This window comes from Ruegeria sp. AB5 (assembly GCF_056542645.1).
Window position 1 is genome coordinate 1 of sequence record NZ_JBQGAE010000002.1, and the last position, 114,550, is coordinate 114,550.

A 114,550-nucleotide genomic window follows, 5' to 3' on the forward strand; every position below is an offset into this window, starting at 1 on the left:
CAGAGCTTCTCGTTTGAACTCCGCGCTGTACCGCTTGTATCGCTTCGGCTTCGTCATTCGACACCTCCCGGCGCGGGCTGCGCCTATTCTAGGTGTCCACCAAATCAGAGAAAAACCACCTGCTCGTTGGTCAACCAAAACAAGTTGCTCATCACGCCTCCTGAAGTTCAGGAGCTTGAATCAGCTCGGCGTGACGTCTGCAATCAAATCAATGGGTCCAGTGCTTAACTCATTTTGGAAATTTAAATTTGGGATTGGTGTGTTTTGAGTCCAATCTGCTAATATCCAGTATTTTCGGGAGCGCGTTACCAATGCCCACGCTACAATCATGGCTAGCCTCTCTAAACCTGGAAAAGTACTTAGACACTCTTGTGTCGAATTCCATCGATTTGGACATAATCAGTCAATTGACGGAGGACGATCTCGCAAGTATCGGAATCACGCTTGGCGATCGCAAACGTCTGCTCAATGGATCACGGCAACTGGCAACACGTGCTTCTGGTTCAGCGCAAGCGAACTTTCAGGAAAGCAGTGCTACCGCCGCAGAAGCGCCCATTCGTCCCGGGAGGCCAATCGGAGAGTTGCGCCAGATGACAATCATGTTTGTTGATCTGGTCAATTCAACGGGTCTGACGCAGGAATTAGGTATCGAAAAATACCGCGATATTCTAAAGACCTATCAAAAGCAATGCGTAGAAGCGATCCAAAACAATTTCGGCTATTTTGCGCAATTTGTAGGGGATGGAGTCGTTTCATATTTTGGCTTCCCTCTCGCTAATGAAGACGATGCCGAACGAGCGGCGCTTACAGCTCTTGAGATTGTCGACAAGGTCAGTGCGATTGCAGTGTCGCCGCAAGAAAACCTCTCCGTACGCATCGGCATTGCCACGGGAGATGTAGTAGTCGAAGACGTGATACAAAGCCAACGACAGATCGATAGCTTCGCCCTAGGAGATATCCCCAATCTTGCAGCGCGGCTCCAGTCGCTCGCTGAACCCGGTACAGTCGCCGTTTCCGAACGCACCCAAAGACTTCTTGGGCATAACTTTCAGTGCGCCTCAATTGGAGCACATAAATTGAAGGGCTTTTCTGAACCAGTCAACGTCTGGTTGGTTGAAGGGTCACAGAGCACAGAACTGCGTTTTGAAAAGCGAGTACATGGTGCTCTTACTCCGCTTATTGGAAGACAAGACGAATTCAACCTGCTACAGGGGCGTTGGAACGCAGCTTGCCGCGGCGAAGGTCAGGCGGTTTTCCTTTCCGGAGAAGCAGGTCTGGGCAAGTCACGTCTGGCCGAAGAAGTGCAACAAAAACTCGTCCTGCCGCTGGGCCAACGTTTGATCTTCCAATGTTCTCCCTACCATGTGAACAGCTCATTCTTTCCAATCAAGGCACATATCATCAATTCGATTGGTTTGAGGGAAAGTGATACAGCGAAAGAACGGGAAAGCAAACTGAGAGCGTTTTTGGAGGCCCGGGATGGCGCTTCGGATAAGATCGCCTCTGTACTTTCTAATTTGCTTTCGCTCGGACCGAAAGATCGAATGTTCTTGGCTTCACCGGAAGAAACCAAGGCAAGAACAGTTGAGTTTTTGATCCGCTATATCGAGAAGACTGCATTCGAAAAACCAATACTCATTCAGTTTGAAGACTTGCACTGGATAGATCCGTCTTCTGAAGAATTGCTCAATATACTTTTGCACCGGATCGATAATCTCAGAGTAATGGTGTTGGGCACCTATCGTCCTGAGTACAAACCGACTTGGGTAAACTTACCTAAGGTCACCACTTTATCCATTCCAAGTCTCGGTGCAGGTGAAACCAAACAGTTGCTTCAAGCTTTGAACACGGACGACATCGTGCTGAATGGACTAATGCAGGTCATCGTCAATCGCTCGGAAGGCATACCGCTATACGTCGAAGAAATGGTCAGTATGCTCGCGAGAAATCAAGAAGCCAATTGGACAACAAGCCAGGCAGAACATGAAGTACCGTTCCCCTCGAGCCTCAAAGACCTTTTGCGCGCGCGCCTTGACAACCTCAGTGTCACGCCTGACACGATCTCGATTTGCGCGGCGCTTGGGCGAAATTTTACAAGTGATCTTGTTGCAGCCGTGGCCGAGCGATCAGTGGAAACCATTCAAACGGAATTGGCCAGCCTTGTGCAGGCTCAGATTATGGTTGTTCAAACGCAAGACTTTGAAAGGGTATACAGTTTCCGCCATGCGCTGATTGGCGATGTTGCCTACGACGCGATACTTCCGCAACAAGCGAAGGAACTGCATCGCCGAATTGCTGAAACTATGGTTGAGCGGTTCGAAAACCTATGTGATCGGCAGCCTGAAATTCTTGCGTTGCATTACATGAAAGCCGAGCAATTTGATGGCGCAAGAGAAAAATGGCGAGAAGCCGCGCACCTGAGTCTGCGCAATTATGCCAGCCAGGAAGCGATTGCCCAACTGACTGCCTCACTTGATGCGCACGAAAACCTTGCCCGAGATGATACGTCTGATCTGGTAGAGACAAAGTTGCGCCAAACCCTCGCGGTCGCCCTCGAAATGCGCAGTTGGGGCTCTCCTGATATTACTAGCAATCTGGAAAAACTGATCGCTCTTAACGAAAAGATCGGCGACCACGAAGTGGCCTTCGCCAATCTGCATCAGCTCATTGGCGAACACCTAATCGCTGGGCGACCAGATGTCGCTTGGCAATATTGCGAGCGGATGGCAGCATTAATCGCTATCGACGAAAATTCAGCCCTGCACACCCTGAGCGAACACAATAGCGGTATGACTTCTTTGCTCCTGGGCGAGTTTGACCGCGCCATTGCGCATTTTGACCAGGCGCTGGACCAGCGTTCTCAGTCTGAACTTAGCGAAATTAACCGGGTTTATCCCGCAGACCCAGAAACGGTCGATACGGTCCTGCGATGCTGGGCCGGGGCACTTAAACATGGCGACCAGACTTCCATCCTTGGCGAACTTGAAACGTCGATTGCCAAGGTGCGGGCGCAAAACAGCGAGTTCTCCCGATGCTATGGTCTGAGCATCATAGCGACAATTTATTGTACGATTAACGACCCTGAACAATGCCGAAAATTTGCAAAAGAAGCACACAAGATCAGCGAAAAAATGCAGTTCAAGTATTGGGAGCCTTGGTGCAGCGTCGTGCTAGGTTGGGCTGAAGCCCGCTGCGGCCAAACTGGCGGCGTCAATACGCTGCGTGAAGGGCTTGAGCGCTATGCCGCAACGGGGTCGGGACAGATTATCGCATTCTCACATACTTTACTTGCGGACGCGTATCTTTGCCAATGCGAGTTTGATGAAGCCGCTGGCCAGATCGCAATAGCGCGCGATGTGTTAAAGCATTCTTCGATCGGGTTTCATTCACAATGGACGGAGTTGTTGGCGCAAAAAATCGAAAAACTGGCCAATGCACATCACAGCGATTGAATTCGAAAGCGCGGACAACGAAACCCGACTGCTCGCCTAGCATGCAGATTTGTGTCACGATTCGCGACCATTCGTGCTACCCTCCCAGAATTGTTAGTTATTTGGGGGAAATTATGCGTATTCGACCTAGGAGATTGTTCGTAGCCTTGTCTCTGACTGTTGTTATATCGGCTTGCGCAGAAGGTCCGGTGGACCCTCAAACTGGAGAGGTTTTTAACGTTCGTGATATACCTGAACAGGAATTTGTAGCGGGCGATTATAATGACAGTCTCAATGCGCGTCCAAAACCGGTTAACGAGTTAGACGACGGGGAGTTCAAAAATGTTCTCCGAAAGCTCGACGGGAACTTATGCAAGCGCAGCGATACCCTCGAGAAATGCATCGAAAGGTTCAACCTGCCCAGTTCCGACGCGAATTTCAAAGGGTTGTCGGGAATTACCGGGCGGGCATTTCTCGAAACCGCTGAGGGCGGTAAGAATCCCAGCGGTAAGAGAGAGGTATTTGTTAGAGGGAAGATTTTAGATAAATGCCTGCATGATACCAGTCTGGCTGGCTACCACTACGACCGGAACACCTTCGAGCTGCGACTTTGCGTCATAATGATTACTGAAATCGCCAGACCAAGGGCGCCAAACAACAAATTCCAGTACCAGTATTTTCACGTTGAGGCCAGTTCTGCTTATGTAGATCAGAAAAACCCGGGCGATCCCGAAAATGTCTTTAAGAAAGCGGCCAAGGCAACTGGCTTGAAAGTGACTGCGGCTACTGCCAACGGCTTCGAGTTCAAGTTGTATGCAGCGGGGAAGAATATTGAGGTCATTAACTACTGGGAAGCAAAGGCGTCTAAAAAGCAGGGAAACCCGAAATGGAAAAAATACGTTAAGGGCCAAACCGGAATCCCAAGACGTATCCGGGAATACTTCAAGATTGACCACGATGCCTGTGTCGACATGATGTTTCCAATGGGCTTAGGCGTGCCTGAAACGCTGCCGTCGGGATCCGCGGCAGGCGTACATTATTGCCTCGGCCGCTGCAAAAATCCGCCGATCGTGAACACACGCTAGAAAGAATCTTGGTGTCTTGGGAGGCGAAGTATTCCCGATTGCCATTTGCGGATAAGCGCGGGTTGGTTTCTGAACAGCGCTTTTCGGGCGGCACATGGCTCGAGACAGGCTTTGTCGGAGTGGACAAAAGTGGCTCAGAGTAGCAGAAACTAACGATCTGAAAGAAATTGGCGCAGCACCCATGCGCTCAAGAAGTACGGGTTACGCTTCGGTCCGTTTCGTATTGTTCGTTTTCAGATCCGGGGCCATTCAGTCTCGGCGTGTGCGACTTGGAAGACGTTACCAAAACTTGCATCGCCGACGTAAGAGCAAGCTTATGCACCGCGTAACAGCGAGTATCGGCCTTGTCCGCACAAAACTTTTAAGTCGTCCATCCCCAGATTTCGCACACGCAGCGAATGCCCAGAACGCGGGCTGCGGCCACAGTATTTTAACTTTCGGTTCAACGGCAGCATCTGGCCGCCACTGAATTTTGCAAAGTCCGGCTTCTGCGCATTGCCGTCCTTAGCGCGGACTGCGGCACCCGGTAACTTTGGGGTCTAAGCAGATACTCACCTGCAAATCGCGTTCTAAGCAGAAAGATTCCTGCCGGGGGCACCTATTGCTTCTCAATCCCCCAGTTTGGCGTGAACTTCGTCCAGATCGATCTCACCCACAGGCATCTTGTTGGCCGGGTTTTCGAAATCGTATTTGAACAGCTCGAAGTCCTGTTTGTAGATTTCATAGACCAGATGCATTGACAGATCGTCGAAATAGTCCTCGACCGGATGGGCGCGTTCGGGGCCATGGCCTTCGGATTCGTTGAATCGCGGGATCTCGGACAATGTCACCGGATGGGCGGTTTCGACGTGGTCTAGAACTCCCTGCATCCCGTCATTGAACGCCTCGGTCCAGAAAATCCGATCATATTGCCCGCCATTCACAATGAAGGTCGACACATGCCCTGACATGGCAGACCAGTGAATGTCCGGGTCCATCGGGCGGCGCCAGCGGATCGTGTCGCGGGCAAACAGAAGAAACCGGCGGAAACTGGCAATCTGGTCAAACTCTCCCTTGCCATCATCACCGCCCACTTCGATCCCGTAATTATAGATCAGCGTCGGCACCAGATTGCCCCGGTAGCGTTTGCCGTTGCGCTGAATGCCGCAAATCTTGTCGAAGAATGAGCTGAGGATGCGCGTGTAAGGATTGCGCACGCAGGTAAAGGAATAAGACCCGTGATTGCGCACATTTGTGGCGATCATGCCCTGGCTTTGATCAAAAGCCCATTTGTGCATCCCGTCCTTGGCGTCATGGATATCGCCATCAAAGAACTCCCCATGATCCGAATAATACATGATCTGACCAATGGTCGAGCACGCACATTTGGGCACCACACGGTAAACCATGCTTTCGCTCTCGGTCATCCAAGTGCCGGGGAACCCCATCTGCTGTGCCTCCTCAACGGACTGGAACTCGCTACACAAACGTATTTTGCAGTCAAAGAACCAAAAATATTCTGTTTATTCAATCGTTCATCCTCAGTATCACGGATGCAAACGGGCAGAAACGGAAATTGCGTAAACCAGATGGCAAAGATTGCCTACATTTTGCTGTGTCACAAGAACCCTGACGCGATCATCGCGCAGGCCGAGCAACTGACCGCTGTGGGCGACTGTATGGCGATCCACTTCGACGCCCGGGCCAAGGCGTCTGACTATGAGCACATCCGCACGGCGCTGAATGACAATCCCAATGTCACCTTTGCTGCCAAGCGGGTCAAATGCGGCTGGGGCGAATGGTCTCTGGTTCAGGCCACGCTGTTTGCGTTGGAGGCTGCGGTCGATGCCTTTCCCCGCGTTACACATTTCTACATGCTGTCTGGCGATTGCATGGCAATCAAGACGGCGGAATACACGCATAATTTCCTGGATGAACACGACAAGGATTTTATCGAAAGCCACGATTTCTTCGCCAGCAACTGGATCAAGACCGGAATGAAGGAAGACCGGCTGATCTATCGCCATGTCTTCAATGAACGCACTCAGGCCAAGCGGTTCTACGCAGCCTACGAGTTGCAGAAACGCTTCAACCTGACACGCGCAATCCCCGAGGATATTCAGGTCATGATCGGCAGCCAGTGGTGGTGTTTGCGCCGCCACACGGTCGAGATGATCCTTGAACTGCTGCGTCAGCGGCGGGATGTGGTCCGGTTCTTCTCGACCACCTGGATCCCGGATGAGACTTTCTTTCAAACCCTGGTCCGCCATCTGATCCCGAAAAGCGAGATTGAAAACCGCACGCTGACCTTTCTGATGTTCTCGGACTACGGAATGCCGGTGACGTTCTACAACGATCACTTCGATATGCTGCTGGGACAGAACTATCTGTTTGCGCGCAAGATCAGCCCCGAAGCGCATGAACTAAAGGACCGGCTGGGCGCGCTTTATGCCAGCACAGGCGTTGACTTCCCCATCTCGAATGAGGGGCGCAACCTCTTTGCCTTCCTCACCGGACGCGGCCGTGTGGGCCGCCGGTTCGGGCAGCGGTTCTGGGAAGCCGGCAACACGCTTGGCCCCGAGCGCGAGCTGTTCCTGATCGTGTGCAAGAAATGGCATGTGGCGAAGCGGCTGGTCACTCAGATCGCCGCGGAAACAGACATCCCTTGCGTGGAATACCTGTTCAACGAAAAGGACACCGAACTGCCCGATCTGGGAGGTATCGAAACCACGCTCAACAAACGTTCGCGTCATCGCCGCGCCGTGGTCCGAATGCTGTTCGAGCATTTCGGATCAAACCAACTGGTGCTGTGTCTGGACCCTTCGAACCTGGATGTCATCCAGGATTTCTGCGGCGATGCGGCCAAAACCCATGTGCTTGAGATCGCGTGCGACTATTCAGATGACTACCTGATCGGCCATGCCCGGCGGGTTGGGTTGGCAGGAGAGAACAGCCCGAACGAGACCGTCGCGCACCTGCTGCCCACAATCCGAAACGATCTGGCCTATGAATCCGAGCTGATCCGTGGCGCAGGACTTGATGGCTATCTGCGTTTGCGTGAAAGGGCCGAGCGCACCGAGAAAGAGGCCGTGATCGCCGAATTTCTGTGTGTCGAGGCCGACAAGGCCCATTCAATCATGCAACTGGACTATCTGTTTTCTGACTAAGGCTGGGCGACGCGGCCAGCACCGCCGGGCCGACACTCAGATGTCGAACTTGACGCCTTGCGCCAGCGGCAGTTCAGCCGAGTAGTTCACCGTGTTGGTCTGACGGCGCATATAGGATTTCCAGGCGTCTGATCCGCTTTCGCGCCCACCGCCGGTTTCCTTTTCACCCCCAAACGCGCCGCCGATCTCGGCCCCGGACGGTCCAATATTGACATTGGCGATGCCGCAATCCGAACCGGCCGCTGTCAGGAATTGCTCAGCCTCACGCATGTTTAATGTGAAGACGCAGGAGGACAGGCCTTGCGGTACGTCATTCTGTAGCTCGATGGCGTCGTCGAAATCGTCATACCCCATGACATAGAGGATCGGAGCGAAGGTTTCCGTTTTCACCGTTGCTGTCTGTCCCGGCATCTCAACGATGGCGGGTTCCATATAGACGCCACCCGGCACACCTTCGATCACGCGCTGGCCGCCAAAGACGGTGCCGCCTTCGGCTTCAGCAGCTTTCAACGCTGCGGTCATTGCGGCACCCGAGGCTTCGTCCACCAGCGGTCCGATCAGGGTACCCTCGGCCAGAGGATCACCGATGGGCAAACCGGCATAGGCTTTCTTGAGACGCGCGACCAACTGGTCTTTGATTGTGTTGTGTACGATCAGCCTGCGCAGCGTCGTACAGCGTTGACCCGCTGTTCCGACCGCCGAGAACACAATCGCCCGCACTGCCATTTCCAGATCAGCCGAGGGACCCACGATCATGGCGTTGTTGCCGCCCAGTTCCAGAATGCACTTGCCGAACCGCGCCGCAACGACAGGCGCAACCGCGCGGCCCATGCGGGTCGACCCGGTGGCCGAGATCACCGGGACATCTTCGCTTGCCACCAGGGCCTCACCCAAAGCAGCGCCGCCGATCAGGGTTTGCAGCAGATTGTCGGGTGCATCGCCAAATCGGGCCAAGGCCCGCTCGAAGATCTTCTGGCAGGCCATCGCTGTCAGCGGCGTCTTTTCGGAGGGTTTCCAGATCACCGGATTGCCGCAGACAATCGCCAGCGCGGCGTTCCAGGACCAGACCGCAACCGGAAAGTTGAAGGCCGAGATCACCCCGACCGGACCCGCCGGATGCCATGTCTCCATCATGCGATGCCCGGGACGTTCGGATGCGATGGTCAAACCATAAAGCTGGCGGGACAGACCAACGGCGAAGTCGCAGATATCGATCATCTCTTGCACTTCTCCAAGTCCTTCCGAGGTGATCTTGCCCGCTTCCCAACTGACCAGCGCGCCCAGATCATCCTTGGCTGCGCGCAGCTCTTCTCCCAGCAGGCGTATCAGTTCGCCCCGACGCGGGGCAGGCACGCCACGCCACGCCTTGAACGCGGTTTTTGCATTGGCGAAGATCGCGTCCATTTCGGATGCCGGGGTTTCATGGACCTCGGCCAATACGCGACCGTCAATTGGGGACCGCACTGTCAATGCGCCACCCGTCAGTTCCGAAGCGGTCAGGTCGAAGTTTGCCAGAGTGGTTTCAGCAGTCATCACAACATCTTTCATTTCTCAAGCCGCCTTGTTCTGTGGGGTTACATCACCGGCCCGGTAGAGCCTGCCAAATTCGGTGTTCAGGAAATCGGACAGCTTCACCTGCTCTTGCCGGATGAAACCGGTCGAAGGTAAAACGCTCGTGCGCATCAAATCAACGACACCCAACACACCAGCGGCGGTTGTGACCTGAATGGCGCTCCAGACCTGTCCGTTGATCTCACGTGCGAAGCTTTTGTTGATCAGCGATTTTTCCCGCAACGTCCCGCCAATCATGCCTTTGGCGGTGCAATAGACCAGCACCACATCCTGATCGGTGCGTGGCAGGGCGGCTTCGAATATCTCTTTCAAAAGATCACGGCGGCGTTCCAGCCCCAGATCGTGCAGCAACAGTTTCAGGATGTCACAATGGCCCGGATAGCGGATCGAGCGGTACGAGACAGCCCGAGCCTTGCCCTGCATCGTTTCCGGCAAGGTGCCCAGACCGCCCGAGGTGTTGAAGCACTCGTATTCGACGCCGTCGTGTCCCAACGTCTCGTAGTCCTCAAGCGGCGCCGTCTTGACCCTTTCCCCATTCACGATGGCATCGCAGGGGTTGCAGTATTCGTTGATCAGGCCGTCCGTCGACCAGGTCAGATTGTATTTCAACGCGTTGGTGGGATAGAGCGGCAAAGCCCCCACCCGCATGTGCAGGCTGTCTATGTCGTCAAATTCAGCGGCCAAAGACGCGCCAGCGATCCCGACAAAGCCGGGTGCCAGCCCGCATTGCGGCGCAAAGGCGGTTTGGCTTCCTTCGGCAAGGGCGCGGACAGCCTTGGTGGCCGCGACATCTTCGGTCAGGTCAAAGTAATGCGCACCGGCCCGTTTGGCCGCCGCAGCGATGGTCGGGGTCAAAAAGAAAGGGGCGGCCGAGATGATGGCGTCGAACCCGTCCAGTCCGGTGGCCACGTTGTCTGCGTCTTTGGCGTCGATCTGTTTTGTCGCCACACCCAGTCTGGCAACCTCGCCCAGAGCTTTCAGATCGTGATCCGCGACTGTGACGCTGTAATTCGGTGATCCCTTCAACAAAGTGGCGATCATCTGCCCGATTTTACCAGCCCCCACAACACATACATCCCAGGACATCGCGCGCCTCCTCTTTTTTGGTTTTCATCAAGAGTGGCGCAGAAAACGGTCATTTCGTAGGGATTATCTTGACGAAATAGTAAGTATATCCGTCATTATGACGTAGAATTCGTTAAATTGCTGAGTCTTGCGCGGGCTCTGGCGGTCTGTAGGGCGATTTCGACCGCTACACATCTGCCGACGAATAGCGTGGCCCTGATGTGCGGAGGCCTGAGTTCTTGTGGTCGAAAAGAAGCTGAATGCCTGTCCTGGCTTCAGGTGCATCTAAGGTTCTTAGTCCGCAAGAAAACAAGCCTATGCGGGGATTTTCGCCGGTAAACGTCAATGAAATTGCCAGATTCTGAAAGAGTTGTTAGTCTGTTCTCAATGGGAAAAATCCCGGGGGCAAAACAATAGAGCAGAAGTCTGGAACCCCCCCGCATGTCGTGTGGGCTACGGTGCCTGAGGACCTTAATGGGACTCGGGGCGGTGTGTTTTTCTTGTGGGCCGAGGTCGAGCGGGCGCGCGTGCAGGCGCAGGAACCAGACCAGCACCCGCCTGCTGCTCCAACACCGTCTGCTCCGACACCCCCCACTCCGCGGGTTGTTCAAAGCAGACCCGTGTCCAGCAAGCCGCTTGGCGGGGTTGATGAGTTTATCTTCTATGAACGCAACACTGCGGAACAGCGGCGCTGAGACCCGATCAGAGTTTTTCGAAGAACAGGATCACCTCGCCCAGACGGACGCCATACCGTGAGACATAGGCGCGGTTCAGCAGGCGGTCATCTTCCAGAAGCCACATCCAGTCGTCAAAGTTCACGCGCATCGTGCCGTCCTTGATGGGAAGGTCGATCTTGTATTTCCAGTTGAACGTATCACCGCGCTCGGTCCCCGTCGCTGTCCCCAGAACTCCCGGCGCGGTCCCGGTCCACGTGTCCTCGCCCGTTTTGGTCAGGGTCCAGATGCGCTGTTCTGTTGCGCCGTCATCATAGACAAAATCCTCGACCAGCGTCAGTGTCTGCCCGTCCCATGTGCCATCGATATCGACCGTAAAGCGGCGCGGAACGTTGCCCAGAACGTCCTGAAACTGGCCATACGCAACTGTTTTGCCCTCAAAGAACTCTTCAAGGTTCAATTGCCGGTCCGACAGGAAGGTTTTCGGCACCCGAGGCTTGGCGGAACAGGCGGCCAATACCAGCAGACCGGCAATCGCCATCAGGGATATCAGAAAACGGAACCGCATCATTGCAGCGGCCTGTGTTCGGCATCCGAGTCATACCCGTTTGCGCCGTGTAGATGCATGGTTTGCACCTTGGGCGCCGGACGCATCGTCGCCACCAGTTCAGCCACCTTGAGGCCGAACTTGCGCATTTCCGATCGGTTCATGATCGCGCCGTTCTCGGTCAGGTACATCCAGTCCGTGACGTCCAGCGTGTGACCCCCCGCATCTTGGGGCAGGATGATCCTGTAGGTCAGTTTGACGGTCGATCCCGAGATCACGCCCTTGCCCTCGCCGACAATATCGTCAGCTGTGGCCGTGAACGTGTTGCCGGTGCCAAGCGTCAGATACCATTTTCGGGTCATCTGTTTTCCGTTCGAGTATGTGAAATACTCGGCCAGGGTGCCGGTGTTCCCATCCCACTCACCGACCATGCGGGCCACGAAGCTGTTCGACATCTTGCCGTTTGGACCATAGATCAGTCCTTCTGACAGAATGTCGCCATTCAGATGTTCGGCGAGCGAAAACTCGGGGCCTGTTCCGGTGTAGTCGGTCGGGGATTGTGACCGAAAGCTCAGAAAGCGTCTTTGGACAGCGACGATAGCGAGGATGGCGAGCAGAAACACAACGAGCGCAGTCATTTGGCTGTAACCTCCGTGGGCAGGGTCAAGACCATTGCGAACGCCCCAAGCTTGAGAATGCAGGGCAGCAGAGCATAGGCGAATGTGAGTGTGTTCAACGCCTGTTCAGAGTTGGCTTGACCGGGTGAAAAGCCACTGCGTTCCAACAGGGGCAGGGCAAAAAAGGCAGCGAGCGCAAGGCCCAGCTTGCCAGCGAAAGACCAGATGCCGAATGCGGTCGAGGCATTCAGCCCCGCGCGGTTCAGCACGACCGAGAACATGGCGGGCAGGATCACGATATCCGCTCCGGCCGCTGCGCCAGACGCCAGGCAGATCAGCGCAAAGCCGGTCAGGTTGCCAGCAGAAAGGGTGGCTGCGCCAATGAAGGATGCAATTGCAAGCGGCATCGCGATCATGAGTGTCTGCTTCGGTCCAATTCTGTTGCTCAGTCTGGCCCACAGCGGCACGCTGGCCCCGGCGCTGAGGAAGAACAGAATGAGCAGCGGGCCCGCCTTGCCGGGCAATTGTAGTTTGTCCTCGACAAAGAACAGGAAGAGAGTTGCTGTCAGAGCGACCGGCAGGCTGTTGATCAGTGCCAGAACCAGCAGACGCAGGGCGCCGGATTGCCCAAGCGCCGTAAATGAGATGCCGTCGCCCGTGATCGGTGTACGGTTCCACATCGGAACGGTCAGGATCAGGGTCATCACCGCCAAAGCGCCCAGAAACAGGCCGAACGCGGGGTAGCCCTGTGCCTGCGCGCCAAACGCAACGAACAGGGCCGGGGCGCTGGCGGCAAGCACCACGCCCGTCAACTGCCCGCCTTCCCGGAAAGCGGCCAAACGCATCAGCTCTTTCGGATCTGCACGTTTGGCCAGCGTCGCGCTGCGGCCATAGAGCAGGATGGTGCCAAGGCTGTAGGCTGAAAAAAGCAACACGAGGATGGTGATCAATGCGCTGACGCTGGCCCCGTTTGGCAGGCCGAACAGCAAGGGGAATCCAATTGCCAGCCCAAGCGCGGCCAGTGCGGCGAACAGAAGCTGCCCTCCGGGCCAGCGGTCGATGGCCCAGCCAATAAGCGGGTCTTGCACCAGGTCGACCAGTCGGATCACCAGTAATACAGTCCCGATCACCCCAAGGCCAATGCCCAGATTCACCGCAGCAAAACGCGGCAGGTGAATATAAAGCGGTATGCCCGCCGCAGCGAGCATCAGCGCATAAAGGCTGACCCGGGGATACAGCATCACTGACCTTTCAATTGCCGGGTGAAGCTGGCCGACCGGGTGTCGTCGCCCACGAAAATTGACATGAAGGATTTCTTGATGCCGGTGTTTGTCAGCGTGCAGGTCTGTGTCCCATTGCGCCAGAACCCAACCTTGTTGGGCCCTTCGGAGATCGCCAAATAGCTGTCGCCTTTGCTGACCGCCTGAAAACATGTCTCAAGCTGGGCCGGTGTCGGAGCAGGATTGCCCTGCCGCGCCATTTCATCCAGCGTCGACTCGACCAGTGCTTTCTGAGCCAGGTTCTTTCGGTAGGTCAGTTGCAGACCAAAATCCTCGGACCAGTTGAAGGCCGCTCCACCGGGTGTGTAGAGCTTGGCGTCATACACGGGCAGGCCCAGGAAGCGAAAGGTAGAGCTGCCCAGAAGTTTGGGATCGCTCAGTTCGCTGGACAGAGGTGAAGCCGTCACCCCGCCCGGCACAAGCAGGGCGAGCGATAGAAGCGCAGCGTACAGTTTATTCGGCGGCCACATAGATGGCCGCGTCTTTTTCAAGAATGCCATTGTCAGCTCCGGTTGTTTGCGGGGCGCCGCGCAGTTGGTCAACGACATGCATCGCGCTGGCGATCCCGTCTTCATGAAACCCGTGCCGGTTATAGGCTCCGGCGAACCAGGTCCGGTTCTGTCCCTGCATTTCGCGAATTTGTCCCTGTGCTTTCAGGGCCGCTTTGTCGAAGACCGGATGGGCAAACTCGACCTGGTCATAGATTTTGTCCTCGGCGATTTGAGAGGACGCGTTCAGAGATACGAACAGCGGATCGCTGTCCGGAATGTTCTGCAACCGGTTCATCCAATAGGTCACGCCGACATCTCCGGCTTGCGAGCGGTAGGTCCAGCTGGACCAGCAGGCGCGCCGCTTTGGCATCTGACTTTCATCGCAGTGCAGGATCGCGTGGTTGGGCTGGTAGCGGATTGCGCCGAGGGCTGCGGCCTCTGCCGGCGTCGCGTTGTCGCCGAGAATAGCCAGCGATTGATCCGAATGGCTGGCCAGTATGATCTCGTCAAACCGGTCCGCATGGCCTTGACTGGTGACCGTCACTCCGGCCTCATCACGCTGCACATGATCCACTGGCGCAGCCAGCCGGATGTCGCTGCCGCGCGACCTCAATGCAGCGTCGATGCGGCGCACGTATTCGATGCTGCCACCCTTGACCGTATACCATTGGTGCTGGCTGGCGCGGCCACTGGCCAGCAAGGCGTGGTTGCGAAAGAACTGAACCAGCGAGCGAGCAGGGAACTGATCGACAAATTCGACCGGTGTGGACCAGATCGCCCCGCACATCGGCATCAGGTAGTTGTGGCGGAACCAGTGACCCAGACGCATCTGATCCACCAGCTCTCCGATGGTTGTGTCGTCATCCTGCGCCGCTTCGGGGGCTTCCTTGCTGAAGCGCAAAATGTCCGAGATCATCTTGTAGTAAGACGGGCGCATCAAGTTGCGTTTTTGGGCCGTCAGAGTGCGCAGGTTGTTGAGCCCGTATTCGATGCGACCGTTGTCTATGGTCGCACCAAAGCTCATCTCGCTTTTCTCGACGGGAACGTTCAACGCGTCGAACAGCTTGGTCAGGTAGGGGTAGGTTGCATAGTTGAACACGATAAAGCCGGTATCGACCGGCTGATCCCCGTTCTTGCCGGCCATCACGGTTCGCGCATGGCCGCCGAGACGCGGTTCGGCCTCGTAGATGGTGATATCGTGGTGTTCTGAAAGGTAGTAAGCTGCGGATAATCCTGAAATGCCTGCACCTATTACTGCGATTTTCTTGCGCTCGCCTCGCGTTTCGTCGAACATGTGATCCCCTTAGTGCGACATTTATCTAGAGATACGTAGAAGGGTCGAACGCGGATCAATCAGGTTAGATTAATTTTTCCAATGCTCTATGCTGTGACTTCCCGGTCAAATTCCCATGGGCGAGGATGATCCAGCTGAGTTTCTTGGCCGTAAAAGCATAAAGTGACTTCAACCAGATCAATACCGTGTATGAGACACTGCCTCATGCACCCAAAATGGACCAAGCATGAGCAGTTTCGAGGGAAAGACCTATTGGATCGTCGGCGCCAGCGAGGGGTTGGGCCGCGCTTTGGCCGAGGGTCTCAGTCAGCAGGGCGCGCATCTTGTCCTGTCAGCCCGCAATGCGGATCGGCTGGCCGAAATCTGCGAAACCTTACCGAATGCACGGGCGGTTCCCTTCGATGTGACTGATCTGGAAGCTGTGCGCCGCGCTGTGAGCGAGGCCGGACAGGTCGACGGGCTGGTCTACAACGCCGGAGCCTACGAGCCCATGCGCACCGGTGATTGGGACACGGATGCGGTTCTGGCCATGACGGACGTGAACTATATCGGCGCATTGCGGGTCTTGGGTGAAACGGTGCCGGGGTTTGTTGAGGCTGGGCGCGGGGATATCACGCTGATCGGGTCGTTGTCCGGCTATCGCGGCTTGCCTGCGGCGGTGGGATATGCGGCCAGCAAGGCGGCGCTGGTCTCTCTGGCGGAAACCATGCGCTTTGATCTGGCGGGCACGGGGGTGACGGTGCGGATCGTCAACCCCGGCTTCATCAAGACACGGTTGACCGAAAAGAACAATTTCAAGATGCCCATGCTGATGACGGCTGAGGACGCTGCCGATCGGGTGCTCAGGGCGATGTCGCGCCGTCGGTTCCGCACCGATTTCCCGGCCCCGTTTTCCTGGGTGATCCGGTTGCTGGATTTTCTGCCGGATATTCTGATTTATCGCGGGAAATAGGCTCTAAGCAGGGCTATCAGCCAAACTGCCCCTGACAGAACCAGCCTGCGGTCAGGGTGCCGCCGTGTCCATAGAACAGCCAGAGCCGCTCACCCTGTTCGGTCACAACCACCCAATAATCCCGCACACCACTGCGCCAGTTGGGGTCATCCAGCCACCATTCCGGCGCGATCCGTTCCGGGCCGGTAGCCTGTGCCAGCTGCCAGTCGCGTCCGCGCCAGCGGAATGCGGTTGGGACATCCGGTATCTCTGGGGCCATGACTGGCTCGGGTTGCCACATCTGCAAGGGGCGCGGGCGCGGCGCGGCGGGCCAGTCGCTTGCGGGGTCTGACCACGCTGCCGCCAGAACCTGTGCGGTTTTCTCGGGGATGTGCGAGGCCGCAGGATGACGCCGGGTGATCATCTCGAGCCCCACCCGCGCGCCCAGCTTGCCGATCAGGTCTTCTACCGCGGTATTTCCATCAAGCCGGTTGCGCGCCACGCGACGCGCTTCGGCATGGCCGGCTATGGTCCGGGCGTGGATGGGTTCCGTCTGGATCGCCTCAAGCCGCAGCATGTCGATGCCATAGCCCGCGTCGATCTTATCAATTTTCATCTCTAACAAAGGGCGAATGCGGTATTTGTCATAGGTCGGGCGGGCCAGACCTATCTCGATGATCTCGGCGGCCTGATCGGCACGATGGGCTTCCAGACGTAGGGTGCGCACCCCGCGGCCTTTCTCTTCCAGTTTGGTGCAAAGCGTCGGCAGGACCCGGTCGACAGCAGCCATCATGTCTTCGACCAGCCCAATCGGGTTGGGCAGGGTCATCCGCACCGCGAAATGATGCGGCGGACGGGCGGGAGAGACAGGCTCGGGCGCGCTGCCCATGGCCTGATCCAGCCGCAGCACCAGCCCGCGCCCGAACCGTCGCGCCAAACTGGCACGCGGTTGTCCCAGCAGATCGCCGATCCGGCGCAGGCCCAGACGGTTCAGTTGCGCGACCATCTGATCCTCAAGCCGCAGCGCCGCGATGGGCAAGGGGCTGAGCGCGCCATAAGACTGCCCCGGCGCGGCGATCCGGGCCCCTCCGCCCAGCGCGACCACCTGCGGCGCGGCCCCGCCTTTGGTCCAGTGCCGCCGCTTGCCAGCCCGGGCACGGGTGGCGCGGGCCTCTTGGCTGATGGCGTCGCCGTTGCGGTCGGATGTGGCCTCCTGCCCCGCGTATCGCGCCAGCGCCCAGGCCGCGCCCAGCGTGTCGGCAATGCCCATCTGCACACTGAGACCCATATCGGTGCAGTCGGTCTCAAGCACGCTCAACAACGCGTCTTCCCCGCCAAACAGATGCGCGCACCCCGAAAGGTCAACGATCAGCCCGTCAGGCGCTTCTTCGGCCACCCATGGGCTGTATTTACCCGCCCAGCGGCGCAGCGCGGTCAGGAACGCGGCCTCGACCGGGGCATTGCGGGGCCGGGTGATCAGCGACGCGCACATGGCATGGGCGTCGCGCACCGGCTGGCCCACACGCAGCCCGGCGGCCTGCGCCTCGGCATTCAGCGACGTAATCACCTGCATGTTCGACTGTTCGGCCACCACGGCCAAAGGTCCGACATGCAGCCCCCGCGCGGCGCGGATCAGCCGTTCAGCCCCCAGACGGGGAAACCACAGTGAGAGTATTCGGCGTTTCGGCATCAGCAGACATCAAAATGTTCCCACTTTGTTCTTATCTGAGAATCACTTCCCGAGTCCACGCCTACCCGCAGGTCAGACGCTGAATGATGCCGCTTTCGGTTACATAGACGTTCAGGCGATCAATCCGGTAGTCCTGCGTCGCAAGGTCATCGGGGCCCAGCACCCGGATACGGTCCGGCAGATCGGCCTGAATGGCGGAAACCGGCTGACCAACCGAGTCGGCAAACGGATCGCCCTGACAAAAGGCCAGATCGACCGGTGCAGCCTCGGGCGCAAGACGCGCCTCTTCCGGCGCAGGGGGGGCGGCGCAGGCTGTCAGAAGGATCAGGATCGGGATAAATCGGTGCATTGGCGTTCCTCATTCCGGCAATGTCGTTTCTGCAATATCAATTGATTAGCCACTCTGTCATGAATGCACAGTTGAAAACACCCTGCAATTGACGCAGGGTCGGGCCAAACAAGACAGGGAGATTAGCACCATGCGTACCCGTGCCGCCGTCGCCGTTCAGGCGGGCAAACCTTTGGAAGTGATGGATGTGAACCTCGAAGGCCCCAAAGCGGGCGAGGTTCTGGTCGAGATCAAGGCGACCGGCATTTGCCACACCGACGAATTCACCCTGTCGGGCGCAGACCCCGAGGGTCTGTTTCCCGCCATTCTGGGCCATGAAGGTGCGGGCGTTGTGGTCGAGGTTGGCCCCGGCGTCACCAGTCTGAAGCCGGGCGATCACGTGATCCCGCTCTACACACCTGAATGTCGCGAATGCGAATACTGCCTGCATCCTAAAACCAACCTGTGTCAGGCGATCCGCTCGACACAAGGGCAAGGTCTGATGCCCGATGGCACCTCGCGGTTCTCGACGTTGGATGGCGATCCGATCCTGCATTACATGGGCTGTTCGACCTTTTCCAACCACACGGTCCTGCCGGAAATCGCGCTGGCCAAAGTGCGCCCGGACGCGCCCTTCGACAAGATTTGCTATATCGGCTGCGGCGTGACCACCGGCATCGGCGCGGTGATCAACACTGCCAAGGTCGAGATCGGCAGCCGTGCCATTGTCTTCGGTCTGGGAGGCATCGGGCTGAACGTCATTCAGGGCCTGCGACTGGCAGGGGCCGATCAGATCGTTGGCGTCGATCTGAACCCGTCCAAGGTGGAAATGGCCACCCGGTTCGGCATGACCGATTTCGTGAATCCCAAAGAGGTCGAGGGCGATCTGGTGCCTTATCTGGTCGATCTGACCAAGGGCGGCGCAGATTACACATTCGACGCCACCGGCAATGTCGGCGTGATGCGCGACGCGCTGGAATCGGCGCATAAAGGCTGGGGTGAATCGATCATCATCGGCGTGGCACCCGCGGGGGCCGAAATCTCGACCCGTCCGTTCCAGCTTGTCACCGGCCGGTCCTGGCGCGGCACTGCCTTTGGCGGCGCCCGTGGCCGCACAGATGTGCCCAAGATCGTGGATTGGTACATGGAAGGTAAGATCGAGATCGATCCGATGATCACCCACACCATGGGCCTGGATGACATCAACCACGGGTTCGACCTGATGCATAAAGGTGAAAGCATCCGCTCGGTCGTGGTCTACTGAGAAACCCGAAATAGTTTCCAAGGGCGGGCTTTTGCTCGCTCTTTTTGGGTCTTACAGTCCTCACCATGAATTAAATTTAAGGTTGAGGATTTCAGGTGACCACAGGAAGGACAGACCGTCTGGCGGTTCTGATCGATGCGGACAATGTCTCCGCAAAACATGCAGCAGAGATTTTCGAAGAAATTGCCACGCTGGGCGAGGCTGGTCTGAGGCGGATTTACGGGGATTTCTCGAACGGGTCACCGCAGGGTTGGGAGGCCAAATCCCTGGCCGAATACGCCATCGTTCCGCATCAGCAATTCGCCAACACATCCGGCAAAAACTCCAGCGACATTGCGTTGGTCATTGATGCCATGGACATTCTGCATTCCGGTCGATTTGGCGGCTTTGTGCTGGTCTCTTCGGACAGCGATTTTACGCGCCTTGCCAGCCGGATACGAGAGCAGGGACTGGATGTGTTTGGAATCGGAGAGCGCAAAACCCCCAAGGCCTTTGTGGCAGCGTGCAATCGGTTCATTTATATTGATAATATCGAGAAGCCAGCCGCAGATAATCCGCAGGCCAAAAAGTCCGAAAGCCCAAAACCAAAGCAAGAGCTGAACCATGCCTATCAGCTTATTCGCAATGTCGTACAGAATACGAATGAGCCGGACGGCTGGGCCAGTCTTGCATTCGTCGGAAGCCAATTGGGCAAGATGTATCCGGACTTTGATGCCCGCTCCTATGGCCACAAAAGGCTGAGCGATCTAGTGCGCGCCATAGACCGGTTTGAGAAAAGCGGCGAAAATGGTGGTCTCAAGATCAGATGCAAAGAGCCGTAAAGGCAGGATTCATTCCCCCGGTCGTGTCGCCCCTGTATCCGAACGCGGTGAGCGAACCCGCAGAACCGGGGTGTTGGCCGAGGTGGTGTTCGACCGGCTCTCGCGCCAGACGACGAAGACACCGGATGCGATGATGATGCTGGCGCCGACCGCGACCCAGCCGTCCGGGTGCTCGCCGAAAAAGATCATACCGAAGATCGTGGCCCAGATGATCTGGCTGTACTGGCTGGGGGCGACGACCCCGGCAGGTGCCGCGCGATAGGCCAGGATGATCAGGTGCTGGGCGATGACCGAGAAGACGCCAACCAATGCCATCATCGCCAGATGTAGCAGCGAAGGGGGCTGATAGACGGCGGGCTGCAACAGGCTCATGACCAAAATCGCCAGCAACATCGGGTAGAGGATCAGCACGGCCGAGCGTTCTTCATTTCCGATCTTGCGGACCAAAACAGACCCGAACGCGCTGCAAAACGCCGCCGTCAGGGCTGCGAGGTGGCCCAGAGTGATGTCTGTCGCGCCGGGGCGCAGGACGATCAGAACGCCGATCAGGCCAACTCCGACGGCGGCCCAGCGCTGGGCGCGCACGACTTCCCCAAGTATCGGGATCGACAGGACCGTAACGATGAGGGGGAAGGCAAACAGAAGCGAATAGACCTCGGCCAGGGGCAACACCGAGAACGCGTAGAAGGCGCAGACCATGGATGTGACCATGAGGGCCGACCGCAGCAGCACCAGCCAGGGGTGATGCGGCAGGAAGTTTCCCGTCGTGCGATCGGTCAGAATTGTGACGGCCATCGGCACAAAGGAAAACAGCGTGGCGAAAAAGATGATCTGCATCACCGAATAGGTCCCACCCAGCACCTTGATCAGCGCGTCATGGCTGGCAAAGACCGCGAATCCCAGAAACGCGAAACCAAGTCCCCGGAGGGTGGTGTTTTGAGTGCTCATCGCTGTGGCCTCAGGTAATATGTCGGTGTGGTGGCATAGTGCCGTCGCAGCCAAATGGGGCTGTCTTGCCCCTGAGTAAACCCATTTTGCCGGTCCGCATAGCCTTTATTTTACCGCTAACATGCAAAGCTGCCATGTCGTGGCATCAACGTAGGATCGGAGGCGCGCCCTTCTTTTGACGCGCCGATTGAACGCCGGCTTTCATGCCAACGCCGATACGGCGGGCGAGCGCGACCCAGGGGGTGGCTGTCTCGGAGGGTAGGGTTTCAGCGGCAACTTCTTCGAACAGGTCCAGCCAATGAGCGAACATTTCTGGCTGCACATCGGGCCGTTCGCTATGAACCCTCTGCGGATTGCCGTCATAGCTGCGCTCATACAGGATGGCGTTGCGCCAGAAAGCGGCGATCTTGTCTTCATGTGCGGGCCAGTCGGTGACGTGGTGTGCAAAGATCGGGCCCAGCACCGGGTGCTGCCGCACACGGGCGTAAAAGGCGTGGACTTGCGCGTTGATCTGTGCGGACGTCACGGGAAAGCGCGGGGAAAGGGTGGGTCTGGTCATGGTGGCCTGAGTTTCGACTCTGTTTTGGGCAGATAGGTCGTTCCGGCATCAGCTGACAGGGGTAGTTTTGTCGCGCCCATCCGGTGTCAGAAGGTGCCGCAGCAGGGCGACCGGATGCGCCCTGAGGCTGAGGCGGGTGGCCACGTAATCCTCGACCACCTGCTCGCCCAGCGTCATCTGCGGCAGATAGGCCTGAGGTTCGTCCAGCGCTTCGCCCTCCAGATCCTGTGAGAACAGCGGCAGCGGCTTGGCGGTGGCAATCGCCTTGGCCTGCCACAGAGCCTCGCGCCGGGTCAGACCACAGGCGGCAAAGGCATCGGCCTCGGCCAGCCGTTCGATCACCGACGGCCCCAGCCCGGCGCGGCGCCAGACGTCATCCACCTGAGTGTAGCCGTTGCCCCGTGCGGCGGTCAGCCAGCTGGCGTCTTCCTCGCTGAGGCCTTTGATCTGGCGGAACCCCAGCCGCAGGGCCAGCCCGCCATGGCCATCAGGCTCCATCACATTGTCCCAGAAACTGGCATTGATGCAGACCGGGCGCACCTCAACCCCATGCTCGCGCGCATCGCGCACGATCTGGGCAGGGGCATAGAAGCCCATCGGCTGCGAGTTCAGCAGCGCGCAGGCGAAGATGCCCGGATGGTGGCATTTGATCCAGGCCGAGGCATAGACCAGCAGCGCAAAACTGGCCGCGTGGCTTTCGGGGAAGCCATAGGACCCGAACCCTTCGATCTGGGAAAAACAGCGTTCCGCGAAATCCTGCTCGTACCCGTTGCGTTTCATCCCGCGTAAAAAGAGCGCGCGGAACTCGCTGACATTGCCATGTTTCTTGAAGGTCGCCAGAGACCGCCGCAGCCGGTCCGCCTGTTCCGGGGTGAAGCCCGCACCGACAATGGCGATCTGCATCGCCTGCTCCTGAAATAGCGGCACGCCCAGTGTTTTGCCCAGCACATCCCCCAATGCGTCCGAGGGGAAGCTGACCTCCTCCTCTCCGTTCCGGCGGCGGATGTAAGGGTGGACCATGTCGCCCTGAATCGGGCCGGGGCGGATGATGGCGACCTCAATTACCAGATCGTAGAAATTGCGCGGCCGCATCCGGGGGAGGAAGTTCATCTGCGCCCGGCTTTCCACCTGAAACACCCCAATAGAGTCTGCTTTGCACAGCATATCATAGACCTCGGGGTCCTCGGGCGGCAGGGTGGCGAGGGTATAGCCGGTCTGATGATGCTGTCCGATAAGGTCGAACGCCTTGCGGATACAGGTGAGCATCCCGAGGCTGAGGACATCGACCTTCAGGATGCCAAGGCTGTCGATATCGTCCTTGTCCCAGCAGATGACCGTGCGCCCCTCCATCGTGGCGTTTTCGATGGGGACAAGTTCGTCCAGCCGCCCCTCGGTGATGATGAAGCCGCCCACGTGCTGGGATAGGTGACGAGGGAAGCCATCGATCTCATAGACCAGCATTAGAGTCTGTTTTAGCCGTCGATCTTCAGGATCGAGGCCAATTTCCCGCATCCGATGCGCCTCAAGCCCCTTGGTCGAGAAAAAGCCCCAGAGCTGTGAGGACAGGGCCGAGATCGTGTCCTCGGTCAGACCCATGGCGCGGCCGACCTCACGAATGGCACGCTTGCCGCGATAGTGAACAACCGTGGCGCAGAGGCCCGCGCGTTCGCGGCCGTAGCGATCGTAGATATGTTGGATCACCTCCTCGCGGCGTTCGTGTTCGAAATCGACGTCGATATCGGGCGGCTCGTCGCGGGCCTCGGAAACGAAGCGCTCAAAAACCATCGTGCCCATCTCGGGGCTGACCTCGGTGATGCCGAGGCAGAAACAGACCACCGAATTGGCCGCCGAGCCACGTCCCTGACACAGGATATCGCGCGAGCGGGCGAAATGGACGATATCGCGGACGGTCAGAAAGTAGGGTTCGTATTTCAGCTTGCCGATCAGGGCGAGTTCATGCGCCAGCATCTTTTTCGCCTTCTCGGACGCGCCTGCCGGATAGCGCCATTGCAACCCCTCATGCGCCAGGCGGTGCAGGCGTTCGGTCGGGGTTTCCTGTTCGCTGCCTTCGCTGGGATATTCATAGCGCAATTCATCAAGCGAGAAGGTGAGCTGTTCGCTGAGGTCATAGGCACGGGTGACGGCCCCCTCGTGCCCCTTAAAGATACGCCGCATTTCAACCTCGGAGCGCAACCGCTGTTCGCCATTGGCCAGCGCGTCGCGGCCCAGCTCATCCACCTTGCGGCGCAGGCGGATGGCGGTCAGCACATCGGCCAGCTTGCGGCGTGCGCCATGGTGAATCATCGGCGCGGCACTGGCGAGGGTGGGGATATCGAGTTGCTTTGATTCAGTCTCTAATAAAGAGAAATATGTACTATCCGCGCCATCATACCGAGGGTGCATCAAAAGATGCACCTGCCCATCAAAGCGGCGCGTCAGCTGTTGCGCCTGTGTCCGCCACGCGCTCGCGCCGCCCTTTGACCGGTCTGCTTGTGGCCAGAGCAGCAGGTGGAGGCCGTCGGAAAACTCCAGCAGGTCGGACAGGTGCAGGATGCAATCGCCTTTTTCCGCACGCAGTCGGCCTTTGGACAAGATGCGGCACAGGTTTCCCCAGCCCTGCCGGTTCAGGGGCAGGGCGGTGACCATGGGCGCGTCGGTGAAGATCAGCCGCGCTGCCGGGATCAGGCGCGGCACCGCGTGGATCGGGTATGAAGGCGGTTTGGGGATGTGATCGGGGCAGGGTGGGCCTAGGCTCGTGTTCTGCGCCTCCCATTCCAACCGTTCGCGCACCTTGCGGGCGATCTCGCGCCCTCTGGTATGTGCACGAACGATCCCGGCGACCGAATTGTCATCGGCGATGGCAATGGCAGGCAGGCCCAGAGTGACCGCACGCTCCATGTATTCCTCGGGGTGGGAGGCCCCGGTGAGGAAGGTGAAGTTCGAGGTGATCGACAATTCGGCATACATGGCGATTCCCTATTATATTCACGTTTTGTTCTTTTTCGAGTCCTTTGCGCAGGAAACGGGTCGCCCGGGGGTGGCGCAAACGGCAAGGTCGGGAAAAAAGGAGACAAGATATGTACAAGATCACCGCTTTGCCCACGCCGCAGGTTCAGGCCTATCGTGAGGGCGCCCCAGACGGATATGGCAACCCGCCGGAACGCGCTATTTCGGACGGGCAAGGCAACCCCTGCCGCCATTGCCTGACTTATATTCCCGAGGGAAAAGAGATGCTGGTGCTGGCCCATCGGCCCTTTCCCGAGCCTCAGCCTTTTGCCGAAACCGGGCCGATTTACCTTTGTGTAGAGCCTTGTCAGCGCTATGAGGCCCCCGCGGATTTGCCCGAGGCGCTGACAGCCTCACCGCAATATCTGATCAAGGGATACGGGGCGGATGACCGGATCGTATACGGCACCGGAATCATCACGCCTCAGGATCGGCTGTACCAGTCTGCCGAGGATATCTTTGCGCGTCAGGGTGTCGCCTATATCCACATCCGGTCGGCGTTGAATAACTGCTATCACGCGCGGATCGACCGCGCCTAAAGCTTGACCCGGCGCAACCCCCGGCCTAGTTGATCCTGATCGTCGGCCGGGGCATCGCCCGCCCGGGATGAGGTCAGCGCCAGGAACACATCCTCAAGATCCGCCTCTTCGGTGCGGACGTCGCGGATACGGATGCCCACGGCCCTGACGGATTCCAAAACCTGTTCCGCGCTGGTCTGGGCGCTGCGATAGCGCAGCACCAGGCTGCCATCGTCGCGCAGCCTGGCCTCGACCCCGTCGGTTGCAGGCAGGTCCGAGACGGGACCATCCGGAATAATAACCATCGTCCGGCCATCCATACGGCCCAGCAGGTTCGCCGTGCTGTCTTGCGCGATCTTTTCGCCATGATTGATGATGGCGATCTGGTCACACATCTCTTGCGCTTCTTCCAGATAATGCGTGGTCAGGATGATCGTCATGCCCTGTTCGTTCAGCTTGCGCACATTGGCCCAGAGCATCTGGCGTAGCTCGATATCCACGCCCGCCGTGGGTTCGTCCAGAACCAGCACTTTGGGGTGGTGCACCAGCGCTTTGGCCAGCAGCAACCGACGCCGCATCCCGCCCGACAGGGTGCGGGCATAGGCCTCGGCCTTGTCGCTGAGGCCAACCAGTTCGAGGATCTCGTCACTGCGCCGCTGCGCCTTGGGCACGCCATAGAGGCCAGCCTGAACCTCCAAAGCGTCGCGCGGGGTAAAGAACGGGTCCAGGTTCAGCTCTTGCGGCATCACGCCGATGGCGGCGCGGGACTGACGTGGGTTCTTGTCCTGATCGTAGCCCCAGATCGACACATGGCCTGCGGATTTCACCACCAGCCCGGCCAGAATGTTGATCAGGGTCGATTTCCCGGCCCCGTTCTGCCCTAGCAATCCAAACACTGATCCGCGCGGGATTGTCAGGTCGATGCCCTTCAGCGCTTGCTTTTCGGGCTGGCCCTTGCTGCCGCGATAGGTCTTGCGCAGCCCTTCAATCCTGATTGCCGCATCGGTCATGTGGCTCTTGCCCCCGGTTTGCTCATCGCTCATAAACGCACCTACTGCATGCCCGCGAGGCCGACAACCAGTGAAGGATCGCCAGCCGTGACAATCGAAGCGCCGGAAACCAAGATCGTCGAAACCTCTCGTGTCGCCTGTGATGGCGGCGAAGGTGCATTGGGCCATCCGCGCGTCTGGCTGCAGATCCCCGAAGACACCGGCTGGGTCGAATGCCCCTATTGCGATTGCAAATACGTCTTGAAGGGGCATGAGGCCAGCGCCTGAATGCGCAAAGCTGCGGGCAGGGTTGGTCTCTGCCTGATTGCCGGGATTTTCCGACCACGATCGGTTTTTTGAGGCCAATGGGCCTTTCAACGTGCTGCGAACCTGCAATGTCAGGGTCGGAGAGATGCTGCGCGCCGCGGATATACGCTTTGGCATATGGGTACCACTGCCATACGCGATCATTTTGTCCCGCTTGAAATACCAATCCGGCCAGCATTAACCTGCCCAAATAATGTCGTTTTCAGACGATAGCTTTGCGCAGGCAAAACCGAAGGAGTGTTCAGATGAGCGCCAGTATTCAAAACTCCAACCAGCCGGTCTTTGGATGGGTTGGGTTCGGCGTCTCGGCCGTGGCCCTGTTGGCCGCCCTGTTTCTGTTCTGGGCCGGACCCTTCGCGCCGCAACAATCCACGGGTGTATCACTGGGAGAGCTTGCAGCCGAACTTGGAAAATCCACGCTGCGCTCGGCCGCGGGGCTTGACCAACCCGAACCGGTGGCACGGGTTCGTGATCTGGACGACTATCTTCAGATCGGCGTGGCTCTGCTGGGCGGATTTGCCATTGTTCTGTCGGCCATAGGTATTCTGCGCCACGAAAAACTGCGCCCGGCCATTGCGGGTATCGCAATCGGCATCGGCGCAATCCTGTTTCAGTTCTTTGCCTTTGCGTTTTTCGCTTTCCTCGGCGTGCTGGTCATCATGGCGCTGCTCAACAGCTTTTCGGACGTCTTTAGCGGCCTGTTCGGCGGATAGTTCACCGTCTGTACTGGTCACCCGTGCGCCCCTGTGGCAGAACCATTCCTGACCGACAGGGAGCGCGCGCATGAGCAATTTCGGAAAAGGGTGTCACCTTCATCTTATTGACGGCTCGGCCTTTATCTTCAGGGCCTATCACGCGCTGCCGCCGCTGACGCGGAAGTCTGACGGGTTGCCAATTGGGGCCGTGTCGGGGTTCTGCAACATGCTGCAGAAATATGTCGAAGGGAACACTGGGCCAGACGCGCCGACCCATGTGGCGGTGATCTTCGACAAAGGCTCTCATACGTTCCGCAATGACATGTATGACCTCTACAAGGCCAACCGCGAGGCGATGCCCGAGGATCTGCGCCCGCAAATGCCCCTGACCCGTGAGGCAACCAAAGCCTTCAACATCGCCTGCAAGGAGCTTGAGGGATATGAGGCTGACGACATCATCGCCACGCTTGCCGTTCAGGCGCGTGAGGCCGGTGGCCGCGTCACGATCGTCAGTTCCGACAAGGACCTGATGCAGCTGGTCGGCGATGGGGTCGAAATGCTGGATGCGATGAAGAACAAACGCATCGACCGCGATGGTGTGTTCGAGAAATTCGGCGTCGGACCCGAACGTGTGGTGGACGTGCAGGCGCTGGCCGGGGATAGCGTAGACAACGTGCCGGGGGCTCCGGGCATTGGGGTCAAAACGGCGGCCCTGTTGATCAATGAGTTCGGGGATCTGGAAACCCTGCTGGACCGCGCCGAAGAGATCAAACAGCCCAAACGCCGTCAGACCCTGATCGAAAAGCGCGACCAGATCGAGCTGTCGAAAAGGCTGGTGCAGTTGGACGAAAACACGCCTCTGGATTTCACTCTGGACGATCTTGAGGTGCAGGACCCGGAACCGGACACCCTGCTAGGCTTTCTGGCCGAGATGGAGTTCCGCACCCTCACCAAGCGCATCGCTGACAAGCTTGGGGCTGAGGCACCGGTGATCGCCGACGCGCCTGCGCCGGTTGAAGCGTCGCCAGCCGAAGACATCCCATTCGATGCGTCGAAATACGAATGTGTCCGCGATGCGGAGGCTTTGCAGAAATGGATCGATCAGGCCTATGAGCGGGGCTGGGTCGCGGTGGATACCGAAACCACCGGGTTGAACGAGATGATCGCCGATCTGGTCGGCATTTCGCTGTGTATCGAGGCGGGCGAGGCTTGTTATATCCCGCTGATCCATCGTCAAAGCGCAACTGACGATCTGTTCGGCTCGGACGCGTTGGCAGAGGGGCAAATGCCACTGGTTCAGGCTCTAACATTGCTGAAACCGATGTTCGAGGACCCGTCGATCCTGAAAATCGGGCAGAACATGAAATACGACGCCAAGATTTTCAAACGCTATGGCGTGGACGTGGCGCCGATTGATGACACGATGCTGATGTCCTATGCGATGCATGGCGGTGAGCATGGGCATGGCATGGACACGCTGTCCGAACGCTATCTGAACCACACGCCGATTCCGATCAAACCGCTGCTGGGGTCCGGCAAATCCGCTATCACTTTCGACAAGGTTCCGATTGACGAGGCCACGGCCTATGCCGCCGAGGACGCTGATATCACCCTGCGTCTGTGGCAATTGTTCAAGCCGCAACTGCATCAGGTGCAGGTGACGACGGTTTACGAAACGCTGGAACGCCCGCTGGTGCCGGTTCTGGCCGAGATGGAGATGCATGGCATCAAGGTTGACCGCGATGTTCTGTCCCGGATGTCCAACGCCTTTGCCCAGAAAATGGCCGGGTTAGAGGCTGAAATCCACGAATTGGCCGGTGAGAACTTTAATGTCGGCTCGCCCGCGCAGCTGGGCGAGATTCTGTTCGACAAGATGGGCCTTGAAGGCGGCAAGAAGGGCAAGACGGGCAAATACTCGACCGGGGCCGATATCCTTGAGGATCTGGCGACCGAGCATGAATTGCCGCGTCGGGTACTGGATTGGCGGCAGCTGTCGAAATTGAAATCGACCTATACCGACGCGCTGCAGACCCATATCAACCCCGATACGGGCCGGGTGCATACATCCTATTCGATCACCGGGGCCAACACGGGTCGTTTGGCCTCGACCGATCCGAACTTGCAGAACATCCCTGTACGCACCGAAGAAGGCCGCCGTATCCGTGAAGCTTTCATTGCCGAGCCGGGAAATGTGCTGGTCAGCCTGGACTACAGTCAGATCGAGCTGCGGATTCTGGCGCATATCGCTGATATTCCGGCCTTGAAACAGGCGTTTTCGGACGGGTTGGACATTCACGCCATGACTGCGTCGGAGATGTTCGACGTGCCGCTGGACGAGATGACGCCGGATATCCGCCGTCAGGCCAAGGCGATCAACTTTGGTGTGATCTATGGCATCTCGGGCTTTGGTCTGGCGCGCAACCTGCGCATTCCACGGGCCGAGGCCCAGGGCTTTATCGACCGCTATTTCGAGCGTTTCCCCGGTATTCGGACCTATATGGACGACACCGTCGCCTTTGCCAAAGAGAATGGCTATGTGCAGACCCTATTCGGGCGCAAAATCCATACGCCCGAGATCAATGCCAAGGGGCCGCATGCCGGATTCTCGCGCCGGGCGGCGATCAATGCGCCGATCCAAGGAACAGCTGCCGATGTGATCCGCCGCGCAATGGTGCGGATGCCGGAAGCAATCGATGGGTTGCCGGCAAAGATGCTGTTGCAGGTCCACGACGAATTGTTGTTCGAAGTGGCCGCAGATGCGGTGGATCAGGTGGTCAACGTGGCGCGCGATGTGATGGAGGGGGCCTCGGACCCGGCCGTCAAGCTGGATGTGAAACTGGACGTGGATGCCGGGCAAGGGGCCAATTGGGCCGAGGCGCATTAAGGGGGGTTCTGTGGGGGAGTACTGGGTGCGCTGCTCATCAGGCCCGGCGGGCCATCTTCGCAGCGGGTCAGGCCTTGGGCGGCCTGACAAATCGGTCGACCAGTCGTTTCACGGCAGGCCCAAGGCTTAAGATAACCACGAAGGCGATGGGCCAGCAGAACATCCAGGACGCCATCCAATCCGATAGGGTGCTGGGTCCGAGTCCGATTGCCTTGACGGTCGCGATGCCGGTCACAATGCAGGACATCAGGCCCGACATGATCAGGCAGAACACAACATGAGAAAGGCGATCAGCAGTCATCGGTATCATCCATCAAATATCTTTCGCATGATGTGAAGTATTTTTGCGGCAAATGCCAGCGTTAGCCGTGCTGGGTGTTGATCCAGCCCAGCGATTGCTCAGTACGTGGGGTTGATGGCGTGTACTCGGCACTGACCCAGCCCTGGTAGTCGCTATCATCCATGGACTTGAAAAGGCGGGAAAAATCGGTGGTCCCGAGACCGGGTTCCGATCGATCCGGGGCGGCACCGATCTGGGCATGGACCACCCGATCCCGATACTGGTGCCAGATGGCCAGCGCATCCCCGTGGATCATATGGGCATGAAAGCTGTCAAATTGCAGGCCGACATTGGGCCGATCAACCTGATCCAGAACATTTGTTGCCAGTGCGTAGTCGTTCAAGAAATAGTCGGGTTGGGACACCGGGTTGAGCGGCTCGATGGTGAACTGTTGGTTAGGTGCGGCATCTGCGGCCCATTGCAGGTTCTGCACGAAACAAGCCATCGCCTGCGGCCCGGATGCGTAGCCTGACATGATGTGGATGTGCTTGGGCCGCAGAATCTCGGCATAGCGCAGAACCCGAAGGATATCGGATTGGAACCGTGCTTCGCCGCCGGGTATCGCAGCATAACCCGGCGGCCCGCCGGTATAGTTGGGCGGCGGCGCGTTGATGAGAACCAGATCGAGCCCGTGGGCCAGCAGCGCACGGCGGGTTTCTTTTGCCGCCAGATCGTAGGGAAAAAGGACTTCGACGGCTTCGAAACCGGCCCGAGCGGCTGCGGCAAACCGGTCGAGATACGGCAACTCGGTGAACAGCAGCGAGAGGTTGGCGGCAAATCTGGGCATGAGTGGTTCCGGCAGTGTGGTGCTTGCAGCTTAGCGAGGGGGCGTGTTTCAGGAAAGGGACTGAAAACGACAGATTGTCGAAAATCGACCAGATCACGAGCCCGGTCTGAGAGACGATCTTCGGGACTGCGACGAATCATTGCTGTCGTCGCATTGACGAAAGGTCCGAACCCTATGGCTTTTAGTCCAGACCCTGTTCGCGGGACGTCTTTGTCTTTGCCGGGCGGTCGGCGCTCGGCATTGTCCGGCAACGGTCTGGCTGTTGCGTCCATGCTGACTTGGGCCGCAGGGTTTCCGGCTGCCGAGGTCCTGCTGCAAAGCTGGCCGCCCATCGCACTGTTTGCCGCGCGGGTGGCCTTGGCGGTGGCGGTCATGGTCCCGATCTGGATCTGGCTGGACGGTCCGTCCCGTGTGGTGCGCGCCCGCTGGGGCCGCGCATTGGTTGTGGGCGGTTTCGGGATTGGCGGCGGCATGTTCCTGATCCTGATTGCGCAAAAACTGACCGATCCGGTTACGGTCGCCATCATTGCATCCTGTGCGCCTTTGGCGGCCACAGTGTTGGAAATGGCGGTTGGTGCGCGACGTCTGAAGTGGAATTTTGCCGCTGGCATGTTGATATCGATCATCGGGGGCCTCATCGCCACCAGCGCTCTGGCTCCGGCGCAACTGGGTTTGGGCGCGGCCTGTGCGGTCGTATCCACGTTTCTGTTCTGCTGGGGCAGTATGGCGACCGCTCGGGATTTTCCCGAACTGAGCCAAATGGGCCGATCGACAATCACCTTCGTGGGCGGTTTGGTGATGGCGGCGGTTTTGCTGGCCGGTGCGCATCAGTTGGGATTCGATCTGCGCCCCTCCAAACCGATGGATTTTGCCCAGGGTGGAATGCTGGTGCTGTATGCGCTGATCTCGATGGGCCTCAGCCAGGTTTTCTTCATTGCCGCCGTCAGCAAACTGGGCGTCGCGTTAACGTCGTTTCACATCAACGTTGCGCCATTCTATGTCATGGTGATCATGCTGGTACTGGGAGAAGCATGGGACTGGACCCGCGCGCTGGGCGCGGGGATTGTCGCATTGGCGGTTGTGGTTGCGCAGGACCGCAGAACGGTCTGATCCTAACCGTCAGTCAGAGCCTCTGCAGATATCAACGGAAAGAACTGACCATCGGACCAGACACCGAACCAGCCTTCATGCTCGGTTCCGATATCCACGAGTCGGTAAAAGCTTTTGCGGTCGATGCGCGCCTCAAGGTTGCTGCGGATCAATAAATACGGTGCAGGCTCGTCTGTTTCCGAATTGATAACAATGCGGAGTGGGTGATCGGGGCCCGCCACTGCCGTATCGCCCACATGGGTCGTGAAAGTCAGCACCTGCGCGCGACCATCTCCCGCTTGGTCAAAATCCACGGCGAGGAAGGGGGCATCTTCGACGGTGATTCCCACCTTCTCGACGGGGGTCACGAGAAAGTATTTCTCGCCTTCTTTCTTAAGAATTGAGGAAAATAGCTTCACCAACTCGAACCGGGTGATGGGCGAGCCTAAATAACTCCAAGAGCCATCTTTGGCGATCTTGATGTCCAGATCGCCACAAAACGGAGGATTCCACAGGTGAACGGGCGGTAAACCCTTGGTTTTGGCTGCTTTGACTGATGCAGCCAAACCATCCGGCGAAGGTTTCACAGGTTTTTGTCCGCTCATTGCTTTTGCCATTTCCTCTTAGCGCGATACACTTCATCTATAATAGTCCACGGAAGGGAAAGTCATGACCGAACCTGCCGACCTCGTATCCGAGATCGAAGCGCTGGAAACCAAGCTGCAAGAGGCCAAGGCCTCGATCACCCGCCGCTTCATCGGGCAGGAAAGGGTCGTGGACCTGACCCTGACGGCGCTTTTGTGCGGTGGCCATGCGTTGCTGATCGGATTGCCGGGGTTGGGCAAGACGCGGCTGGTTGAAACCTTGTCGACGGTGATGGGCCTGCATGGCAACCGTATCCAGTTCACGCCCGATCTGATGCCCGCTGATATTCTGGGGTCCGAGGTATTGGACACCGCCGATGATGGTTCGCGCCATTTCCGGTTCATCTCGGGGCCGATCTTCTGCCAGCTCTTGATGGCGGATGAGATCAACCGGGCCAGCCCTCGGACGCAATCGGCGCTGCTGCAGGCGATGCAGGAACGCACGGTCACCGTGGCCGGCGAAGATCGCTCGCTGGGCGTGCCGTTTCATGTTTTGGCCACGCAAAACCCGATTGAACAAGAAGGCACCTATCCGCTGCCCGAGGCTCAGCTGGACCGGTTCCTTGTGCAGATCGATGTGGAGTACCCAGATCGCCAGACCGAGCGGGATATTCTGCTTGCGACCACAGGTGTCGAAGAAGGCAATGCGCATGAGATTTTCACCAAGGAAGAGCTTTTGGCCGCACAGGTTCTGCTGCGGCGGATGCCGGTTGGCGACTCGGTTGTCGAACTGATCCTTGATCTGGTGCGCGCCTTCCGCCCGGATGAGGCTGGCGTGTCAGAACGTGTCGCCGAAACCGTGGCCTGGGGTCCCGGCCCCCGTGCGGCTCAGGCGCTGATGATGACAGTGCGCGCCCGGGCGATGCTGCAAGGGCGTCTGGCCCCGAATGCCGAGGACGTGCTGGACATGGCCCGCCCGGTGCTGAGCCACCGTATGGCGCTGAACTTTGCGGCGCGTGCGCGGGGTGACAGCCTCGCTGATCTGATTGAATCCACAGCCGCCGGTTTGATCCGAACCGAGGCCGCGGCGTGAATGCGGCGCTGACCCTTCGTGAACGATCCGAGGCCGAGGCGTCCCGGCTGCCGCCCCTTCTGGCGCGCGCCGAACATCTGGCCGGAACCGTCCTGTTGGGAGATCACGGGCGACGTCGTTCGGGCATGGGTGATGATTTCTGGCAATACCGCCCGGCTCAGATCGGCGACAGCCGCCGGATGATCGACCATCGGCGTTCGGCGCGGGGAGATCAGCAATTTGTGCGCGAACGCGAATGGCAGATCGCGCAATCCGTGATGCTGTGGGTCGATCAGGGCGCCTCGATGCGGTTTTCTTCGGACAAAGCGCTGCCCACGAAAGCGGATCGGGCGCGTCTTTTGGGTCTGGCGACGTCGATCCTGCTGGTGCGCGGGGGTGAACGTGTGGGTTTGACCGGAACAACCCTTCCGCCTCGCCGTGGCAATGCGCAGATCATACGATTGGCGCAGGCGTGGTCTGAAGATTCAGACCCCGACTATGCTCCGCCCGAACACAGGGCCATGATCCCTCATGCCCGGGCGGTGTTCATTTCCGATTTTCTCGGTCCGATGGATGAGGTTGAACTGGCGCTGACCAAGGCCGCCGACCGCGGCGTGCGCGGTGTGATTTTGCAGGTGCTGGACCCAAGCGAGGAAACCTTTCCCTATCGCGGTCGCACCATCTTTGAAAGCGTGGGCGGGACTACCCGCCACGAGACTCTCAAGGCCGGTGATCTGCGTGATCGGTATCTGGACCGATTGGCGCAACGCAAGGACACGCTGACCCGACTGTGTCGCGCAACAGGGTGGCAGCTGGGGCTGCACCACACCGGTGATAGCGCGCAAGCGGCTCTATTGTGGCTCTATCGGGCACTGGACGGGGGCATGCGATGACGGTTCTGGCGGGCATCGGCTTTACCGCCCCATGGGTGTTGCTGGGTCTTCTGACTCTGCCGATCCTGTGGTTGATCCTGCGCGCCGTCCCGCCCGCGCCCATCCGCAGGTTGTTCCCGGCAGTGACCCTTTTGCTGGGCCTGAAGGATGACGAAAGCGTCTCGGACCGCACGCCCTGGTGGCTGCTGTTGCTGCGCATGTTGGCGGCGGCGGCGATCATCATCGGACTGGCGGGGCCGGTTCTGAACCCGTCCCGAGATCAGACAGGCACCGGACCCTTGCTGTTGGTGCTGGACGCAAGCTGGGCGGGGGCGACTCGCTGGTCGGCGACGATCGATCAGATCGACGCGCAACTGACCGAAGCCGGGCGCGCGGGGCGTCCCGTCTCTATACTGCGTCTGACCGAGCCTGAAGCGCCGGTGTTTCAGGCGGCCGAGGCGTGGCGCAATCGCCTGCCCGGCCTGATGCCGAACCCCTGGCAGCCGACCGAAGCTCAAATCGCTCAGGCCATTGCTGCGTTGGAACAGGTCGAAGGGGGATTTGACACGCATTGGTTCAGTGACCGGCTGAGTTATGACGGACACGCCGGTTTAGTGTCTGATTTACAAGCCCGTGGTGAGGTCATCGTTTATCGCTCCAACTCACCCGCGATGGCGCTGTTGCCCGCTGCGTACCAAGACGGGGTGATCCAGCTGACCGCTTTGCGTGCCGAGCCTGGACCCGAAGACCGGATCACCGTTCTGGCCCAGGGACGCGACCCCGCAGGCACGGCGCGCGTTCTGCAATCTGTGGAAATGACGTTCGAAAACGGTGCGACCGAAGCGCAGATCGAATTGGCTTTGCCCTCTGAACTGCGCGCGCGGATCACACGGTTTGAACTTCAGGGTCAGAGATCCGCAGGCGCCGTAACCCTGACCGATGACAGCCTGCGCCGACGCGAAGTCGCTCTGATCGCCGGAACGATCAACCGTGAAGGGCTGGAGTTGCTGTCGCCCCTTCACTACCTGACGCAGGTTCTCATTCCCACCGCAGACTTTGTCGAAGGCGGTTTGCTTGAGGTTCTACCCGCAAACCCGGATGTGATTGTTCTGTCGGACGTGGCGCAGATGTCGGACACAGAAGAGGCGGGTTTGATCGAATGGGTCGAACAGGGCGGTCTGCTGTTGCGCTTTGCCGGACCCCGCATGGCCGCCAGTGATCTCGGTCGCGACGAAGAGGACACCCTGCTGCCGGTGCGTCTGCGCAGTGGCGGGCGCAGTGTCGGAGGCGCGATGAGTTGGGGCGAGGCCAAGACATTGGCGCTGTTCCCCGAAGACTCACCTTTTTACGGGCTGCAGATTCCGGAAGACGTTGTGGTCTCGACGCAGGTCATGGCGCAACCGGACCCCAATCTGGCGGACCGGGTGATTGCCTCGCTGTCGGATGGGACCCCTCTGGTCACGCGCAAGGCGCTGGGGTTGGGTCAGGTTGTCCTGTTCCACGTGACGGCGGATGCGGAATGGTCCAGCCTGCCGCTGTCGGGCCTGTTTGTCGAAATGCTGGACCGTCTGGCCGTGGCTTCTGCCGCGAAATCGCGGCAGGTGGATCAGCTGCAAGGCACCACGTGGGAACCGGTGCAGATCATGGACGGGTTCGGCGCGCTTTCAGATGCGGGCACTTTGGCGGGGGTGGATGGCGTAGAACTCGTCTCGGGCCAGATCGGCCCCGACATTCGCCCCGGTCTTTATGAAAGTGGCAAGCAGAAGCTGGCAAGAAACGTTCTGTCCGAGGAGTCGGTGCTGCGCCCGGTCGACTGGCCCGCGGATGTTCCGATCCGGGGGCAGGAAATAACGTCCGAGACGCCTTTGGGTGGTCTTTTGCTCAGCCTTGCGTTGATCCTTTTGACCATCGACGTGATTGCATCTCTGGCCTTGTCTGGCCGGTTGGGACTGGCCAAGGCAACGGCTGTAGCTCTTGGTGCAATGCTGCTGGTGCCCGAGGCACAGGCGCAATCCCCCGAGGAGACGGATTTTGCCCTTGCGGCAACGCATGAGCTGGTGCTGGCGCATGTCCTGACAGGGGACAGCCAAGTGGATGACATCGCGCAGGCCGGTCTGCGCGGTTTGGCGCAAACGCTGTTCTACCGCACCTCGGTCGAACCTGCGGAACCCATCGGCGTGGATCTGGAACGTGACGAGCTGGCCTTTTTCCCGTTGCTCTACTGGCCGATCACGCCAGACCAGCCGCAGCCCTCGGACGAAGCCTATGCCAAGCTGAACGCTTATCTGCGCTCTGGCGGCATGATCCTGTTTGACACGCGGGACGCGGACATTGCCGGATTTGGCGCGTCCAGCCCGAACGGGCGCAAGCTGCAGACCCTGGCCGGCCCGCTGAATATCCCAGCGTTAGAGCCTATTCCACGGGATCATGTCCTGACCCGGACCTTCTATCTGCTACAGGACTTCCCAGGTCGCTATGCGGGCACAGATGTCTGGGTCGAATCCGCGCCGCTGGATGCCGAACAGATTGAAGGCATGCCCTTCCGCAACCTCAACGACAACGTGACGCCGGTTGTGATCGGGGGCAATGATTGGGCCGGGGCATGGGCCGTGGATCGCAACGGGCAGGCCTTGCTGCCGGTGGGTCGCGGCTATGCGGGCGAACGTCAGCGCGAGTTGGCCAATCGCTTTGGGGTCAATCTGGTGATGCATGTGCTGACCGGGAACTATAAATCCGACCAGGTCCATGTGCCTGCTCTTTTGGACAGGCTGGGACAATGACCGGAACCGTCATCTTTGATCCACTGATCCCATGGCCTGTACTGGCGGTTGTTGCCGCGATAGCGGTGGCAGGTGTGACTTTGGCCGTCTGGCGTGGACTGTCTGGGTGGGCGTTGCGTGGATTGGCCGCGCTGGTCGTGATCGCGGCCCTGGCCGGTCCTGTGTATCAGATCGAAGACCGCGCACCCCTGACGGATATCGTTTTGATGATCGAAGATGAAAGCGCCAGTCAAACGCTTTTGGACCGCGCAGAGCAGACCGCTGAAGCTGCCGAAGCATTGGCGGCCGAGATCGAGTCCCGCGACAACACCGAGCTGCGCCGCATACGCGTCGGTGACGGGGATGGAGATGAAGGCACGCAGGTGATGGCTGCCGTCAACGCCGCCTTGGCCGAGGAACCGCGCGCACGGGTTGCAGGTATTCTCGTGATCTCGGACGGAATCGTCCACGATGTCGATCAGGCCCCTGACCTGCCAGCGCCCCTGCATCTGCTGCAAACCGGACGCGAAAGCGACTGGGACCGCAGGCTCATCGTCCGCAATGCGCCAGCCTTTGCCATTATCGGCGAGCCGGTGACGCTGACCCTGCGTGTCGAAGACAGCGGCGCTGCCCCCGGCGGAGCGACCAGCGCACCGTTGTTGATCTCGGTCGATGGCGGAGAGGCCGATGAATTCCGAATTCCGATCGGCGTGGATGTCGAGCTGCCGATCACCTTGCCGCATGGCGGGCGCAACGTGATCCAGTTTTCGGTGCCGCAGGCCGAGGGCGAGTTGACCGACCGCAACAACACAGCGTTGATCCAGATGAACGGCGTGCGAGACCGGCTGCGGGTTCTGTTGGTCTCGGGCGAACCTCATCCCGGGGGGCGCACCTGGCGGAACCTTTTGAAATCAGACAGTTCCGTTGATCTGGTGCATTTCACCATTCTGCGCCCACCGGAAAAGCAGGATGGTGTGCCGGTCGATGAGCTGTCGCTGATCGCGTTTCCCACGCGCGAGCTGTTTCTGGAAAAGATCAACGATTTCGACCTGATCATCTTTGACCGCTACAAGCGTCGCGGCATTCTGCCCGCGATCTATCTGGACAACGTGACCGACTATATCAATGACGGTGGTGCGGTGCTGATTGCGGCGGGTCCTGATTTTGCCACGGCTGACAGTATCTTCCGCTCTCCCCTTGCTTCGATCTTGCCGGCGCAACCGACAGCGCGCGTGATCGAAGAGCGGTATGTGCCCATGGTCAGCGATCTGGGGCACCGACATCCGGTGACCACCAATCTGGGAGATTCCGAGGATTGGGGCGCGTGGTTGCGCCAGATCGATGTGAACCATCGCACCGGTCAGGTTTTGATGACCGGGGTCGAGGAACGCCCGCTGCTGGTTCTGAACCGGGTGGGTGAGGGGCGCGTGGCGATGCTGGCCTCGGACCATGCGTGGTTGTGGAGCCGGGGGTTCGAAGGTGGCGGACCACAGCTGGAACTGTTGCGCCGTCTGGCCCACTGGATGATGAAAGAGCCCGAGCTTGAAGAAGAGGCGCTGTGGGCCGAAGCCACTGGTCAGTCGATGCGCATTATACGCCAGACGCTTGAGGACGAGGTCGGCCCGGTCACGATCACCCGTCCCAACGGCGAAACGCTGGAACTCACGCTGGAAGAGGTCACGCCCGGTCGTTTCGAGGCGCAGTATTTCGGTCCCGAGATTGGCCTCTATCGATTGCAGGAAGGAGAGCTGATGGCGGTGATCGGGCTGGGCCCCGCCGCGCCGAAAGAGTTCGAACAAACGATTGCAACCAGCGATATTCTCGAACCGGTGATTGATGGGATGCGCGGTGGTGTGATCCGGTTGGAAGATGGCGTGCCATCTGTTCGCACAGTTCGGGTCGGGCGTCCGGCTGCCGGGCGCGGCTGGATCGGCCTGACCCCACGCGAGGCATATGAAACGCGCGACGTCACGCAGGCGGGTTTGCTGCCGCCCTGGCTGGTCTTGCTGCTTGCGGGTGGTTTCCTGCTGGGGGGCTGGCTGCGGGAAGGTCGCCGCTAGCAGATGCGCGACGCATCAATCAATCCGGACCGAGACCTGATCGGACGCCCCATGCGTGTCAACCACCACCAACGTTGAAAATCCTCGCCCGGGATTGGGAATTTCAAATTCGCGCTGTCTCTGACCTGTCAGCACCGGCTTCCCGTCGGCCAGCAGGGAAAACGGGCCGACCCCGCCGCGCAGTTTGACGGTCAGAGGGGCTCCATTTGTCTCTAACACGGCCCGGTCGGGTGGAAACACCAGATCAGGCGCGCTTAGGTCTTTGTCAAATGCAGCGCTGCGCGGTTGAAACCGTTGCAGGGGTTGCGGCAGCTCGGCCGCGCCCAGGATCAGGGTTGATGGTGGCGGCGGACGCAGCGGCGCGGGTGCGGGTTTCAAAAGCCCGAAGGCCTCGAACAACAGAGGCGCCGCCAGCTCTCCTCCAAACGCGCCGGGAACCGGGGTCCCGTCGGCGCGACCCAGCCAGACCCCGATCACATGCTGCCCGTCAAACCCAATCGCCCAAGCGTCACGGTGCCCGTAGGAGGTGCCGGTTTTATAGGCCAGACCCTGTGTGGCCGCCCCCGACGGCGGAGCAAGCCCGGCCAGTATGTCAGCCACCTGCCACGCGGCGACATCCGACAGGGTACGCCCCGTCTGTGCCCGGTCAGCCAGCGCGTCGTGATACAGAACAGGCCCTTGTCCACCGGCTGCCAGCGTCGCGTAAAGCTGGACCAGATCATGCAGGCTGAGCCCGACGCCCCCTAGCGAGATCGCCAGACCCGGCGTGCCGCCGTCCAGTTTCGGGCGCGTTCCGGCGTCCTGTAGGGCGGCCATGATACGGGCGGGGCCCAGTTCATTCGTCAGCCTTACCACCGGAATGTTCAGCGACAATTTCAGCGCGTCGCGCACCCGTACATCGCCGCGAAACACGCCGTCGAAATTGCGCGGAGCGTAGCGGCCAAACATCACCGGGCTGTCGCTGATCAGGGTTTCGGGATGGGCCAGCCCCTGATCGAAGGCCAGCCCGTAGATCAGGGGTTTCAGCGTCGACCCGGGCGAGCGCAGCGCGCGGGTCATATCCACAAACCCCTGCCGCGCGTCCTGATAGCCGGCTGATCCGACCGAGGCCAGCACTTCGCCGCTGCGATGATCCGCCACGATCATTGCACCCGAAATGCGTGGCCCGGCCCGGGCGGCTGCCTGCGCGACCAGCGGCTCAAGCCGTGCTTGGAGTCCGGCATTCAGCGTCAGATCCAACACCTCTGATTCAGGGCTTTCGCGTCTCACGCGGTCCGTCAGGTGCGGCGCGAGGCGGGGAAAGGGCAACATTTGCTGTGGGACCCTCTCGGTCATCGCGCTGCGCATCTCAGCGCCCGACAGTATGCCGTGTCGTTCCATCCGCATCAGGACACGGTCGCGGGCATTGCGCGCCGCTACAGGCGCGCGATCCGGTCGCCGCCCTTCGGGGGATTGAGGCAGCGCGACCAGCAGCGCGGCCTGCGCAGGTGTCAATCGCTTGGGGTCTTTCCCGAACCACGCGCGCGCGCCTGCGCGGATGCCTTCCAGATTGCCGCCATATGGGGCGTGGATCAGGTAGAGGTTCAGTATCTGCTGTTTGGTCAGGTGCTGTTCCAGCGCCAATGCGACCCTAATTTGGCGGATTTTGCCGCTCCAACGTCCGGTCGGACCGTCCTCGATCAGCCGCGCGACCTGCATAGTCAGGGTTGATCCGCCCGAAACGGCGCGCCCATTCCAAAGCCTCTGCCGGACCGCGCGGGTCATCGCCAGTGGATCGACGCCCGGATGAGACCAGAACCGCTTGTCCTCGTACCGGATCAGCATGTCGGTAAAGTCGGGATCCACCGGGCCGGGTCGCATGCGCCAGATCCCGTCCGCGACAGGGAAAGCACGCAGCAAAACGCCATGTCGATCCCGCATTTCGACCGAGGTTTCGGCCAGAACCGGGGGCAACGCCGTGGCATCGACCCAGTCCTCCAACCGATCCCGCGCAAAAGCGGTCAGATAGAGCGCACCGGCCAGCATCAGCATTGCCCGCGCCGTTCTAAGCATCTCGGCACGCCTCTGAGTGATATGCCGTACCTCCGATCACCGGACCTCAACTCGCCCGGTGTCAGTCCGCGCCCGGTTTTGCGGGCGATACATATCCTCGACCGAGGCGGCAGGGTGGTGGAACGTACCCGGTGTGACCGCGCGCGCCACATAGGCCAGCGTCACGGTCTCTCGCCCGGACAGATCAACAGCGGCCAGAAATCGGTCCGAGCGGAACTCGGTATGCCTCGCCTCGGACAGGTCCAGCCAATCCAGCGCACGCACATCCCCCGAGCGCAACAGGCTTGGGTTGTCAATCTCGATCCCCGCCGCCAGAGGGTCGTCCACCATCAGCCGCGCACCGCCGTCTTCAAAAGGCGTGACCGTCAGAACCGTCACGAACCGGTCGCCAGTGATGAAAGTGGATGGATCAAGCGGCTCACCGTCCATTGAATAATAGACCCGTTCGATCGCATAGCCGGTGCCGCCGGCCTCGGGTGGCGTCTCGGGAATGCCTGTCACGGTCAGGGTGATGTCGGTTGGGGTGGCGCCCGTGGCGGTGATGTTCAACGAATCCCCAAACCCGGTCTCAAGCACGTGAACGAAAGGTCCAGAGACGGGCGCGCCGTTCACCATCAACCCGGAACCGGACGGGTCCGAAACCAACGCGTGAGCTGCCAGCAGCGACCATGAGGCTTCCTGAGTGGACATATACCGCCGCCCGGCGCTGACGCGCTGGATCAGTGCGTTGCGGTCCACGGCCTGACTGCCAGCATCTACGGCCAGCGTCAGCAGACCGGCAGCATCGCGCAGTGTGGTGCCGTAATCCGTACGCCAGCGATAGTCCTGTTGTGGGGGGTGCTGTTCCAGCATTCGGGCGGCACGGGTGAACATGGCGTCGGCGCGGGTCTGATCTCCGTAAGAGGCCAGAGCCGCACCGAGTTGAGCGGCGGCCAGCGGGGTGTCGAACGCGTCGCCCTTGGCATCCGCGTAGTATCGCAGGTCGCCCATCGAGGCCGCCCCTTCACGCGCCAGAACCATCAGGGCATAGGCGATGTCCTGTCCACCAGCGTCGAAATCGGGCGCATAGTTGATCCGGTTGCGCAGGTTGTCCATAGCCTGCGCAAAGGCACGGTCAGGCACCGCATGCCCTTGTGCGCGGGCACGTGACAGAAAGTCGGTGACATAGGCATCCAGCCAGAAATCCCCGCTGTTCGCACGCCACAGGCCGAATGCGCCGTTCGACGCTTGCCGGGTCAGGATGCTGCGGATCGCATCACTGATGCGCTGATCCACCAGTGGTCCGTCCCCCAGCCCCGTGGCCTGTGCGACGGATGACAGATAAAGCAGAGGCAGCGCCTTGCTGGTGATCTGCTCGGTGCAGCCATAGGGATAGCGATCCAGCTGGTCCAGCAGACCCGGCGTGTCGAACTTCGCCAAGGCTCCGGCAGAGAGAATGGCCTTGGCCGAGCCGGGCTGGAAGCCGTCAAAAACATCCTGCGTGAACAGGAAGCTATCGCCTTCACCCAGCGAAAACCGCCGTGTTTGAGCCACAACAGGATCATTTGCACGGATCGGCATCCGCAGGGCCTGCGACAGGTCGCGGCCATCTGGTGTCGTGATTGCAACGCTGATTTCCGGGTCGCCGATCGCAAGGGCGCGGATCGGGATTTCGAACACCGCCTTGCCACCATCTTCCAGTACAAACTTACCGGGGGCATTGCCCAGTTCCAGCCCCGAAGAGGTTGTCAGCCCCAGTGCCATCTCGCCCGAAGGTCCATCCGCATGCACGATCTCCAGCACCATCCGGCCTTGATCGCCGGGGGCCAGAAAGCGGGGCAGGCTGGCGGTGACGACGACCGGATCGCGGACGATCATCTCGGCTTCGGCCTGACCCACGGCTGAATTCGACCAGGCCACCGCCATCAACCGCACGGTGCCGTTGAAGGCAGGCAGGGGGATGTCGATCTCGACCTCTCCGGTTTCATCAACTTGCACCGGCCCGCTGAACACAGCCATCAGGTCCTGCGTGGGCGGTGGGGATTGCCGCCGCATCCCCGAACTGTCGCCGCCAGAGCGGACCGTTCCCATCGCGCCGTTCATGCCATCAATCAGTCGACCATAGACGTCGCGCAGATCGACACCCAGGCGACGTTGACCAAAGTAATATCTTTGCGGGTTCGGGCTCTGGAACCCTGTCAGGTTGAGGATGCCCACATCCACCGCCGCGAGCGTCAACCAGACCGGGTCATCGCCGCGGGCATTTTCGACCCTAATAAGGGCTTTTTGCGTTTGCCGAGGCGAAGTCACCTCGGGGACATCTATCGTCACGTCCAGCGTGCGGCCCACAGGTTCGACGGTTGCATGGGCCACGCCCATGGCCCGCGCAGGGTTCTGGCCTGCGGCGACATCCATCGGCCGGATCACGGTTGCGGTGACATAGGCACCGGCGCCCCAGTTCTCGGTCACTTCGATTGGGATCACGGAGTCCCCTTCGGGCACCTGGACCATCTGGCGGTGGATCAGCCGGTTTGACAAAACCTCGATCTGAGCCATCCCGGCCATACGCGAGACAATCCGCAATTGCGCGGTCTCGCCCGAGCGATAGCTGTCGCGGTCTAGCGACATCTCGAGCCGGTCAGGCGAAACCGAGGCATCCGCCGCCTGATACCATCCGGCGGAGAATTCGACCGCCGTTTCGGCATAGGGGCCATCAAGGCGCTGGACGACCAGCTCATACTGACCCCAATCGACAGGTTGCGTCAGGTCCAGCGGGTCTGTCGTCGTTTCAATCTCACCCGTAGCGATGCGCGTGCGGCGTGTGGTGGGTTCCCAATTCCAATTGCCATAGAGCTGATACCACTGATAGCGCGTTTCCACCTTGTTCAGCGTCCAACGCAGGCGCATGGGCTCTGGTGTCAGGTCGGGTGACAGGCCGACAATCTGAAAGGCGGCCTCGGTGCCCTCTTGCAGAACATCTTCAAACAGCGGACGTATCCCGATCATCGCCTGCGCCGACTGTACAGGGGCGGTCAGGCGGCGTTCGACCGGGCGGCCCGAGCCATCGGCGAGGCGGGCGATGACCACAGCCTCGACCGGTGCGCCATCAGTCTCTAACACGGGGATTTCGACGGGAATCGTGGCTTGCCCGGCCAGATCGGTCCGGGCATCGCCGAAATAGGTGCTGCGGGTCGAAGGTCTGGCGTCGTAGCGGCCAAAGCGATAGCTTTGATAGCCGGGAACTGTGTCAGCGGGGCGGGCGATGACCTGACCATCGATGCTCAGGTCCGCGCCCGGAGAACCAAACAGATACCGCGCGTCGATCTGCAAGGGCGGCGTGTCGCCCGGGCGCAAGGGCGCGTCCGGCAGCGACAGGTCAAAGTCGATGCGTTCCGGCAGGAAATCTTCGACCAGAACGGTCTGGCGGGCCAGCGCGTCACCCTTGGGATCGGACTTGACCTCGATCTTCCACGTCCCGCGCGGCACATCTGCCGCGACAGGCAGGGCAAAGACATATCCCCCCGCGACCTCACCATCCGAAACAGCGCGTCGGTATTCGACCCCATCCGGGCGCGAAAGAACGGCGGTCAGCGGCAGACCGTCGATTGCCTGTGCTGTGCTGTCACGCGACAGGGCAGTGACGTGTATCACCTCACCAGCGCGATAGGCCCCCCGGTCGGTGGTCAGGAACACGTCCACAGGTCCGGCAGGCGCGCGCCCCTCGACCCCGCGGTCCGACAGGTCAAAGGCCGGATCGGAGAGGGACAGAATGCTGAAATCGGTATCCCCGTCGGACACCATGACCAGAGCGGGCGCACTGCTCCCCTTGCCGCGTGTCAGACCGGGTTCAAACCGGACATAGCCGCTGGCATCCGTCTGACCTTTGGCGATTACCGCGTTTGTGTTTGAGATCAGCGAGACATCGATCGCCTCATGCGGCAGGGCATCGTCCAGACCGCGCACAGTGACATGCAGCCCATCTGTGCCAAGGGCAGTGCTGATCCCCAGATTGGTCAGCACAAACCATTGGGTCGCGCCGGGATCATCATAAGGATCAGCCCCCGGTAAGCGCGCCGTGAGCGCGTAGATACCGGCGGGTTGATCGGCTATCGCCTCGGCCATAGGCAGGCGGGCGGTCATGGTCTGGTTCAACTGGTTCGTAACCTCGGCAGTTCCGGTCCAGACATCCTCGGCGATTTCGTCGGAAAACTGCCGTTCCTGCCACTCGCTGAGCGGGCGGCCAAAGAAATCCTGCTGGAGGGCGCGGATCAAACTGCGGTCACTGACGCGCCTCAGGGTCAGGTTCAGTGTCGGAGTGTTGACCGTTTCAACGGGCAAAGCGGCATCTGCGGCTTTGGGCAGAACATAGCTACGCCCCGGAAACCGGACTGATGGCGCGCGATCACGCACATAGTGTGTCAATTCAACCGTTCTGTTCAGAACCTCCCCGGACGCGGCTGGAAGCCCCTCGCGCAGGGCAAGGCGATAGCGTTGACCGTGGGCAACACCATCGACGCAAAGGGATTTGCCATCCGGTTGGATCACCAGCCCCTGATCACTGCGCTGTACATAGGGATCATAGTCGACCCCGGCCTTGATCAGCGGTTCCGAGAATTCGACACAGATACGCGGCGTGGCAGCATTGCTTTCAACCGTGCTGTCGATGACACGGAAGCCATATTTATTGATCGCATCGTCCAAAGCGGCCAGCACGTCCGCCCGCGGTTGCACCTTTTCGGCCAGCCGCAAGGCCCAGACCATGTCCCGTCCGCGATCCACCGCCTCCAGCGCGTCGGCCATCGTCATCAAGGCGGCAATCTGAGTGCCCGGCGCCTCGGCCCGGAGATACCCGTTGATCGCAGCGCTGACGGCACGTTGGCGTTGCTCATTCCGGCTTCCGGTTGCGCCGGGTTTGGCGATCAGCAACAGCCGGGCGTAGTCGATCCATAGGTCCGGTGCATCACTCAGCGAGATCGCTGCCCCAGTCCACAGCATCGACAGACGGTTGTCATCTGCGGTCCGCGCAGCGTCCAGCAGGGCTTGCAGATCCCTGCCGCCGGCATTGTGAAGAAACCCAAGCTCCTGTGCCTGCTGTGCCGCACGGGCAAGGTCTTTCGAACCTAGGAAATCCAGCGCCTTGGCGCGTGTTTTCCCCAGTGTCAGAGTCTGTTCAGGGGTCGGTACTTTCTGGGCCGACAAAGCCCCCTGATACGGCTCTTGCCGGTTCACGCCGCTTTTGGGGAAACAGGCATTCGACCGGGTGTTGTAGGTAAAGGCGGTGCAGCGTTGATTGGCCGAGCAGGCCCGTATGCAGGACGCCAAATCCGTGTCGAACAGCGCGTCCAGATCAGAGCCGTAAAAATCCGCATCCCGCGTGGTGATGTAACGAAACTCGGGCATCACGGTCTGGGCAAGCGATGCCATCGGCAGGATCAGGCATGAAATGATGTAAGCACTTGAAATAAATACAAAGCGGCGCATGACGACCTCCTATTCCCCGTCAGCCTCGCACGCGGCCTGCTGGTCACGCAACGGCTTAAACACTTTTTCACCGGTTGGACGGATGCTGAGCGTGGAACGCACCAGGATCAATAACAATGAGTCTCGCACAGAAACTGGCACAGGAAAGACGCGCGCGTCTGGCGGCCGAGCGGATGCTGGAATTGAAACAGGCCGAGCTGTCCTCGGCCAACCGCAAGTTGGGCCGTCATGCCATGGCCCTGACCAAACGCATTGGCGAAACGCAGGCCGAGGTTGAGACGGTCCGCGGTGAGAATGAAAAGGTTAAATCCGATCTCACCGTTGCCAATGCCAAAATCGAGGTGGCCGAGCGGCGTCTGTGGCATTCGATCCAGACCATTCAGGATGGATTCGCCTTTTTCGATGGTGACAGCCGGTTGATCAGCGCCAACACGGCTTATCTGAGCGTGTTTGAGGGATTGGACGAGGTTGCACCGGGCATTTCCTACACGCGCATTCTGGAATTGCTCACGACTGAAGGGATCGTGGATATCGGTCATGAGGCAGCAGCAGACTGGTGCACCCGGATGCAGAACCGATGGGCGCAAACCAACCCCCGACCCGAGGTGATCCAACTGTGGAATGGCCAGTATATCCGCCTGATCGATCAACGCGGCAACAGTGGCGATGTGGTCAGCCTGGCGCTGAACATCACTGCCTCGGTCCGGCATGAAGCCGAGTTACAGGCCGCACGCGACCGCGCCGAGGCGGCAAACCGCGCCAAATCGGCCTTTCTGGCGAATATGAGCCACGAAATCCGCACGCCAATGAATGGCATTGTCGGCATGACCGAATTGCTGTCCGAAACACCGATGGACGAAGAGCAGCGGCTGTATGTGAATACGATCCACAATTCGGGTGAGGCGTTGCTGGTCATTATCAATGACGTGCTGGACTATTCAAAAATCGAAGCCGACAAGCTGATACTCCACCCAGAAAAATTTGATCTTGAACGTTGTATCCTCGAAGTGGCGATGCTGTTGCAGCCGGGGGTTCGGGACAAGGGCCTGACGCTGCTGGTGGATTACGACCTGTTCCTGCCAACACTCTTTGTCGGTGATCCGGGCCGGGTCCGGCAGATTCTGACCAATCTGGTGGGCAATGCCGTCAAGTTCACCAGCGACGGGCACGTGCTGATCCGGGTCACCGGTGTCCCGCATCCAGATACGCAGGATTGCGATGTTCATATTGCAATCGAGGATACCGGGATTGGCATCGAAGCGGACAAGATCGGGCACATCTTTGGTGAATTCAATCAGGTCGAGGACGAGCGCAACCGCCAATTCGAAGGCACCGGTTTGGGTCTTGCGATCACCAAACGCCTGATCACAATGATGGGCGGCACCGTCTGGGTCGAAAGCGAGGTGGGGCAGGGCTCTTGTTTCGGTTTCCGGATGTCCTTGCCCACCGCCGAGGGTCCACAGCCTGTACCGCCTGATCTGCACGGACGACTGAAGCATGTGATGGTGGTCGCGGGTTTGGCGGTTAACCGGGCGATCCTTGCCAAACAACTCGGGCGTCTTGGGGCAGAAGTGACTGTTTGCACCTCAGGGGGCGAGGCCCTGACAAAGCTTGACGCTTCGATTGACTTGATCCTTTGTGACCACGACCTGCCCGACATGGATGGTTTGGATTTGGCAACAACCGCCAAGGATCGCGGCTGGTCGGACCTGCCGGTGGTGATCATGTCCGCCAATCCCGGCGTCATTCATACCAACCCGGCACGGCACCTGATCGAGGGTGTCCTGCAGAAGCCGATCCCCCGGTCAGAACTGTACAGCCGATTGACCGGGTTGGACGGTGTTGCGTTGAAACCTGCGCCCACCGCCCCCGATCCCGGTCCTGTCACCGAAGGCGAGCGGCTTATGCGCGTTCTGGCGGCTGAGGACAATCGCACCAACCAATTGATTTTGAAAAAGATGGTCAAAGACCTGAACATCGACCTGCAGTTTGCAAACAATGGGATCGAGGTGGTCGAAGCCCATCAAGAGTTTGCCCCGGACCTGATTTTCATGGATATCTCCATGCCGAAAATGGACGGCAAACAGGCCACGGCAGAAATCCGACGCCGCGAGATTGAAACCGGGCGTCATGTCCCTATCGTGGCGTTGACAGCGCACGCAATGGCTGGGGACGATCAGGGCATTTTGTCGGCAGGGCTTGATCACTACCTGACCAAACCGCTGCATAAGAAACTGATCCACCAAATGATTTTGGATCATCGCCCGGACGGTGCCCAGCCGGTTGAACAGGGGCGTGACTGACGAAGGAACTTGGCGCCCATGCGCCCCGGTCGCACGCTGGTTTCCTGTTTCTTAGGCGGATCGTAGGCATCCCGGCGGGGGCGACTGGTTCGCCCCTGTTTCTACACGTCAAACCTGATAGGGGCGCACGAACACCGGCTTGTCGTCACTTGAAAGGTCCGGGCGATATGCATAGCCTCCACTGTCGAAGTCCGTCATCCCTTTGGGGTCGGTGAGGCGGCGTTGAATGATGTACCGCGCCATCGCACCGCGTGCTTTTTTGGCAATGAAACTCACGATTTTCGGGGTGCCAGCCTTGTCTTCCATGAAGACCGGCGTGATCACGCGCAGATTCAGCGCCTTCAGATCAACGGCACCAAAATACTCCTGGCTGGCGCAGTTCACCAGTACGTCGCTTCCGACCTCGTTGGCCTGCGCGTTTAGAGATTTGCTCAACTGGTCACGCCAATACTCATACAGGTTTTTCCCGCGTCGGGTTTTCAGCTTGCTCCCCATCTCCAGCCGATAGGGCTGGATCGCATCCAGCGGACGCAAAACACCATAAAGACCCGATAGAATGCGAAGGTGGTCCTGCGCCCATGCCAATTCATCCGCATCCAGCGAGGCGGCTTCAAGACCCTGATACGTGTCCCCGGCAAAAGCCAGAGCGGCGGGGCGTGTATCCTCGGGCTCGGGTGTGTTGGCAAAGTCGCGATAGCGGTCGCGGTTCAGACGCGCCAGATCATCGCTGAGATCCATCAGCTTCTTCAAATCGCCCAGGGTTAGATTTCGGGCCGTTTTGGACAGACGGATCGCGTCATCCTGAAAATCGGGCTGTGTGACCGCGATGTCCCGTTCTGCCCAGTCCAGCCGCTTGGCCGGGGAAATGACTACCAGCATATCCGCCCTCTTTACTTGCCTGTTGCAGGGTATCTAGTCCGCATCCTGCAGCACGTCCAGAAAGGCCGCGCCAAACCGTTCGTGACGGCGGTCGCCCAACACCTTTTCAATCCCGCGCGCATCCTCAGCGCGCAACTGCGCGACCTTGGCCAATTGCGAGGCGGAACAGGTCAATGGTTTGTCGATCCCCTCCGGGCCGCGCGACAATTGAGACTGCACTTCGAGCAAACGGTCATAAATCTCACCCTGATCGCGGCCAGCCAGTTTACGGCGCGCAGGGTGAACGGTTGCAACTTCGCCCGCGATGACCTCAAGAAAGGTATCGCCATAGCGTTCCAGTTTCTTGGCTCCGACGCCGCCGATCCGGGCCATGTCGTCCAGTGTCATCGGGCGCGTCTCGGCCATTTCGATCAGGGTGCGGTCGGGGAAAATGACATAGGCCGGAACCCGCGCGGATTCGGCCAGCGCACGGCGTTTGGCCTTGAGCGCGCTGAGCAGCGGTGCGTCTTCTTCCGACACCATCTCTTTGACGGCAGGACGGCGAGTCGCCTTGCGGATCGTGTCTTTGCGCAGGTTGATCTGCGCTTCGCCTTTCAGGATCGGCTTGGCGGCCTCGGTCATGCGCAGGGCGCCGTGGCGGTCAGGATCGGGACGAACCAGATCGTGGCCCATCATCTGTCGGAAGATGGCCTGCCATTGCGGGCGCGACCAGTCTTTGCCAATGCCCCAGGTGGACAACGTGTCATGACGGCGGGCGCGGATTTTGTCGGTCTCATTGCCCAGCAGGATGTCGATCAGATGGCCCGCGCCGAACCATTCTTCGGTGCGCAGGATTGCCGACAGGGCCATGCGGACCGGGGTTGTGCCATCGAACACCTCGGGCGGGCTGTCACACAGATCGCATTTGCCGCAGGGTTCGATCTGTTCGCCGAAATAGCCCAGCAGGGTCTGGCGGCGACAGTGCAACGCCTCGGCCAGACCCAACAAGGCATTCAGCCGGGCATGGTCAGCCATGCGCCGCTCAGCAGGGGCCAGGCCTTCGTCGATCTGTGACCGGCGCAGGCGTATGTCGTCGTGGCCAAACAGCGTCAAGGTTTCGGCGGGACCGCCATCGCGGCCCGCGCGGCCGATTTCCTGATAATAGGCCTCGATCGATTTGGGCAGATCCGCATGGGCGACCCAGCGGATGTCGGGTTTGTCGATGCCCATGCCAAAGGCCACCGTGGCCACCACGATCAGCCCGTCCTCGCGGGCAAAGCGGGTCTCGACAATGCGGCGGTCTTCGGGATCCATGCCGCCGTGATAGTGACAGGCAGAGTGGCCTTCGGCGCGCAGGGCCTGTGCCAGAACCTCAGTCTTGTTACGGGTGCCGCAATAGACGATGCCGGATTGACCCTTTCGCGCCCCGGCAAAGTCGAGGATCTGTTTGCGCGGCCCGTCCTTGGCAGCAAAGGCCAGGTGGATATTGGGCCGGTCAAACCCGCGCAGGAACTTGCGCGGGGCCGCGCCGTCAAACAGCTTTTCGACGATCTCGTCCTGGGTTTCCGCATCCGCCGTGGCGGTGAAGGCGGCCAGGGGCACGTTCAGCGCGCGCCGCAGCTCTCCGATCCGCAGGTAGTCGGGGCGGAAATCATGGCCCCATTGGCTGACGCAATGGGCCTCATCCACGGCGATCAGGCTGACATTGATCCGTCGCAGCATGCCCAGGGCCGACCCGGCGGCCAGACGTTCGGGGGCCATGTACAGCAGCTTGAGCCGCCCGGCCTCCAGCGCCTCCCACACGGCATCGGTTTCTTCGGGGGTATTGCCGGAGGTCAGCGCGCCGGCCTCAACCCCGGCCTCTTGCAATCCGCGCACCTGATCGCGCATCAGGGCAATCAGCGGTGAGATCACCACCGTGACCCCGTCGCGCAGCAGGGCAGGCAGTTGGAAACACAGGGATTTACCGCCGCCCGTGGGCATGATGGCCAGCACGTTTTCGCCCAGCGTGACGGCATCGACGATCTCTTCCTGACCGGGGCGGAAGGCGTCGAATCCAAAGACATCTCGCAGCAATGGCGCGGAGTCGAACATGCGGGGATGGCCCTGTTTTATGGTTTATCTGCTCTTAAAACAGGACCATCACATACTAAGATTCGGTGAACAAGAGGTCAGACGAAATAGACCATATTGTTGATCAGGATGATCCGCAGCGCATAGACGGCGATCAACACCACCAATGGGGTCAGATCGAGCCCGCCCATATTCGGCAGGAAGCGTCGGATTGGACCATAGATAGGCTCTAAAATCCGATTCAGACCGTACCAGATTTGCGCGACCAGTTGTTGATGCAGGTTGAGCACCTGAAAGTTGATCAGCCAGCTCATGATCACATGGGCAAGAATGATGAACCAGACAATGTCCAGGATCAGCAGCAGGATTTGGATCAGCGACAGCATGGGCACTCCGTTCTTTGTCGGACTGAGACCTAAGCGCCCCTGCCGCAAAGAGCAAGTCTGCGCCAATTGAAAGCTTGCGAAATGGGTCAAAGCCCCGTCTTATGAAAGCAAAGAAGAACAGGGGCAGAGATGGCAGAGATTTCCAAGCGCAAGCGCATTTGGGGCTGGTGGTTCTTCGACTGGGCCAGTCAGCCCTATCACACCTTGCTGGTGACCTTTGTCTTTGGTCCCTATTTCGCAGGTGTCGCTGCCGGATTTTATTCGAACACCGGGCTGGATGCAGAAGCCGCCGCCGCGCAAGCCCAGACAGTCTGGGCAAATTGCCTGACGATCACCGGGCTGATCATCGCTTTCGGTGCGCCTTTGCTGGGGGCGATGGCGGATGTGTCGGGGCGCCGCATTCCGTGGATATTTGGCTTTTCGGTCATGTATGCGGTGGGATCTGCCGCGTTGTGGTACGCGATGCCCGATGGCTCGAACATGTGGCTGATGCTGTCGGCTTTTGGGCTTGGTTTCGTGGGCGCGGAATATGCGCTGATCTTCATCAACTCTCAGTTGCCTGAGTTGGGTGACGACAATGAAGTGGGCGAGATTTCAGGCTCGGGCTTTGCGTTTGGCTATTTTGGCGGTTTGATCTCGCTGGCGATCATGCTGTTGTTGTTTGTGGAACAGCCCAACGGCAAGACACTGATCGGAATGGCCCCGATATTGGGGCTGGATGCGGCCAACCAGGAGGGTACTCGCTTTGTCGGCCCCTTTACCGCCGGGTGGTTCATTCTGTTCATGGTCCCTTACTTCCTGTGGGTTCGAGACGAACCGGACAGCAATAAAACCGGTAGTCTGGGCGAGGCACTGCGCCTGCTGCGCAAATCAGTTTCTGACCTGCGCCATAGGATTTCCTTGGCAACTTATCTGGGTTCGTCGATGTTCTACAGGGACGGGTTGAACGGGTTGTACAGTTTCGGCGGTGTCTATGCGCGGCTTGTGCTGGAATGGGACCTGATCAAGATCGGTGTCTTCGGGATTGTCAGCGTTCTGGCCTCGGCAGTTTTTGCCTGGATCGGTGGTAAGCTGGACAAGAAATATGGCCCTAAACCGGTTATTCTGGTGTCAATCTGGATTCTCATCTTTGTATGCCTCACCGTGGTGTCGATGGATCGGACGCAGATCTATGGGATTTCGCTGCCCGAAGGGTCCGGACTGCCAGATCTGGTCTTCTTTGGGTGCGGCGTGTTGATCGGGGGTATGGGTGGGATCCTGCAATCGGCCAGCCGATCTTTGATGGTACGCCATACCGATCCCGCCGCTCCGGTCGAGAGCTTTGGCTTGTATGGACTGTCGGGGCGCGCGACGGCCTTTGCTGCGCCGCTTTTGATCGGAATTGCAACAACAGTCACCGGCAGCGCGCGTCTGGGGGTGTCACCGATCATCCTGTTGTTTATTCTGGGCCTATTCCTGATGCGCTGGGTCAGACCGGAAGGGGATCAGAGCAGATGATATTACAACGTTTTTTGACAATACTGACCGCACTTTTCCTGGCAAACACTGCCGCCGCAGAACCGCTTGCAAAGCAATTGTTCGGGACGCAGAGGGTCAGTTCACAACAAAAACCCGCCGCTTTCGGCAGTTATTCGCGCGGATGCGCGGCCGGGTCCGTGCAGTTGCCGGAAACCGGGCCGACATGGCAGGCGATGCGATTGTCGCGAAACCGCAACTGGGGGCATCCGGATGCGATAGACTATGTGCAGGATCTCAGCAGGTTTGCGGCCAGGCAACCGGGTTGGAACGGCCTGTATGTAGGGGATATCAGCCAACCGAGGGGTGGGCCGATGACCTCTGGTCATCGCTCGCACCAATTGGGTCTGGATATCGATATCTGGATGCTGCCAGGCGACAATATGCGCCTCAGCCGCAAAGCCCGTGAGAATCTCTCATCGATTTCCCTGCGCCGTTCGAATGGCGCTTTTGTAAACGGCAACTGGACCAAACAGCACCATGCGGTTCTTCGCGAGGCCGCAAAAGACAAGCGCGTCGCGCGGATTTTTGTGTTTCCCGGTGCAAAGGTGCAGATGTGCAAGGATGAGACTGGCAACCGCGCTTATCTGCGCAAGATCAGGCCGTGGTGGGGGCATCACTACCACTTTCATGTGCGTCTGAAATGCCCGCGGGGATCGAAAGGATGCGTCAATCAGGACCAGCCGCCCAAGGGTGATGGATGTGCGCAAGCACAGGAATGGGTGAACAACATCCTCAACCCGCCACCACCGGACCCGAATGCCCCGGCCCCGAAGAAACGTCGTGAGTATGTTCTGGCGGATTTGCCCCAACAATGCGCAGCTGTTTTGTCGTCCAACTGATCGCAGCCGTCCTGTTGGCAGGGCCAACCGGTGCGGTCGAGGAAAAAACCTCAACCTTTGTGGGCAGCTATGTCTGGCACGAGGCAGCCGATTGGTTTGGCGGGTTTTCCGCACTCCATGTTTCAGATAGCGGACAAAGCATGATGGTCCTCAGCGATCGGGCCACAGTTGTGACCGCCAGCATGGAGCGCGATTCCAAGCAGATCACAGGGATCGAAATATTGGGGCACTGGTCTGTTCTATCCAGCAAAGGGCGCAGGTTGCCGGGTTACACCGGGGATTCCGAAGGCATCGCCTTAGCGCCGGATGGCGGGTTCTTCATTTCGTTCGAAGGTGTTCATCGTCTGGCCTACTACCCTGCTCCCGGAACTCCGGCAGAGGTTCTTCCTCGGCCCAGAAACTTTCAGTCGCTGGCGCACAATGGATCGTTCGAGGCGCTAGCAATCGACAAGCAGGGGCGGCTTTACACAATGACCGAGGAAAGCCGTACCCTTCGCGGGGACATTCCTGTCTATCGATGGGATGGCAGCAATTGGTCTTTGCCCTTTGTTTTGCCCCCCCGCGGGGACTTTTCGCCCGTCGCTGCGGATTTCGGACCCGATGACAGGCTGTACGTTCTGGAACGCGATGTGTCCGTGATCGGGTTTCGATCGCGGTTGCGACGATGGAGCGTGAACGAAGATGTACCTGAGGATGAGGAAATCCTGTTCGAAACCGGTAGCGGCACGCATGACAATCTTGAAGGGTTGTCGGTCTGGCGCGATGATCAGAACCGTCTGCGCGCCACCATGATCTCGGACGACAACTTTCTGGCCCTTCAACGAACCGAACTGGTCGAATATCTGCTGCCCGATTGACAGGCCGCTGGCAAAGGTCTAAACGCCCAGCTTGCCTTGGGATGAACCCTTGGCCAAGTCGCCGCTACCTTGTCAAAACGGGCATCTGAAAATGCAACGCTCTTATATTCCCGGCATCATAGCCATGGCCGCCATTGTCGTGGCCTCAAACATTCTGGTCCAGTTCCTCATCTTTGATGGGCTGTTAACCTGGGGTGCCTTCACCTATCCGCTGGCCTTTCTGGTCACGGACATCATGAACCGCGTCTACGGCGTGGGTCCGGCCCGCAAGGTCGTATTCGCCGGCTTTGTCACCGGTATCATCTGCTCGCTGATCGGTAGCCAGATCATGCTGCAGGGCGACGGCTTCGAATATGCCGCCGTTCCGCTACGGATCGCAGTTGCCTCGGGCACCGCCTTCCTGATCGCGCAGCTGACCGATGTCACTGTGTTCAACGCCATGCGTGGTGGCCGCTGGTGGCGAGCGCCGCTGGTTTCGACTCTGGTCGGATCGGCGCTAGACACCGCGATCTTCTTTACGCTGGCCTTCTCGGCCTCGGTCACATTCTTCGGTGCCAACGCTGACGCAGCAATCAACTGGGCATGGGAGCCTGTGCCGTTCATGCTGTCCGGCCCGATGGCTCCGCTATGGGTCACGCTGGCCTTTGCGGACTGGTTGGTGAAGCTGTCACTGGCCCTGATCGCCCTGATCCCCTTCAAGGTGATCGTCGCCCGTCTAACTGCCGCACAGCCTGCATAAAAAAGTGCTTTGAGAATGGCGCATCTTGTGTCAGGCTCAAAACTAACCGCAACAGATAGAAAAGGAGGTGATCCAGTGTCAAGAAAGAGATTGGAGAGAGGTGTCGGAACAACCGGGGGGAAAGCCTGCTAGGGCAGCCCTTGGCGGAGCGCGCGCTCCGGCTGGTCGATTGATCTAACCGACCCGACCTCCTGAACTTTCGAAGGGCCGTCCCACCGGGGCGGCCCTTTTTGTTTTCCGCAACGCCCTGTAAAGTCCGCCCCATGTTGCGCATCACCGACGAAATCGCCCTTCAGGACTGGGAACTGACCGAAAGCTTTGTGCGCTCGTCCGGGCCTGGCGGGCAGAACGTCAACAAAGTCTCGACCGCCGTTGAGCTGCGGTTCGAAGCCGCGCGCTCTCCCTCCCTGCCGGACCCGGTGAAGAACCGATTGAAACGGCTGGCCGGGCGGCGCTGGACCAAGGACGGGGCGATCATCATTCAATGTGAAGAGACGCGCAGCCAGGCCCGCAACCGAGACATCGCGCGCACCCGCCTGGCCGAGCTGATTGCGCGCGCTCTGGTCAAACCGAAACGGCGGGTTGCGACAAAACCGACCTATGGATCGGTCAAGCGTCGGTTGGCGGCAAAAAAGGCGCGCGGGGATGTAAAGGCGCTGCGCGGCAAGGTCTCAGAAGATTGATCTGGCATCTTGCCGGGGCGTTGATAGTCTGCCGGGAAAGGGCAGGAGGGTAACGCCATGAGGCTGGAGGGAAAAACCGCAATCGTGACCGGCGGTGCATCCGGGTTCGGTGCCGGTATAGCGCAGACATTCGCGGCAGAAGGCGCGCGCGTGATGATTGCGGACATCAATGGCGATGCTGCGCGACATATGGCCAATTCTCTTGACGGGCAGACCATTGCGCAACAGGTCGACGTGTCTGACCGGGCTTCTGTTCAAACCATGGCCGAGTCCGCCCATGATCAGTTCGGCACTCTTGACATTCTGGTCAACAACGCGGGCGTGACCCACTTGCCCACCCCGTTGGAAGATGTCTCGGAAGATGATTTCGACCGCGTTTTCAACGTGAACATGAAATCCGTCTACTTGACCGCCCGGGCATTTGTACCGGCTATGAAGGCGCGCAAGACCGGGGCCATTCTGAACGTCGCGTCCACTGCAGGCCTCTCTCCGCGACCAAACCTGAACTGGTATAACGCCTCCAAAGGCTGGATGATCACCGCAACCAAAACGATGGCGGTGGAACTGGCCCCGACGGGCGTTCGCGTCAACGCGATCTGCCCCGTGGCTGGGGAAACGCCTCTGCTGAAATCCTTCATGGGCGAAGACACCCCCGAAATACGCGCCAAATTTCTGTCGACCATTCCGCTGGGCCGCTTCTCGACCCCCCAGGATATGGCTAACGCGGCCCTATTTCTGTGCTCGGACGAGGCCAGCATGATCACCGGAGCAGCCCTCGAAGTGGATGGAGGCCGATGCATCTGATCCGCTTCTTCATCTGGCCAAAAATATCCCCGCCGAAGGCAGCGCGCGCCCGCGCGCTTTGCGCACATTTTCCGAGGCCAACATGACGCCCGGACCCAAAAACCTGATCACTGACGTCTCTGGCCTGAAAGTGGGAAATGCGCAGGATGACGTGCTGAAATCCGGCACAACTGTCCTTACAGGCGATTCCGCATTTGTGGCCTCGGTCCATGTGATGGGTGGCGCGCCGGGTACACGGGAAACCGATCTGCTGGCGCCGGACAAATCGGTTGCGCGGGTCGATGCCATCACCTTGTCAGGAGGATCGGCCTTTGGGTTGGACGCGTGTTCGGGTGTTTCCGACGCGCTGCGTGCGCTGGGCCGGGGCTTTCCGGTTGGTGACACCGTGGTCCCTATCGTGCCGGGTGCAATCCTGTTCGACCTTCTGAACGGGGGAAACAAGACCTGGGAGGAAAACCCCTATCGCGCTTTGGGACGCCACGCGTTTGAAACGGCCAGCGAAGACTTTGCACTGGGCACGGCTGGGGCAGGGACTGGCGCTTTGGCCGCGATGCACAAGGGCGGATTGGGGTCCGCCTCGCTGGTTCTGGATCATGGAGTCACTGTTGGCGCTTTGGTCGCCGCCAATCCACTGGGCAGTGTTACAACGCCTGGTGATCGGCATTTCTGGGCTGCGCCTTTTGAAATCGGGGACGAATTTGCCGGTTTAGGGCCTGATCCCGCCTCTGGTCTGGGTCGTCCTTCTATCAGCCGCAAGGCGCAGGCCATGCGCGCCGATCCGGAAAAATCCAATACCACGATCGCCATTGTCGCAACCGATGCGGCCCTGACAAAACCGCAATGCCAGCGGCTGGCCGTTGCGGCCCATGACGGGATTGCCCGCGCGATTCTGCCAGCGCATACCCCGGGCGACGGTGATCTGGTCTTTGGTGTCAGTACAGGGGTCAAACCCATGGCTGCCGACGCCGAGCTTGGACTGCTGGGCCATGCGGCCGCACTGTGCCTGTCCCGGGCGATCGCGCGTGCTATCTATCTGGCCACGCCCCAGGCCAATGATCTGTTGCCCTGCTGGACTCACCTGAACCGGCAGACCTGACGCAGTCTGCTTTTGCCGCTGCGACATGACCCCACGCGCGGCAATCCGCGCGTTGACTCTGCGCTGGTCCGGCGGTCCATTCGGGCGAGCCATAAAGTATCGGAGCTAATAACATGAATCGCATCCTCGCTACCGCAATCGTCGGCCTGTTGGCGCTGCCAGCCTATGCAGAAGGCGACGCAGAGGCCGGTAAGAAAGCTTTCAACAAATGCAAGTCCTGCCATCTGATCGCTGATCCAAACGGCGAAGTGATCGTGAAAGGCGGCAAGACCGGACCCAACCTTTTTGGTATCGCGGGTCGCACCGCAGGCACCTATGAAGGGTTCAAATACGGCGATAGCATCGTCGCTGCCGGCGAAAACGGTCTGGTCTGGGACGAAGAAACCTTTGTGACCTATTCGCAGGATCCAAAAGCGTTCCTGAAAGAGTATCTGGATGACACCGCGGCAAAGTCCAAGATGACCTTTAAGCTGAAATCCGGTGCCGAAGACGTCTATGCATACATTGTCAGCGTCTCAACCGAGTAAGCGAATGTAACCGTACGTCACGACGAAAGGCCGCAGCCCCTGCGGCCTTTCGTGCGATTGATAACCAGAAAGATCATTGCCACTGTGACTGGATGCGATGCTGCTCCGGAAGGCCAAAGCACCGCACCGCCAAGCCGATCCGGCGGTAGTATATTCCTAGATTTCCGCTGGTTTGGCGGATCGGCAGCAGGAGACGACAGATGGGAATCATGATCCCGGCCTGGGTTGATGGCGAGTTGACCCCCGTTGACAAGCTGGAGGCGCATGAAAAAGGCCTCAAGCACAAGGCGGTCTCTGTCTTTGTTGTGCGAGGAACAGAGATCCTGCTTCAACGCCGGGCCATGGGGAAGTATCACACACCCGGCCTGTGGGCGAATACCTGCTGCACCCATCCCGACTGGAACGAAAGCGCTTCGGCCTGTGCCGTGCGTCGTCTGCGGGAAGAATTGGGGATAGCAGGGCTTTACCCAGAGTACCGCCACAGGCTGGAATACCACGCTGATGTCGGCAACAGCATGGTTGAACATGAGGTGGTTGATGTCTTTCTGGCGCATGTGCGCGGCCCGTTGCAGATCGAACCCAACCCGGACGAAGTGATGGATATCCGCTGGATCGACTATCACGATCTGTTGGCCGAAGTACGTCGTCATCCACAACGTTTCACGCCCTGGCTCAAGATCTACCTGACCAACCATGCGGATACGATTTTCGGCCCTGATCTGATCATCTCGGCCAAGACCTGACGGCTACGGCTTGCAAGGCCCGCCCAAGCCGCCTAAATCAACGCGTTATGGCCAAGCAGAAGACAGACCCGAATTACAAAGTCATTGCCGAAAACCGGCGTGCGCGCTTCGACTACGCGATCGAAGAGGATATCGAGTGCGGCATCGTGCTGGAAGGGTCCGAGGTCAAATCCCTGCGCGCGGGTGGGGCGAACATTGCCGAAAGCTACGCCTCGGTCGATGACGGAGAACTGTGGCTGGTCAACAGCTACGTTGCGCCCTACGAACAGGCCAAGGTGTTCAAGCATGAGGAACGCCGCCGCCGCAAGCTGCTGGTGTCGCGCAAGGAATTGTCAAACCTGTGGAATGCGACCCAACGCAAGGGCATGACGCTGGTGCCGCTGGTTCTGTACTTCAATCACAAGGGTCGGGCAAAGCTGAAGATCGGCATCGCCAAGGGTAAGAAACTGCACGACAAGCGTGAGACTCAGGCCAAGCGTGACTGGTCACGCCAAAAGCAGCGGCTGATGAAGGATCACGGCTGATCCCCGACGGGGCTCAAAACGCCATGGCTGCGGAAACGGCGCGTTTCCACCGGTCATAGGCGGCGTCACGGTCTTCCGCCGACAAGTCCGGTTCGAACCGGCGATCCAGTGCCCAGGTTTCCGAGAATCCCTGTTGGTCGGGGTAAATCCCGGCGCGCATCCCGGCCAGCCAGGCCGCACCCAGGGCGGTGGTCTCTTGCATCACCGGTCGGTCAACCTCGGCCCCCAGATAGTCGGACAGGCCCTGCATCGCCCAGTCAGACGCGCTGGCCCCGCCATCGACGCGCAGCGTGACATCGGTATCCGCGCCCCAGTCACCTTGCATTGCGTGCCATAGATCGCGGGTCTGGTAGGCGATGCTTTCCAACGTGGCCTTGGCGAACTCGGCACGGCCGGAATTGCGCGTCAGGCCAAACACCGCGCCCCTGCAGTCCGGCTTCCAGTATGGCGCGCCGAGGCCGGTAAAGGCGGGTACCAGCACCACATGCTGGTTCGGGTCGGCTTGTTGTGCCAGCTCTCCACTTTCGGGGGCCGACTCAATGATCTGCAACGCATCCCGCAGCCATTGCACGGCTGCCCCCGCCACAAAGATCGATCCTTCCAGCGCATAGGTCCGTTTTCCATCCAGCTGATAGGCAATTGTTGTCAGCAGGCGGTTTTTCGACGCGACCGGTTTGTCTCCGGTGTTCAGCAGCGCGAAACAGCCCGTGCCATAGGTGGATTTCATCATACCCGGCTGGAAACAGGCCTGCCCGATGGTGGCGGCTTGTTGGTCGCCTGCAACGCCCAGGATCGGAATATCACCTCCCAGAAGAGAGGTGTTTCCGAAATCCGAGGCACAATCATGCACCTTGGGCAGCATCGATACAGGAACATCCAGCAGATCGCAGATTTCGGTGCTCCACTCGCCTTTGTGAATGTCAAACAACAGGGTTCGGGCGGCATTGGTGGCGTCGGTCACATGGCTGCGCCCTTCAGTCAGACGCCAGATCAGGAAACTGTCGATGGTACCGAACAACAGCTCTCCGGCCTCGGCCCGGTCGCGTGCACCGGGAACAGTGTCCAGCAACCATTTAACCTTGGTGCCCGAGAAATAAGGGTCCAGCAGCAAACCGGTTTGCAGGGTCACATCATCCTCGCACCCGGCCTGTTTGTAGCGGGCGCAGATATCGGCGGTGCGCCGGTCCTGCCAGACGATGGCATTGTGAATCGCCTGACCAGTGGTTTTGTCCCAGACAACCGTTGTTTCACGCTGGTTGGTGATGCCGATCCCGGCAATTTGATTGGCAGAGACATCGCAGGTTTCCATAACCTCGCGGCAAACGGTGAGAACGCTGTCCCAGATATCCTCGACGTCATGCTCAACCCAGCCTTCCTGTGGGAAATGCTGGGGAAACTCGTGCTGGGCGGTGCCCACACGCTCCATCTGTGCGTCAAACAATATTGCGCGCGACGATGTCGTGCCCTGATCGATTGCCAGAATAAAGGTCATTCCTGCGCCCCTCCCCCGTATGGTTTTGCGCGACTTTAGCGCAAACACTCGCGTCGGGGCCAGAGCAGAAATCAGGCCGCCGGAACAGCGATATTGTCAATCAGGCGAACGCCATCGGCCCAGGCGGTGACGAACAGGCGGGCTGGGCGCGACGCGTGGGTCAGGGCCTCAAGCGTGTCGGCGCAGCGCAGGTCGATATACTCGACCTTGGTGAACCCTGCGGTGATCAGGTCGTCTTTGACCTGTTGTGCAAGCGGGTCAACCGGTGCGCCTGCGGCCAGTTCCTTGGCCATTGCGCGCATAAGCCTGTTCTTTTGGGCTGCGATTTCCAAGCCCTTGGGTGACAGCAACAGGTTGCGCGAAGACAGAGCCAGACCCGAGGGTTCGCGGACTGTGGGGCAGCCGACCACCTCAACAGGGATGTCCAGGTCGCGGGCCATGCGGCGAACAACAAGCAGTTGCTGATAGTCTTTTTCGCCAAAATAGGCCCTGTCCGCCTGCGTTTGCAGGAACAGTTTGGCGACCACTGTGGCGACGCCATCAAAGTGACCGGGACGGAAGGGCCCCTCCATCACATCGGTCAGCCCTGCGACGGTAACAGTGGTTGAAAAGCCCGCAGGGTAGATTTCCTCGGGCTCGGGCACATAGATCGCGTCAACGCCAAAGGGCAGCAGCTTTTCCGCGTCATCGTTCTCTGTGCGCGGGTAGTTGGCCAGATCTTCAGGGCTGTTGAACTGTTTGGGATTCACAAAAATAGTAACGATCACCCGGTCTGCGCCTGCCTTTGCGGCCTCGACCAGGGACAGGTGCCCCTTGTGCAACGCGCCCATGGTGGGAACAACGCCGATGGTTTCACCCTTGCGACGCCACCCGGTGGTCAGCGCGCGCAGATCGGAGAGGCGGCGCAGGATGGGTGCGGTCATGACTTGGACCCTTTGGCAGGGGCCTGATCCGCAAACACATGCTCGTCCGTCGGGAAGGCACGCGCGCGCACTTCGGCAGCGTATTCGGCGATCGCCGCCTCGGCTTGCGGGCCAAGCTCGGCATAGCGTTTGACGAATTTCGGTTTGAACGCGGTGAAAAAGCCCACCATGTCGTCGACGACCAGAATCTGCCCGTCACATCCTGCTGACGCTCCGATTCCGATGGTCGGGATCGCGATCTCAGCCGTGATGCGGTCGGCCAAACCCTGCGGAACCTTCTCTAAAACGACCGAAAACGCGCCCGCTTGGGCCACGGCGGTGGCGTCGGCCACCACGGCCTCGGCCTGTTCGTCGCGGCCTTGAACCTTGTAGCCGCCCAGCGTGTTGATCGATTGCGGCGTCAGACCGATATGGGCCATCACCGGAATGCCGCGTTTGACAAGAAAACGGATGGTTTCGGCCATCTCGACCCCGCCTTCCAGCTTGACCGCACCCGCGCCTGTTTCCGCCATCAGGCGTGCCGCGTTGCGAAAGGCCTCGGCTGGCGAATGCTCATAGCTGCCAAAGGGCATGTCAATGACCAGCATCGCGGAATCCAGCCCGCGCGCAACGGCCTGTCCATGCAGGATCATCATGTCCATGGTGACGCCAAGGGTCGAGTCCAGCCCGTGCAGCACCATCCCGACGCTGTCGCCCACCAACACAAAGTCGCAATGGGCATCCATAAGCCGAGCCATCGGCGTCGTGTACGCCGTCAGGCTGACCAGCGGTTCGCCCCCTTTGCGGGCGCGAATATCCTGGGCATTCGGGGCTTTCTTTCGGGCGGTTGCACTCATGCTCGCTCCTCGCGGGATTCATGTTGCAGCGCGGCATAGCAGATCGCACTAGGACCGCGAAACCCCGGTTGCGCGAACATTTCCTTGAATGACCCAAGGTTTATGGAGACATTGGGCGCAGAAAAGCCCGCCTGAACGCGGGTGCGTCGAATTCAACAGGGAGAGTTTTTCATGGCAAAGCAGGTGTTTCGAACCTTTGGCTCCGCGCTGGCGCTAAGCGCCGGACTGTTGGCGACGCAAGCGCTGGCAAAATCCGACATCACAATCGCGATGCAGTTGGAGCCGCCGCATCTGGACCCGACCAGTGCTGCTGCGCAAGCAATCGATTCGGTGGTGTACTCCAATATCTTCGAAGGTCTGACCCGGTTCATGGGCGACGGTTCGGTCGTGCCGGGGCTGGCGGAAAGCTGGGAAATCTCGGATGACGGCACCGTCTACACGTTCACGCTGCGCGACGGCGTAACATTCCACGACGGCAGTACGATGGATGCCGAGGATGTAAAGTTCAGCCTTGACCGCGCCACAGCCGAAGACAGTGCAAACGCGCAAAAAGCCCTGTTTGCCGGCATCGAAAGCGTCGAGGCTGTGGATCCGCTGACCGTCAAGGTCACCCTGTCCGAGCCGAACGGTAACTTCCTGTTCAACATGGCCTGGGGCGATGCCGTGGTCGTTGCGTCCGAAAGTATTGATGACATCAAGACCAACCCGGTCGGCACAGGGGCTTTCACCTTCGGAGACTGGGTGCAGGGCGACAGCATCACGCTGAACCGCAATCCCGACTATTGGGGCGAACAGCCTGCGTTAGAGACGGCTACATTCAAGTTCATCTCGGATCCAACCGCCGCTTTTGCCGCCATGATGGCCGAGGATGTGGATGTGTTCGACAATTTCCCCGCGCCCGAGAACCTGCCTCAGTTCGAGGCCGATCCGCGGTTTCAGGTTCTGGTGGGCTCGACCGAGGGTGAAACGATCCTGTCCACCAACAACAAACAAGCTCCGTTTGACGATATCCGCGTTCGGCAGGCTCTGGCCCATGCGATCGACCGTCAGGCCATCATCGACGGGGCGATGTTCGGCTACGGCACCCCTATCGGCACCCATTTTGCGCCGCATCACCCGGCCTATGTCGATCTGACCGGCCAATCCGCCCATGACCCCGAAAAGGCAAGGGCGCTGCTGGCCGAAGCCGGATTTGCGGACGGGTTCGAGACCACTCTGCACCTGCCGCCCCCGTCCTACGCTCGTCGCGGCGGAGAGATTGTCGCCGCGCAGCTGGCCGAGGTCGGCATCACCGCCGAGATCATCAATGTCGAATGGGCGCAATGGCTGGAATCAGTGTTCAAGGGCAAGGATTTCGGCCTGACCATCGTCAGCCATACCGAGCCGATGGATATCGGCATCTATGCCCGGCCCGACTATTATTTCCAGTATGAAAGTACGGATTTTCAGGCGCTGATGGATCTGCTGAACACTACAACCGACCCGGATGAACGCACCCGTCTGATGGGTGAGGCACAGAGGTTGATTTCAAGCGACTATGTCAACGGCTACCTGTTCCAGTTGGCCAAGCTCGGCGTGGCGAAAGCAGGCGTTCAGGGGCTGTGGCAGAATGCGCCGACGGCAGCGATAGATCTGACGGGGATCAGCTGGTCTGAGTAAGGGATGGGGCTATCCGGCCCCGTCAATCAACCAATTGCCGTGAACCCAACCCTTGCGACGGGGCTCGCCATAGTAGACCCCGATCCATTTTCCCTGCTGCGCGCAGGTACGGACCGTGTCGCCGTTGCGCAGTTGGTCGATCTTGAAGAAATCCGAACCCGGACCGGTGCGCACAGACAAAAAACCGTCGCCATTCGGATCCAGGCCCGAGACAATGCTGGCGGCGCATCCGGCGGCTTGCCCGTCTTCGGGGATCACGAAATCCACATCCAGTTGTTGAGCGGGTGCCGTGCCCGCTGCGGTCAAAAACAGAGCCGCAAGTATAGGTATTCTCATCGCCAATTTCCTTTCAAACAATGATGTCAGGATAAGGTCCGCGCTGGTTTTCGACAACGGAACTGGTGCTGGACCCAAAGCGCGGCCCGGCCTAACGTGGCGCTGATGCTTCGCTATGCCCTCAAACGTCTGATTTCGCTGATGATCAGCTTGGCGGTCGCCTCGGTGGTGATCTTTGTCGTCATCGAAATCGCGCCGGGTGATCCGGCGTCGTTCATGCTGGGCGTCAATGCGCAGCCCGACACACTGGCCGCCCTGCGGGCCGAGCTGGGGTTGGATGTGTCCAAGGTCGAGCGGTATTTCAACTGGGTCAGCGGCATGCTGGTGGGAGATTTCGGCACCTCCTACACCTACCGGACGCCGGTGTCGCAGATGATTGCTGACCGGCTTTGGGTGTCGCTGCCGCTGGCGCTTTATGCGCTAACCCTGTCCACCCTGATCGCCTTTCCCGCCGGGATCTACGCCGCTGCGCGTAGGGGGAGACCGGGTGATGTGGCGGTTATGGGGGCCACGCAACTTGGCATCGCCGTGCCCAATTTCTGGTTTGCCATGATGCTGGTGCTGGTCTTTGCCATCAACCTGCGCTGGTTCAACGCGGGCGGGTTCGCCGGCTGGGGCAACGGGTTCTGGACTGGCCTGCACTCGCTGACCTTACCGGCCATTGCGCTGGCCCTGCCTCAGGCGGCGATCCTAGCGCGGGTCATGCGGTCATCGCTGCTGGATATTCTGGGCGAGGATTTCATGCGCACCGCACGGGCCAAGGGCTTGTCTCGACGTCAGGCGCTGTGGCGGCACGGGCTGCGCAACGCGTTGATCCCTGTGTTAACGATCATCGGTCTACAGTTCTCGTTCCTTTTAGCCGGATCGATCATTATCGAGCAGGTCTTTTATCTGCCCGGCCTCGGGCGGCTGGTGTTTCAGGCGATCTCGGCCCGCGATCTGATCGTGGTGGAATCGGTGGTCATGCTGCTGGTCTTTGCGGTCATCACGGTGAATTTTCTGGTCGATCTGGCCTATGCCGCCGTTGACCCCCGTCTAAGGAGCAGGACATGAGCCGCAACCTGATCCTTGGCGCAGCGCTCTCCTCGCTGGTGGTATTGGCGGCGGCACTTTCCTTTGTCTGGACGCCCTACGCGCACGCCGCGTTGAATATCCCGGCTAAGCTGCAACCCCCCAACGCACAGCACTGGTTTGGCACCGATCATTTCGGGCGGGATATGTTCTCGATGATCATGGTGGGCGCGCGCACCTCGATCGCGGTGGCCTTGGTGGCCGTGGGGATCGGCATGGCCTTGGGCGTGCCGCTGGGCCTGACGGCAGCGGCGCGCAAGGGATCGTGGCTGGATGAGGTGATCATGCGCGGCAACGATCTGGTCTTTGCCTTCCCTTCGCTGGTGATCGCCATCCTTATCACCGCCGTCTTTGGCGCGGGTGCGATCAACGCCATCATCGCCATCGGCATCTTCAACATCCCCGTTTTCGCCCGCATCACCCGTGGCGCGGCCCTGTCCCTGTGGGAGAGGGAGTTCATCCTCGCCGCCCGAGTCTCAGGCAAGGGTGCGGCGCGCATTTCAGCGGAACATATCCTGCCCAATGTGGCCAACCTGCTGATCGTGCAGGGCACCATCCAGTTCAGCCTTGGCATCCTGGCCGAGGCAGGCCTGTCCTATGTCGGCCTTGGCGCGCAACCGCCTACGCCCAGCTGGGGCCGGATGCTGGCAGATGCGCAGACGATGGTCAGTTTTGCCCCGCATTTGGCTCTGATTCCGGGTCTGGCGATCATCGTCACGGTTCTGGGCCTGAACCTGTTGGGCGACGGGCTGCGCGATTGGCTGGACCCAAGAATACGGGTGGCCCGCGCATGAGTTTGCTGCAAATCGAAAACCTCTCACTATCCATTCACGGGATGAGTATCCTCAAACAGGTCAGCCTGTCCGTCGCGCCCGGCCAGATCGTGGCCGTCACGGGGGAGAGCGGATCTGGCAAGTCGATGACCGCACTGGCGGTGATGCAACTGCTGCCAAGCGGTGCCGATGCGGCGGGTGCGATCCGGCTGGATGGTCAGGACCTGCTGAGCTGTTCCGAGGATGAGATGTGCGCCCTGCGCGGCGCCTCCGTCGGGATGGTGTTTCAGGAACCGATGACCGCGCTGAATCCGGTCAAAACCATCGGGGATCAGGTGATGGAGACGATCCTGATCCACAAGGCCATGCCCCCGACGCAGGCCCGCGACCGCGCGCAAGAGGTGCTGAAACGCGTTGGTCTTCCGCCCGACAGGTTCCCGCTGACCCGCTATCCGCATGAGCTGTCCGGTGGTCAGCGTCAGCGCGTTGTGATCGCCATGGCCATCGCCCTACGCCCCCGATTGTTGATCGCGGATGAGCCGACCACCGCCCTGGACGTCACCACGCAGGCGCAGATACTCGACCTGCTGAAAGGGCTGGTGCGCGAATACGACATGGGCCTGCTGATGATCACTCATGATCTGGCGGTGGTGGCTGATATGGCCGACTGGATCATCGTCATGCGCCATGGCGAAGTGGTTGAGGCCGGAGGAACCGGACCCCTGCTGCAGAACATGCAGCACCCCTATACCCGCATGTTGTTCCAGGCCTCGGGCCATCAGGTCGACCTGCCGGACCCCAAACCGGCGCAGCCTTTGCTTGAGGTCGCGCAGGTGGTCCGGGATTACCGCCTGCCTCGAAAGGGCCTGTTCGATGCGCCGCGCCATCACCGCGCCGTGGATGGGGTCAGCTTTACGCTGAACAAGGGCGAGCGGCTGGGCTTGGTCGGAGAGTCTGGGTGCGGAAAATCGACCCTAACACGGGCTATTTTGGGGCTGGAAGAGGTGCAAGGTGGTCAGATTCGGCTGGGCGGACAGCCGGTTTTCACCGGCCACAAACCCAATCTGGCGGTCCGGCGCAAGATGCAGGTGGTGTTTCAGGACCCCTATGGCAGCTTCAACCCCCGTCACCGGGTCACGCGCCTGATCACCGAGCCGTTTCACCTGCTTGAACATCCCCCCACAGGGTCCGAGCGCCAAGACCAGATCGCCGAGATGCTGACCGCCGTGGGCCTCAGCCCCGATGATGCGGGCCGGTACATCCACGAGTTTTCGGGCGGGCAGCGGCAGCGGATCGCCATCGCCCGTGCCTTGATCATCCGGCCCGAGCTGATCTTGTTTGATGAGGCGGTCTCGGCCCTGGATGTCTCGGTCCGGGCGCAGATCCTGGATCTGCTGGCCGAGCTATGTGCCGCCTATGACCTGACATATCTGTTCATCAGTCATGATCTGAGCGTTGTGCGTACGATCACCGACCGGGTTTTGGTGATGCAGGCGGGGCAGATTGTCGAACAGGGCGAGACCGAACAGGTCTTTTCCGATCCGCAGCACGCCTATACCCAAACCCTGATCGCCGCCGCGCCGACCCTGCCGGATATCGGTCAGAATGTGGCCTAATTGCTAATGTTAGAGACGAAATGGAGCCTGACATGACCAATCCCCTGTGGTTCGATCCCAGCCTGTGCCTGATTGGCGGAGCATGGCAACGCCCCGCGTCTCAGGCCGATTTGCCGCTGATCAACCCGTCGGACGGGTCCGAACTTTGCAGGATCGCGCGCGGGAATGCTGATGACATCGACGCCGCCGTTCAAGCGGCGCAATCGGCGCGGGATGGTGACTGGGGCCGCAAAACGGCGCTGGAGCGGGGCCGCATTCTGACCCGATTGGGCCAGATGGTATTGGAACGCGTGGATGATCTGGCCGCGCTAGAGGCAATGGATGTTGGAAAACCCCTGACGCAGGCGCGCGCAGATGCGGTGGCGCTGGCGCGCTATTGCGAGTTTTACGGTGGCGCGGCGGATAAGGTGATGGGCGAGACGATCCCTTACCTGGATGGCTATACCGTCTATACCCTGCGCGAACCGCATGGGGTGACGGGCCATATCGTGCCGTGGAACTATCCGATGCAGATCATCGGCCGCTCGGTCGGGGCGGCGCTGGCGATGGGCAATGCCTGTGTCCTGAAACCAGCGGAAGAGGCCTGTTTGACCGCGCTGGCCTTTGCCCATCTGGCGCAGCAGGCTGGGCTGCCGGCCGGCGCGTTGAACGTGGTGCCGGGGCTGGGGGCCGAGGCGGGGGCGGCGCTGTCGGCGCATTCTGGGGTTCAGCATGTGTCCTTCACCGGATCGGTTGCCACTGGCGCGCTGGTGCAACAGGCCGCCGGGTGCAATGTAGTGCCGGTGACGCTGGAACTGGGCGGGAAATCCCCGCAGCTGGTGTTTGACGATGCCGATCTGGACGCGGCCCTGCCATTTCTGGTGAATGCGGGCATTCAGAACGCAGGCCAGACCTGTTCGGCGTCCTCCCGCATCTTGGTGCAGCGCGGCGTGTATGAGCAGGTCAAAACCCGGATGACCGAGGCCTATGCACAGCTGACCGTCGGCCCTGCGATGGATGATCTACGGGTCGGCCCGCTGATCTCGGACCGGCAAAAAACCATCGTTTCGGGCTTTCTGGCAAAAGGTGACGATTTGACCATCGCCGGGCAGGGGCAAATCTCGCCAGATGCGCCAGCGAGCGGCGCCTACATTCGTCCGACGTTGTTTGCGGACGTTCCCGCCGATCATGTTCTGGCGCGGGATGAGATTTTCGGTCCGGTTCAGGTTCTGATCCCGTTCGAGACAGAAGAACAGGCTCTGACCATCGCCAACAGCACCGAGTATGGCCTTGTTGCCAGCATCTGGACGCGAGACGGTGCACGGCAGATGCGGTTGGCCAAGCAGTTGCGATCAGGTCAGGTGTTCATCAACAACTATGGTGCTGGCGGCGGCGTTGAACTGCCGTTTGGTGGGGTCGGAAAATCCGGGCATGGCCGCGAAAAAGGGTTCGAGGCGCTTTATGGCTTCTCACAACTCAAGACGGTGGCTGCATATCATGGCTAGACGATCACCTCGATCACCTTTTGTGCGCCAACGCCAAACACGCGCTTGTAACGTTCAATCTGGTCCTTGGGTCCCATGGCCTTTTCAGGATTGTCCGACAATTTGACTGTTGGGCGACCGTTTGCGGACACTGCCTTGCAGACTAGTGAGAACGGCGCCAGGGCGTCTTTGGGCACAAGTCCTCGAAAATCGTTGGTCAGCAAAGTACCCCAGCCAAAGGAAATATTGACGCGACCCGCGAATTGGGCGTGCAGCTCTTTGATTTTGTCCACATCCAGACCGTCTGAGAAGATGATCCGCTTCTGCGCCGGGTCCTCGCCGCGCGATGTCCACCAATCAATAGCGATCTCAGCCCCGGCGGCAGGGTCGCCGCTGTCAATGCGAATACCGGTCCAACCAGCCAGCCAGTCGGGCGCGTTGTCAAGAAAGCCTTTGGTTCCGTAAGTGTCAGGCAGAATGATCCGGAGATTGCCATCATGCTCATCATGCCAGTCGCTGAGAACGTCATAGGGGGCCTGCGCCAGTTCCTCATCTGTATTTGCCAGCGCCGAATAGACCATAGGCAGTTCATGGGCGTTGGTGCCGATGGCCTCAACCTCACGCCGCATGGCGATCAGGCAATTCGAGGTGCCGGTAAAAGCTGCGCCTAGGCCTTCGATCATCGCCTGAACGCACCAGTCCTGCCACAGGAAAGAGTGTCTTCGCCGCGTTCCGAAATCCGCGATGCCAAGCCCGTCAATGGCACCAAGCTGTTCGATCTTTTCCCAGACCCGTGTCATTGCGCGGGCATACAGAACCTGCAGTTCAAACCGGCGCATGTGGTTCAAAACGGCGCGCGAGCGAAGCTCCATCAACACGGCGAGCGCAGGTATCTCCCACAGCATGACCTCGTGCCACTTGCCCTCGAAAGTCAGCTCATACTGGTCGCCCTTTCGTTCGAGGTGGTAGGGCGGCAGGCGCATATTCTCGAACCATTCCATGAAATCCGAGCGGAACATCTGACGTTTGCCGTAGAACATATTGCCCCGCAACCACGTGCTTTCACCACGGCTGAGACCCAGTGATCGGATATGATCCAGCTGCTCCCGCAACTCCCCTTCATCGATCAAACGGGCGAGCGGCACGTGATTCGAACGATTGATCAGCGAAAACTCGACGTCCGTTTGGGGCTTATTTCGAAACACTGACTGGCACATCAGCAGTTTGTAGAAATCTGTGTCGATCAAGGACCTTATAATCGGGTCGATCTTCCATTTGTGATTGTAGACACGGGTCGCGATGTCGACCATGGGGAACTCCTGCGATTTCCGTTGTTAGATCAATCAGCACCGCGAATGGCAAGAGTCTCTGATTCGGTGACAATGCCCGCATGACGTCACAAAGCGGGCTTAATATGTGTTGTTTTCACCGATTAGTGAGTAAGTTGGTTGGAATAACATGGCTGACGTTTGTTAATGAGTCTGTGGTACGATTTCGATATTGTTCAGACCCCCTTGGGGGGGGATGGGTCTGACGCCAAGCAAAACGGCGGCAAGGGTCCTGTCGTGACCCGTGCGTTGTTTCGAAATGTGAAAACCGCTGATGCGTTGCGTGGCGCGTCCCCAAAAATCCGCAAGATGTTTCTGGATGCTGGTTTCGACCTAGAACCTCATGAAAGCGGGATTGCCCCGGACAAGTTTCCACCCGAAGATGCGCCTGAGCGTGCGCTTATTTTGCGGGTGCTGTTTGCCAACATCAAAAGCAAGGGCCTTCAAGGCGAATATTGCGGGGAATTCGACCTGTGGCAGTTCCTGGCCCATGTCCGTCGCGCCCGGCCCGCGGCAGGTGTAGCCCGCGCTGCCCCCTTGCGCCGCGCGCGCGCCACCGTTACCGACAACCCCAAGCGTAGATCGGTCAAGGGTCGTATCGGAATTGCGCTGGGTTTGGCGGTAATACTGTTTGCTGTGCTTAAATACCTCGAAGCGGTTGGCGCAACACCTTAGGCTCAGGGCCCATCGATGTCCGACCTATGGTCTCGAACTCCGTCGTAAGGGCGGGCGGTTAACATGTTTGATTTCTTCTGGCTAACGGATGCGCATAAGGCGCGTCTCGAGCCCTTTTTCCCAAATTCCCATGGCACGCTTTGCGTTGGTGATAGGCGACTTTGCCTTCCCCAGTAATATCCTGAGGTGACTATGCACCTTTGTGCGCAGTTCGCCGTAGTTCATACCCGACTGTTCTATGTGCTTTGTTACTGTGTCTCCGCGCACTGCAAAATGCCGTGCCAGTGCACCGGCCTCTTTGGGGCATCTCGTACGCAATGACACCCGAAGGGTCCTGCGTGTGGTGTTTGGTCTAGTGTGGTGTTTTGGTGTCGAGTCTGGCAGGGGCCAACGGAAGTAATAAATGCCGTGTCTGGACAGCGAGAGATACGCATGCAGCTCCATTTTGTGTCACACCTGTGTGTCACACCGCTCTAATGCTTGCTATCCAGTTGTATTGTTAGGTTTTGGTGGAGCCTAGGGGAGTCGAACCCCTGACCTCTTGCATGCCATGCAAGCGCTCTCCCAACTGAGCTAAGGCCCCATCCGCATACCGCCACAGCGGTGGACGGACGTTTATGAGACAGAGCGCAGGAGTTCAAGTCCAAAAATAGAAAAGTGGTCAAACTTCGCGGCGCACTTGGCAGAAAAACTAAGACGGCCAACAGCCGCCTTAGCATCAGATCAGTTTTCGTCCTCCGATGACATATCGGTGATGTCATCGAGCGAGACATTGTCGTTACCGTCATCGTCATCGTCGAGCAGATCGTCGTCCAAATCCACGTCGACATTGTCGTCGTCATCCAGAACCAGATCTTCCTCGGATGCGTTTTCGCGCGCTTTCGTTGTTGCTGCGTCCTCGGCGTCGGCGGCGATCATCCGGCTTTTGCCGGTCTCAAGTTCCACGATTTCGCCCGTATAGGGGCTGACGATCGGGTTTTTGTTCAGGTCGTAAAATCGCTTGCCAGTGGTTGGGCAAACGCGCTTTACGCCCCATTCTTCCTTGGGCATGTCAAATCCCCTTGATATCAGGTGAGTCGTCTTAAAGATTCAGTTCACCTGCCACAGGCAGCAGGCACTGTCAAAGCCTTTGCGCGGAAGAGGACGGGATATGGGGGATCACTTGTTGCCGGGCATACCACCGGTGCCGCTGACGCTGCGCAAATCGGCGCGGGCGCGGCGGATCAGTCTGCGGATTTCCCAATTGGACGGGCGCGTTACACTGACGTACCCGCACGGAGTGCCAGAGGCCGAGGCGCTGAGTTTTGCACGCAGCAAGGAGGAGTGGCTGCGTCAACATCTGGCCGGGCAGCCCGGTTTGGAAGAGGTTCAAATTGGCGGCGTCCTTCCGATTGAAGGCGTTGATCGCCGAATCGTGTCTGCGACCGGGCGGCGCGTCGTGCTTGGCAGCGATACGGTCGCTGTGCCCGCCGGGTCGGAAGGCCGTCGTTTGGCCCGGTTCCTCAAAGAACTTGCGCGGGACCGCCTGAGCGGGGCCTGCGATGACTATGCAGCCATGCTGGGGCGATCTTACGCTACCCTGTCGCTACGGGACACACGCTCACGCTGGGGGTCATGCAGTTCCCATGGGGGCTTGATGTTTTCGTGGCGGCTGATTCTCGCCCCATCCGACGTCCTGCACTATGTGGCCGCGCATGAGGTGGCACATCTGGTGGAAATGAACCATTCACCGGCTTTCTGGGCACAGGTCGAGCGGATATTCGGACCCTATGATACACCCCGCCGGTGGCTGCGCGACAACGGCGCGTTGCTGCATCGGTACCGGTTCGAGGTTGCGCCGAGTTGACCTTGTCGATTTTTGTGATCACATGGGCGCATGATCACGTCACGCCCCACAGACTCCAACATCGCCACACATGACCGGGTCTACCGCACATTGCGGTCCCGCATCTTGCACGGAGAGATCGCACCGGGTGAGGCGCTTACGCTCCGTGGCATTGGCAAAGAGTTTGATGTATCCATGACACCGGCCCGCGAGGCCGTGCGCCGTCTGGCGGCTGAAGGCGCGCTGTTTCTGTCCTCTTCGGGCCGGGTTTCGACGCCCGAGTTGACGAATGATCGGATCGAGGAATTGGCGGCGTTGCGGGCCTTGCTGGAGGTAGAGCTTGCCAGCCGTGCCTTGCCGCGTGCGCATATTGCGCTGATTGACCGTTTGCAGAGCATCAACATGACCGTTGCCGAGATGGTGACCAAGCGCGATGCGGTTGGGTATATTCGGACCAATCTTGAATTTCACCGAACGCTTTATTTGCGGGCGCAGGCCCCTGCGATGCTGGCCATGGCTGAAACCGTGTGGCTGCAGCTTGGGCCAACCATGCGTGCGCTATATGGGCGGTTGCGGCGCACGGAACCACCGCATTTTCACAAGCTGATCATCGCCGCGTTGAAGGCAGGTGACGAGCCCGGTTTGCGTCTTGCCGTGCGCTCGGACGTGACGCAGGGATTGCGATTGCTGGTCAGCTAGGCGGTGATCTGCCGACCCGCCCGTTTAAGGGTACGCGGGACGAGTCGTTCTGGTTTGAATGGGCGGTCTGCGGTACTCTGAGGCAAATCACAACAAGAGCAGTTTTCAGTCATGATCAATCGACGGACTTTTTCTATCGGCTTTGGCGCGGCGGTTTTGGCGGGATGCAGCGATGTCGGTACACCGGCACGCGCGCCAGCGTCCCGGATGCAAGCGGTGCCCAATGCAGGCTACGATGCCTGGGTTGCAGGCTTCAAAGCGCGTGCAGTCTCTCAGGGTATTTCTCAACCGACGCTGAACCGCGCCTTTCAGGGCGCCGGGTATCTTCCGGGAGTGATTGAGCGTGACCGCAATCAAGTCGAATTCAAACGCTCGCTCGAGGATTATCTGGCCATTGCCGCCTCGGATGAACGCATCAGTACCGGCAAGCAAATGCTGCAGCGCTACAACGGCACCCTGTCACAGATCGAGGCTCGATATGGCGTCGACAAAGAGGTTGTGGTGGCCGTCTGGGGGCTGGAAAGCCGGTATGGTGCTCGACGCGGCGATGTGCCGGTGATCTCGGCAACCTCCACACTGGCCTATGACGGGCGGCGCGGTGCGTTCTTCGAAAAGCAGCTGGTTGCAGCGTTGCGGATCATTCAGGAAGGTGACACTTCGCCCGCCAACATGACCGGCAGTTGGGCGGGTGCGATGGGGCACACGCAGTTCATTCCAACCTCGTATCTCGCCTATGCTGTGGATTTCACCGGTGATGGTCGGAGGGATATCTGGTCCGAGGACCCGACAGATTCGCTGGCGTCAACCGCGGCCTATCTGGCACGCGCGGGCTGGGTGCGGGGTCAGCCATGGGGGGGAGAGGTCGGGACGGTTTCCAGCACGCCCATCGCGGTGCTTCAGCCTCAGGTGCCCGGGCCACAGATTGCCGTGTTCCGCAACTTCAATGTGATCAAGCGCTACAACAACTCGGACAGCTATGCGATCGGTGTCGGCCACTTGTCAGACCGTATCGCCGGGGGTGCCCCGTTCAAGGCGTCATTCGGGGCGGATGAAACCGGTCTGACGCTTGAGGATCGCAAGGATCTGCAACGCCGCCTGACCTCGGCCGGTTATGACACGCAAGGGGCGGACGGTGTGATCGGCAAGAACTCTGAGGCCGCCATTAGCGGCTATCAGCGCGCCAACGGCCTGCCGGTGACCGGCAAGCCCTCGGTTGAGTTGTTGCGCCGATTGGGTGGGTAACGGGTTACGCCGCCAGCCCTTTCGAGCCGATATCAAGAAACTTCTGACGGCGGTCCCTGATAAGGGTCGCCGCATCCTTGCCGTCAAGCTCTTGCAACATCGCAGCAATGGCTGAACGGACCGACTCGACAGTTGCAGGGCGATCACGATGCGCGCCGCCTTTGGGCTCGGTGATGATGCGGTCGCAGACACCCAGTTTATAGAGGTCCTGCGCAGTCAGACGCAGCGCTTCGGCAGCCTCGCGCATCTTTTCGGCATCCTTCCACAGGATCGAGGCGCAGCCCTCGGGTGAAATCACCGAATACACCGAGTGCTCCAGCATCGCCACGCGGTTCGCCGTCGCAAAGGCAACCGCTCCGCCGGACCCGCCTTCGCCGATGATGACCGAGACCAGCGGTACGCCGATCTTCAGGCACATTTCGGTTGAACGGGCGATGGCCTCGGACTGGCCGCGTTCTTCCGCACCCTTGCCGGGATAGGCACCTGCCGTATCGATCAAGGTAATCACCGGCAGACCAAAGCGACCGGCCATCTCCATCAGGCGCACGGCTTTGCGATAGCCTTCCGGGCGGGCCATGCCGAAATTCCGCTCGATGCGCGATTTGGTGTCCGAGCCTTTTTCGTGCCCAATCACCATCACCGGCTGATCGTCGAAACGGGCCAGCCCGCCAATCACAGCCAGATCGTCGGCAAAGTTCCGGTCACCGGCCAGTGGAGTGAACTGGGTGAACAACTCTTTGACGTAGTCCTGGCAATGGGGCCGCTCGGGGTGGCGCGCCACCTGACATTTCCGCCATGGGGTCAGATCGGCATAAAGCTCATCCAGAAGCTTTGCAGCCTTGGTGTCCAGTGCGGCGGCTTCTTCGGCCACGTCCATCTCTTCATTGGCGCGGGCGAGGGCGCGCAGCTCTTCGGCTTTGCCTTCGATTTCGGCCAGCGGTTTTTCGAAATCCAGATACTGGGTCATGACGCCTCTCAACGCGGAAGTTCCCTGCTATATGACGCGTGGTCGCTTGGGATGCAACTCAGCAAGATTTGTGGGTTTGGAATATGCGACCACGAGCGGGCAGAGAGAAGGAAGGGATGCCAATGGCAACCAGCTATGAGGACCGTATCCTGAGGGTGCTGACCTATATCCATGATCATCCCGATGGGGATTTGTCGCTGGACGCGCTGGCTGATGTGGCCGCCATGTCGCGGTTCCACTGGCACCGCGTGTTTCGGGCCCTGACCGGCGAGACCTGCGCCCAGGCGGTGCGTCGAATTCGGTTGCATCGTGCAGCGTTTCAACTGGTGCGGTCCGAAAACCCGGTTTCCGATATCGCGCAGGCGGTAGGGTATCCCAATCCGAACTCTTTCATCCGGGCCTTTACCGAGGCCTATGGCAGAAGCCCTGTCGCCTTTCGCAAGGCCGGGCAATCCTTGCCAGCCCATCCAAACTTCAGAACCGGAGAATATCCAATGCATCCCGTTACCACACGTACCGAACCTGCCCGCCGCGTGATCGCCTTGCCGCATAAAGGTGCCTACACCGAGATCGGCCAAAGCTTCGAGGCCTTTGGCGCCCTGTGCGAATCCCGTCAACTTTGGCCTCAGGTCGGGCCGGTTCTGGGCATTTACCTCGACAGCCCGGATGATGTGCCCGAGGACCAACTGCGCAGCTATGCAGGGGCCGAGTTTCGCGGCGATGGTACGCCAGAAGGCATGGAGGATCTGCAGATCCCCGGCGGGAAAACGGCCGTGCTGACTTACAAGGGCCCCTATTCGGGTCTCGCGTCGGCCTATCACAGTCTCTTTGGCAATTGGTTGCCCGAGTCGGGGGAAGAACCCGCAGATCAGCCGTGCTATGAGGTCTACCTCAATGACCCGCGGGACACCGCGCCTGAGGATCTGTTGACCGAGATCTGCTTGCCGCTGAAGTGATCACTGTGGCCATAAAACCGGATAGAGAGAGGCCACAAGAAGGGCCGCCATGGTCCAGTTGAACAGCAATAACCGGCGCGGATTCGTCAGGAACCGCGCCATTTGCTGTCCCAGAACAGTCCACGTGCTGACCGAAGGCAAGTTGACCGCACCGAACACCAGCGCAACGATAACAATCACATTTAGGGTTTGACCGGGTGCGTAGGCCGTTGTGGCCGTCAGCGCCATGGCCCAGGCCTTTGGGTTGACCCACTGGAAGGCTGCGGCTTGCAGAAAGCTCATCGGTGTGCCCGCATCTGCGCCTTTCTCGGCGGGGGCGGCATGCGCGATCTTCCAGGCCAGATACAGCAGATATCCGACGGAGGCGACTTTCAGTACCGTATAGCTAACTGGGTATCGGTTGAACACCTGAAGCAGCCCAACCCCGACCAGCAGAACCATGAAAGTAAAACCAAGACCGATCCCCAGCATGTGCGGGATCGTGCGTCGAAAACCGAAATTGGCCCCCGACGCCATCAGCATCAGATTGTTCGGCCCCGGAGTGATCGAGGACACGAAGGCAAAAGCAATCAGGGCCAGAAGGATGTCGTAGGTCATAGTGTGGATACTTGCGGCAAAAGCGATGAATGAAATTGCGTTATTGTGCGCGTTCACCCTATCTTCGCAATCAATGACGAAGATTGATCATATCAATAGTGAAATATTGCGCCACCTGTCAGCGGACGGGCGCATCAGCAATCTGGAATTGGCGGATCGCGTCGGACTGTCTCCGTCGGCCTGTTTGCGGCGTGTGCAAGAACTGGAAAAGGCGGGTGTGATCGCTGGCTATCGAGCCGTGTTGAATCCTGCTGCGCTTGGCAAGGGCTTCGTCGCCTATATTGGGGTCGGTCTGGGGGAACATACCAAAGCCGCACAGGAAGGGTTCGAGCGGGCCTTGCAAAACGCGCCCGAAGTGGTCGAATGCCACAACATTACCGGTACAATCGAGTATCTGTTGCGCGTCGAATGCGCCGACCTGCCATCCTACAAAGCCTTCCACACCGAGGTTCTGGGAACGCTGCCTCACGTCACTTCGTTAACCTCCTATGTGGTCATGGGTTCACCCAAGGATTTGCGGAGTTGAGCGCGATATTGCGCCTGTTTGTGTTGAGATTTGACTCCAATTCCTCAAAATGCTTCGGTGCAGGCCGACAAACAAAAATTGGGGGGCGATATGTTTTCGCGACTGGTACTCATCTCAACCATTGTAGCTACCGCCGGTCCGGCCAGTCTCGCAGCACAAACAGCAGAGTTGGCGCCGGTTCAGACAGACGTGAAGCCTGGCTTGAACGTGGTTTATGCCGAAGCGCCAAAAAAGATCAAAAGCCTGGAACAGGCGCGAGAGTTGATTGATACGATCGGCGCACCTGCGGACCCGGTACCAGCGTTTGATTTCCGTGATACAGAGGACGGTGACATGGTCATGACAGCCTCACAACCTTACAATGTTGCGGCCGAAATTACCGGACTGATCAGGATTGACGAACCCGGTACCTACCAGTTTGAAGTTTATTCAAACGACGGTGCGGAAACAAAGCTGGGTGGCCAAACCATCGGCTACTACGATGGCACACAACCCTGTGAGGGCAACGGCGTTACCGAAGTCGAAATTCCCGAGGCAGGTTGGTACGAACTTACCACATTGTATTTCCAGAAGGGCGGAAGCTCCTGCCTGATGATGAAATGGGGCAAAGATGGTCAGGACCTTGAATGGGTCCCGAACGACATCTTCGGACACAACTAAAGCGTATCAAGGCACCTTGTTGGTGCCTTGATCCATTGTGGCTTAGCTGTTTGCTGCAATCAATTCAGCCTGCGCAACGATGACCTCGGCCTGTTTGATCGAGGCAATGTCCACCAGTCGGCCTTTGTAGACGGTTGCCCCTTCGCCATTGGCCTTTGCCTGTTCCATTGCCGCGAGGATTTCGCGCGCTTCCGAGACGGCTTCGTCCGAAGGTGTGAAGACCTGATTTGCCAGCGCGATTTGTTTGGGGTGGATCGCCCATTTGCCAACCATCCCAAGCGTGGCAGACCGTTTGGCCTGTGCGATATAGCCGTCGTCATCCGAAAAATCACCAAACGGTCCATCAACCGGCAGCACGCCATGGGTGCGGCAGGCCGCGACGATGGCGGCCTGTGCCCAATGCCACGGATCAGACCAGTGCTTTTCACCCTCGCGCAGCATGTAGTAGTTTTCTTGCGTGCCGCCGATGCCAGTTGTCTGCATGCCCATTGACGCGGCGAAGTCGGCGGCGCCGAGGCTCATGGCCTGCATCCGCGGCGAAGACGCGGCGATCTCTTCCACATGGGCGACGCCTGCAGCGGATTCGATGATCACTTCAAAGGAAATCGGTTTGGTACGACCTTTGGCACGCTCGATCGCTGTGACCAAAGCGTCCACGGCATAGACATCCGCCGCGCAGCCGACCTTGGGGATCATGATCTGGTCAAGGCGATCCCCGGCCTGCTCCAGCACATCCACCACGTCGCGGTACCAGTACGGCGTATCCAGCCCGTTGATCCGCACGGACATGTATTTGCTGCCCCAATCGATGGTGTTCAGTGCCTCAATGACATTTGCACGGGCGACGTCCTTGTCAGACGGCGCCACCGAATCTTCAAGGTCCAGATTGATCACATCCGCTGCGGACGCCGCCATTTTCGGAAACAGCTTGGTGTTCGAGCCGGGGCCAAACAACTGACAGCGATTGGGGCGGGCTGGTGCGGCGGGTTGGATGCGAAAGCTCATCGAGACCTCGTTTGAGTAATGAAATTGCGATTTTCTCGTCAATTGAGGTATTAAATTGCGCAATAGAGTGCAAGCATCATTGTGCATCTGCGGCATTGCGAGTGCAGAAATCGCGCATCTGCCCGTCTGTGATGCGTGATCAAAGTTTAATCACTCTGAAAACTTGGAAGATTTTTGCGCGAATGCGGGAAAACGCGCAAAATAATTCTGAAGCGGCCGTGGATGTTCGGTGAAAACGCGAAACGCTCGTTTGGACGCTTCTCTAATTATAGTCGGAATCAAAGGAGTGCACCGCAATGATCGAGACACCGTATCTGTTGTTTTTGGGCGATGCGCCCGACCAGTTGGCGGCCAAAGTTGCGATTGGCATCAAGGACTGGCGACCGGAAAATGCCGTAGGTCAATACCGCATGGACGGCTGTAAGGCCGATCTGGGTCTGACCGACATGACGTTGACCGAAGCAAAAGAGGCCGGCGCCAAGACGTTGGTCATCGGTGTTGCCAACCGCGGTGGCGTCATCAGCCAGGACTGGAAAAAGGTTCTGGTGATGGCACTTGAAGAAGGATTTGATCTGGCGTCGGGCTTGCACAACCTGCTGCGGGATGAACCTGATCTGGTCGCCGTCGCCGAAGCCACAGGGCAAAAGCTGCACGACGTCCGTGTGCCGGACGTTGATTATCCGATTGCAAACGGGATCAAGCGCAGGGGCAAACGTTGTCTGGCCGTGGGCACGGATTGCTCGGTGGGCAAGATGTACACCGCCCTGGCCATGGATGCCGAGATGCGCAAGCGTGGCATGAAATCGACCTTCCGCGCCACCGGGCAGACCGGCATTCTGATCACTGGCGACGGTGTGCCGCTGGACGCGGTCGTTGCGGATTTCATGGCCGGTTCGGTTGAATGGCTGACGCCGGACAATGAGGACGACCACTGGGATCTGATCGAGGGGCAGGGATCGCTGTTCCACGTCTCCTATTCCGGCGTCACCATGGCGCTGGTACATGGCGGCCAGCCCGACGCCTTGATCCTGAGCCACGAGCCGACACGCGAGCATATGCGGGGCCTGCCGGGATATCAGCAGCCCTCGCTGGAAACTCTGCGGGATACAGCCCTGAATCTCGCACGGGTCGCCAACCCTGACTGTCAGGTGGTGGGCGTGTCCGTGAACACCCAACATATGAGCGAGGCGGACGCCTCGACATACCTCGCCAAGATCGAGGCCGATATGGGCATCCCGGCCACCGACCCGTTCCGTTTTGGCGCCGACAAGCTGGTGGATGCGCTGGCCGCAATGTAAAGACTGCTTGGGTGCTGATATGTTGGGGTTTTTGTTCGAAAATCTCACCTACGGCACGCGACGAACTGAAAAAGGAAACCGGCATGCAGGTTGAGGTGTCGCGCGACGTGTTTCGTCTGGCGCAAGTGTTCACCATATCGCGCGGCTCGCGGACCGAAGCGAAGGTGCTGACCGTACGGGTGTCGGATGGCGCGCATCACGGTTGGGGCGAATGTGTGCCCTATGCGCGCTACAATGAAACCCTGGACTCGGTTGAGGCAGAGATCGCAGGCTTGCCTGAAACGTTTGATCGCACGCAGCTGATGGGCCTGTTGCCCGCCGGTGCGGCCCGAAATGCAGTGGACTGTGCGCTGTGGGATCTGGAGGCCAAGCGCGCCGGAAAAAGGGCGTGGGATCTGGCGGGTTTGCCGGTTCCGGGGCCAGAGATCACGGCCTATACCTTGTCTCTGGATACGCCCGAAGCCATGCAGGCCCAGGCCGCAAAGAACACGCACCGCCCTTTGCTGAAGATTAAGCTTGGTACGCCTGACGATATGCCCCGGCTCGAAGCTGTTCGGGCAGGTGCGCCGGGATCAAAGATCATCGTGGATGCCAACGAAGGCTGGTCGGCCGAGGTCTATTCCGATCTGGCACCGCATCTGGTGCGGCTGGGTGTTGCCTTGGTGGAACAACCGCTGCCCGCCGGGGAAGATGACGCACTGATCGGGATGGAGCGTCCGGTTCCCGTCTGCGCTGACGAATCCTGCCATGACCGGGGCAGCCTGCCTGCGCTGAAGGGCAAATATGACGTGGTCAACATCAAGCTCGACAAGACCGGTGGTCTGACCGAGGCGCTTGCGCTGCGTCAAGCGGCCTTGGCCGAGGGTTACAAAATCATGGTTGGATGCATGGTCGGTAGCTCTTTGGCGATGGCCCCTGCGACATTGCTGGCACAGGGCGCGATGGTCACAGACCTTGACGGCCCGCTTTTGTTGGCCGAAGACCGCGACACCCCGTTGATTTTTGATGACGCCGGAGTGCACCCGCCCAAAGCGGATCTCTGGGGCTGAGGAGACAAAACATGACCCGCACCGTTTACGTAAATGGCGAATACCTGCCCGAAACCGAGGCCAAGGTGTCCATCTTTGACCGTGGTTTCCTGATGGCGGACGCCGTTTATGAAGTGACCAGCGTTCTGGACGGCAAGCTGATCGATTTCGAAGGACATGCGGTGCGTCTGAAACGCTCGCTGGATGAATTGCAGATGGCAGAGCCCTGCGGCAAGGACGAGCTGCTGGAAATCCACCGCAAGCTGGTTGAGTTGAACGAGATCGAAGAGGGGCTGGTCTATCTGCAGGTTTCGCGCGGCAGCGATGGCGACCGGGACTTTGTCTTCCCGTCCGAGGACACAAAACCCACGCTGGTCCTGTTCACGCAGAACAAACCGGGTTTGGCCGATAGCCCTGCATCCAGGAAAGGTGCCAAGATCATCTCGATCGATGACATTCGCTGGGGGCGTCGGGACATCAAGACGACGCAGTTGCTGTACCCGTCGATGGGCAAAATGATGGCCAAGGCTGCGGGCTGCGACGATGCATGGATGATCGAAGACGGTTATGTGACCGAAGGCACCAGCAACAACGCCTATTTCGTCAAGAACGGAAAGATTGTCACCCGACCGCTGTCTAACGACATTCTGCACGGGATCACCCGCAAGGCGGTGCTGCGCATGGCGGCTGAGGCGCAGATGGTGGTCGAGGAACGCCTGTTTACCGTGGATGAGGCGAAAGAGGCGGACGAGGCCTTTACCACCTCGGCCAGTGCCTTTGTCATGCCTGTGGTCGAGATCGATGGCGTCGCGCTGGGCGATGGCACACCGGGCCCGATTGCCAAGCGTCTGCGCGAGATTTATCTGGACGAAAGCCGCAAGGCAGCCATCTGAAACAAAGGCCCACTGGTCTGGCGGGCCTTTTGACGACGGTTCAGCTTTTGGTTCCGACGTTCTCTTCGAACGCGACCTCGAACGCCGCCTGTTTTTCAGGGCTGGCGTCGGTCTGGTAATTGGTTTTCCATTCGTCCATGGTCATGCCATAGAAAACCTGCCGGGCCTCGTCCTTGCCCATCTCGATGCCCTTTTCGTTTGCGGCTTCCTGATACCAGCGTGACAGGCAGTTGCGACAGAATCCGGTCAAATTCATCATATCGATGTTCTGAACGTCCGTGCGGTCTTCCATCAGGTGCTTTTGCAGCCGGCGGAAGGCTGCGGCCTGAAGTTCGATTTCAGTTTGCTTGTCCATATTCGGGCTCCGGAAATTGGGATGCGTATTGTTCTGACCTAACGTTCCGAGGGGCCCGTTTCAACAAACAGAGGGTCAGGCCAGTTTCAAAGCCAGCCAGGGAACGATGCAAAAGATCAGTGTCAATATCTTGTAGTTGGCCAGATATCGGAAATACGCACGTTTCACGTCGGGCCGTTCCATTTGAAACATCCGACTGTGAACGCCTGCAATCCAGTTCTGCAACGACACGATCATCAGGGTGGAAAAAAGCAAAACCGCGATGTTCAGCACCGCCATCCAGCCAAAAAAGTTGTCAGAAACTCCTGTGTCATGGATGCCTCCTTTTTTCCCAACATGGGGATCGAAGGCATGCCGTACAATGATGTGTGATCAAAGGTCGCTGTCAACCAGCGCATCCTGCAAGATCAGCGCCAGACGCTCGGCCCAGTCCCGTTGCCCGGTGTGATCCGCGATCAGGTCATTGCGCAGCTCGATCAGCGCATTGGGACGACCATGGGTCGTGCAGTGTCTGTCAATCGCATCGCCGGGCAGCACGCCGGTATAGGGCTCGTTTACACCAATGCACAGGTCGTCTTCGGCCCGCAGCCGATCTATCAGGGGGCGTGAAAATCGCTCATCCGGGGTATGCAGAACCCCTACATGCCAGGGGCGTGGTTCACGACCGCGCAATTGGCGGGTGAAGGAATGCATCGACACAATCACAGCGTGGGGCAGGGCGGCCAAGCGCCCCAGAGCCTGATGATAGGGGCGGTAGCACATATTCAGGCGTCGCCTGCGCTCTGCGGTATCGGCGTGACGATTGCCGGGAATGATCGAGCCGTCATAGAGCTTCATCAGCAGGGTCGGATCATCCTCGCCCCGGTTCGGATCGATCACCAGCCGCGAGAAATTGGCGGCGATGACTGGCGCATTCAGAACGTCTCCCAGATGTTTGGACACCTCATAGGCACCGACGTCATAGGCAATGTGGCGCTCCATATCTTCGCGCGAAAGACCAAGGTCGCCCCCGTTGATGTCGGGCGGCACCGTGTTGGTCGCATGATCGCAGGTGATCAGCCAGCGGGACGGGCGATCCTCGCCGTGAATAAAATACGGAGTGTACGTCATTAGCCTGTCATCGAGTTTGCCGCAGGTGTATGGCAGTTGCTTCGGAAAGGGAATTGCGCAATAAGCGGCACGGGCAATGTTTGCGGTAACATTGCCCTAACACCGAGGGACTGAGGAGAGAAAGACCAATGCGACGCCTTAGAAATGTTAAAATCGTGGCGACGCTGGGGCCGGCGTCCAATGACTATGACACCATCCGCGCCCTGCACGAGACCGGGGCGGATGTGTTTCGTCTGAACATGAGCCATGGAAGCCATGATGAGATCCGTGAACGCCATCGCATCATTCGGCAGGTGGAAAAGGATCTGGACAGCCCGATTGCCATTCTGGCCGACCTTCAGGGCCCGAAGCTGCGCGTCGGCGTGTTCGCCAATGATGCCGAAGACCTGGAAGAGGGGGCACCGTTCCGGCTGGACCTCGACCCCGATGCCGGCGATGCAACCCGGGTCTGTCTGCCGCATCCCGAGATTTTTGCAGCCCTTGAGCCCGGCGCGCGGCTGCTGGTAAATGACGGCAAGATTCGTCTGATCGTCAAAGACTGCGGCGAGGATTTCGCCAATTGCACCGTTGAGATCGGAGGCACGATCTCGAACCGCAAGGGCGTCAATGTTCCGGACGTGGTGCTGCCGCTGGCTGCCTTGTCGGCAAAGGATCGCGACGATCTGGAATTTGTCTGTCAACTGGGCGTCGACTGGCTGGCGCTGAGCTTTGTTCAGCGTGCCAAGGACGTGTTCGAGGCGCGCGCGCTGGCAGATGGTCGCGCCGCCATCTTGTCGAAGATCGAAAAGCCCGCAGCCGTTCAGGCCTTTGATGATATTCTGGATGCCTCGGATGGGATCATGGTGGCCCGTGGCGATCTGGGTGTGGAACTGCCGGTATCCGCCGTGCCTCCGATCCAGAAACGCCTTGTCCGAAAATGCCGGGGCGCAGCCAAGCCGGTGATCGTTGCGACCCAGATGTTGGAAAGCATGATCGAAAGCCCGATGCCGACCCGCGCCGAGGTCTCGGACGTTGCGACAGCGATCTACGAAGGTACGGATGCCATCATGCTGAGCGCGGAATCCGCAGCTGGAGCGTATCCGATCGAGGCGGTGCAGACCATGAACAAGGTCGCCATCGAGGTCGAGGCCGATCCGACCTATACCCAGATCATTGCTGCCTCGCGCACTGCCAAGGGCACGACTGTGGCAGACGGGATCGTCGCGGCGGCCCGTGAGATCGCCGAGAAGACCGAGATCAAGGCGATCTGTTGCTTTACCCAAAGTGGCACTACGGCGTCATTGACCGCACGGGAAAGACCCGGGGTTCCGATCATAGCCATGACGTCCCTTATGGGGACAGCGCGCAGGTTGTGCCTGAGCTGGGGGTGCAATTGCGTCATGACGCCAGAGCTGCAGCGCTTTAAGGGCGCGGTGGTGAACGCCGCGCGTGCGGCACGGGCCGGAGGGTTTGCCACGGAATCCGATCAGATCGTTGTCACCGCAGGGGTGCCTTTCAACGTGCCGGGAACAACGAATATTCTGCGCGTCGCACCATGCGATGAGCGCCTGATTTACAGTACGGACCCCGAATAGTCAGAAATCGGCATCAGGTTCCCTGCGTTTGCTAGCCAACGGGCTCTTTCACAGCTTCCATGACTGTGAAAGAGCTTGTTTGGTGAATTCCTGGCAGCTTGTTGATCTTTTCGCCCAATATCATGCGGAAATGCGCGATATCACGCGTTCTGACGGTCAGTAGGTAGTCGAAAGACCCAGCCACCATCAGGCAGCTTTCGATTTCTGGCACACTGCGAACGGCGTCGTTGAATTTTTCCAGTGATTGCTCTGCAGTTGCACTCAGGGACACCTGGACCACGGTTAGCAGGGCCAGCCCCATCCTCTCTTTGTCGACTATGGCGCTGTAGCCTTTGATATAGCCGTTCTTTTCCAGACGCTTTACACGCTCGGAACAGGGGGTGTTTGTCAGGTTTATGCGCGCTGCAAGCTCAACTATTGAGAGCCTTCCATTGGCCTCAAGCTCGTAAAGAATGCGCTGATCGATATTATCTAAATCTCTGCTAATCAGTCATTATTCCTGTATTTTTAGCACAAAACGATAAATTCCACTGAAAATAGCCCAAAAAAATCCCCATTTCCTAGTGAAATTTCCTGATACTTATCACAGGGCAGTCTTGTTTAAAAGCTCCAAGTTCCGGCTGCTCTGCTGGGGGCGTGGGCCCCGGCCTTAACAACAAAAAACGGAGGAACGAGATGACAACAAAGATTGTCATAGGACTCGACGGGACAGAAACCGGTGAGCGCGCGATCGCCTTTGCCAAAGACTTGGCAAAATTGATCGGTACGTGTGAGTTGGTCGTCGCTTACGTGATCGAATGGTCCCCTTACACTTTTCAAACACCGGAAGAAAACGCTCAGCGCCACAAGCGCCGCGAAGAAGAGGTCGAACTGGCAACGTCGCGCATTGTGACACCGGCAGTCGAAGCTCTCAAAGCCGCCGGTTTCGAAGCGAAGGGCGTCGTGCGTCATGGCGACGTGGCCGAAACCCTGAACGCCATTACAGTCGAAAACGGCGGCTCTCAGATCGTTGTCGGTCGGTCTTCGGCGGACGGGCTCAAGAAACGTATCTTCGGCAGTTCAACGCAAAATCTTGTGATGCATGCCGACATTCCGGTCACAGTTGTCAATTGAGGTGGGCAGAAGAATGAAAAAGCTACAACACCTATATCTTTCGGCGGCTGCCGCAATGATGGCCACCGCCGCGTCGGCGCAAGAGGCCCCGGGTCTGGATGACAAGATCAATCAGGCATTTGCAGATTTGACCGGGCCATTCGTCAGTTTTATCTTCGCGCCCTTTCCGGGTACGGGGTTTCCATGGATCGTCGGCTGGCTGGTCATCGCGGCAACAGTATTCTCGCTGTATTTTGCCTTTGTTCAGTTTCGGTTCTTCGGCCACTCGATCAGCCTGGTGAAAGGCGACTATTCCGATCCCGATGACGCAGGTGAGGTCAGCCACTTTCAGGCCCTTGCAACGGCCCTGTCCGGTACGGTGGGCCTTGGGAACATCGCCGGTGTGGCGGTCGCCGTCGGGATTGGTGGCCCAGGCGCAACCTTCTGGATGATCGTTGCCGGCCTTCTGGGAATGGCGTCCAAATTCACCGAATGTACCCTGGGTGTGAAGTACCGCAACGAATACGAGGATGGCACGGTTTCCGGTGGTCCGATGTATTACATGTCCAAGGGCTTTGCCGAGCTTGGCCTGCCGGGTGGTAAAATCCTGGCCGTCCTGTTCTCGATCTTCTGTATTCTCGGCGCGCTGGGCGGGGGCAACATGTTCCAGGCCAATCAGGCGCATCAGCAGATCGCGGGCATCACCGGGGACTATCCCGGCTGGATCACTGGTCTGGTCTTTGCGGCCATCGTGTTTGCCGTGATCGTGGGTGGTTTGAAATCCATCGCACGCGTGACCGAAAAAGTCGTGCCGTTCATGGGTGTCATGTACGTGCTGGCCGCTTTGGTCATCATCATCATGCACGCAGATCAGATCGGCTGGGCCTTTGGCCAGATCTTCGCGGGCGCCTTTACGGGCCTTGGTGTTGCTGGCGGCATGGTTGGCGCACTGATCCAGGGCTTCCGCCGTGCGGCGTTCTCGAACGAAGCGGGCGTTGGTTCTGCGGCCATTGCGCACTCGGCAGTGCGGACCAAAGAACCGATCACAGAAGGCTTTGTATCCTTGCTGGAACCGTTCATCGATACGGTTGTGATCTGTACGATGACCGCTCTGGTGATCATCATCACCCAGCAACTGATCGTTGATCCCGAGACCGGCAACTACATGCTGAACGAAGCGGGCAATGCGATTGCTACGGTCGACGGCAACTCGGGTGTCAGCCTGACATCTGCAGCCTTCGGCAGTGCATTCAGCTGGTTCCCCTATGTGCTGGCGATTGCCGTGGTCCTGTTTGCCTTCTCGACCATGATCAGCTGGTCCTACTATGGCCTCAAGGCCTGGACCTATCTGTTCGGTGAAGGCCAAACCAAGGAACTGGTGTTCAAGGTCATCTTCTGCATCTTCGTTGTCATCGGTGCGGCGGCCAACCTTGGCCCGGTCATCGACTTCTCGGATGCGGCGATCTTTGCGATGGCGGTTGTGAACGTCTTCGCGCTCTACTTCCTGATGAAAGTGGTGCGTCAGGAACTGGCATCCTACTCGGAACGCCTGAAAAGCGGTGATATCCGCAAGTTCGGCCACTGAACACTTACACCGGGGCGGCACGCGTTGCCCCGGTGCCTGCCCGGCCTGCGAAATCCGCAGATTCTGGTCCAAACCCCCTTGCCAGTATGACAGAACTTGCGTAAACGGCGCTTCTGATCGCGTGACCGGCCGAGATGGCATGCCGAGTCGCGTCTGAAACCGAACCCGGAAAAGGAGACGGAAATGCCTAAGATGAAGACAAAGTCGAGCGCCAAAAAGCGCTTCAAGGTGACTGCGACCGGTAAGGTCCTTGCTGGTCAGGCCGGCAAACGGCACGGCATGATCAAGCGGACCAAAAAATTCATCCGCGACGCCCGTGGCAACACCACCCTGTCCGCCCCCGACGCAAAGATCGTCAAGGGCTACATGCCCTACGACCGCTAAGAGGAGATTAAGAGATGTCCCGCGTTAAAGGTGGAACCGTAACTCACGCCCGTCACAAGAAGGTTATCAAGGCTGCCAAAGGTTACTATGGCCGCCGCAAGAGCACCTTCAAGGTTGCCCGTCAGGCCGTCGACAAGGCAAACCAGTATGCAACCCGCGACCGCAAGAACCGCAAGCGCAACTTCCGCGCGCTGTGGATCCAGCGTATCAACGCTGCTGTCCGTTCGCATGACGAGGCTCTGACATATTCCCGCTTCATCAACGGCCTGAACCTGGCCGGTATCGAAGTGGACCGCAAAGTTCTGGCAGACCTGGCCGTGCACGAACCGGAAGCGTTCGGCGCGATCGTTGCCAAAGCTCAGGCTGCTCTGACCGCCTGATCCTCTGAAAAGAGACAGTGAAACAAGGGCCGTCCCGCTTGGGGCGGCCTTTGCATTTTTGGGGCATACATCTTGCGGGTTGCTGCACTGCGGATACTTATCCACGCCTGTGTGTTTGGTTAAGATATGATAATTTTGCTTGAACTGTCGGGCAGGTCGCACACAACTTGGGGGAGCAATTGAGGAAATGGCACCGCAGGAATTCTAGGCGGTTCTGCTCTACTCATGCCTAAATCGATGATTGACATCAAAGGAGATTGAGATGAACACGACCGCAGGACTACTGGGCGCAGCCACAGCAGCTGCCATTCTGTCGACAACTGCAATCGCTCAATCTGCAGATGACAAAAAAGAAAAGCCGCAGGCATTGTTTGTACAACATGCGGACTCGGCCACCCTGTCTGACGGGACACTCACGCTTGTTGGTGTGAACAACCACATGATTGTGTTCGCCGACCGGCCCTTTCGCGCCGCAAGTGTTGTTCCGACGGACAAACTGATCGAAGTTTGGAACAAGGGCTCAGATAGCTTTGCTGAAGATCCTCCCAATGCGGCGCTTATTGGTGACGTGAACGGCGAAGCCACATCCTTGATCGTTGAACTCACAAATCCCAATTTGGCGGATGGCAATCTGACGTTCCAATATACCCTTTTGGAGGGACAGGATTTGGTTACGCTCGACAAGAGCTATGTTGTGATAGACGAGTCGTTCATGGGTGATTTGATGTGGACCGCCAGCCTAGTGGACGGAGATACCGCAGATACCGCCCTGTTGCCCAACACGGTAGACGCCTCAGATGTCAGCGAGTAAGACCACACGCTGCACGAATTGCGAGGTCCGATCGGGATGCCACGCGCGCATGTTCTGTCAACGATACGCCGCGAACCAAAGCCCGAAGCAGAGAAAGCGCATCGGACGTTAGCCTGCCGCAGCACGGAAAGCGGCGCGCCTTTGAACGGTGCTATTTGCCTTTGTCCTTCTTCACCAACTGCGCCGCAAATGCCACACCGGTCCCGGGTCCGGCATAGGTGACCATGATCACGTTGTCCACGTAGACCCCGTTGAAAATCCCGGATGACACGTCATCCCCCGAGATCCCGGCTTCGGCCAGAACAAATCGGGTGGGGTCGTCCAGTGAAAACGTGCCCATCGCCTCTTCGACGACCCACTCTTTGTCGCCAATTCGCCGCCAACGGTTGGTTGCGGTGATCAGGTTGCCGTCCAGCTTGGTGATCTCCAACTCCATCTCGGTCTGCAGCAGGCCCTTTTCGTGGTTCGGATTCGATTTGGCGAAGGCCACCAGATAGGTGCCAGTCCAGGTGCCGACAATCTGTGGGAAACCACTGCCGTCCTCGGCGCTGACAGGGGTGGAAAGAGCAAGAACAATGGCTGCCGCGAGGCTGCGTGCAAAATTGAATGGCATGAACAAATCTCCTGCGTGGGGTGATTGCAGGCTATCCGAGTTCACAATTTTGGCAAACGGACATTCAAAAAAACCGGCGCGAACAGCGCCGGTTTCAGTCCCATCACCCTAAAAGGCGGTCAACGGTATCAGCCGAACACACGCCCCAGCGCGCCATCAACGGCATCCGTGATCTGGTCGATGTCATCCGCCGTAGCGATCAGTGCAGGCGAGAAGCACAGGGTGTTGTTGCGGCTTGGGATCGAGCGGTTGGTGACGCCGATGATCACACCCTGCGCCATACAGTCTGCCACCACGGCCTGCGCAAGTTTCTCATCCACCGGCTCTTTGGTGCCGCGATCGGCGACCAGTTCGGCTCCCAGGAACAGGCCCTTGCCGCGCACGTCGCCGATGACCTTGTGCTTTTCCATCAGCGCCTGAAGGTTGCCCGTCATCCGGTCGCCCATGGCGGCGCAGTTGCCCAACAGGTTTTCGTCTTCGATGATCCGCATGTTCTCGATTGCCGCAGCCGGACCAGCAGTGCAGCCACCAAAGGTCGAGATATCGCGGAAATAGTTCATCGGGTCCGCTGCGTCGTCTTTGAACATGTCAAAGACCTCCTCGGTGGTGACCATGCAGGCAATCGCCGCATAGCCCGAGGCAACACCCTTGGCCATCGTGACGAAGTCCGGCTTGATGCCGTATTGCTGGTATCCGAACCACGTGCCGGTCCGGCCAACACCGCAGACAACTTCGTCAATATGCAGCAGCACATCGTATTTCTTGCAGATCTCCTGAACGCGCTGCCAGTAACCTTCGGGCGCTTCGATCACGCCACCTCCGGCAGTCACGGGTTCAAGGCACAGGGCACCAACTGTGTCGGGTCCTTCGCGCAGGATGACCTCTTCGATCTGGTTGGCCGCCCATTCGCCAAAGTTCTCTTCGGGGGCGCCGTCAAGCTCGTGCTTGCGGTATTCCATGCAATGCGGCACGCGCACAAAATCAGGCGCAAAGGGGCCGTATTGCGCGGTGCGCTCGTCCTGGCCGCCTGCCGACATCGTCGCCAGTGTCGAGCCGTGATAGTCGCGGTCGCGATACAGGATTTTGGTTTTCTTGCCACCATAGCGCTTGTGCGCGATCTGGCGGACCATCTTGAAGGCTTTCTCGTTCGCTTCCGAGCCCGAGTTTGTATAGTAGACCCGGCTCATGCCCGGCATTTTGCTGATCAGCTTTTCGGCAAAGATCGATCCGGGAATCGAGCCCGCCGAATTTGCGAAATAGCAGAGCTTCATCAACTGGTCGTAGACGGCCTTGGCGATGGATTCGCGACCGTAGCCTACGTTCACAGTCCAGACGCCGCCAGAAACCGCGTCCAGATGCTCTTTCCCCTTTTGGTCCCAGACGCGCATGCCTTTGCCTTCGACAATGATGCGCGGATCGTTTGTTTCAAAGGGCTTATGCTGGAGCAGGTGATGCCAGATATGGGCGCGGTCAGCTTCGACCACGTGGGAAAGATCGTTTTCGTTGAACGTGCCGTCCATGACATGTCCTTTCAGTCAGATGCGGTGTGCAGGATGTGGGATTGATCCCACCGTAGCATGAAATTGCGATGGTTCAGATCACCGCGAATGGCCTCTGGAATATAGGGCCAGATGTCATGATACCGTAGCGCCAGCCGGGGCCAATGGCGTATTTTTACGGATTTTCAGAACCGTCGCTTTGTGTTCAAGTCGCAAAACACGCGAATGGGGAGGATTGGCGGATGCAAGCGACCAACATTTACGAGCGTCACCTGGACAAGAACCGCGCGAATTACACACCATTGTCCCCGCTCAGCTTTCTCGACAGGACGGCAGCGGTCTACCCGGATTACCCGTCAGTCGTATACGGGGATCGACGCTACACCTGGGCGCAGACTTATGAACGGTGCCGCCGTCTGGCCAGCGCATTGACTGCGCGTGGGGTGGGAAAGGGTGACACGGTCTCGATCATCGCAGCCAATATCCCCGAACTGTATGAGGCGCATTTTGCCGTACCCATGGCCGGGGCAGTCTTGAATGCCATCAACACACGGCTGGACGCGCCGATCATCGCCTTCATCCTCAACCATGCCGAGGCCAAGGTCCTGTTGGTCGATCCCGAGTTTTCAGCCGTGGTCAAAGAGGCGCTGCCGCAAGTCGATCACGATCTTCTTGTGATCGACATCGAAGACGACAGCTTTGATGGCGGCGAACGTCTCGGCAATCTGACCTATGACAATTTGCTTAAGGAAGGGGATCCGGAATTTTCCTGGACCCTGCCCACGGATGAGTGGGATGCGATCACGCTCAACTATACATCCGGAACGACCGGCAACCCAAAGGGCGTGGTCTATCACCACCGAGGCGCGGCCCTGAATGCGCAGTCCGATCTGTTGGATTGGGATATGCCCAAGCACTCGGTCTATCTGTGGACGCTGCCGATGTTCCACTGCAACGGTTGGTGTTTTCCGTGGGCGATGGCCCTGAATGCCGGGGTCTCGGTCTGCTTGCGCGCGGTCAGGGCCGAACCAATCTATGGCGCCTTCCGGGACGAGAAGATCACTCATTTCTGCGGTGCGCCAATCGTTCTGAACATGCTGGCACATGCCCCAGATCACCTGAAAGACTTCGACCATGAGATCAAGGTCATGACCGCAGGTGCCCCACCACCTGCCGCCGTGATCGAAGCGATGGAACGGATGGGTGTCGAAGTCACCCATGTCTACGGCCTGACCGAGACCTATGGTCCGTCCGTCGTTTGCGCATGGAAAGACGAATGGAACCAGAAGGGTGCGGCTGAACGCGCGGCCCTGAAAGTTCGGCAGGGTGTGCGCTATTCGGCGCTTTCGGGCCTGATGGTGGCCGATCCGGAAACACATGAACCGGTGCCGGCAGATGGCGAAACCATGGGCGAGATATTCATGCAAGGTAATGTGGTGATGAAGGGATACCTCAAGAACCCCGAAGCTACGGACAAGGCCTTCAATGGGGGGTGGTTCGCGTCGGGTGATCTTGGGGTCATGCACCCCGATGGTTATGTCGCACTGAAGGACCGGTCCAAGGACATCATCATCTCGGGCGGTGAAAACATCTCATCGGTCGAGGTGGAAGGCATCCTGTACAAACACCCTGCCGTGATGGAGGCCGCAGTGGTCGCCCGCCCGGATGAGAAATGGGGTGAAACACCCTGCGCCTTTGTAGAATTGAAGCCTGAAGCTAGTGCGACCGAGGTGGAACTGATCACGTTCTGCCGAGACAACATGGCCCATTTCAAAGCACCCAAGACGGTGGTGTTCGGCGCTTTGCCCAAGACATCCACGGGCAAGATTCAGAAGTTCATTTTGCGGGATCAGGCACGGGCTCTGAAACCCGATTTTCCGGACAATTGTGACTAGAGTTTTCCGTAACGAATCCCTGGTTGGGAGGAGGATCGGAAGCGATGAAAGCGGCGAGATCTACGGATGCGCAGAAGGCGTTTGTGTTGAAGCAGATTGAAAGAGGCAAGATGGTTGCTGAAGTGTGTCGAGAGGCTGGGATCAGTTCAGCAACATACTTCAATTGCAAGAAGAATTCTGGGATGTTGCCCTCCGACATGCGGCAGTTGCGGAACAAATCGCCAAAACAGCGGATGAAGACCAAACTGAGTGAGGATCGCTCAGATGCCTTGAGGCCCAACGATGTGTGGGCCATGGACTTCGTTCATGATCAGCTTGCGTCCGGCTGTAACTTGCGCGTCCTGCCAATGGTCGACACATTCTCGCGCGTCTCGCCCATCATTGTCCCCAAGGTCAATTGCAAGGGGGAAGATGTCGTTGCTGCGCTGGATCCGGTGTGTCGGTAAATCGGCTATCCGGCGACAATACGGGTGGACAATGGCAGCGAGTTTATCTCTCGGGATATGGATATGTGGGCCTACCAAAACGATGTCACGCTCGACTTCTCGCGCCCTGGCAAACCGACCGACAACACTTTCATCGAAGCATTCAACTCCAAATTCAGAGAAGAATGCCTGAACACGCATTGGTTTCTGTCGCTGGCAGATGCTTGCGAAAAGATGGAGCATTGGCGTGGATACTTCAACGAAGAAAGGCCGCACAGCGCCTTCGGAAACATCCCACCGACAATGTTGGCAAACTCAAATGTCGATACCAAGCCGTCATGTTGAGACGAGACCGAAAGCTCTATGCCCAGGTGCCTGAAGGTTGGGCGTCAGAACAGGAATCACGGTGCTCAAGTTTGCAAGTATTCCCAAGCTTGAGATATGACAACTGACCCTTCACCCACCGCAGAGGCCACGCGCTTCACCGACCCTGCGCGCACATCACCTACGGCAAAAATCCCGGGACAAGACGTTGCGAAAGATGATCCGGCATTGACCTCGTTGCCCGTGACTACAAAGCCGCGTGCGTCCAGTTGGCAGCTCTGCGACAGCCATTCGGTGTTGGGTGCAGCCCCAACCATTACAAAGGCTGCGCTGCAGTCGAGTGGCCAGTCTGATCCGTCACGCTCGATGATGACCCTGGACATGGCTTCGTTCCCAAGAAGTGACTTTAGTTGGGAATTGTAATGTATGGTGACCGCCGGATCCGCCTCTAATCTTGACAGCAGGTAATCGGACATCGATGCGGCCAAGCTGTCTCCTCGCACCAGCACATGGACATGTTTTGCTGATCGGGACAGGTACATCGCTGCCTGCCCGGCAGAGTTGCCGCCCCCAACGACAACAACGTCTGTACCCCTGCAATAGCGCGCTTCCATTTCGGTCGCGGCATAGTAGATGCCCAAACCCTCAAAGTCCTTCAGTCTGTCCAACGGCAGACGCCTGTACTGGACCCCCGTGGCGACCACAACAGAGCGTGTCCTTAGCTTTTGCCCATCATCAAGCGTTACACAAAACACGCCATCAGGTTGCCGTTGCAATTGTGCGGCCCGTTTTGGGCGAACAAATCTTGTGCCAAACTTCATGGCTTGGACTTCCCCGCGCCATACAAGGTCCGCACCAGATATTCCCGTGGGAAAGCCCATGTAGTTCTCGATCCGGCTGGATGTACCTGCCTGCCCACCGACTGCAAGATCTTCCACAACAATCGCAGACAGACCTTCGGCGCCGGCGTACACGGCAGCCGCGACCCCTGCCGGACCGCCTCCAACAATCAAAACATCAATGACCTCTCGACAATCATACGACTGTTCGAGCCCAAGGAGTCTTGCGACCTTGGCCGGGGTCGGTTCGTCGACAACCAATCCGTCGCCAAAGACTACTGCCGGTTGATGTCCTGTCAGGTCGCAGGTTCTCGCAACGTCACTGGCGTCCTTGGAACCCAGATCCATCGTCTGGAACGGGATCTTGTTTCGAATAGCGAATTCTTCGATTTGCCGGATATTGCGGTTAAGATCTGCACCGATCAACTTCAGAGAGCTGTCGTTGTCTTCGATCTGACGTCTGCGACGTGCGGAAAAAACGGTGATGACGATATCTGACATCTCCGGAATGCGCGACATTGCGTCCAGCATTTTCTCACGCGGAACAGAGATGGCACGCGTGTTTTCCCGTGCACGCATTGGAAGCGAGTATACTCCGCCGCTGAGAAACGCGATCTCTCCCAGAAACTGCGTTGGCCCAAGAGACGCCGGCAAATAAGTCTCGCGCGTGTGTGGATCAATCACCTCAACGCGACCCTCGACAATATAGATAAACTGGTCCATTGGGTCACCGATCTCGGCTACTATCTGACCCGCTTTGAAACCAACCTCGGTGCCTAGTTCCTTCAAAGTTTCGACATGGCTTTGGTGTAATGGCGTTCGCGTCATTTCGCGAAGATCGGCAGCGAGGCTTTCCATGTGCGGTTCTCCTGATGAACGGGGTTGTGACAGGACCTAGCGGCTATTTCGAGATTTTCACCTATTCCTTCGGCACGACTCCTTCCGCCGTGACCTAGCAGTATTGTGCATGCCGATTGGCGCGCCGTGAGCTTTGCAAAAAAACCTGTAGCGGCACCGTAGACTTATGCCGTCACGTGTCGTGCTGGAAAAACCGCTCGCATAGCAACATAGAACACGGGCGTGAAAAACAGTCCAAGCAGAGTTACACCCGACATGCCAAAAAACACGGTCGTCCCAAGAGCCTGTCGCATCTCTGAACCGGGACCGACTGCGATCATCAAGGGCAGAACGCCGAGTATGAAGGCGAATGCAGTCATTAGTATTGGCCGCAAGCGCAATTGGCTGGCTTCGACGGCGGCATCAATAGCTGACAATCCACGTTCTTCCTGCGCTTGTTTGGCGAACTCCACGATGAGAATAGCATTCTTTGCGGCAAGCCCCACAAGAACAATCAATCCAACTTGGGTCAGGATATTGTTGTCCATTCCTCGAAACATCACCCCCAGCATCGCGCCTAGTACAGCGAGAGGAACGATCAAAATAATGACCATAGGAAGCGTCCAACTTTCGTAGAGCGCTGCGAGAAACAGAAAAGCAAAAAGCACCGAGAAGCCAAAAATATAGGCTGCAGTGTCGCCCTGATTGCGTTCCTGCAAGGCGAGTTCGGTCCACTCGTAGTCCAAACCGGGCGGCATGACTGCTTCTGCGAGGGCTTCCATTTCCAGCAATGCCTGTCCCGTCGAGACGCCGGGTGCAGGTGACCCCTGAACCGGTACGGACACCTGTTGATTGTAGCGCTGAACCAAGGCAGGGCCTGCGGTTTCGCGGACGGTAACCAGGGTGCCCAACGGAACCAAAGCTCCGGTTGCAGAACGAACGCGCAGACTTCGGATGTCACTCTGGTTCAGACGGAACGGCTCATCTGCCTGCGCGCGCACCTGAAAAAGACGCCCAAACGCATTGAAGTCGTTCACATAGGCCGATCCGAGGTTGATTGAGAGTGCCTCGAATATCTCGCCAATCGGAACGTTGAGCATTTGCGCCCGAACGCGATTGATCTCAAGGTACAGCTGCGGTGATCCGGACGAAAAGGTTGTGAACACGCCCTGAACCTTGTCCGACTGGCTTGCACTGCCCATGACGGCATAGGCAGATTGCAAGACGCGGGACATGTCCGCGCTTTCAAGTTCCTGAAGCTGAAGCTTGAATCCACCACCAGTACCAACCCCTCGGACCGCCGGAGGCGCAATTGCGATGATAAAGGCTTCGCGCAGGGCCTGCATCCTACCAAAAAGCTGGCCTACAATGGCACCCGCCGTAAGCCCGCTTTCCTGACGGCTTTCAAAGCTTTCAAAGGTGGTGAAAATCACACCTTGATTGCTTGCATTGGTAAAGGTCGCCCCGGAAAAGCCTGCAAACGCCACGGCGTTTGTGACCCCGGGTGTTTCCAATGCTATCTCGGTCGCTTGCTTTATGATATCGTCTGTCCGATCCAGTGCTGCACCGTCCGGCAGTTGCACGACGACGATGGCGTATCCCTGGTCCATTTCAGGGATGAACCCGGTCGGTACTTTGGTTGTGATCCAGTATGTTCCGCCAATCAATCCGGCAAAGACCAAAAAGACAATGCTGCGCATCCCGGTTGAACCGGACAATACGCGCACGGTCCGACCATAGGCCGATGCCATCGCATCAAACCCCCTGTTGAACCCATTGCTGAGCGGGTCGGTGACAAGTGCCAGAGGGTTTCGTGTTGGTACACTTGAGTTAGGCTTCAGGATCACGGCAGCCAGGGCAGGCGACAGGCTGAGTGAATTGATGGTTGAAATAATTGTTGCGACAGAAATCGTGACCGCAAATTGCCGGTAGAATTGGCCAGTTATGCCAGGAACCAAAGCGGCCGGTACAAAGACGGCAATCAAGACCAGTGTTGTCCCGATGATCGCGTTTTGAACCTCGTCCATGGTGCGGGCAGATGCATCCCTGGGAGACATGCCATTCTTGATGTTTCGTTCGACGTTTTCGACCACAACTATCGCGTCATCCACGACGATTCCGATCGCCAGAATGAGTCCGAAAAGCGTGAGCAAATTCAGCGAGTATCCAAGCACCAGCATCACGGCGAATGTCCCGATTAGTGATACCGGAATGGCAATCAAAGGTATGATGGCCGTCCGCCAACTCTGCAGAAAGACAATGATCACAAAAACAACGAGCAAGACCGCTTCGAACAGCGTTCGGTAGACGGCGTTCACAGAAGCTTCGATGAATTCCGTCGGGTTGTAGACCACCTGATACTCAAGCCCGGACGGAAAATCTTGGGACAGGTCCTCAACCACAGTCAGGATCTCGTCTGCCGACGCCAACGCGTTCGAGCCCGGTCGCTGAAAAATGCCAAGGGCCACAGCCGGTTTGTTGTTCAGGTAAGAGTTGGTCACGTAGGAGCGCGCCCCGATTTCAACCCGCGCCACATCCCTTACTCGTACGACGCGCCCGTCGTCAGTCGACTTGACGATAACGCGACCGAATTGGCGCGGATCTTCCAATCGACCTTGCGTTGTGAGCGTTACTTGAAAGGCGCTGTCGGTCGCATTGGGCGGTGATCCCAAAGAACCACCGGAAACCTGCACGTTTTGTTCGCGCAGCGCGGCGACGACGTCTCCTGACGTTAACCCGAGAGAGCCAAGCCGGTCCGGATCCAGCCACACGCGTGCTGAAAACTCCCGCTCGCCAAAAATAATCAGATCACCAACACCATCAAGACGCACAAGGCGGTCCCTGACGCGCGAACGGGCGTAGTTGGACACATAGAGCTGGTCAAACGTCTCATCGGGCGAGAGCATATGGATGACCATCATCAGATCAGGTGAAGACTTGTTCGTCGTAACGCCGAGCGCCCTGACCTCCTGCGGTAAGCGGGGTTCTGCGATGGCAACACGGTTTTGGACAAGTACCTGAGCGGCGTCGAGATTGGTGCCCAGTTCAAACGTGATCGTCAGCGACATGGAGCCGTCAGCGGTCGAGTATGAAGACATATACAGCATGCCCTCAACACCGTTGATCTCTTGCTCCAACGGGGTCGCGACCGTGGCGGCAATTGTTTCAGCGTCTGCTCCGGGATAGTTCGCCCTGACCACAATCGACGGAGGGGCAATTTCCGGGTATTGCTCAACGGGCAGTTCGAAATACGCGAGCAACCCAACGATTGTTGTTACAACCGCGACCACGATCGCAAAGATGGGGCGAGTGACAAAAAAACGTCCCATATCAGTTTTTTGCGACCAAAGGCAGTTCGATCAAGTCCGCAGCAACGACGCTGCCCGGACGAGCGCGAACAAGACCTTCGATGACCAGCGTCTCCGACCCGTCCAACCCTTCGCGCACGACCCTGTAACCGTCAATCCTGGGACCTGGTCGGATTTCCTTTGGTGTGACATTGCCCTCAGCATCCACTGTCATCACAAGTCGTCGGTTCTGATCCGAAGCAATCGCCTCGTCCGGGATCAGGATGCCTTCATAGGGAAGCGACCCCGGAACATTGACGCGTCCGAACAGGCCGGGTGTCAAAAGCTCATCCGGGTTGCGCAGAACCGCGCGTACGCGCATCGTGCCGGTTTCGTCGTCAATGCGGTTTTCCGAGAAGTCCAGTATCCCGTTCTGGGGTGGTATGCTTTGGTCAGCCACCGTGACCTGAACTTTAAGGTTGTCCGCGCCTTCTTGCAAAACGGATCCCCGCGCACGCGCGTCCCGCGCGTAGGCCAGAAAATAGCGTTCATCTATATCGAAATAGAAATAAATCGGGTCGGTCGAGACGATCGATGTCAACAGGGTGTCCTGGGCTATGATCAGGTTTCCAGGATCAACCCGGGCCTGGTCAATACGCCCTGACATTGGCGCTCGGATTTCCGAGTACTCCAGATCAAGCTCGGCCAATTCCAGGGCAGCGCGTGCTTGTTCCAGAGCACCTTGCGCAGCGAGAAAAGCTTCGCGGCGTTGGTCCACCACGCTCTCCGCGATGTTGCCGTTTCTGATCAAAGTCTCGGCGCGTTCGAGCTGATCAGTCGTGAAGGCACTTGTGGCTTCAGCGATGCTGATCTGCGCCCGGGCTTGTCTCAATGCAGTGCGAAACTGACGCTGGTCGATCGTAAAGAGCAAATCGCCTTCTTCGACAAGACTTCCGTCCTTGAAATGCACCTGATCAAGGAAACCGGAAACCCGCGCTCGGATGTCCACGTCAGCCGCAGCGCCAAAACGACCGACAAACTCATCATCTTCCACTATGGACTTTACAACCGGTTTTGCGACGGTCACGGGTGGAGGGCCTTGTTGAGCCGTTAGAACACTTGAAAGGCCGATTAGAAAAACAGCGGCGATGGGAAAAATTCTGGTGTTCATGTTTTTGCCCCCGAGATTGACGGTGAAGTAAGGTCAAATCTGCCATCAAAGACTCTAGAGTAGTCCAACAGGTCGGGTCTAGCCCGTTTGATATCAATGATCAGTTTGCTCAATCTTTGGGCTAAATACAGCAGTAAGTTTCCAATCTACTTGCAGAATGTGGAGTATAGGTTTGGCCCAAAGCGGATGTCGAACATCAGCTTTGGGTCAATCATTTGTCGAGATTCATGCGTGTGAGTTACCTCGTCCGCAAGGCTTGTTGTCGAAATGTTAACTGACCTCTTGTTTTTTGCATCCTAATGTCTGATATTTCTGTCATGACAGAAAGAATTGACATATCGAAATCGAACGCGGCGAGTCAGTTTATCCTTTACTGGGGCGACATGGGCAATCAATGGGGTGTCAATCGCTCTGTGGCGCAGATACACGCGCTGCTTTTTCTCAGCTCCCAACCCCTTAATGCTGAGCAGATTGCCGAGTCTCTGGGTATTGCGCGGTCCAATGTGTCCAACTCGCTCAAGGAATTGGTAAGCTGGCGGCTTATCCGCCGCATTCCTGTTCCGGGGGATCGGCGCGAGCATTATGAGGCCGAGGTGGATGTATGGGAAATGGGAATCCGCATTGCTCAGGGGCGCAAAGAGCGGGAGATTGATCCTGCAACACAAGCTTTGCGCGCGTGCGTGGCCCAGGCTGAAACCGAAAGCGGGCTAGACCCGACCGCTCTGCGGAGGATGCAGGACATGCAAAAGTTCTTGGCGACTGCCGATACTTGGTTCAGAGACATGCTTACAGTGCCCCGCCCTAAGTTGATGTTGTTGATGAAAATGGGAACCAAAGTTGTTTCCCTGCTCAACTTCGCCGGAGGTAATAAGAGCAGCTAAAATTTTTTTACCTTCTAATTCTCTTATAACGGAAATAACAGAATGATCGAAAATAAGGAAAAACCCACCCCGCCCGGCATAAAAGTGCCTAAAAAGCAATTCGACGCGGCAATCGACCGGGATGATCGATTCAAGCGGCTCCTTGGGTCCACGGCATGGGCCAGACTTCCCAAGTCAATTCAGCGTCGGTTCAGCAAACGGCTTATGGGTGATGCCAGCCTTGCCTATCAGGGCCGTGTGACGCAGATGAGGATGAACCCAGTTGGACGTGCACTGGCCTTTGTCCTGCGTGTCATAGGGGCTCCGCTACCGTTTGATCGAAGTTCTGTCGGTCGGTCCGCGGTCGTCACCGTCACCGAAGATGCGGCAACGGGTGGGCAGTATTGGATCCGGCAATATGGCCGGGCCGCCGGGTTTCCGCAGTTGGTTGGCAGCTCCAAACGCTTTGCCGGACCCACCGGATTGGAAGAGTATATTGGCTTTGGGATCGGCATCTCGCTGAGGCTCAAAAGCACAAGGACCGGCCTCTATTTTGTAGGCGACCAGTATTTTTTGAAACTGGGGCAACAGCGGCTGCCTTTGCCACGGTGGGCCGGCCCCGGCCGTCTGATGGTTGGCCACGAAGAACTCGGCAGAAGGCATTTTCGGTTCACCTTGGAACTGGTGCATCCGCTTTTTGGCGCGTTGATCTGGCAGGACGCCATCTTTCACGATGCTGAAATTGTGGGGAGCATCCCATCATGAAGGTCTTAATTATAGGTGGATACGGTGTTTTTGGATCCCTGACAGCCCGATTGCTGGTGCGTGACGGGCACCAGCTTTGGCTAGCTGGGCGACATCCCGAAAAGGGTCGCGCTCTGGCTCAGGAGCTCAATGCACAGACTCTGAAACTGAATATCGGTAAAGCGCCGGAAATCCTGTTTGAAGCAGAGCCGGACGTGGTCATCGATGCGGCAGGACCGTTCCAATACTATGGCGACGATCCCTACAAAATCCCAAGGCTCTGCATCGCCAACCGCTGCCACTATCTCGACCTGTCGGACAGTGCCACATTTACGAAAGGCATCGCAGTCTTGAACACCGATGCGATGGCTGCAGGCGTTTTTGCGCTGTCAGGTGCGTCCAGTGTGCCCGGCCTGTCTTCAAGTATCGTCGCAGACCTGATTGAAGATCTGGATGAGGTCGACCTGATCGACATTGCAATCTTGCCGGGCAATCGGGCACTGCGCGGAATGTCTGTTATCAAAAGTATCGTAGGTGCTGTGGGTCGCCCCTATCAAATCTGGCGCGAAGGCGCTTGGCAGACGACCATTGGATGGACGGATCGCAAACTGTATCAACTGGAACCGGGCCTTTGGCGGGCCGGATACTGCGTTGATGTACCCGACATCGCGCTGTTACCCGCACTCGCCGGGGCCAAAAGTGTCGCCTTTCGTGCGGGTCTTGAACTTCCGTTGATGAATTTGGCGCTATATCTGCTGGCGCGGCTAAGGCAGTACGGGTGCTTTGAACTGCCGGACATGGCCTATTCTGCTCTCTACCTGCTCTCCAAGCTGCTCTATCCCTTTGGGAGCGACCGTGGAGGCATGGAGGTGAGTGTTTCCGGCAAGCTTCGCGGGGATGACGTGAAGCGTAAATGGAGGTTGATCGCTGAACATGGGCACGGTCCGTTTGTTCCAGGAGTTATGTGCCGCGCGATTCTGCGGGAGCATACCAACATCAATACCGGTGCACGCCCTTGCTTAGCTGAGTTGCCTAGGCCGTTGGTTGAAAGTGCGATGGAAGATCTGGAAATTCGCACCGGGATCGTCGACCTGCCTGATCATCGCACGCCAGATCCGCGATACGCCAAAAAAAACGGGCAGAAACTTCGTGCACACAGACAATGAAGGCCCAATCCCATCGGCACCATGTGAACGGCTAAACGCTAACATTGCCGGACAAGCGGCCCGTTCCTAACATTTACTCTTTGTATCAGTTGCGTATCTGCAGTCGACTTCCGGCCATTCGCAGTGTTGCAGGTCCAAGGGACCAGAGAACTTACCTAGTGTGAGACTTTTCCACCATCCGCGGCGGCTATACCGACGGCCGGTTCTGGGATGAACTCGACGCCAGCCCGTTTTGCCATGCATCAACGCCAAACACCAAGGCGCCGGACCTTTCTGAGTATGCTCAAATCGGTCCTATCTGTTGTCGTCGAGGTGCTTCCTCATCTGCTCCAAATCGCCACGTATCCGACGCATGATTGTGCGTTGATCAACACCGATGACATGCCTGAACTCCTCAGCCACCAAAGCAATTGCCTGTTCGCGAAAGGCGCGTCCGGTTTCGGTCAGGTAAACTCGTTTGCCGCGACCGTCTTCTGGGTCTGGCTGGACGTCGATATACCCTCGATCTTGTAGCACTTTGAGCGAATGGGTCATCGTGTTTTTCGTAACCTGCATGGCCGATGCGATCCGCATAGGTGTTTTCCCGTCTCCCATGCGCGCCAAGTGGTTCAGGATTGCGAAATGCGATGGGTGCACACCGTCAGGCAGGCTTTTGGCGAACATGGCTGTCGACAACTGGCTAATAATCCCAATTTCCGTAAAGAAACCGAAGACTTCATCCGCATTGCTGTTGTCTTCGCTCACGCCGTTCCGATCTTAGCCTCTATCGGCCAGCGAGGACTGACCGCAACATCCGGACCGTACCCGATCCGAGCCAACATTTGAACTGTTCCGCCTTCCGGGGCAAGGCGCCGGTGTGTTTCGTCATAGATTTCTGCCATTTCCGGATATTCCTGAAGCGCCTGGCTCAGCGGTTGGAAGCCGAGACCCTCAGCGGTACATGCAAGGTTGACCCTCAGCCAGTCGGCACCCGCCGCAATTTGGTCACGCCTGGAGTTGGCTTGCGTTACCATCCACAGGTGCCCCATGGCCGTTTCAGTATTTGCAAGAACGGCCTTCCTTCCTTCCTGAAACCCGGTCGAAGACGTGTCCAACAACGCCTCGCGCGTCATGACACCTGCCATGGCGAGGGTTTCGAATAGCGCGCCACTAAAGTCGATGCCGTCAGGATTGGCATTGATCTCTGCCTTGCCGATCCGCATTAAATCCACGCTTTCTTTGTAGGTGTGGGGTGTTTCAATCTCGATTGTGAGGGCCCGGGTCGAGAGCTCTCGCCAATACGCTATGTCTTCCGGGTCGATGGATCCCCCGATTTGGGTATGACGGGCAACGGTCAGTATTCGTGCGAACGCCTCGGGCGGGATGGTACGTGACGTATCAAAAGGCTCTTTATTTGAGCGTCGGCTCAGCATGTGATCAAACAGCGGGTCGCGCACAACCGTCCCTTCCGTGAACGTGGCACTGGCAATGGGGCGGCTGTCCAGCCCCTCCGCATTCTCTCCTTCGGGGAACAAATTGACGACAACATCGTAACCATCGGCGTTCGCAGCCAGCCGCATGAGCTCAAGAAAGCAGCCGAGACCGATGGTGAGTTGTCGATCGAATGGGTCTGTGTGTGGCAGTTGCTTGTCGGTGTCGAAAAACAAAGTCAGCCCGCCATCGCCGTCTAGGTTGATGATCCAAGGCTGTCGATTGTGCGGGTTTGGTGCCAGGATTGCGTGCGAAAGCGCGTTTACGCGCGGGTCTTCATATCTGCCAACCAGACCCCAAGGTGCTAGAGCATCGCGCGGTGTTCGGGTCGCCGCGAAAAGTCCGGCACCCCCAGCGGCAAGAATAACGCCCCCGCCAGTCATTTTGAGAAAGCCTCTACGGTTCATGACAAGTCTCCTAAAGTTCTACATCGAACTATATAGTACGACGTAGAACTAGTAAAGAGGATTGGGCTGTTCTTAAGAATCGTCGTTCGGAGCGAAATGCGTATCGCGATGATTGGCTCAGAGAAGCGTTGTGCAACAAGGGGATAGGTTCATGCATCCCAGGTCGAAAGTAACGCAAGAAAAGCATGAAATACGTCAAGCGGTGCGACAAACGCCCTAACCGGATCGAGATCTTGATTGGCAGGTTGACGAACTGGCGGCGTGTAGCTACGCGCTATGACCGATGCCCGAAGGTCTACTTGTCGGTAGTCCGACTCGCAGCTTTTGTAGGCACTTGCCTATGAATCTTGTGCCAAGTTTCTTTCGAAAACTGCCCTTCTTTGAATGGATCAAATCTTTAAAACCGCGGCACCCTGCAAACGTCCTGATCGCAGATCGGAAAGGGCCTCGTTGGCGTCACTCAATGCGTATGCGTGGGTCTGAGACTTGATTCCAGCGGATTCGACTTTTTGAAAAAACTCTTCCCCATCCTGCCGGGTGAGGTTTGCGACCGAAAGGATATGTCTCTCTCCCCAAAGGTCACTGTAGGGAAATGCAGGGATATCGCTCATGTGAATGCCCCCGCAAACTACAAGGCCTCCCTTTCGCACGGCGCGTAGTGCGGTAGGTACAAGCGACCCTACAGGGGCAAAGATGATCGCGGCATCCAATTCCGCCGGTGGGGCTTCATCAGAGCCGCCGGCCCAAACCGCCCCCATATCACGAGCAAAAGCCTGAGCCTGAACATCGCCAGGTCGGGTCAGCGCATAAACATGTCGCCCCTGCCAAACCACCAATTGTGCGAGAATATGCGCGGCAGCTCCAAATCCATAAAACCCGATCTTTCTTGCATCCTCTACCATTCGAAGACACCGAAATCCGATAAGTCCGGCGCACAACAACGGCGCCAGCGCGACAGGGTCAGCTGTTTCCGGCAGTGCAAAGACATATCGCGCGTCGGCCAAGCAAGCTTCTGCGAAACCGCCATTCCGTGTGTAGCCTGTAAACACAGGCTCATCGCACAAGTTTTCCTGCGCGCTGCAACAGTACTGGCATCGCCCGCACGTGGAGCCAAGCCACGGGACCCCGACCCTCTGCCCGGTCCTGAACTCTGTGACAGCATCTCCTTTTTTCAGAACCCGTCCGACGATTTCATGGCCTGGAACCAACGGCAGTTTAGGATGTTTGAGATCACCATCAACGACGTGCAAATCGGTACGGCAGACACCACAGGCCTCGATCTGCACCAGAATGTCATGCGCGGATGGTTCTGGAAGTTCGATCTCCTCCAGTCTAAGCGCGGGACCACGTCCCCTGAATACCATTGCAAGTGTCATGATCTTGCTCCCTGTGAACGACCGATCGGTCCTACCCGAGTATCTTTATCCGTCGTATTGGTTCTGACGCGGTCCACTGCCGCTTGGAACACATGCACTGGCGCGGAAACGTGACTCAGACCATGGCCACTGTAACATGCAGCTATAGGCTTCGGGCTTGATCCAACGCAAAGCCCTTGGCCGGGCAGCGCGGTAGACTCATTTTTGACGTCAAGCTCAGGCAAAACTATGAAGAAAAATTCGCGTATATATCTTGTTCTGGCTGCATTCGTGATTGCGGGCACGACTTTGTACGCTTTTTTATCCGACAATGGCGACCAATTGCCGAACGGTTTCGTTCAGGGAAATGGCCGGATTGAGGCGGAACAGGTCGAGATCGCGCCAACTATTGCTGGCCGTGTTGAGAGTGTTCTGGCAGCAGAAGGCGATATGGTTTCAACTGATGCCATTCTGGCCGAAATGGATATTGATGAACTGTCCGCCGCGCTGGACAGGGCCAAGGCCGAGGTGGCATTGGCGCGCCAAACCAAGGCAGAAGCAGAGGCGCTGGTTTTGCAACGCCAAAGCGAGCAACGCAGGGCGGAGCAAGAGCTTGAACGCGCAACTGCGTTGCTGGCCGGGCAAAACATCTCCGAAACGGTTTTTGAGGAACGCGAAACCATCAACCAAGTTGCTGCTGCGGTGCTGGGCGCCGCGAAGGCGCGTGTTGCAACTGCGGACAGCCGAATTGCCGCTGCCGAGGCCGAAGTGCGCCGGATCGAAGCGCAAATCGAAGACAGTTCGTTGCTTGCACCGATGCCCGGGCGGGTTCTTTATCGACTGGCCGAGCCTGGCGAAGTTGTGGGTGCCGGTGAACCGATCCTGACCCTTCTCAGCCTTGAGAACGTGTATATGGAAGTGTTTCTTCCGGCGCGCGAAGCCGGGCTTTTGCCCATTGGTGCCGAGGCCCGCATCGTGCTCGACGCTTTGCCGGAATACGCCATACCTGCGTATGTCAGCTTTGTCTCACCAGAGGCGCAGTTCACACCCAAACAGGTCGAGACCTTGGATGAACGCGAGCAACTGGTCTTTCGTGTCCGCGTCCGCATACCCGAGGACCTTGTCGAAAGCCGGATTGAGCATGTCAAAACAGGCCTTCGCGGTATTGCTGTGATCCGGATTGATCCGGGCAGCGTCTGGCCTGAAGCTCTTGAACAGCCAATCCCGCCAGAGTTGTTCGAATGAAGACCGAGGCCATCGTGTCGGATTTCCGCATCAAGGGGGTCACGCACAGGTACCGAAAACTCACAGCGCTGGATTCAATATCTCTGGAGCTTCCGACCGGAAAGCTGATTGGTTTCATCGGGCCTGATGGCGTCGGTAAATCCACGTTGCTTGGGCTGATCACCGGCGCAAAGAAGCTGCAATCCGGATCAATTGAGGTTCTGGGCGGTGAGATTGACGAGCCCGGTCATCGGCGGCGCATTTGTCCTGCGATCGCATTCATGCCGCAAGGACTGGGTCGAAACCTCTATTCTGAGTTGTCGGTGCGTGAGAACCTGGAATTCTTCTCGGGTCTGTTTGGCCAAGGTCCCGATGAACGCGATGCCCGGATCAAAGCGCTTTTGTCGGCGACCGGTCTTGCACCTTTCGAAGATCGCCTGATGGGCAAACTCTCAGGAGGGATGAAGCAGAAGCTGGGTCTGTGTTGCGCTTTGATTCATGACCCGAAACTTCTGGTTCTGGATGAACCGACAACCGGGGTTGACCCATTGTCGCGCCGACAGTTCTGGGCGTTGATTGACGCGATCCGAACCGAAAATCCTGCGCTCTCGGTCCTTGTGTCTACGGCGTATATGGAAGAGGCCGAGAGTTTCGATTGGATCGTTGCGATGGATGCGGGTCAGGTCATCTTTCAGGGTAAACCCAACGAACTGAAGGGAGATAGTAAAGACCTTGAAACCGCCTACCGACGTTTGCGGGCTCAAGGCACCCCTGCCTTGGCGTCAGATCAACGCTGGGTTCAGCAGATCGAAACCGACCCGGTTATCATCGCGCGCGGACTGACGCGGCGCTTTGGTGATTTCACAGCTGTGGACAGCGTCGACTTCTCGATCAATCGCGGAGAGATTTTTGGATTTCTTGGTTCGAATGGTTGCGGCAAGTCCACAACGATGAAGATGCTGACCGGTTTGCTGCCTGCCAGTGCAGGTGACGCCTTGTTGTTTGGCAGGCCTGTGGATGCGCGTGATCGAAAGCTGCGCCGCGATATCGGGTATATGAGTCAGGCATTTTCGCTTTACGGTGAGCTGTCGGTGCATCAGAATCTCCAGCTTCATGCCCGCATCTTTGCGATACCTGATCGCGAGGACCGCATCTTGGAATTGACCGACCGTTTTGGGTTGACCGCGCATCGGGATACGTTGGCTGCCGCGCTGCCTTTGGGGATCAAACAGCGCCTGTCTTTGGCCGTTGCGGTGATCCATCGACCCCGTGTGCTTATTCTGGATGAACCCACATCAGGTGTGGACCCCGAAGCGCGCGATACGTTTTGGACCTTGCTTGTCGAGCTTTCGCGCAAGGACAAGGTGACGATCTTTGTCTCTACCCATTTCATGGCCGAGGCGGAGCGCTGCGACCGGGTGTCTTTCATGCATGCGGGTCGGGTTCTTGTGGAAGGTGTGCCCGCTGAACTGACAACCGCAGAAGGGGCTGACAGTCTGGAAGATGCATTCATATCAATCTTGGCGGCCGTGGAACAGCCAGCGCCCGTTGTCGCCCCAAAAATAGATGTGAATACAGCGAGTAAAGAACCAGGAGGCAGCCTCATGCGGGCTTTGGCCTACACTCGACGCGAGGCGGTTGAAGTCGCGCGCGACCCGGTGAGACTGGCCTTCGCGTTTCTGGGCTCAGCTATTTTAATGCTGGTTTTTTGCTTTGGAATTACGCTGGATATCGAAGAGCTTGACTTTGCAGTGCTTGATCTTTCGCAAGGGCCAGAAAGCCGAGGCTACGTGGCAGAGTTCGCGGGATCTTCGTACTTCAGACCCACTGACAATCTGACAAGTGCCGCAGAGGGGCGTAGGCGCCTGCAAGCCGGAGATGTATCGCTGGTCGTAGAGTTGCCACCGGACTTTGACCGAAAATTGCGTACGGGTGAGCCAACCGACGTACTTGCGGTTGTGGATGGTGCCATTCCATTCAAGGGAGAAACGGTTGAGGGATACGTGGCTGGCCTGCACCAGACCTTTCTGGAAGAACAGGCGCGCAGAAATGGGCAACACCAGATCGAAATTGCCCGGGTGGAACCTCGGTTTCGCTACAATCAGAGCTTTGAGAGCATTGCGGCGATGGCCCCGGCGATGCCTGCGATCCTGCTGATCATGCTGCCAGCCGTTCTAATGGCCGTCAGCGTTGCACGAGAGAGAGAGCTGGGCTCTGTCATCAATTTCTATGTGACCCCGACAACGCGGCTTGAATTCCTGATCGGCAAACAAATCCCCTACATCGTAATCGCATTTGCGAATTTCCTGTTGTTGGCCGGAATGACCATTTTTGTCTTCGACGTACCGCTCAAGGGCGATCCGATCCCGTTGGCCTTGGGTGCGTTCCTATATGTCTGGGCGACAACATCATATGGGCTGCTGATTGCCACCATGACATCCAGCCAGGTGGCCGCAACATTTGCGACAGCTATTGCCTCGGTTGTGCCGACCATCCAGTTCTCGGGGTTGTTGCAACCCGTCTCAACGCTCGAAGGGGGTGCTCAGATGATCGGCTCGCTGTGGCCGTCCTCATACTTCCTGCACCTCAACGTTGGAGCATTTACCAAAGGTTTGGGGTGGGACGCCCTTGCGCCGGATATCCTGGCGCTTGCCTGTTTCGGACCGGTGCTGACGCTGCTCGCGGCGCTGTGCCTGCGTGCGCAGGAGAAGTGAATGCAACGTCTCTACTGCATATTCTGGCTCGGTTTGAAAGAGATCATGAGCCTGCGCCGTGACTGGGTGATGATGGCCCTTCTGGTTTGGTCATTTACGCTGTCGCCGATCATGGAGGCGACCGGCGTGGCAAACTCGGTCAACAACGCCTCGATCGCGTTTTCGGATGAAGACAATTCACCGCTTTCCCGGGCGCTTGCCACTGCATTTTTCCCGCCGGAGTTCCAACCGGTCGTACAGATCGAGCCCGGCAGCGGTCCTGATCAAATGGATGCGGGGCGGTTCATTTTTGTTGTGGCTGTGCCGCCGGGATTCGAAAAGGATCTGCGCGCAAGGCGAAGTCCAGAGATTCAGGTTCTGATCGATGCCACGGCAATGGAGCAGGCCGGCATCGGTGCCAATTACATCTCTAATATTCTGAGCGCCGAAATTCATCGTTTCGCGATTGGTGCTGATCTCGTCGATCCCCCAGCCGTTAATGTCATCCTGAGGAGCGCGTTCAATCCAAACAGAGATACGGTGCGGTTTGCCGGTATTGTTGCGTTGATCGGGCAGATCATGTGGCTGACGACCATTCTTACCGGGGCCGCGATGATCCGGGAGAGAGAGCACGGGACAATCGAGCATCTGTTGGCCATGCCCTTGACGCCGTTTGACATCGCAATGGCTAAAATCTGGGCCAACGCAGCCGTTGTACTGATCGCTGCTGGCCTGTCGCTGACCTTTGTCATGCAGGGGTCTCTGGGTATCAGCATTGCCGGGTCAAAAACACTGTTCTTGTGTGGCACAGCCCTGTTTCTGTTTACAGCGACTGCACTGGGCGTCTTTCTGGCCACGCTCGCGCGCTCTATGGCTCAGTTTGCGCTTTTGGTCATGTTGATTGTCCTGCCCATGCTGATGCTGTCTGGCGGAGAGACGCCAATAGAAGGCCAACCAGCCTGGCTGCAGGCTGGAACGTTGTTCCTGCCATCGCGCCACTATATGTCAGCAAGTCAGGCGATCGTTTTCAAAGGGGCCGGGTTCGAGGTGGTTTGGCCGGAATTCGCTTGGATGGCTGTATTGGGCCTGGCCTTGTTGGCGACAAGCTTGATTCTGTTTCGACGGTCGATGGCGCAGATGAGCTAACCGGGCTTGTGGTGTCAGTCCGAAAGCCCGGATTGAGTCTCGATTTAGCGCAAACTTGATCTCGCTTAATGTGAACGATTGTTGCCGTGATAAAGTTGGCTCACCGTCTACTTTCCAGGGAGAGTCTAGGATGCCTACGAAATCAGCAAAACCCGAGACACCAGAAGCCCTTAGTGATGTTCTGAAATCAATGCGGGGCATGATGTCAGTGAATCCAGTGGTTGCACCACAGGTCGAACAGTTTTGGAA

99 protein-coding genes, 1 tRNA gene and 5 pseudogenes (1 of these 105 cut by a window edge) are annotated in these 114,550 nt (G+C 58.5%); 59 read left to right on the plus strand and 46 right to left on the minus strand.

The window, feature by feature from the left end; translation table 11 throughout:
- The first annotated feature begins 311 nt into the window (after positions 1–311).
- On the plus strand, positions 312–3,452 hold the full coding sequence (locus ACR0L4_RS05305) for an adenylate/guanylate cyclase domain-containing protein (protein ID WP_170750252.1): 3,141 nt from the start codon (positions 312–314) through the stop codon (positions 3,450–3,452).
- Between the two features lie 188 nt (positions 3,453–3,640).
- Positions 3,641–4,516, plus strand: a complete 876-nt coding sequence (locus ACR0L4_RS05310; protein ID WP_170750251.1) for a hypothetical protein — start codon at positions 3,641–3,643, stop codon at positions 4,514–4,516.
- A gap of 608 nt (positions 4,517–5,124) precedes the next feature.
- On the opposite strand, the gene ACR0L4_RS05315 is transcribed toward ACR0L4_RS05310, so the two are convergent.
- The gene (locus tag ACR0L4_RS05315) at positions 5,125–5,943 is read right to left on the minus strand and encodes a sulfotransferase family protein (RefSeq protein ID WP_170750250.1); all 819 of its coding nucleotides are present in this window, start codon (positions 5,941–5,943) and stop codon (positions 5,125–5,127) included.
- Positions 5,944–6,084: 141 nt separating this feature from the next.
- Here ACR0L4_RS05315 and ACR0L4_RS05320 point away from each other — a divergent pair, with 141 nt between their 5' ends.
- Positions 6,085–7,662 carry a DUF5928 domain-containing protein gene (locus ACR0L4_RS05320; RefSeq protein ID WP_480511172.1) on the plus strand — a complete coding sequence of 526 codons (1,578 nt, stop codon included), beginning with the start codon at positions 6,085–6,087 and terminating at the stop codon, positions 7,660–7,662.
- Between the two features lie 36 nt (positions 7,663–7,698).
- Here ACR0L4_RS05320 and amaB read toward each other — a convergent pair whose 3' ends face one another.
- From amaB to ACR0L4_RS05355, 7 genes are all read right to left on the minus strand, one after another.
- Positions 7,699–9,210 (minus strand): L-piperidine-6-carboxylate dehydrogenase, encoded by a 1,512-nt coding sequence (gene amaB / locus ACR0L4_RS05325; protein ID WP_480511174.1) that lies wholly within the window; start codon positions 9,208–9,210, stop codon positions 7,699–7,701.
- Positions 9,211–9,213: 3 nt separating this feature from the next.
- Positions 9,214–10,320, minus strand: a complete 1,107-nt coding sequence (locus ACR0L4_RS05330; protein WP_480511176.1) for a saccharopine dehydrogenase family protein — start codon at positions 10,318–10,320, stop codon at positions 9,214–9,216.
- 681 nt (positions 10,321–11,001) lie between these two features.
- Positions 11,002–11,544, minus strand: coding sequence for a DUF3833 domain-containing protein (locus tag ACR0L4_RS05335; RefSeq protein WP_480511178.1), 543 nt, complete (start codon positions 11,542–11,544; stop codon positions 11,002–11,004).
- Positions 11,541–12,158 (minus strand): DUF3833 domain-containing protein, encoded by a 618-nt coding sequence (locus ACR0L4_RS05340; RefSeq protein ID WP_480511180.1) that lies wholly within the window; start codon positions 12,156–12,158, stop codon positions 11,541–11,543. Before ACR0L4_RS05340 ends, ACR0L4_RS05335 begins: the two co-directional genes overlap by 4 nt.
- Positions 12,155–13,378 (minus strand): MFS transporter, encoded by a 1,224-nt coding sequence (locus tag ACR0L4_RS05345; RefSeq protein ID WP_480511181.1) that lies wholly within the window; start codon positions 13,376–13,378, stop codon positions 12,155–12,157. Before ACR0L4_RS05345 ends, ACR0L4_RS05340 begins: the two co-directional genes overlap by 4 nt.
- Entirely contained in the window at positions 13,378–13,917 is a 540-nt protein-coding gene (locus tag ACR0L4_RS05350) for a hypothetical protein (RefSeq protein ID WP_480511182.1), read from the minus strand. Before ACR0L4_RS05350 ends, ACR0L4_RS05345 begins: the two co-directional genes overlap by 1 nt.
- The gene (locus ACR0L4_RS05355; RefSeq protein WP_480511183.1) at positions 13,871–15,202 is read right to left on the minus strand and encodes an NAD(P)/FAD-dependent oxidoreductase; all 1,332 of its coding nucleotides are present in this window, start codon (positions 15,200–15,202) and stop codon (positions 13,871–13,873) included. Before ACR0L4_RS05355 ends, ACR0L4_RS05350 begins: the two co-directional genes overlap by 47 nt.
- Positions 15,203–15,428: 226 nt before the next feature.
- Here ACR0L4_RS05355 and ACR0L4_RS05360 point away from each other — a divergent pair, with 226 nt between their 5' ends.
- Positions 15,429–16,154, plus strand: coding sequence for an SDR family NAD(P)-dependent oxidoreductase (locus ACR0L4_RS05360; RefSeq protein WP_480511185.1), 726 nt, complete (start codon positions 15,429–15,431; stop codon positions 16,152–16,154).
- Positions 16,155–16,170: 16 nt separating this feature from the next.
- Here the strand turns inward: ACR0L4_RS05360 and ACR0L4_RS05365 are convergent, their stop codons facing one another.
- Positions 16,171–17,823 (minus strand): DUF6504 family protein, encoded by a 1,653-nt coding sequence (locus tag ACR0L4_RS05365; protein WP_480511187.1) that lies wholly within the window; start codon positions 17,821–17,823, stop codon positions 16,171–16,173.
- Positions 17,824–17,884: 61 nt separating this feature from the next.
- The gene (locus ACR0L4_RS05370; protein ID WP_480511189.1) at positions 17,885–18,172 is read right to left on the minus strand and encodes an I78 family peptidase inhibitor; all 288 of its coding nucleotides are present in this window, start codon (positions 18,170–18,172) and stop codon (positions 17,885–17,887) included.
- Positions 18,173–18,302: 130 nt separating this feature from the next.
- On the opposite strand from ACR0L4_RS05370, the gene ACR0L4_RS05375 reads away from it, so the two are divergent.
- Both ACR0L4_RS05375 and ACR0L4_RS05380 read left to right on the plus strand, forming a co-directional pair.
- Entirely contained in the window at positions 18,303–19,415 is a 1,113-nt protein-coding gene (locus ACR0L4_RS05375) for an S-(hydroxymethyl)glutathione dehydrogenase/class III alcohol dehydrogenase (RefSeq protein WP_480511191.1), read from the plus strand.
- A gap of 95 nt (positions 19,416–19,510) precedes the next feature.
- Positions 19,511–20,236 carry an NYN domain-containing protein gene (locus ACR0L4_RS05380; RefSeq protein ID WP_480511193.1) on the plus strand — a complete coding sequence of 242 codons (726 nt, stop codon included), beginning with the start codon at positions 19,511–19,513 and terminating at the stop codon, positions 20,234–20,236.
- Positions 20,237–20,245: 9 nt separating this feature from the next.
- On the opposite strand, the gene ACR0L4_RS05385 is transcribed toward ACR0L4_RS05380, so the two are convergent.
- The 3 genes from ACR0L4_RS05385 to ACR0L4_RS05395 form a co-directional block, all read right to left on the minus strand.
- On the minus strand, positions 20,246–21,184 hold the full coding sequence (locus tag ACR0L4_RS05385) for a DMT family transporter (RefSeq protein ID WP_170750236.1): 939 nt from the start codon (positions 21,182–21,184) through the stop codon (positions 20,246–20,248).
- Between the two features lie 145 nt (positions 21,185–21,329).
- Entirely contained in the window at positions 21,330–21,743 is a 414-nt protein-coding gene (locus ACR0L4_RS05390; protein WP_480511195.1) for a group III truncated hemoglobin, read from the minus strand.
- A 48-nt stretch (positions 21,744–21,791) separates the two neighbouring features.
- A complete protein-coding gene (locus ACR0L4_RS05395) occupies positions 21,792–24,710 on the minus strand; it encodes an error-prone DNA polymerase (protein ID WP_480511197.1) in 2,919 nt (972 codons plus the stop codon).
- 110 nt (positions 24,711–24,820) lie between these two features.
- Here ACR0L4_RS05395 and ACR0L4_RS05400 point away from each other — a divergent pair, with 110 nt between their 5' ends.
- Complete coding sequence (locus ACR0L4_RS05400; RefSeq protein WP_480511198.1) at positions 24,821–25,288, plus strand: DUF1203 domain-containing protein; 468 nt, start codon at positions 24,821–24,823, stop codon at positions 25,286–25,288.
- Here the strand turns inward: ACR0L4_RS05400 and ACR0L4_RS05405 are convergent.
- On the minus strand, positions 25,285–26,277 hold the full coding sequence (locus ACR0L4_RS05405; RefSeq protein WP_480511790.1) for an ABC transporter ATP-binding protein: 993 nt from the start codon (positions 26,275–26,277) through the stop codon (positions 25,285–25,287). The two genes, ACR0L4_RS05400 and ACR0L4_RS05405, sit on opposite strands and share 4 nt — an antisense overlap.
- Before the next feature lie 87 nt (positions 26,278–26,364).
- On the opposite strand from ACR0L4_RS05405, the gene ACR0L4_RS05410 reads away from it, so the two are divergent.
- The 4 genes from ACR0L4_RS05410 (at position 26,365) to polA (ending at position 30,162) form a co-directional block, all read left to right on the plus strand.
- Positions 26,365–26,544 (plus strand): zinc-finger domain-containing protein, encoded by a 180-nt coding sequence (locus ACR0L4_RS05410; RefSeq protein WP_480511200.1) that lies wholly within the window; start codon positions 26,365–26,367, stop codon positions 26,542–26,544.
- A 37-nt stretch (positions 26,545–26,581) separates the two neighbouring features.
- Complete coding sequence (locus ACR0L4_RS05415) at positions 26,582–26,764, plus strand: DUF2459 domain-containing protein (RefSeq protein WP_480511202.1); 183 nt, start codon at positions 26,582–26,584, stop codon at positions 26,762–26,764.
- A 64-nt stretch (positions 26,765–26,828) separates the two neighbouring features.
- The gene (locus tag ACR0L4_RS05420; protein WP_480511204.1) at positions 26,829–27,296 is read left to right on the plus strand and encodes a hypothetical protein; all 468 of its coding nucleotides are present in this window, start codon (positions 26,829–26,831) and stop codon (positions 27,294–27,296) included.
- Positions 27,297–27,366: 70 nt separating this feature from the next.
- Positions 27,367–30,162: a DNA polymerase I gene (gene polA, locus ACR0L4_RS05425; RefSeq protein ID WP_480511206.1), complete on the plus strand. Its 2,796-nt coding sequence runs from the start codon at positions 27,367–27,369 to the stop codon at positions 30,160–30,162.
- A gap of 67 nt (positions 30,163–30,229) precedes the next feature.
- Here the strand turns inward: polA and ACR0L4_RS05430 are convergent, their stop codons facing one another.
- Together ACR0L4_RS05430 and ACR0L4_RS05435 are read right to left on the minus strand one after the other, a co-directional pair.
- Entirely contained in the window at positions 30,230–30,463 is a 234-nt protein-coding gene (locus ACR0L4_RS05430; RefSeq protein WP_480511208.1) for a DUF2798 domain-containing protein, read from the minus strand.
- 61 nt (positions 30,464–30,524) lie between these two features.
- Positions 30,525–31,289 carry a hydroxypyruvate isomerase family protein gene (locus tag ACR0L4_RS05435; RefSeq protein WP_480511210.1) on the minus strand — a complete coding sequence of 255 codons (765 nt, stop codon included), beginning with the start codon at positions 31,287–31,289 and terminating at the stop codon, positions 30,525–30,527.
- Between the two features lie 174 nt (positions 31,290–31,463).
- On the opposite strand from ACR0L4_RS05435, the gene ACR0L4_RS05440 reads away from it, so the two are divergent.
- Positions 31,464–32,399 carry a DMT family transporter gene (locus tag ACR0L4_RS05440; RefSeq protein ID WP_480511212.1) on the plus strand — a complete coding sequence of 312 codons (936 nt, stop codon included), beginning with the start codon at positions 31,464–31,466 and terminating at the stop codon, positions 32,397–32,399.
- Between the two features lie 2 nt (positions 32,400–32,401).
- On the opposite strand, the gene ACR0L4_RS05445 is transcribed toward ACR0L4_RS05440, so the two are convergent.
- Positions 32,402–32,983 (minus strand): DUF1285 domain-containing protein, encoded by a 582-nt coding sequence (locus ACR0L4_RS05445; protein ID WP_480511214.1) that lies wholly within the window; start codon positions 32,981–32,983, stop codon positions 32,402–32,404.
- 64 nt (positions 32,984–33,047) lie between these two features.
- Here ACR0L4_RS05445 and ACR0L4_RS05450 point away from each other — a divergent pair, with 64 nt between their 5' ends.
- From ACR0L4_RS05450 to ACR0L4_RS05465, 4 genes are read left to right on the plus strand one after another with little or no spacing between them, the layout of a single operon-like run.
- Positions 33,048–34,055 (plus strand): AAA family ATPase, encoded by a 1,008-nt coding sequence (locus tag ACR0L4_RS05450; protein WP_170750224.1) that lies wholly within the window; start codon positions 33,048–33,050, stop codon positions 34,053–34,055.
- Complete coding sequence (locus tag ACR0L4_RS05455; protein ID WP_480511216.1) at positions 34,052–34,927, plus strand: DUF58 domain-containing protein; 876 nt, start codon at positions 34,052–34,054, stop codon at positions 34,925–34,927. The genes ACR0L4_RS05450 and ACR0L4_RS05455 overlap by 4 nt, the downstream gene beginning before the upstream one ends.
- Positions 34,924–37,686, plus strand: a complete 2,763-nt coding sequence (locus ACR0L4_RS05460) for a DUF4159 domain-containing protein (RefSeq protein WP_480511218.1) — start codon at positions 34,924–34,926, stop codon at positions 37,684–37,686. Before ACR0L4_RS05455 ends, ACR0L4_RS05460 begins: the two co-directional genes overlap by 4 nt.
- Entirely contained in the window at positions 37,683–39,725 is a 2,043-nt protein-coding gene (locus ACR0L4_RS05465) for a hypothetical protein (protein ID WP_170750221.1), read from the plus strand. The genes ACR0L4_RS05460 and ACR0L4_RS05465 overlap by 4 nt, the downstream gene beginning before the upstream one ends.
- Before the next feature lie 15 nt (positions 39,726–39,740).
- Here the strand turns inward: ACR0L4_RS05465 and pbpC are convergent, their stop codons facing one another.
- Together pbpC and ACR0L4_RS05475 are read right to left on the minus strand one after the other, a co-directional pair.
- Positions 39,741–41,777, minus strand: coding sequence for a penicillin-binding protein 1C (gene pbpC, locus ACR0L4_RS05470; protein WP_480511220.1), 2,037 nt, complete (start codon positions 41,775–41,777; stop codon positions 39,741–39,743).
- 36 nt (positions 41,778–41,813) lie between these two features.
- Complete coding sequence (locus ACR0L4_RS05475) at positions 41,814–47,237, minus strand: alpha-2-macroglobulin family protein (RefSeq protein WP_480511222.1); 5,424 nt, start codon at positions 47,235–47,237, stop codon at positions 41,814–41,816.
- 116 nt (positions 47,238–47,353) lie between these two features.
- Here ACR0L4_RS05475 and ACR0L4_RS05480 point away from each other — a divergent pair, with 116 nt between their 5' ends.
- Positions 47,354–49,540, plus strand: a complete 2,187-nt coding sequence (locus ACR0L4_RS05480; RefSeq protein ID WP_480511224.1) for a response regulator — start codon at positions 47,354–47,356, stop codon at positions 49,538–49,540.
- A gap of 108 nt (positions 49,541–49,648) precedes the next feature.
- On the opposite strand, the gene yaaA is transcribed toward ACR0L4_RS05480, so the two are convergent.
- From yaaA to ACR0L4_RS05495, 3 genes are all read right to left on the minus strand, one after another.
- Positions 49,649–50,419 carry a peroxide stress protein YaaA gene (gene yaaA, locus ACR0L4_RS05485; RefSeq protein ID WP_480511226.1) on the minus strand — a complete coding sequence of 257 codons (771 nt, stop codon included), beginning with the start codon at positions 50,417–50,419 and terminating at the stop codon, positions 49,649–49,651.
- A 33-nt stretch (positions 50,420–50,452) separates the two neighbouring features.
- Positions 50,453–52,492 (minus strand): DNA helicase RecQ, encoded by a 2,040-nt coding sequence (gene recQ, locus ACR0L4_RS05490; protein WP_480511228.1) that lies wholly within the window; start codon positions 52,490–52,492, stop codon positions 50,453–50,455.
- A gap of 77 nt (positions 52,493–52,569) precedes the next feature.
- The gene (locus ACR0L4_RS05495; protein ID WP_170750215.1) at positions 52,570–52,857 is read right to left on the minus strand and encodes a YggT family protein; all 288 of its coding nucleotides are present in this window, start codon (positions 52,855–52,857) and stop codon (positions 52,570–52,572) included.
- Positions 52,858–52,986: 129 nt separating this feature from the next.
- On the opposite strand from ACR0L4_RS05495, the gene ACR0L4_RS05500 reads away from it, so the two are divergent.
- The 10 genes from ACR0L4_RS05500 to smpB all read left to right on the plus strand — a co-directional run bounded on the left by ACR0L4_RS05500 (position 52,987) and on the right by smpB (position 61,187).
- Positions 52,987–54,354, plus strand: coding sequence for an MFS transporter (locus tag ACR0L4_RS05500; RefSeq protein ID WP_480511231.1), 1,368 nt, complete (start codon positions 52,987–52,989; stop codon positions 54,352–54,354).
- The gene (gene mepA, locus ACR0L4_RS05505; RefSeq protein WP_480511233.1) at positions 54,351–55,214 is read left to right on the plus strand and encodes a penicillin-insensitive murein endopeptidase; all 864 of its coding nucleotides are present in this window, start codon (positions 54,351–54,353) and stop codon (positions 55,212–55,214) included. Before ACR0L4_RS05500 ends, mepA begins: the two co-directional genes overlap by 4 nt.
- On the plus strand, positions 55,187–56,071 hold the full coding sequence (locus ACR0L4_RS05510) for an esterase-like activity of phytase family protein (RefSeq protein WP_480511235.1): 885 nt from the start codon (positions 55,187–55,189) through the stop codon (positions 56,069–56,071). The genes mepA and ACR0L4_RS05510 overlap by 28 nt, the downstream gene beginning before the upstream one ends.
- Positions 56,072–56,162: 91 nt before the next feature.
- On the plus strand, positions 56,163–56,810 hold the full coding sequence (locus ACR0L4_RS05515) for a queuosine precursor transporter (protein ID WP_170750211.1): 648 nt from the start codon (positions 56,163–56,165) through the stop codon (positions 56,808–56,810).
- Between the two features lie 263 nt (positions 56,811–57,073).
- Entirely contained in the window at positions 57,074–57,493 is a 420-nt protein-coding gene (gene arfB, locus ACR0L4_RS05520; RefSeq protein WP_480511237.1) for an alternative ribosome rescue aminoacyl-tRNA hydrolase ArfB, read from the plus strand.
- Positions 57,494–57,550: 57 nt separating this feature from the next.
- Positions 57,551–58,297 (plus strand): SDR family oxidoreductase, encoded by a 747-nt coding sequence (locus tag ACR0L4_RS05525; protein WP_480511239.1) that lies wholly within the window; start codon positions 57,551–57,553, stop codon positions 58,295–58,297.
- A gap of 82 nt (positions 58,298–58,379) precedes the next feature.
- On the plus strand, positions 58,380–59,393 hold the full coding sequence (locus tag ACR0L4_RS05530; protein WP_480511792.1) for a P1 family peptidase: 1,014 nt from the start codon (positions 58,380–58,382) through the stop codon (positions 59,391–59,393).
- A 113-nt stretch (positions 59,394–59,506) separates the two neighbouring features.
- Positions 59,507–59,920, plus strand: a complete 414-nt coding sequence (locus ACR0L4_RS05535; RefSeq protein ID WP_170750208.1) for a cytochrome c family protein — start codon at positions 59,507–59,509, stop codon at positions 59,918–59,920.
- Between the two features lie 200 nt (positions 59,921–60,120).
- Complete coding sequence (idi, locus tag ACR0L4_RS05540) at positions 60,121–60,663, plus strand: isopentenyl-diphosphate Delta-isomerase (protein ID WP_480511241.1); 543 nt, start codon at positions 60,121–60,123, stop codon at positions 60,661–60,663.
- 47 nt (positions 60,664–60,710) lie between these two features.
- A complete protein-coding gene (smpB, locus tag ACR0L4_RS05545; protein WP_480511243.1) occupies positions 60,711–61,187 on the plus strand; it encodes an SsrA-binding protein SmpB in 477 nt (158 codons plus the stop codon).
- A 13-nt stretch (positions 61,188–61,200) separates the two neighbouring features.
- On the opposite strand, the gene glpK is transcribed toward smpB, so the two are convergent.
- The 3 genes from glpK to panB form a co-directional block, all read right to left on the minus strand.
- Positions 61,201–62,679: a glycerol kinase GlpK gene (gene glpK, locus ACR0L4_RS05550; protein WP_480511245.1), complete on the minus strand. Its 1,479-nt coding sequence runs from the start codon at positions 62,677–62,679 to the stop codon at positions 61,201–61,203.
- Between the two features lie 71 nt (positions 62,680–62,750).
- Complete coding sequence (gene panC / locus ACR0L4_RS05555) at positions 62,751–63,602, minus strand: pantoate--beta-alanine ligase (protein WP_480511247.1); 852 nt, start codon at positions 63,600–63,602, stop codon at positions 62,751–62,753.
- Positions 63,599–64,438, minus strand: a complete 840-nt coding sequence (gene panB, locus ACR0L4_RS05560; RefSeq protein WP_170750203.1) for a 3-methyl-2-oxobutanoate hydroxymethyltransferase — start codon at positions 64,436–64,438, stop codon at positions 63,599–63,601. Before panB ends, panC begins: the two co-directional genes overlap by 4 nt.
- 171 nt (positions 64,439–64,609) lie before the next feature.
- On the opposite strand from panB, the gene ACR0L4_RS05565 reads away from it, so the two are divergent.
- Positions 64,610–66,097, plus strand: coding sequence for an ABC transporter substrate-binding protein (locus ACR0L4_RS05565; RefSeq protein ID WP_480511249.1), 1,488 nt, complete (start codon positions 64,610–64,612; stop codon positions 66,095–66,097).
- Positions 66,098–66,106: 9 nt separating this feature from the next.
- Here the strand turns inward: ACR0L4_RS05565 and ACR0L4_RS05570 are convergent, their stop codons facing one another.
- Positions 66,107–66,433, minus strand: a complete 327-nt coding sequence (locus ACR0L4_RS05570) for an SH3 domain-containing protein (protein ID WP_170750201.1) — start codon at positions 66,431–66,433, stop codon at positions 66,107–66,109.
- Positions 66,434–66,538: 105 nt separating this feature from the next.
- Here ACR0L4_RS05570 and ACR0L4_RS05575 point away from each other — a divergent pair, with 105 nt between their 5' ends.
- From ACR0L4_RS05575 to ACR0L4_RS05590, 4 genes are read left to right on the plus strand one after another with little or no spacing between them, the layout of a single operon-like run.
- Positions 66,539–67,486 carry an ABC transporter permease gene (locus tag ACR0L4_RS05575; RefSeq protein WP_170750200.1) on the plus strand — a complete coding sequence of 316 codons (948 nt, stop codon included), beginning with the start codon at positions 66,539–66,541 and terminating at the stop codon, positions 67,484–67,486.
- Entirely contained in the window at positions 67,483–68,298 is an 816-nt protein-coding gene (locus ACR0L4_RS05580; RefSeq protein WP_170750199.1) for an ABC transporter permease, read from the plus strand. Before ACR0L4_RS05575 ends, ACR0L4_RS05580 begins: the two co-directional genes overlap by 4 nt.
- Positions 68,295–69,893, plus strand: coding sequence for an ABC transporter ATP-binding protein (locus ACR0L4_RS05585; RefSeq protein ID WP_480511252.1), 1,599 nt, complete (start codon positions 68,295–68,297; stop codon positions 69,891–69,893). Before ACR0L4_RS05580 ends, ACR0L4_RS05585 begins: the two co-directional genes overlap by 4 nt.
- 32 nt (positions 69,894–69,925) lie before the next feature.
- Positions 69,926–71,377: an aldehyde dehydrogenase family protein gene (locus ACR0L4_RS05590; protein ID WP_480511254.1), complete on the plus strand. Its 1,452-nt coding sequence runs from the start codon at positions 69,926–69,928 to the stop codon at positions 71,375–71,377.
- Here the strand turns inward: ACR0L4_RS05590 and pncB are convergent.
- Complete coding sequence (gene pncB / locus ACR0L4_RS05595; protein WP_480511256.1) at positions 71,374–72,666, minus strand: nicotinate phosphoribosyltransferase; 1,293 nt, start codon at positions 72,664–72,666, stop codon at positions 71,374–71,376. The genes ACR0L4_RS05590 and pncB overlap by 4 nt on opposite strands.
- A 165-nt stretch (positions 72,667–72,831) precedes the next feature.
- Between pncB and ACR0L4_RS05600 the strand changes: the two genes are divergently transcribed.
- Positions 72,832–73,359, plus strand: coding sequence for a hypothetical protein (locus tag ACR0L4_RS05600; RefSeq protein WP_480511258.1), 528 nt, complete (start codon positions 72,832–72,834; stop codon positions 73,357–73,359).
- A gap of 63 nt (positions 73,360–73,422) precedes the next feature.
- Positions 73,423–73,521 (plus strand): annotated as a pseudogene (locus ACR0L4_RS05605) (IS5/IS1182 family transposase); the annotation flags it as partial.
- 99 nt (positions 73,522–73,620) lie between these two features.
- On the opposite strand, the pseudogene ACR0L4_RS05610 reads toward ACR0L4_RS05605, so the two are convergent.
- The 3 genes and pseudogenes from ACR0L4_RS05610 to ACR0L4_RS05620 form a co-directional block, all read right to left on the minus strand.
- Positions 73,621–73,803 (minus strand): annotated as a pseudogene (locus tag ACR0L4_RS05610) (DUF6538 domain-containing protein); the annotation flags it as partial.
- A gap of 63 nt (positions 73,804–73,866) precedes the next feature.
- A tRNA-Ala gene (locus ACR0L4_RS05615) sits at positions 73,867–73,942 on the minus strand.
- Between the two features lie 140 nt (positions 73,943–74,082).
- Positions 74,083–74,409 (minus strand): TIGR02300 family protein, encoded by a 327-nt coding sequence (locus tag ACR0L4_RS05620; RefSeq protein ID WP_170750194.1) that lies wholly within the window; start codon positions 74,407–74,409, stop codon positions 74,083–74,085.
- A 100-nt stretch (positions 74,410–74,509) separates the two neighbouring features.
- Here ACR0L4_RS05620 and ACR0L4_RS05625 point away from each other — a divergent pair, with 100 nt between their 5' ends.
- The 3 genes from ACR0L4_RS05625 (at position 74,510) to ACR0L4_RS05635 (ending at position 77,125) form a co-directional block, all read left to right on the plus strand.
- Positions 74,510–75,205, plus strand: a complete 696-nt coding sequence (locus tag ACR0L4_RS05625) for a M48 family metallopeptidase (RefSeq protein ID WP_480511260.1) — start codon at positions 74,510–74,512, stop codon at positions 75,203–75,205.
- A 30-nt stretch (positions 75,206–75,235) separates the two neighbouring features.
- Complete coding sequence (locus tag ACR0L4_RS05630) at positions 75,236–75,883, plus strand: GntR family transcriptional regulator (RefSeq protein WP_170750192.1); 648 nt, start codon at positions 75,236–75,238, stop codon at positions 75,881–75,883.
- Positions 75,884–75,994: 111 nt separating this feature from the next.
- Positions 75,995–77,125 (plus strand): lytic murein transglycosylase, encoded by a 1,131-nt coding sequence (locus ACR0L4_RS05635; protein ID WP_480511262.1) that lies wholly within the window; start codon positions 75,995–75,997, stop codon positions 77,123–77,125.
- 4 nt (positions 77,126–77,129) lie between these two features.
- On the opposite strand, the gene ACR0L4_RS05640 is transcribed toward ACR0L4_RS05635, so the two are convergent.
- Positions 77,130–78,092, minus strand: coding sequence for an acetyl-CoA carboxylase carboxyltransferase subunit alpha (locus ACR0L4_RS05640; protein ID WP_480511264.1), 963 nt, complete (start codon positions 78,090–78,092; stop codon positions 77,130–77,132).
- Between the two features lie 122 nt (positions 78,093–78,214).
- Between ACR0L4_RS05640 and ACR0L4_RS05645 the strand changes: the two genes are divergently transcribed.
- Positions 78,215–79,048, plus strand: a complete 834-nt coding sequence (locus tag ACR0L4_RS05645) for an AraC family transcriptional regulator (RefSeq protein WP_170750189.1) — start codon at positions 78,215–78,217, stop codon at positions 79,046–79,048.
- Here ACR0L4_RS05645 and ACR0L4_RS05650 read toward each other — a convergent pair whose 3' ends face one another.
- Entirely contained in the window at positions 79,049–79,645 is a 597-nt protein-coding gene (locus ACR0L4_RS05650; protein ID WP_170750188.1) for a LysE family translocator, read from the minus strand.
- 73 nt (positions 79,646–79,718) lie between these two features.
- Here ACR0L4_RS05650 and ACR0L4_RS05655 point away from each other — a divergent pair, with 73 nt between their 5' ends.
- Positions 79,719–80,171, plus strand: coding sequence for an Lrp/AsnC family transcriptional regulator (locus ACR0L4_RS05655; protein ID WP_170750187.1), 453 nt, complete (start codon positions 79,719–79,721; stop codon positions 80,169–80,171).
- 90 nt (positions 80,172–80,261) lie between these two features.
- Positions 80,262–80,831 (plus strand): PA14 domain-containing protein, encoded by a 570-nt coding sequence (locus ACR0L4_RS05660; protein WP_170750186.1) that lies wholly within the window; start codon positions 80,262–80,264, stop codon positions 80,829–80,831.
- Positions 80,832–80,873: 42 nt separating this feature from the next.
- Here the strand turns inward: ACR0L4_RS05660 and ACR0L4_RS05665 are convergent, their stop codons facing one another.
- On the minus strand, positions 80,874–81,836 hold the full coding sequence (locus ACR0L4_RS05665; RefSeq protein WP_480511267.1) for an L-malyl-CoA/beta-methylmalyl-CoA lyase: 963 nt from the start codon (positions 81,834–81,836) through the stop codon (positions 80,874–80,876).
- Between the two features lie 296 nt (positions 81,837–82,132).
- Between ACR0L4_RS05665 and dgcN the strand changes: the two genes are divergently transcribed.
- The 3 genes from dgcN to ACR0L4_RS05680 all read left to right on the plus strand — a co-directional run bounded on the left by dgcN (position 82,133) and on the right by ACR0L4_RS05680 (position 85,055).
- Positions 82,133–83,134: an N-acetyltransferase DgcN gene (gene dgcN / locus ACR0L4_RS05670; protein WP_170750184.1), complete on the plus strand. Its 1,002-nt coding sequence runs from the start codon at positions 82,133–82,135 to the stop codon at positions 83,132–83,134.
- Positions 83,135–83,217: 83 nt separating this feature from the next.
- Complete coding sequence (dgcA, locus tag ACR0L4_RS05675; protein ID WP_480511270.1) at positions 83,218–84,183, plus strand: N-acetyl-D-Glu racemase DgcA; 966 nt, start codon at positions 83,218–83,220, stop codon at positions 84,181–84,183.
- A gap of 11 nt (positions 84,184–84,194) precedes the next feature.
- Positions 84,195–85,055: a D-amino-acid transaminase gene (locus ACR0L4_RS05680; protein WP_170750182.1), complete on the plus strand. Its 861-nt coding sequence runs from the start codon at positions 84,195–84,197 to the stop codon at positions 85,053–85,055.
- A 40-nt stretch (positions 85,056–85,095) separates the two neighbouring features.
- Here the strand turns inward: ACR0L4_RS05680 and ACR0L4_RS05685 are convergent, their stop codons facing one another.
- The 3 genes from ACR0L4_RS05685 to ACR0L4_RS05695 form a co-directional block, all read right to left on the minus strand.
- Entirely contained in the window at positions 85,096–85,410 is a 315-nt protein-coding gene (locus ACR0L4_RS05685) for a DUF1244 domain-containing protein (protein ID WP_170750181.1), read from the minus strand.
- Between the two features lie 75 nt (positions 85,411–85,485).
- Positions 85,486–85,689, minus strand: a complete 204-nt coding sequence (locus ACR0L4_RS05690) for a DUF6868 family protein (RefSeq protein WP_480511272.1) — start codon at positions 85,687–85,689, stop codon at positions 85,486–85,488.
- Positions 85,690–85,782: 93 nt separating this feature from the next.
- Positions 85,783–86,520, minus strand: coding sequence for an N-formylglutamate amidohydrolase (locus tag ACR0L4_RS05695; RefSeq protein WP_480511274.1), 738 nt, complete (start codon positions 86,518–86,520; stop codon positions 85,783–85,785).
- 128 nt (positions 86,521–86,648) lie between these two features.
- Between ACR0L4_RS05695 and pyk the strand changes: the two genes are divergently transcribed.
- Positions 86,649–88,094: a pyruvate kinase gene (gene pyk / locus ACR0L4_RS05700; protein WP_170750178.1), complete on the plus strand. Its 1,446-nt coding sequence runs from the start codon at positions 86,649–86,651 to the stop codon at positions 88,092–88,094.
- Positions 88,095–88,125: 31 nt separating this feature from the next.
- Here the strand turns inward: pyk and ACR0L4_RS05705 are convergent, their stop codons facing one another.
- Both ACR0L4_RS05705 and ACR0L4_RS05710 read right to left on the minus strand, forming a co-directional pair.
- Entirely contained in the window at positions 88,126–88,395 is a 270-nt protein-coding gene (locus ACR0L4_RS05705; protein ID WP_480511276.1) for an Lrp/AsnC ligand binding domain-containing protein, read from the minus strand.
- 42 nt (positions 88,396–88,437) lie between these two features.
- Positions 88,438–88,584 (minus strand): annotated as a pseudogene (locus tag ACR0L4_RS05710) (Lrp/AsnC family transcriptional regulator); the annotation flags it as partial.
- Between the two features lie 185 nt (positions 88,585–88,769).
- Here ACR0L4_RS05710 and ACR0L4_RS05715 point away from each other — a divergent pair.
- From ACR0L4_RS05715 to ACR0L4_RS05735, 5 genes are all read left to right on the plus strand, one after another.
- Entirely contained in the window at positions 88,770–89,207 is a 438-nt protein-coding gene (locus ACR0L4_RS05715; RefSeq protein WP_170750177.1) for a universal stress protein, read from the plus strand.
- Positions 89,208–89,220: 13 nt separating this feature from the next.
- Positions 89,221–90,771, plus strand: coding sequence for an alanine/glycine:cation symporter family protein (locus ACR0L4_RS05720; RefSeq protein WP_170750176.1), 1,551 nt, complete (start codon positions 89,221–89,223; stop codon positions 90,769–90,771).
- 183 nt (positions 90,772–90,954) lie between these two features.
- Complete coding sequence (gene rpmI, locus ACR0L4_RS05725; RefSeq protein WP_010443552.1) at positions 90,955–91,155, plus strand: 50S ribosomal protein L35; 201 nt, start codon at positions 90,955–90,957, stop codon at positions 91,153–91,155.
- Between the two features lie 14 nt (positions 91,156–91,169).
- The gene (rplT, locus tag ACR0L4_RS05730) at positions 91,170–91,535 is read left to right on the plus strand and encodes a 50S ribosomal protein L20 (protein ID WP_152457001.1); all 366 of its coding nucleotides are present in this window, start codon (positions 91,170–91,172) and stop codon (positions 91,533–91,535) included.
- Between the two features lie 262 nt (positions 91,536–91,797).
- A complete protein-coding gene (locus ACR0L4_RS05735; RefSeq protein WP_480511279.1) occupies positions 91,798–92,346 on the plus strand; it encodes a hypothetical protein in 549 nt (182 codons plus the stop codon).
- 151 nt (positions 92,347–92,497) lie between these two features.
- Here the strand turns inward: ACR0L4_RS05735 and ACR0L4_RS05740 are convergent, their stop codons facing one another.
- Both ACR0L4_RS05740 and ACR0L4_RS05745 read right to left on the minus strand, forming a co-directional pair.
- The gene (locus ACR0L4_RS05740; RefSeq protein ID WP_480511281.1) at positions 92,498–92,959 is read right to left on the minus strand and encodes a hypothetical protein; all 462 of its coding nucleotides are present in this window, start codon (positions 92,957–92,959) and stop codon (positions 92,498–92,500) included.
- Positions 92,960–93,087: 128 nt separating this feature from the next.
- Positions 93,088–94,479, minus strand: a complete 1,392-nt coding sequence (locus ACR0L4_RS05745) for an aminotransferase class III-fold pyridoxal phosphate-dependent enzyme (RefSeq protein WP_170750173.1) — start codon at positions 94,477–94,479, stop codon at positions 93,088–93,090.
- Between the two features lie 221 nt (positions 94,480–94,700).
- Between ACR0L4_RS05745 and ACR0L4_RS05750 the strand changes: the two genes are divergently transcribed.
- Positions 94,701–96,353, plus strand: coding sequence for an acyl-CoA synthetase (locus ACR0L4_RS05750; RefSeq protein ID WP_480511283.1), 1,653 nt, complete (start codon positions 94,701–94,703; stop codon positions 96,351–96,353).
- Between the two features lie 44 nt (positions 96,354–96,397).
- Positions 96,398–97,123 (plus strand): annotated as a pseudogene (locus ACR0L4_RS05755) (integrase core domain-containing protein).
- 65 nt (positions 97,124–97,188) lie between these two features.
- Here the strand turns inward: ACR0L4_RS05755 and ACR0L4_RS05760 are convergent.
- The 3 genes from ACR0L4_RS05760 to ACR0L4_RS05770 form a co-directional block, all read right to left on the minus strand.
- Entirely contained in the window at positions 97,189–98,799 is a 1,611-nt protein-coding gene (locus ACR0L4_RS05760) for an FAD-dependent oxidoreductase (protein ID WP_480511285.1), read from the minus strand.
- 164 nt (positions 98,800–98,963) lie between these two features.
- On the minus strand, positions 98,964–102,107 hold the full coding sequence (locus tag ACR0L4_RS05765; protein WP_480511287.1) for an efflux RND transporter permease subunit: 3,144 nt from the start codon (positions 102,105–102,107) through the stop codon (positions 98,964–98,966).
- A 1-nt stretch (position 102,108) separates the two neighbouring features.
- On the minus strand, positions 102,109–103,236 hold the full coding sequence (locus ACR0L4_RS05770) for an efflux RND transporter periplasmic adaptor subunit (RefSeq protein ID WP_480511289.1): 1,128 nt from the start codon (positions 103,234–103,236) through the stop codon (positions 102,109–102,111).
- Between the two features lie 299 nt (positions 103,237–103,535).
- On the opposite strand from ACR0L4_RS05770, the gene ACR0L4_RS05775 reads away from it, so the two are divergent.
- From ACR0L4_RS05775 to ACR0L4_RS05785, 3 genes are read left to right on the plus strand one after another with little or no spacing between them, the layout of a single operon-like run.
- Positions 103,536–104,117, plus strand: a complete 582-nt coding sequence (locus tag ACR0L4_RS05775) for a GbsR/MarR family transcriptional regulator (RefSeq protein WP_480511291.1) — start codon at positions 103,536–103,538, stop codon at positions 104,115–104,117.
- A gap of 42 nt (positions 104,118–104,159) precedes the next feature.
- On the plus strand, positions 104,160–104,861 hold the full coding sequence (locus ACR0L4_RS05780; RefSeq protein ID WP_480511293.1) for a DUF4166 domain-containing protein: 702 nt from the start codon (positions 104,160–104,162) through the stop codon (positions 104,859–104,861).
- Positions 104,858–106,006: a saccharopine dehydrogenase family protein gene (locus tag ACR0L4_RS05785; protein WP_480511295.1), complete on the plus strand. Its 1,149-nt coding sequence runs from the start codon at positions 104,858–104,860 to the stop codon at positions 106,004–106,006. The genes ACR0L4_RS05780 and ACR0L4_RS05785 overlap by 4 nt, the downstream gene beginning before the upstream one ends.
- Positions 106,007–106,300: 294 nt before the next feature.
- Here ACR0L4_RS05785 and ACR0L4_RS05790 read toward each other — a convergent pair whose 3' ends face one another.
- Positions 106,301–106,750 (minus strand): MarR family winged helix-turn-helix transcriptional regulator, encoded by a 450-nt coding sequence (locus ACR0L4_RS05790; protein ID WP_480511297.1) that lies wholly within the window; start codon positions 106,748–106,750, stop codon positions 106,301–106,303.
- The gene (locus tag ACR0L4_RS05795) at positions 106,747–107,883 is read right to left on the minus strand and encodes an Acg family FMN-binding oxidoreductase (protein ID WP_480511299.1); all 1,137 of its coding nucleotides are present in this window, start codon (positions 107,881–107,883) and stop codon (positions 106,747–106,749) included. Before ACR0L4_RS05795 ends, ACR0L4_RS05790 begins: the two co-directional genes overlap by 4 nt.
- A gap of 101 nt (positions 107,884–107,984) precedes the next feature.
- On the opposite strand from ACR0L4_RS05795, the pseudogene ACR0L4_RS05800 reads away from it, so the two are divergent.
- Positions 107,985–108,227: pseudogene (locus tag ACR0L4_RS05800) on the plus strand (IS5/IS1182 family transposase); the annotation flags it as partial.
- A 45-nt stretch (positions 108,228–108,272) separates the two neighbouring features.
- On the opposite strand, the gene ACR0L4_RS05805 reads toward ACR0L4_RS05800, so the two are convergent.
- A complete protein-coding gene (locus tag ACR0L4_RS05805; RefSeq protein ID WP_480511301.1) occupies positions 108,273–109,259 on the minus strand; it encodes a zinc-dependent alcohol dehydrogenase family protein in 987 nt (328 codons plus the stop codon).
- A 228-nt stretch (positions 109,260–109,487) separates the two neighbouring features.
- On the opposite strand from ACR0L4_RS05805, the gene ACR0L4_RS05810 reads away from it, so the two are divergent.
- The 4 genes from ACR0L4_RS05810 to ACR0L4_RS05825 form a co-directional block, all read left to right on the plus strand.
- Positions 109,488–110,483, plus strand: a complete 996-nt coding sequence (locus ACR0L4_RS05810) for an HlyD family secretion protein (RefSeq protein WP_480511303.1) — start codon at positions 109,488–109,490, stop codon at positions 110,481–110,483.
- Positions 110,480–113,176 carry a ribosome-associated ATPase/putative transporter RbbA gene (gene rbbA, locus ACR0L4_RS05815; RefSeq protein ID WP_480511305.1) on the plus strand — a complete coding sequence of 899 codons (2,697 nt, stop codon included), beginning with the start codon at positions 110,480–110,482 and terminating at the stop codon, positions 113,174–113,176. Before ACR0L4_RS05810 ends, rbbA begins: the two co-directional genes overlap by 4 nt.
- The gene (locus ACR0L4_RS05820) at positions 113,177–114,301 is read left to right on the plus strand and encodes an ABC transporter permease (RefSeq protein ID WP_480511307.1); all 1,125 of its coding nucleotides are present in this window, start codon (positions 113,177–113,179) and stop codon (positions 114,299–114,301) included.
- Positions 114,302–114,431: 130 nt separating this feature from the next.
- A protein-coding gene (locus tag ACR0L4_RS05825; RefSeq protein ID WP_480511309.1) for a phasin family protein crosses the window boundary here: on the plus strand, positions 114,432–114,550 show its beginning. 310 nt of this gene lie beyond the right edge of the window; only the first 119 of its 429 coding nucleotides appear in the window; the start codon lies at positions 114,432–114,434; the stop codon falls past the right edge of the window.

Bases quoted from the DNA above. Each gene is read 5' to 3' on its own strand.
- ACR0L4_RS05305 (WP_170750252.1), top strand. From the start codon at position 312: ATGCCCACGCTACAATCATGGCTAGCCTCTCTAAACCTGGAAAAGTAC.
- ACR0L4_RS05315 (WP_170750250.1), bottom strand. From the start codon at position 5,943: ATGGGGTTCCCCGGCACTTGGATGACCGAGAGCGAAAGCATGGTTTAC.
- ACR0L4_RS05320 (WP_480511172.1), top strand. From the start codon at position 6,085: ATGGCAAAGATTGCCTACATTTTGCTGTGTCACAAGAACCCTGACGCG.
- amaB (WP_480511174.1), bottom strand. From the start codon at position 9,210: ATGAAAGATGTTGTGATGACTGCTGAAACCACTCTGGCAAACTTCGAC.
- ACR0L4_RS05330 (WP_480511176.1), bottom strand. From the start codon at position 10,320: ATGTCCTGGGATGTATGTGTTGTGGGGGCTGGTAAAATCGGGCAGATG.
- ACR0L4_RS05335 (WP_480511178.1), bottom strand. From the start codon at position 11,544: ATGATGCGGTTCCGTTTTCTGATATCCCTGATGGCGATTGCCGGTCTG.
- ACR0L4_RS05340 (WP_480511180.1), bottom strand. From the start codon at position 12,158: ATGACTGCGCTCGTTGTGTTTCTGCTCGCCATCCTCGCTATCGTCGCT.
- ACR0L4_RS05345 (WP_480511181.1), bottom strand. From the start codon at position 13,378: ATGCTGTATCCCCGGGTCAGCCTTTATGCGCTGATGCTCGCTGCGGCG.
- ACR0L4_RS05350 (WP_480511182.1), bottom strand. From the start codon at position 13,917: ATGGCATTCTTGAAAAAGACGCGGCCATCTATGTGGCCGCCGAATAAA.
- ACR0L4_RS05355 (WP_480511183.1), bottom strand. From the start codon at position 15,202: ATGTTCGACGAAACGCGAGGCGAGCGCAAGAAAATCGCAGTAATAGGT.
- ACR0L4_RS05360 (WP_480511185.1), top strand. From the start codon at position 15,429: ATGAGCAGTTTCGAGGGAAAGACCTATTGGATCGTCGGCGCCAGCGAG.
- ACR0L4_RS05365 (WP_480511187.1), bottom strand. From the start codon at position 17,823: ATGCCGAAACGCCGAATACTCTCACTGTGGTTTCCCCGTCTGGGGGCT.
- ACR0L4_RS05370 (WP_480511189.1), bottom strand. From the start codon at position 18,172: ATGCACCGATTTATCCCGATCCTGATCCTTCTGACAGCCTGCGCCGCC.
- ACR0L4_RS05375 (WP_480511191.1), top strand. From the start codon at position 18,303: ATGCGTACCCGTGCCGCCGTCGCCGTTCAGGCGGGCAAACCTTTGGAA.
- ACR0L4_RS05385 (WP_170750236.1), bottom strand. From the start codon at position 21,184: ATGAGCACTCAAAACACCACCCTCCGGGGACTTGGTTTCGCGTTTCTG.
- ACR0L4_RS05390 (WP_480511195.1), bottom strand. From the start codon at position 21,743: ATGACCAGACCCACCCTTTCCCCGCGCTTTCCCGTGACGTCCGCACAG.
- ACR0L4_RS05395 (WP_480511197.1), bottom strand. From the start codon at position 24,710: ATGTATGCCGAATTGTCGATCACCTCGAACTTCACCTTCCTCACCGGG.
- ACR0L4_RS05400 (WP_480511198.1), top strand. From the start codon at position 24,821: ATGTACAAGATCACCGCTTTGCCCACGCCGCAGGTTCAGGCCTATCGT.
- ACR0L4_RS05405 (WP_480511790.1), bottom strand. From the start codon at position 26,277: ATGACCGATGCGGCAATCAGGATTGAAGGGCTGCGCAAGACCTATCGC.
- ACR0L4_RS05420 (WP_480511204.1), top strand. From the start codon at position 26,829: ATGAGCGCCAGTATTCAAAACTCCAACCAGCCGGTCTTTGGATGGGTT.
- polA (WP_480511206.1), top strand. From the start codon at position 27,367: ATGAGCAATTTCGGAAAAGGGTGTCACCTTCATCTTATTGACGGCTCG.
- ACR0L4_RS05430 (WP_480511208.1), bottom strand. From the start codon at position 30,463: ATGACTGCTGATCGCCTTTCTCATGTTGTGTTCTGCCTGATCATGTCG.
- ACR0L4_RS05435 (WP_480511210.1), bottom strand. From the start codon at position 31,289: ATGCCCAGATTTGCCGCCAACCTCTCGCTGCTGTTCACCGAGTTGCCG.
- ACR0L4_RS05440 (WP_480511212.1), top strand. From the start codon at position 31,464: ATGGCTTTTAGTCCAGACCCTGTTCGCGGGACGTCTTTGTCTTTGCCG.
- ACR0L4_RS05445 (WP_480511214.1), bottom strand. From the start codon at position 32,983: ATGAGCGGACAAAAACCTGTGAAACCTTCGCCGGATGGTTTGGCTGCA.
- ACR0L4_RS05450 (WP_170750224.1), top strand. From the start codon at position 33,048: ATGACCGAACCTGCCGACCTCGTATCCGAGATCGAAGCGCTGGAAACC.
- ACR0L4_RS05460 (WP_480511218.1), top strand. From the start codon at position 34,924: ATGACGGTTCTGGCGGGCATCGGCTTTACCGCCCCATGGGTGTTGCTG.
- ACR0L4_RS05465 (WP_170750221.1), top strand. From the start codon at position 37,683: ATGACCGGAACCGTCATCTTTGATCCACTGATCCCATGGCCTGTACTG.
- pbpC (WP_480511220.1), bottom strand. From the start codon at position 41,777: ATGCTTAGAACGGCGCGGGCAATGCTGATGCTGGCCGGTGCGCTCTAT.
- ACR0L4_RS05475 (WP_480511222.1), bottom strand. From the start codon at position 47,237: ATGCGCCGCTTTGTATTTATTTCAAGTGCTTACATCATTTCATGCCTG.
- ACR0L4_RS05480 (WP_480511224.1), top strand. From the start codon at position 47,354: ATGAGTCTCGCACAGAAACTGGCACAGGAAAGACGCGCGCGTCTGGCG.
- yaaA (WP_480511226.1), bottom strand. From the start codon at position 50,419: ATGCTGGTAGTCATTTCCCCGGCCAAGCGGCTGGACTGGGCAGAACGG.
- recQ (WP_480511228.1), bottom strand. From the start codon at position 52,492: ATGTTCGACTCCGCGCCATTGCTGCGAGATGTCTTTGGATTCGACGCC.
- ACR0L4_RS05495 (WP_170750215.1), bottom strand. From the start codon at position 52,857: ATGCTGTCGCTGATCCAAATCCTGCTGCTGATCCTGGACATTGTCTGG.
- ACR0L4_RS05500 (WP_480511231.1), top strand. From the start codon at position 52,987: ATGGCAGAGATTTCCAAGCGCAAGCGCATTTGGGGCTGGTGGTTCTTC.
- mepA (WP_480511233.1), top strand. From the start codon at position 54,351: ATGATATTACAACGTTTTTTGACAATACTGACCGCACTTTTCCTGGCA.
- ACR0L4_RS05510 (WP_480511235.1), top strand. From the start codon at position 55,187: ATGCGCAGCTGTTTTGTCGTCCAACTGATCGCAGCCGTCCTGTTGGCA.
- ACR0L4_RS05515 (WP_170750211.1), top strand. From the start codon at position 56,163: ATGCAACGCTCTTATATTCCCGGCATCATAGCCATGGCCGCCATTGTC.
- arfB (WP_480511237.1), top strand. From the start codon at position 57,074: ATGTTGCGCATCACCGACGAAATCGCCCTTCAGGACTGGGAACTGACC.
- ACR0L4_RS05525 (WP_480511239.1), top strand. From the start codon at position 57,551: ATGAGGCTGGAGGGAAAAACCGCAATCGTGACCGGCGGTGCATCCGGG.
- ACR0L4_RS05530 (WP_480511792.1), top strand. From the start codon at position 58,380: ATGACGCCCGGACCCAAAAACCTGATCACTGACGTCTCTGGCCTGAAA.
- ACR0L4_RS05535 (WP_170750208.1), top strand. From the start codon at position 59,507: ATGAATCGCATCCTCGCTACCGCAATCGTCGGCCTGTTGGCGCTGCCA.
- idi (WP_480511241.1), top strand. From the start codon at position 60,121: ATGGGAATCATGATCCCGGCCTGGGTTGATGGCGAGTTGACCCCCGTT.
- smpB (WP_480511243.1), top strand. From the start codon at position 60,711: ATGGCCAAGCAGAAGACAGACCCGAATTACAAAGTCATTGCCGAAAAC.
- glpK (WP_480511245.1), bottom strand. From the start codon at position 62,679: ATGACCTTTATTCTGGCAATCGATCAGGGCACGACATCGTCGCGCGCA.
- panC (WP_480511247.1), bottom strand. From the start codon at position 63,602: ATGACCGCACCCATCCTGCGCCGCCTCTCCGATCTGCGCGCGCTGACC.
- panB (WP_170750203.1), bottom strand. From the start codon at position 64,438: ATGAGTGCAACCGCCCGAAAGAAAGCCCCGAATGCCCAGGATATTCGC.
- ACR0L4_RS05565 (WP_480511249.1), top strand. From the start codon at position 64,610: ATGGCAAAGCAGGTGTTTCGAACCTTTGGCTCCGCGCTGGCGCTAAGC.
- ACR0L4_RS05570 (WP_170750201.1), bottom strand. From the start codon at position 66,433: ATGAGAATACCTATACTTGCGGCTCTGTTTTTGACCGCAGCGGGCACG.
- ACR0L4_RS05575 (WP_170750200.1), top strand. From the start codon at position 66,539: ATGCTTCGCTATGCCCTCAAACGTCTGATTTCGCTGATGATCAGCTTG.
- ACR0L4_RS05580 (WP_170750199.1), top strand. From the start codon at position 67,483: ATGAGCCGCAACCTGATCCTTGGCGCAGCGCTCTCCTCGCTGGTGGTA.
- ACR0L4_RS05585 (WP_480511252.1), top strand. From the start codon at position 68,295: ATGAGTTTGCTGCAAATCGAAAACCTCTCACTATCCATTCACGGGATG.
- ACR0L4_RS05590 (WP_480511254.1), top strand. From the start codon at position 69,926: ATGACCAATCCCCTGTGGTTCGATCCCAGCCTGTGCCTGATTGGCGGA.
- pncB (WP_480511256.1), bottom strand. From the start codon at position 72,666: ATGGTCGACATCGCGACCCGTGTCTACAATCACAAATGGAAGATCGAC.
- ACR0L4_RS05600 (WP_480511258.1), top strand. From the start codon at position 72,832: ATGAGTCTGTGGTACGATTTCGATATTGTTCAGACCCCCTTGGGGGGG.
- ACR0L4_RS05620 (WP_170750194.1), bottom strand. From the start codon at position 74,409: ATGCCCAAGGAAGAATGGGGCGTAAAGCGCGTTTGCCCAACCACTGGC.
- ACR0L4_RS05625 (WP_480511260.1), top strand. From the start codon at position 74,510: ATGGGGGATCACTTGTTGCCGGGCATACCACCGGTGCCGCTGACGCTG.
- ACR0L4_RS05630 (WP_170750192.1), top strand. From the start codon at position 75,236: ATGATCACGTCACGCCCCACAGACTCCAACATCGCCACACATGACCGG.
- ACR0L4_RS05635 (WP_480511262.1), top strand. From the start codon at position 75,995: ATGATCAATCGACGGACTTTTTCTATCGGCTTTGGCGCGGCGGTTTTG.
- ACR0L4_RS05640 (WP_480511264.1), bottom strand. From the start codon at position 78,092: ATGACCCAGTATCTGGATTTCGAAAAACCGCTGGCCGAAATCGAAGGC.
- ACR0L4_RS05645 (WP_170750189.1), top strand. From the start codon at position 78,215: ATGGCAACCAGCTATGAGGACCGTATCCTGAGGGTGCTGACCTATATC.
- ACR0L4_RS05650 (WP_170750188.1), bottom strand. From the start codon at position 79,645: ATGACCTACGACATCCTTCTGGCCCTGATTGCTTTTGCCTTCGTGTCC.
- ACR0L4_RS05655 (WP_170750187.1), top strand. From the start codon at position 79,719: ATGACGAAGATTGATCATATCAATAGTGAAATATTGCGCCACCTGTCA.
- ACR0L4_RS05660 (WP_170750186.1), top strand. From the start codon at position 80,262: ATGTTTTCGCGACTGGTACTCATCTCAACCATTGTAGCTACCGCCGGT.
- ACR0L4_RS05665 (WP_480511267.1), bottom strand. From the start codon at position 81,836: ATGAGCTTTCGCATCCAACCCGCCGCACCAGCCCGCCCCAATCGCTGT.
- dgcN (WP_170750184.1), top strand. From the start codon at position 82,133: ATGATCGAGACACCGTATCTGTTGTTTTTGGGCGATGCGCCCGACCAG.
- dgcA (WP_480511270.1), top strand. From the start codon at position 83,218: ATGCAGGTTGAGGTGTCGCGCGACGTGTTTCGTCTGGCGCAAGTGTTC.
- ACR0L4_RS05680 (WP_170750182.1), top strand. From the start codon at position 84,195: ATGACCCGCACCGTTTACGTAAATGGCGAATACCTGCCCGAAACCGAG.
- ACR0L4_RS05685 (WP_170750181.1), bottom strand. From the start codon at position 85,410: ATGGACAAGCAAACTGAAATCGAACTTCAGGCCGCAGCCTTCCGCCGG.
- ACR0L4_RS05690 (WP_480511272.1), bottom strand. From the start codon at position 85,689: ATGGCGGTGCTGAACATCGCGGTTTTGCTTTTTTCCACCCTGATGATC.
- ACR0L4_RS05695 (WP_480511274.1), bottom strand. From the start codon at position 86,520: ATGACGTACACTCCGTATTTTATTCACGGCGAGGATCGCCCGTCCCGC.
- pyk (WP_170750178.1), top strand. From the start codon at position 86,649: ATGCGACGCCTTAGAAATGTTAAAATCGTGGCGACGCTGGGGCCGGCG.
- ACR0L4_RS05705 (WP_480511276.1), bottom strand. From the start codon at position 88,395: ATGGGGCTGGCCCTGCTAACCGTGGTCCAGGTGTCCCTGAGTGCAACT.
- ACR0L4_RS05715 (WP_170750177.1), top strand. From the start codon at position 88,770: ATGACAACAAAGATTGTCATAGGACTCGACGGGACAGAAACCGGTGAG.
- ACR0L4_RS05720 (WP_170750176.1), top strand. From the start codon at position 89,221: ATGAAAAAGCTACAACACCTATATCTTTCGGCGGCTGCCGCAATGATG.
- rpmI (WP_010443552.1), top strand. From the start codon at position 90,955: ATGCCTAAGATGAAGACAAAGTCGAGCGCCAAAAAGCGCTTCAAGGTG.
- rplT (WP_152457001.1), top strand. From the start codon at position 91,170: ATGTCCCGCGTTAAAGGTGGAACCGTAACTCACGCCCGTCACAAGAAG.
- ACR0L4_RS05735 (WP_480511279.1), top strand. From the start codon at position 91,798: ATGAACACGACCGCAGGACTACTGGGCGCAGCCACAGCAGCTGCCATT.
- ACR0L4_RS05740 (WP_480511281.1), bottom strand. From the start codon at position 92,959: ATGCCATTCAATTTTGCACGCAGCCTCGCGGCAGCCATTGTTCTTGCT.
- ACR0L4_RS05745 (WP_170750173.1), bottom strand. From the start codon at position 94,479: ATGGACGGCACGTTCAACGAAAACGATCTTTCCCACGTGGTCGAAGCT.
- ACR0L4_RS05750 (WP_480511283.1), top strand. From the start codon at position 94,701: ATGCAAGCGACCAACATTTACGAGCGTCACCTGGACAAGAACCGCGCG.
- ACR0L4_RS05760 (WP_480511285.1), bottom strand. From the start codon at position 98,799: ATGGAAAGCCTCGCTGCCGATCTTCGCGAAATGACGCGAACGCCATTA.
- ACR0L4_RS05765 (WP_480511287.1), bottom strand. From the start codon at position 102,107: ATGGGACGTTTTTTTGTCACTCGCCCCATCTTTGCGATCGTGGTCGCG.
- ACR0L4_RS05770 (WP_480511289.1), bottom strand. From the start codon at position 103,236: ATGAACACCAGAATTTTTCCCATCGCCGCTGTTTTTCTAATCGGCCTT.
- ACR0L4_RS05775 (WP_480511291.1), top strand. From the start codon at position 103,536: ATGTCTGATATTTCTGTCATGACAGAAAGAATTGACATATCGAAATCG.
- ACR0L4_RS05780 (WP_480511293.1), top strand. From the start codon at position 104,160: ATGATCGAAAATAAGGAAAAACCCACCCCGCCCGGCATAAAAGTGCCT.
- ACR0L4_RS05785 (WP_480511295.1), top strand. From the start codon at position 104,858: ATGAAGGTCTTAATTATAGGTGGATACGGTGTTTTTGGATCCCTGACA.
- ACR0L4_RS05795 (WP_480511299.1), bottom strand. From the start codon at position 107,883: ATGAACCGTAGAGGCTTTCTCAAAATGACTGGCGGGGGCGTTATTCTT.
- ACR0L4_RS05805 (WP_480511301.1), bottom strand. From the start codon at position 109,259: ATGACACTTGCAATGGTATTCAGGGGACGTGGTCCCGCGCTTAGACTG.
- ACR0L4_RS05810 (WP_480511303.1), top strand. From the start codon at position 109,488: ATGAAGAAAAATTCGCGTATATATCTTGTTCTGGCTGCATTCGTGATT.
- rbbA (WP_480511305.1), top strand. From the start codon at position 110,480: ATGAAGACCGAGGCCATCGTGTCGGATTTCCGCATCAAGGGGGTCACG.
- ACR0L4_RS05820 (WP_480511307.1), top strand. From the start codon at position 113,177: ATGCAACGTCTCTACTGCATATTCTGGCTCGGTTTGAAAGAGATCATG.